Source organism: Streptomyces sp. NPDC015532, from assembly GCF_043078065.1.
Lineage (GTDB): Bacteria > Actinomycetota > Actinomycetes > Streptomycetales > Streptomycetaceae > Streptomyces.
Window position 1 is genome coordinate 1 of record NZ_JBIBSY010000023.1, and the last position, 115,343, is coordinate 115,343.

At 70.8% G+C, this 115,343-nt stretch carries 83 protein-coding genes (1 of these 83 running past the window's edge); 35 read left to right on the forward strand and 48 right to left on the reverse strand.

The features are described from left to right. Both ACF07B_RS39715 and ACF07B_RS39720 read right to left on the reverse strand, forming a co-directional pair. Positions 1-19,616: type I polyketide synthase (locus tag ACF07B_RS39715; protein ID WP_392182517.1), on the reverse strand; the 19,616-nt coding region annotated here is incomplete at its 3' end. 1,181 nt (positions 19,617-20,797) lie between these two features. Further along, positions 20,798-21,421: an NADP-dependent oxidoreductase gene (locus ACF07B_RS39720; protein ID WP_392182518.1), complete on the reverse strand. Its 624-nt coding sequence runs from the start codon at positions 21,419-21,421 to the stop codon at positions 20,798-20,800. A gap of 348 nt (positions 21,422-21,769) precedes the next feature. On the opposite strand from ACF07B_RS39720, the gene ACF07B_RS39725 reads away from it, so the two are divergent. Both ACF07B_RS39725 and ACF07B_RS39730 read left to right on the forward strand, forming a co-directional pair. After that, the gene (locus ACF07B_RS39725; RefSeq protein ID WP_392182519.1) at positions 21,770-22,267 is read left to right on the forward strand and encodes a DUF485 domain-containing protein; all 498 of its coding nucleotides are present in this window, start codon (positions 21,770-21,772) and stop codon (positions 22,265-22,267) included. After that, positions 22,264-23,880 (forward strand): cation acetate symporter, encoded by a 1,617-nt coding sequence (locus tag ACF07B_RS39730; protein WP_392182520.1) that lies wholly within the window; start codon positions 22,264-22,266, stop codon positions 23,878-23,880. Before ACF07B_RS39725 ends, ACF07B_RS39730 begins: the two co-directional genes overlap by 4 nt. Before the next feature lie 139 nt (positions 23,881-24,019). Here the strand turns inward: ACF07B_RS39730 and ACF07B_RS39735 are convergent, their stop codons facing one another. The 6 genes from ACF07B_RS39735 to ACF07B_RS39760 all read right to left on the reverse strand — a co-directional run bounded on the left by ACF07B_RS39735 (position 24,020) and on the right by ACF07B_RS39760 (position 31,621). Then, positions 24,020-26,440 (reverse strand): SpoIIE family protein phosphatase, encoded by a 2,421-nt coding sequence (locus tag ACF07B_RS39735; protein ID WP_392182521.1) that lies wholly within the window; start codon positions 26,438-26,440, stop codon positions 24,020-24,022. 304 nt (positions 26,441-26,744) lie between these two features. Further along, positions 26,745-28,022: an ABC transporter substrate-binding protein gene (locus ACF07B_RS39740; protein ID WP_384233048.1), complete on the reverse strand. Its 1,278-nt coding sequence runs from the start codon at positions 28,020-28,022 to the stop codon at positions 26,745-26,747. 5 nt (positions 28,023-28,027) lie between these two features. Next, entirely contained in the window at positions 28,028-29,176 is a 1,149-nt protein-coding gene (locus tag ACF07B_RS39745; protein WP_392182522.1) for a branched-chain amino acid ABC transporter permease, read from the reverse strand. Continuing rightward, positions 29,173-30,054, reverse strand: a complete 882-nt coding sequence (locus ACF07B_RS39750; RefSeq protein ID WP_392182523.1) for a branched-chain amino acid ABC transporter permease — start codon at positions 30,052-30,054, stop codon at positions 29,173-29,175. Before ACF07B_RS39750 ends, ACF07B_RS39745 begins: the two co-directional genes overlap by 4 nt. 5 nt (positions 30,055-30,059) lie before the next feature. Then, positions 30,060-30,866 (reverse strand): ABC transporter ATP-binding protein, encoded by an 807-nt coding sequence (locus ACF07B_RS39755; RefSeq protein WP_392182524.1) that lies wholly within the window; start codon positions 30,864-30,866, stop codon positions 30,060-30,062. Then, positions 30,863-31,621: an ABC transporter ATP-binding protein gene (locus ACF07B_RS39760; RefSeq protein ID WP_392182525.1), complete on the reverse strand. Its 759-nt coding sequence runs from the start codon at positions 31,619-31,621 to the stop codon at positions 30,863-30,865. Before ACF07B_RS39760 ends, ACF07B_RS39755 begins: the two co-directional genes overlap by 4 nt. A gap of 190 nt (positions 31,622-31,811) precedes the next feature. Here ACF07B_RS39760 and ACF07B_RS39765 point away from each other — a divergent pair, with 190 nt between their 5' ends. Then, complete coding sequence (locus ACF07B_RS39765) at positions 31,812-33,107, forward strand: PucR family transcriptional regulator (RefSeq protein ID WP_392182526.1); 1,296 nt, start codon at positions 31,812-31,814, stop codon at positions 33,105-33,107. Further along, positions 33,104-33,769, forward strand: a complete 666-nt coding sequence (locus ACF07B_RS39770) for a TetR/AcrR family transcriptional regulator (protein ID WP_392182527.1) — start codon at positions 33,104-33,106, stop codon at positions 33,767-33,769. Before ACF07B_RS39765 ends, ACF07B_RS39770 begins: the two co-directional genes overlap by 4 nt. A gap of 52 nt (positions 33,770-33,821) precedes the next feature. Here ACF07B_RS39770 and ACF07B_RS39775 read toward each other — a convergent pair whose 3' ends face one another. The 6 genes from ACF07B_RS39775 to ACF07B_RS39800 all read right to left on the reverse strand — a co-directional run bounded on the left by ACF07B_RS39775 (position 33,822) and on the right by ACF07B_RS39800 (position 39,133). Continuing rightward, positions 33,822-33,986, reverse strand: a complete 165-nt coding sequence (locus tag ACF07B_RS39775; protein ID WP_392182528.1) for a hypothetical protein — start codon at positions 33,984-33,986, stop codon at positions 33,822-33,824. Between the two features lie 63 nt (positions 33,987-34,049). Next, positions 34,050-34,832: an SDR family oxidoreductase gene (locus ACF07B_RS39780; RefSeq protein WP_392182529.1), complete on the reverse strand. Its 783-nt coding sequence runs from the start codon at positions 34,830-34,832 to the stop codon at positions 34,050-34,052. Between the two features lies 1 nt (position 34,833). After that, a complete protein-coding gene (locus tag ACF07B_RS39785; RefSeq protein WP_392182530.1) occupies positions 34,834-36,102 on the reverse strand; it encodes an acyl-CoA dehydrogenase family protein in 1,269 nt (422 codons plus the stop codon). A gap of 231 nt (positions 36,103-36,333) precedes the next feature. Next, positions 36,334-37,026 (reverse strand): TetR/AcrR family transcriptional regulator, encoded by a 693-nt coding sequence (locus ACF07B_RS39790; protein ID WP_392182531.1) that lies wholly within the window; start codon positions 37,024-37,026, stop codon positions 36,334-36,336. Positions 37,027-37,214: 188 nt separating this feature from the next. Next, positions 37,215-37,862, reverse strand: coding sequence for an HAD family hydrolase (locus tag ACF07B_RS39795; RefSeq protein WP_384233043.1), 648 nt, complete (start codon positions 37,860-37,862; stop codon positions 37,215-37,217). Between the two features lie 71 nt (positions 37,863-37,933). Beyond that, positions 37,934-39,133, reverse strand: coding sequence for an acetyl-CoA C-acyltransferase (locus tag ACF07B_RS39800; protein ID WP_392182532.1), 1,200 nt, complete (start codon positions 39,131-39,133; stop codon positions 37,934-37,936). A gap of 951 nt (positions 39,134-40,084) precedes the next feature. Between ACF07B_RS39800 and ACF07B_RS39805 the strand changes: the two genes are divergently transcribed. Further along, complete coding sequence (locus tag ACF07B_RS39805; protein ID WP_392182533.1) at positions 40,085-41,470, forward strand: MFS transporter; 1,386 nt, start codon at positions 40,085-40,087, stop codon at positions 41,468-41,470. Between the two features lie 49 nt (positions 41,471-41,519). Here the strand turns inward: ACF07B_RS39805 and ACF07B_RS39810 are convergent, their stop codons facing one another. From ACF07B_RS39810 to ACF07B_RS39835, 6 genes are all read right to left on the reverse strand, one after another. Beyond that, positions 41,520-43,445, reverse strand: a complete 1,926-nt coding sequence (locus ACF07B_RS39810; protein WP_392182534.1) for a helix-turn-helix domain-containing protein — start codon at positions 43,443-43,445, stop codon at positions 41,520-41,522. A 131-nt stretch (positions 43,446-43,576) separates the two neighbouring features. After that, entirely contained in the window at positions 43,577-44,377 is an 801-nt protein-coding gene (locus ACF07B_RS39815) for a 3-hydroxybutyrate dehydrogenase (RefSeq protein WP_392182535.1), read from the reverse strand. A gap of 60 nt (positions 44,378-44,437) precedes the next feature. Continuing rightward, positions 44,438-44,911 carry an NUDIX domain-containing protein gene (locus ACF07B_RS39820; RefSeq protein WP_369481625.1) on the reverse strand — a complete coding sequence of 158 codons (474 nt, stop codon included), beginning with the start codon at positions 44,909-44,911 and terminating at the stop codon, positions 44,438-44,440. A 172-nt stretch (positions 44,912-45,083) separates the two neighbouring features. Then, positions 45,084-45,605, reverse strand: coding sequence for an NUDIX domain-containing protein (locus ACF07B_RS39825; RefSeq protein ID WP_392182536.1), 522 nt, complete (start codon positions 45,603-45,605; stop codon positions 45,084-45,086). 79 nt (positions 45,606-45,684) lie between these two features. Continuing rightward, positions 45,685-46,080, reverse strand: a complete 396-nt coding sequence (locus tag ACF07B_RS39830) for a hypothetical protein (protein WP_392182537.1) — start codon at positions 46,078-46,080, stop codon at positions 45,685-45,687. Positions 46,081-46,214: 134 nt separating this feature from the next. Continuing rightward, positions 46,215-46,781 carry a thioredoxin family protein gene (locus ACF07B_RS39835; protein WP_392182538.1) on the reverse strand — a complete coding sequence of 189 codons (567 nt, stop codon included), beginning with the start codon at positions 46,779-46,781 and terminating at the stop codon, positions 46,215-46,217. Positions 46,782-47,081: 300 nt separating this feature from the next. Between ACF07B_RS39835 and ACF07B_RS39840 the strand changes: the two genes are divergently transcribed. After that, positions 47,082-47,624, forward strand: coding sequence for a DUF6368 family protein (locus ACF07B_RS39840; RefSeq protein ID WP_392182539.1), 543 nt, complete (start codon positions 47,082-47,084; stop codon positions 47,622-47,624). Between the two features lie 190 nt (positions 47,625-47,814). Here ACF07B_RS39840 and ACF07B_RS39845 read toward each other — a convergent pair whose 3' ends face one another. Next, a complete protein-coding gene (locus tag ACF07B_RS39845; protein WP_392182540.1) occupies positions 47,815-48,291 on the reverse strand; it encodes a DUF6924 domain-containing protein in 477 nt (158 codons plus the stop codon). 179 nt (positions 48,292-48,470) lie between these two features. Between ACF07B_RS39845 and ACF07B_RS39850 the strand changes: the two genes are divergently transcribed. Next, entirely contained in the window at positions 48,471-49,181 is a 711-nt protein-coding gene (locus ACF07B_RS39850; protein WP_392182541.1) for a HEAT repeat domain-containing protein, read from the forward strand. Positions 49,182-49,265: 84 nt separating this feature from the next. Here the strand turns inward: ACF07B_RS39850 and lnt are convergent, their stop codons facing one another. After that, positions 49,266-50,876, reverse strand: a complete 1,611-nt coding sequence (gene lnt / locus ACF07B_RS39855; protein ID WP_392182542.1) for an apolipoprotein N-acyltransferase — start codon at positions 50,874-50,876, stop codon at positions 49,266-49,268. 213 nt (positions 50,877-51,089) lie between these two features. Between lnt and ACF07B_RS39860 the strand changes: the two genes are divergently transcribed. Next, complete coding sequence (locus ACF07B_RS39860; RefSeq protein WP_392182543.1) at positions 51,090-52,163, forward strand: O-antigen ligase family protein; 1,074 nt, start codon at positions 51,090-51,092, stop codon at positions 52,161-52,163. Between the two features lie 84 nt (positions 52,164-52,247). Here ACF07B_RS39860 and ACF07B_RS39865 read toward each other — a convergent pair whose 3' ends face one another. Together ACF07B_RS39865 and ACF07B_RS39870 are read right to left on the reverse strand one after the other, a co-directional pair. Beyond that, positions 52,248-52,793: a hypothetical protein gene (locus ACF07B_RS39865; RefSeq protein WP_369481618.1), complete on the reverse strand. Its 546-nt coding sequence runs from the start codon at positions 52,791-52,793 to the stop codon at positions 52,248-52,250. 136 nt (positions 52,794-52,929) lie between these two features. Beyond that, positions 52,930-53,715, reverse strand: coding sequence for a glutamate racemase (locus ACF07B_RS39870; protein ID WP_369481617.1), 786 nt, complete (start codon positions 53,713-53,715; stop codon positions 52,930-52,932). 16 nt (positions 53,716-53,731) lie between these two features. On the opposite strand from ACF07B_RS39870, the gene ACF07B_RS39875 reads away from it, so the two are divergent. Further along, positions 53,732-54,949 (forward strand): glycosyltransferase, encoded by a 1,218-nt coding sequence (locus ACF07B_RS39875; RefSeq protein ID WP_392182544.1) that lies wholly within the window; start codon positions 53,732-53,734, stop codon positions 54,947-54,949. Positions 54,950-55,029: 80 nt separating this feature from the next. Here the strand turns inward: ACF07B_RS39875 and ACF07B_RS39880 are convergent, their stop codons facing one another. Next, complete coding sequence (locus tag ACF07B_RS39880) at positions 55,030-56,346, reverse strand: TerD family protein (RefSeq protein WP_392182545.1); 1,317 nt, start codon at positions 56,344-56,346, stop codon at positions 55,030-55,032. A gap of 292 nt (positions 56,347-56,638) precedes the next feature. Between ACF07B_RS39880 and ACF07B_RS39885 the strand changes: the two genes are divergently transcribed. The 4 genes from ACF07B_RS39885 to ACF07B_RS39900 all read left to right on the forward strand — a co-directional run bounded on the left by ACF07B_RS39885 (position 56,639) and on the right by ACF07B_RS39900 (position 61,323). Further along, positions 56,639-57,064: a DUF6643 family protein gene (locus ACF07B_RS39885; protein WP_369481614.1), complete on the forward strand. Its 426-nt coding sequence runs from the start codon at positions 56,639-56,641 to the stop codon at positions 57,062-57,064. Between the two features lie 45 nt (positions 57,065-57,109). Next, complete coding sequence (locus ACF07B_RS39890) at positions 57,110-57,934, forward strand: MOSC domain-containing protein (protein WP_392182546.1); 825 nt, start codon at positions 57,110-57,112, stop codon at positions 57,932-57,934. 184 nt (positions 57,935-58,118) lie between these two features. After that, positions 58,119-58,724, forward strand: coding sequence for a hypothetical protein (locus ACF07B_RS39895; protein ID WP_362403133.1), 606 nt, complete (start codon positions 58,119-58,121; stop codon positions 58,722-58,724). 172 nt (positions 58,725-58,896) lie between these two features. Further along, positions 58,897-61,323, forward strand: a complete 2,427-nt coding sequence (locus ACF07B_RS39900; RefSeq protein ID WP_369481612.1) for a right-handed parallel beta-helix repeat-containing protein — start codon at positions 58,897-58,899, stop codon at positions 61,321-61,323. A gap of 40 nt (positions 61,324-61,363) precedes the next feature. On the opposite strand, the gene ACF07B_RS39905 is transcribed toward ACF07B_RS39900, so the two are convergent. After that, positions 61,364-63,727 carry a hypothetical protein gene (locus tag ACF07B_RS39905; protein ID WP_392182547.1) on the reverse strand — a complete coding sequence of 788 codons (2,364 nt, stop codon included), beginning with the start codon at positions 63,725-63,727 and terminating at the stop codon, positions 61,364-61,366. A 281-nt stretch (positions 63,728-64,008) separates the two neighbouring features. Here ACF07B_RS39905 and ACF07B_RS39910 point away from each other — a divergent pair, with 281 nt between their 5' ends. Next, complete coding sequence (locus ACF07B_RS39910) at positions 64,009-64,836, forward strand: DeoR/GlpR family DNA-binding transcription regulator (RefSeq protein ID WP_369481610.1); 828 nt, start codon at positions 64,009-64,011, stop codon at positions 64,834-64,836. 137 nt (positions 64,837-64,973) lie between these two features. After that, complete coding sequence (locus ACF07B_RS39915) at positions 64,974-65,453, forward strand: SRPBCC family protein (RefSeq protein WP_392182548.1); 480 nt, start codon at positions 64,974-64,976, stop codon at positions 65,451-65,453. Between the two features lie 84 nt (positions 65,454-65,537). On the opposite strand, the gene ACF07B_RS39920 is transcribed toward ACF07B_RS39915, so the two are convergent. The 4 genes from ACF07B_RS39920 to ACF07B_RS39935 form a co-directional block, all read right to left on the reverse strand. Beyond that, positions 65,538-66,068, reverse strand: coding sequence for a hypothetical protein (locus tag ACF07B_RS39920; protein ID WP_392182549.1), 531 nt, complete (start codon positions 66,066-66,068; stop codon positions 65,538-65,540). Beyond that, positions 66,065-67,888 (reverse strand): alkyl/aryl-sulfatase, encoded by a 1,824-nt coding sequence (locus ACF07B_RS39925; protein WP_392182550.1) that lies wholly within the window; start codon positions 67,886-67,888, stop codon positions 66,065-66,067. The genes ACF07B_RS39920 and ACF07B_RS39925 overlap by 4 nt, the downstream gene beginning before the upstream one ends. Positions 67,889-67,975: 87 nt before the next feature. Beyond that, positions 67,976-69,814: a glycoside hydrolase family 15 protein gene (locus ACF07B_RS39930; protein ID WP_392182551.1), complete on the reverse strand. Its 1,839-nt coding sequence runs from the start codon at positions 69,812-69,814 to the stop codon at positions 67,976-67,978. Between the two features lie 20 nt (positions 69,815-69,834). After that, a complete protein-coding gene (locus tag ACF07B_RS39935; protein ID WP_392182552.1) occupies positions 69,835-73,494 on the reverse strand; it encodes an ATP-binding protein in 3,660 nt (1,219 codons plus the stop codon). Between the two features lie 964 nt (positions 73,495-74,458). On the opposite strand from ACF07B_RS39935, the gene ACF07B_RS39940 reads away from it, so the two are divergent. The 7 genes from ACF07B_RS39940 to ACF07B_RS39970 are packed head-to-tail and all read left to right on the forward strand — an operon-like array spanning position 74,459 to position 82,446. Beyond that, complete coding sequence (locus ACF07B_RS39940) at positions 74,459-76,387, forward strand: GMC family oxidoreductase (RefSeq protein ID WP_392182553.1); 1,929 nt, start codon at positions 74,459-74,461, stop codon at positions 76,385-76,387. After that, complete coding sequence (locus ACF07B_RS39945) at positions 76,384-77,496, forward strand: ferritin-like protein (RefSeq protein ID WP_392182554.1); 1,113 nt, start codon at positions 76,384-76,386, stop codon at positions 77,494-77,496. Before ACF07B_RS39940 ends, ACF07B_RS39945 begins: the two co-directional genes overlap by 4 nt. Next, on the forward strand, positions 77,493-78,017 hold the full coding sequence (locus ACF07B_RS39950) for a hypothetical protein (protein ID WP_392182555.1): 525 nt from the start codon (positions 77,493-77,495) through the stop codon (positions 78,015-78,017). Before ACF07B_RS39945 ends, ACF07B_RS39950 begins: the two co-directional genes overlap by 4 nt. Further along, entirely contained in the window at positions 78,014-78,928 is a 915-nt protein-coding gene (gene iolE / locus ACF07B_RS39955; protein WP_369481601.1) for a myo-inosose-2 dehydratase, read from the forward strand. The genes ACF07B_RS39950 and iolE overlap by 4 nt, the downstream gene beginning before the upstream one ends. A 2-nt stretch (positions 78,929-78,930) precedes the next feature. Beyond that, complete coding sequence (locus ACF07B_RS39960) at positions 78,931-79,926, forward strand: sugar phosphate isomerase/epimerase family protein (protein ID WP_392182581.1); 996 nt, start codon at positions 78,931-78,933, stop codon at positions 79,924-79,926. 17 nt (positions 79,927-79,943) lie between these two features. Continuing rightward, on the forward strand, positions 79,944-80,771 hold the full coding sequence (locus ACF07B_RS39965) for an MBL fold metallo-hydrolase (RefSeq protein ID WP_392182556.1): 828 nt from the start codon (positions 79,944-79,946) through the stop codon (positions 80,769-80,771). A gap of 19 nt (positions 80,772-80,790) precedes the next feature. Continuing rightward, positions 80,791-82,446, forward strand: a complete 1,656-nt coding sequence (locus ACF07B_RS39970; RefSeq protein ID WP_392182557.1) for an alpha-keto acid decarboxylase family protein — start codon at positions 80,791-80,793, stop codon at positions 82,444-82,446. A gap of 59 nt (positions 82,447-82,505) precedes the next feature. Here the strand turns inward: ACF07B_RS39970 and ACF07B_RS39975 are convergent, their stop codons facing one another. Next, entirely contained in the window at positions 82,506-83,630 is a 1,125-nt protein-coding gene (locus ACF07B_RS39975) for a PLP-dependent cysteine synthase family protein (protein ID WP_362403096.1), read from the reverse strand. Between the two features lie 340 nt (positions 83,631-83,970). Here ACF07B_RS39975 and ACF07B_RS39980 point away from each other — a divergent pair, with 340 nt between their 5' ends. Together ACF07B_RS39980 and ACF07B_RS39985 are read left to right on the forward strand one after the other, a co-directional pair. Then, positions 83,971-84,294, forward strand: coding sequence for a hypothetical protein (locus tag ACF07B_RS39980; RefSeq protein ID WP_392182558.1), 324 nt, complete (start codon positions 83,971-83,973; stop codon positions 84,292-84,294). 214 nt (positions 84,295-84,508) lie between these two features. After that, a complete protein-coding gene (locus tag ACF07B_RS39985; protein WP_369481598.1) occupies positions 84,509-85,024 on the forward strand; it encodes an ATP-binding protein in 516 nt (171 codons plus the stop codon). Positions 85,025-85,086: 62 nt separating this feature from the next. Here ACF07B_RS39985 and ACF07B_RS39990 read toward each other — a convergent pair whose 3' ends face one another. The 5 genes from ACF07B_RS39990 to ACF07B_RS40010 form a co-directional block, all read right to left on the reverse strand. Beyond that, a complete protein-coding gene (locus ACF07B_RS39990; protein WP_392182559.1) occupies positions 85,087-87,648 on the reverse strand; it encodes an ABC transporter permease in 2,562 nt (853 codons plus the stop codon). Further along, complete coding sequence (locus tag ACF07B_RS39995) at positions 87,645-88,403, reverse strand: ABC transporter ATP-binding protein (protein WP_392182560.1); 759 nt, start codon at positions 88,401-88,403, stop codon at positions 87,645-87,647. The genes ACF07B_RS39990 and ACF07B_RS39995 overlap by 4 nt, the downstream gene beginning before the upstream one ends. Continuing rightward, positions 88,400-88,705: an SHOCT domain-containing protein gene (locus ACF07B_RS40000; protein WP_392182561.1), complete on the reverse strand. Its 306-nt coding sequence runs from the start codon at positions 88,703-88,705 to the stop codon at positions 88,400-88,402. The genes ACF07B_RS39995 and ACF07B_RS40000 overlap by 4 nt, the downstream gene beginning before the upstream one ends. Positions 88,706-88,940: 235 nt before the next feature. Beyond that, complete coding sequence (locus ACF07B_RS40005; RefSeq protein WP_392182562.1) at positions 88,941-90,179, reverse strand: ROK family protein; 1,239 nt, start codon at positions 90,177-90,179, stop codon at positions 88,941-88,943. A gap of 138 nt (positions 90,180-90,317) precedes the next feature. Continuing rightward, entirely contained in the window at positions 90,318-90,995 is a 678-nt protein-coding gene (locus tag ACF07B_RS40010; RefSeq protein WP_392182582.1) for an alpha-ketoglutarate-dependent dioxygenase AlkB family protein, read from the reverse strand. A gap of 58 nt (positions 90,996-91,053) precedes the next feature. Between ACF07B_RS40010 and ACF07B_RS40015 the strand changes: the two genes are divergently transcribed. Both ACF07B_RS40015 and ACF07B_RS40020 read left to right on the forward strand, forming a co-directional pair. After that, complete coding sequence (locus tag ACF07B_RS40015) at positions 91,054-92,202, forward strand: methyltransferase (RefSeq protein WP_392182563.1); 1,149 nt, start codon at positions 91,054-91,056, stop codon at positions 92,200-92,202. A 148-nt stretch (positions 92,203-92,350) separates the two neighbouring features. Then, complete coding sequence (locus tag ACF07B_RS40020; RefSeq protein ID WP_392182564.1) at positions 92,351-93,748, forward strand: FAD-dependent oxidoreductase; 1,398 nt, start codon at positions 92,351-92,353, stop codon at positions 93,746-93,748. Between the two features lie 121 nt (positions 93,749-93,869). Here ACF07B_RS40020 and ACF07B_RS40025 read toward each other — a convergent pair whose 3' ends face one another. The 4 genes from ACF07B_RS40025 to ACF07B_RS40040 all read right to left on the reverse strand — a co-directional run bounded on the left by ACF07B_RS40025 (position 93,870) and on the right by ACF07B_RS40040 (position 97,467). Then, positions 93,870-95,105, reverse strand: coding sequence for a hypothetical protein (locus ACF07B_RS40025; protein WP_392182565.1), 1,236 nt, complete (start codon positions 95,103-95,105; stop codon positions 93,870-93,872). Further along, a complete protein-coding gene (locus ACF07B_RS40030) occupies positions 95,102-95,278 on the reverse strand; it encodes a hypothetical protein (protein WP_392182566.1) in 177 nt (58 codons plus the stop codon). The genes ACF07B_RS40025 and ACF07B_RS40030 overlap by 4 nt, the downstream gene beginning before the upstream one ends. A gap of 305 nt (positions 95,279-95,583) precedes the next feature. After that, on the reverse strand, positions 95,584-96,435 hold the full coding sequence (locus ACF07B_RS40035; RefSeq protein WP_392182567.1) for a ketose-bisphosphate aldolase: 852 nt from the start codon (positions 96,433-96,435) through the stop codon (positions 95,584-95,586). A gap of 150 nt (positions 96,436-96,585) precedes the next feature. Further along, entirely contained in the window at positions 96,586-97,467 is an 882-nt protein-coding gene (locus tag ACF07B_RS40040) for an SIS domain-containing protein (protein ID WP_392182568.1), read from the reverse strand. A 132-nt stretch (positions 97,468-97,599) separates the two neighbouring features. Between ACF07B_RS40040 and ACF07B_RS40045 the strand changes: the two genes are divergently transcribed. The 4 genes from ACF07B_RS40045 to ACF07B_RS40060 all read left to right on the forward strand — a co-directional run bounded on the left by ACF07B_RS40045 (position 97,600) and on the right by ACF07B_RS40060 (position 102,416). Next, complete coding sequence (locus ACF07B_RS40045) at positions 97,600-98,379, forward strand: DeoR/GlpR family DNA-binding transcription regulator (RefSeq protein WP_392182569.1); 780 nt, start codon at positions 97,600-97,602, stop codon at positions 98,377-98,379. Positions 98,380-98,565: 186 nt separating this feature from the next. Continuing rightward, complete coding sequence (locus ACF07B_RS40050; RefSeq protein WP_369481587.1) at positions 98,566-100,011, forward strand: glyceraldehyde-3-phosphate dehydrogenase; 1,446 nt, start codon at positions 98,566-98,568, stop codon at positions 100,009-100,011. 378 nt (positions 100,012-100,389) lie between these two features. Beyond that, a complete protein-coding gene (locus ACF07B_RS40055; RefSeq protein ID WP_392182570.1) occupies positions 100,390-101,559 on the forward strand; it encodes an MFS transporter in 1,170 nt (389 codons plus the stop codon). Between the two features lie 92 nt (positions 101,560-101,651). Further along, positions 101,652-102,416 (forward strand): maleylpyruvate isomerase family mycothiol-dependent enzyme, encoded by a 765-nt coding sequence (locus tag ACF07B_RS40060; RefSeq protein WP_392182571.1) that lies wholly within the window; start codon positions 101,652-101,654, stop codon positions 102,414-102,416. A gap of 85 nt (positions 102,417-102,501) precedes the next feature. Here ACF07B_RS40060 and ACF07B_RS40065 read toward each other — a convergent pair whose 3' ends face one another. Next, a complete protein-coding gene (locus ACF07B_RS40065; RefSeq protein ID WP_369481584.1) occupies positions 102,502-102,915 on the reverse strand; it encodes a MarR family winged helix-turn-helix transcriptional regulator in 414 nt (137 codons plus the stop codon). An 85-nt stretch (positions 102,916-103,000) separates the two neighbouring features. Here ACF07B_RS40065 and ACF07B_RS40070 point away from each other — a divergent pair, with 85 nt between their 5' ends. Further along, positions 103,001-104,560 (forward strand): MFS transporter, encoded by a 1,560-nt coding sequence (locus ACF07B_RS40070; protein WP_392182572.1) that lies wholly within the window; start codon positions 103,001-103,003, stop codon positions 104,558-104,560. 64 nt (positions 104,561-104,624) lie between these two features. Then, the gene (locus ACF07B_RS40075; protein WP_392182573.1) at positions 104,625-104,960 is read left to right on the forward strand and encodes a DUF6332 family protein; all 336 of its coding nucleotides are present in this window, start codon (positions 104,625-104,627) and stop codon (positions 104,958-104,960) included. On the opposite strand, the gene ACF07B_RS40080 is transcribed toward ACF07B_RS40075, so the two are convergent. The 3 genes from ACF07B_RS40080 to ACF07B_RS40090 form a co-directional block, all read right to left on the reverse strand. Continuing rightward, positions 104,921-105,586: a response regulator gene (locus tag ACF07B_RS40080; protein WP_392182574.1), complete on the reverse strand. Its 666-nt coding sequence runs from the start codon at positions 105,584-105,586 to the stop codon at positions 104,921-104,923. The two genes, ACF07B_RS40075 and ACF07B_RS40080, sit on opposite strands and share 40 nt — an antisense overlap. After that, a complete protein-coding gene (locus ACF07B_RS40085) occupies positions 105,583-106,821 on the reverse strand; it encodes a sensor histidine kinase (protein WP_392182575.1) in 1,239 nt (412 codons plus the stop codon). Before ACF07B_RS40085 ends, ACF07B_RS40080 begins: the two co-directional genes overlap by 4 nt. 321 nt (positions 106,822-107,142) lie before the next feature. Continuing rightward, positions 107,143-107,871, reverse strand: a complete 729-nt coding sequence (locus tag ACF07B_RS40090) for a TetR/AcrR family transcriptional regulator (protein ID WP_392182576.1) — start codon at positions 107,869-107,871, stop codon at positions 107,143-107,145. Positions 107,872-108,098: 227 nt separating this feature from the next. On the opposite strand from ACF07B_RS40090, the gene ACF07B_RS40095 reads away from it, so the two are divergent. Next, positions 108,099-108,548, forward strand: a complete 450-nt coding sequence (locus ACF07B_RS40095; protein WP_362408571.1) for a nitroreductase family deazaflavin-dependent oxidoreductase — start codon at positions 108,099-108,101, stop codon at positions 108,546-108,548. A 162-nt stretch (positions 108,549-108,710) separates the two neighbouring features. On the opposite strand, the gene ACF07B_RS40100 is transcribed toward ACF07B_RS40095, so the two are convergent. Then, positions 108,711-109,967 (reverse strand): geranylgeranyl reductase family protein, encoded by a 1,257-nt coding sequence (locus ACF07B_RS40100; protein ID WP_392182577.1) that lies wholly within the window; start codon positions 109,965-109,967, stop codon positions 108,711-108,713. Between the two features lie 176 nt (positions 109,968-110,143). Between ACF07B_RS40100 and ACF07B_RS40105 the strand changes: the two genes are divergently transcribed. Continuing rightward, a complete protein-coding gene (locus ACF07B_RS40105) occupies positions 110,144-111,499 on the forward strand; it encodes a dipeptidase (protein ID WP_369481577.1) in 1,356 nt (451 codons plus the stop codon). A gap of 252 nt (positions 111,500-111,751) precedes the next feature. Here ACF07B_RS40105 and ACF07B_RS40110 read toward each other — a convergent pair whose 3' ends face one another. The 3 genes from ACF07B_RS40110 to ACF07B_RS40120 form a co-directional block, all read right to left on the reverse strand. Further along, positions 111,752-112,792: an NUDIX domain-containing protein gene (locus ACF07B_RS40110; protein WP_392182583.1), complete on the reverse strand. Its 1,041-nt coding sequence runs from the start codon at positions 112,790-112,792 to the stop codon at positions 111,752-111,754. A 131-nt stretch (positions 112,793-112,923) separates the two neighbouring features. After that, positions 112,924-113,121 (reverse strand): hypothetical protein, encoded by a 198-nt coding sequence (locus ACF07B_RS40115; RefSeq protein ID WP_369481576.1) that lies wholly within the window; start codon positions 113,119-113,121, stop codon positions 112,924-112,926. Between the two features lie 324 nt (positions 113,122-113,445). Beyond that, a complete protein-coding gene (locus ACF07B_RS40120; protein ID WP_392182584.1) occupies positions 113,446-114,399 on the reverse strand; it encodes an ROK family protein in 954 nt (317 codons plus the stop codon). A gap of 238 nt (positions 114,400-114,637) precedes the next feature. On the opposite strand from ACF07B_RS40120, the gene ACF07B_RS40125 reads away from it, so the two are divergent. Continuing rightward, positions 114,638-115,343: the 5' portion of a LacI family DNA-binding transcriptional regulator gene (locus ACF07B_RS40125; RefSeq protein WP_392182578.1), read on the forward strand. The gene runs 377 nt beyond the window's last position; the window shows 706 of its 1,083 coding nt (coding positions 1-706); its start codon is at positions 114,638-114,640; its stop codon lies beyond the right edge, outside the window.

Sequence of the window (115,343 nt, forward strand, 5' to 3'; positions counted from 1 at the left end):
TACGCCGCCGCGAACACCGGATACGCCGCATACAGCTCACGCCCCATCCCCAACCGCTGCGAACCCTGACCCGAGAACAAGAACCCGACCTTGCCGCTGGTGCCCGGTTCACCCAGGAGGACCCGGTTGGACGGAGACCCTGCGGCCAGCGCACGGAGCCCTTCCAGGAATTCATCCCGGTGCTCCCCCACCACGGCGGCCCGGTACTCCATGGCCGAGCGTGTGGTGGCGAGCGAGAACCCGATGTCGGCCGCCTGCAGATCCGTGGCCGTAGCCGTCGCCAGGGACAGCAGACGCTCCGCCTGTGCCCGCAGCGCCGCCTCCGTCCTGCCGGACAGCACCCACGGTACGACCGCGCCGGTGTCGGACACGGGCGGCAACTCCGCAGAGGCGGGCGCCTGTTCGACGATCACGTGGGCGTTGGTGCCGCTGATGCCGAAGGACGACACGGCGGCTCGGCGCGGCGCGTCGGTCACCGGCCACTCCACGGCCTCGGTGAGCAGCCGGACATCACCGGCCGACCAGTCCACGTGCGGCGTCGGGCCGTCGACGTGCAGGGTCTGCGGCAGCACGCCGTGCCGCATCGCCATGACCATCTTGATCACACCACCGACACCGGCCGCCGCCTGGGCGTGGCCGATGTTCGACTTCAGCGAGCCCAGCCACAACGGCCGCTCCTCCGAACGCTCCTGACCGTACGTGGCGATCAGCGCCTGCGCCTCGATCGGATCACCCAGCTTCGTCCCCGTACCGTGCGCCTCCACCGCATCGACCTGCTCCGAAGACAGACCCGCATTGGCCAGCGCCTGCCGGATCACCCGCTGCTGCGCCGGACCGTTCGGAGCCGTCAGACCGTTCGACGCGCCGTCCTGGTTCACCGCCGTACCGCGAACGACCGCCAGCACCCGGTGACCGTTGCGCCGGGCGTCGGACAGCCGCTCCACCAGCAGCATGCCCACACCCTCGGCCCAACCCGTACCGTCCGCACCGGCCGCGAACGCCTTGCACCGGCCATCCGCCGACAAGCCCCGCTGACGGCTGAACTCCACGAACGTCGAGGGAGTCGCCATGACGGTCACACCACCTACCAGCGCCATCGAGCACTCGCCGCTGCGTAGCGACTGGGTCGCCAGGTGCAGCGCCACCAGCGAGGACGAGCACGCCGTGTCCACCGTGACCGCCGGCCCCTCGAGCCCGAACGTGTACGAGAGCCGGCCGGAGGCGATGCTGCCCGCGCTGCCGCTGCCCAGGTAGGCGTCCATGCCCTCCGGAGCCGCCTTCACGCGGCCGCCGTAGTCGTGGTACATCACGCCGGCGAAGACACCGGTCCTGCTGCCCCGTACCGTCGCCGGGTCGATCCCGGCCCGCTCGAACACCTCCCACGACGTCTCCAGCAGCAACCGCTGCTGCGGGTCCATCGCCAGCGCCTCACGCGGCGAGATCCCGAAGAAAGCCGGGTCGAACTCGGCGGCCTCGTGGAGGAAGCCGCCGTGGCGCACGTAGGACTTGCCCGAACGGTCGGGGTCCGGGTCGTAGAGGTTCTCGACGTCCCAGCCGCGGTTCTCGGGGAATCCCGAGACCGCGTCGCCGCCGGAGGCGACGAGGCGCCACAGGTCTTCGGGCGACCGCACGTCACCGGGAAACCGGCAGGCCATGCCCACGATCGCGATCGGCTCGTCCGCCGTTCCGGTCACCGCGGCGACCGCGGCCTCGGACTGCTCCTGGACGCCCAGTGTCTCGGCGAGCAGGAAGCGGGAGAGCGCGACGGGCGTGGGGTGGTCGAAAACCATGGTCGCGGGGAGCCGCAGCCCGGTCGCCGTGTTCAGCCGGTTGCGCAGTTCCACCGAGGTGAGCGAGTCGAAACCGGCGTCCTGGAAAGCGTGTTCCGGCTGGACGGCCTGGGCCGAAGCGTGGCCGAGCACGGCGGCGACCTCGGTACGCACCAGGTCCAGCACCACCTGCTCGCGCTCGACCTCGGACAGCCCGGCCAGCCGCCGGCCCAGCGATCCCTTCGGCGCGGTCCTCGCCGTGCGCCGCGCGGTGCCCCGTACCGGGCCGCGCAGCCCTCGCAGGACCGGCGGCACCGTGCTCTGCGGCCCGCCCAGGTCCAGCCTCAGCGGGGCGACGACGGCCCGGTCCAGGGCCAGTGCCGCGTCGAACAGCCGCAGTCCTTCGTCGACGGCCATAGGGGCCAGGCCCACCCGCTTGAGCCGGGCGAGGTCCGCCTGGTCGAGACGGTCGGCCATGCCACTGCCCTGCTCCCACAGGCCCCATGCCAGCGACGTGGCGGGGAGCCCCCGGGCGCGGCGGGCTTCGGCGAAGGCGTCGAGGAAGGTGTTCGCCGCCGCGTAGTTGCCCTGTCCCGCGCTGCCCAGGATTCCGGACACCGAGGAGAAGACGACGAACGCCGACAGGTCGCTCGTCAGTTCATGGAGATTGAGCACGGCGTCGGTCTTCGGGCGCAGCACCTTCTCCATGCGCTCCGGGGTGAGCGCGGCGATCACTCCGTCGTCGAGGACGCCGGCCGCGTGCACCACGGCCGTCACCGGCGTGCCGGACAGCACCTCGGCGAGGGCGTCCCGATCGGCCACGTCGCAGGCCGCCCAACGCACCTCGGCGCCCCACGCGGCCAGTTCGGCCTCCAGCTCGGCCGCACCGGGTGCGTCCGCGCCGCGACGGCTGAGCAGCAGCAGACTGCGCACACCGTGCTCGGCGACCAGGTGCCGGGCGAACAGCCCGCCCAGCGCACCGGACGCGCCGGTCAGCAGGACGGTGCCGGAGCCGAAGTCCGGCGTGCCGGTGGCGGTCCCGGTGGCCTTCACCAGGCGCGGTACGAACACCTCCCCGTCGCGGACCGCGAATTGCGGCTCACCGGAAGCGAGCACGGCGGGCAGCACACCGACCGCCTCATCGGTGTCCTCGGCCTCCGCCAGCACGATCCGGTCCGGGTTCTCCGACTGCGCGGACCGCACGAGCCCCCACACCGCGGCATGAGCCAGATCGCCCGGACGCGTCACCAGCACCAAACACCCAGGACGCTCCTCCGCCAACCACCACTGCACCAGCGCCAGAACCTCACTCGCGACGCTGCGCACACGGTCGGCGGTCTGCGTACCGGACCCCGCCGGGCACGGAACGACGACGACGTCCGGTGCCCCTTCCGACTCCCGCAGTGCGTCGAAGTCCGCGACAGTCTTGATCACCAGCGCGTCGGTGGCGGAGGGAAGGGTGAACGGCGTCCACTCCAGCGCGAACAGCTGATCGCCGCCACCGGCACCGCGCGATTGCTCCGCCGAGACGGCCCGCAACGACAGCGACTCGACCGAGGCCACCGGGTCACCGGTGCCATCGGCCACGGCAAGCGTCACCGAACCGGTGGCCGTCCGCGACAGTTTCACCCGCGCCATCGCCGCACCGGCAGCCTGCACGGCGACGCCGGACCACGCGAACGGCAGGACCGGGCCCTCGTCCAGCGCCACCAGCCCACCGGCGGCCAGTGCGTGCAGGGCGGCGTCCAGCAGCGCCGGGTGCAGGGCGAACTCCGCTGCCTCGGCAGCCGACTCGTCCGGCAGCTCGACCTCGGCGAAGACGTCGTCCCCGGCGCGCCACACCGAGCGCAGCCCCTGGAAGACCGGACCATAGTCCAGGCCCGCAGCGGCCATGCCCTCGTAGAACCCGGTCAGGTCGACGGCATCCGCACCCGCCGGCGGCCACGCGCCGAGGTCCGCAGCGGACGGTGCCTCTGCCGAGGACAGCACACCCGTCGCGTGTCGCAGCCACGAACCGTCGTCGACGCGCGAGTGCACGCTCAGCTGCCGCCGGCCGGACTCGTCCTCCGGACCGACAGCCACCTGAAGGGTGACGCCACCGCGCTCGGGCACGACCAGGGGAAGCTCGAGGGTGAGGTCTTCGACCCAGCCGCATCCCGTCTCGTCGCCCGCCCGGATCGCCAACTCGACGAACGCGGTGCCGGGCAGCAGAACGGTCCCGTTCACGGCGTGGTCGGCGAGCCACGGGTGGGTTTTGAGGGAAATCAGTCCGGTGAGCAGGATCCCGTTGCTGTCGGCCGTGGCAATCGCGGCCCCGAGCAGCGGATGGTCCGCCGCCTCCAGGCCGGCGGCCCGGACGTCACCGGCCGTCTGGGGAACGTCGAGCCAGTAGCGCTCGCGCTGGAAGGCGTAGGTCGGCAGGTCGACGTGCCGGGCGCCGGAGAAGAGCGCCTGCCAGTCCGGGGAGATGCCGTGGGTGTGCAGCCGCCCTAGGGCGGTGACGAGGGCGTGCGGCTCGGGGCGGTCGGCGCGCAGGGCGGGGACGGTGACGATGTCTGTGCCGTCGTCGAAGCAGCCTTCGGCAAGGGCGCTGAGGACACCGCCGGGGCCGATCTCCACGAAGGTCGTCACGCCCAGCTCGTGCAGGGTCCGCACGCCGTCGGCGAAGCGGACCGCCTCACGGACGTGCCGCACCCAGTACTCGGGGGTGTACGGCTCGGCCAGTCGGCCGGTGAGGTTCGAGACCACCGGGATCCGCGGCTCGTCGAAGGCCAGACCGCGAACGACCTGCGCGAACTCCTCCAGCATCGGATCCATCAACGGCGAATGGAACGCGTGACTGACCTTCAGACGGGACGTCCTACGACCCTGCGCAGCGAACACCTCGGTAATCGCCGCAACCGCGTCCTCCGCACCGGAAACGACCACGGACCGAGGCCCGTTGACCGCCGCGATCCCGACCCCGTCGGTCAGATACGGCAGCACCTCGTCCTCGGCCGCCTGCACCGCGACCATCGCCCCGCCCGCGGGCAACGCCTGCATCAACGCGGCCCGCGCCGACACCAGTCTCGCCGCATCCCCGAGCGACAACACACCCGCCACATGCGCGGCCGCGATCTCACCCACCGAATGACCAGCCACGTAATCCGGCCGGATGCCCCACGATTCGAGAAGCCGGAACAGGGCCACCTCGAGGGCGAACAACGCGGGCTGCGTCGAACCCGTCTGGTTCAACTCCTCCGCGTCGACGTCGAGCGTGACCTCAAGATGTGCGCACACCTCGTCGTACGCGGCGGCGAACACCGGATACGCCGCGTACAGCTCACGCCCCATCCCCAGCCGCTGCGAACCCTGACCCGAGAACAGGAACCCGACCTTGCCCCCGACGGCACCACCCACCACAGCAGCACCGGAAACAAGCGCCTCCAACCCCTGCCGGAACTCCCCGAACTCCTCCCCCACCACCACCGCACGGCGCTCCAGCACCGCACGCGACGTCGCCAGCGAGAACGCCACATCCTCCGGCCGAACCCCAGCGCCCCCGACGCCATCGACGCCATCGGCGTCCAGAAAGGACAGCAACCGGCCCGCCTGCTCCCGCAGCGCCCCATCGCTCTTCGCCGACAGCACCCACGGCACCACCGCACCCGAGGCCGAAGCCGAAGCTGAAGCCGGGGAATCCTCCGCCACACCAGGCGCCTGTTCGACGATCACGTGCGCATTGGTTCCGCTCACACCGAAGGAGGACACCGCGGCTCGGCGCGGCGCGTCGGTCACCGGCCACTCCACGGCCTCGGTGAGCAGCCGGACATCACCGGCCGACCAGTCCACGTGCGGCGTCGGGCCGTCGACGTGCAGGGTCTGCGGCAGGACGCCGTGCCGCATCGCCATGACCATCTTGATCACACCACCGACACCGGCCGCCGCCTGGGCGTGGCCGATGTTCGACTTCAGCGAGCCCAGCCACAACGGCCGCCCCTCCGAACGCTCCTGACCGTACGTGGCGATCAGCGCCTGCGCCTCGATCGGATCACCCAGCTTCGTCCCCGTACCGTGCGCCTCCACCGCATCGACCTGCTCCGAAGACAGACCCGCATTGGCCAGCGCCTGCCGGATCACCCGCTGCTGCGAGGGTCCGTTCGGAGCCGTCAGACCGTTCGACGCGCCGTCCTGGTTCACCGCGCTGCCCCGCACGACGGCCAGCACCCGGTGACCGTTGCGCCGGGCGTCGGACAGCCGCTCCACCAGCAGCATGCCCACACCCTCGGCCCAACCCGTACCGTCCGCACCGGCCGCGAACGCCTTGCACCGGCCGTCCGCCGACAAGCCCCGCTGACGGCTGAACTCCACGAACACGGACGGGCCTGCCATCACCGTGACGCCGCCGACGAGGGCCATCGAGCACTCACCGCTCCGCAGTGCCTGCGCGGCAAGGTGGAGGGCCACGAGTGACGACGAGCACGCCGTGTCCACCGTGACCGCCGGCCCCTCGAGCCCGAACGTGTACGAAACACGCCCCGAAGCGACGCTGCCCGCGCTGCCGTTGACGAGGTAGCCCTCCAGCCCTGCCGGTGAGGTGTGCACGCGGCCGCCGTAGTCGTGGTACATCACGCCGGCGAAGACACCGGTCCTGCTGCCCCGTACCGTCGCCGGGTCGATCCCGGCCCGCTCGAACGCCTCCCACGACGTCTCCAGCAGCAACCGCTGCTGCGGGTCCATCGCCAGCGCCTCACGCGGCGAGATCCCGAAGAACTCGGCGTCGAAGTCCGCCGCGTCGTGCAGGAAGCCGCCCTCTCGGGTGTAGCTGGTGCCCCACTGGTCGGGGTTCGGGTCGTAGAGCCGCTCCACGTCCCAGCCGCGGTCCTCGGGGAAGCCCGACACGGCGTCGCCCCCGGAGGACACCAGCTGCCACAGGTCCTCGGGCGACTGCACGCCGCCGGGGTAGCGGCAGGCCATGCCCACGATCGCGATCGGCTCGTCCGCCGTTCCGGTGGGCGTGGAGAGGGTCGCCGGCACGACCGCCGCCGCCTCGTCGGCGCCTGCGGCTTCGGTGGTGAGGAAGCGGGCGAGGGCAAGCGGGTTCGGGTGGTCGAAGACCAGGGTGGCGGGCAGGCGCATACCGACGGCCGAGTTGAGCCGGTTGCGCAGTTCGACGGCGGTCAGCGAGTCGAACCCGATGTCCTTGAACGAGTCGTCCGCGCCGACCGACTGTGCGACGGCGTGCCCGAGCACGGCGGCGACCTGGGTACGCACCAGGTCCAGCACCACGTGCTCGCGCTCGGCTTCCGGCAGCCCGGCCAGCCGCTGACCCAGCGACCCCTTCGGCGCGGTCCGCGCCGTGCGCCGCACCGGCGCGACCCGCACCAGTCCGCGCAGGACAGGCGGCACGGGCTGCCCCGGTCCGTCACGGAAGGCGGACGTGTCGAGCCGGATCGGGGCGACTGCCGCCCGATCGATGGCCAGTGCCGTGTCGAACATCCGCAGGCCGTCCGTCGGCGGGATCGCGGCGAGGCCCATCCGCTTGATGCGGGTGAGATCGGTGTGGTCGAGGCTGCCGGTCATGGCGCTCTCGCTGTCCTGCGCCCACAGGCCCCAGGCCAGCGACGTGGCCCGCAGGCCCACGGAACGGCGGTGCTCGGCGAGGGCGTCGAGGAAGGTGTTGGCAGCGGCGTAGTTCGCCTGGCCGGGCGTGCCGAGGGTGCCCGCCACCGAGGAGAAGAGCACGAACGCGGACAGGTAGCCGGACAGCTCGCCCGCCAGGTCGTGCAGGTTCAGCGCCGCGTCCACCTTCGGACGGAACACGGCGTCCAGCCGCTCGGGGGTCAGTGAGCCGATGATTCCGTCGTCCAGGACGCCGGCGGTGTGGACGATCGCGGACAGGCTCTGCCCGGGGCCGGTCAGGAGTGCACGCACGGCGTCGCGGTCGGCCACATCACACGCGGCCCAGGTGACGTCGGCGCCGTTCGCGGTCAGCTCGGCGGTGAGTTCGGCCGCGCCGGGTGCGTCGCCGCCGCGGCGGCTGACGAGCAGCACACTGCGGACGCCGTGCTCGGCGACCAGGTGCCGGGCGAACAGTCCGCCCAGCCCGCCCGACGCGCCGGTCAACAGAACGGTGCCGGAGCCGAGGCCGGGCAGCTCCGGCTCCGCGTTCGGCGCGGCGAAGCGGACCAGTCTCGGTACCCGGACCTCGTCGTCCGGATGCACCGCGGCCTGCGGCTCACCCGACGCGATCAGGCCGGGCAGCACGCGGGCAAGACGGGTGCCGTCAACACCGCTGACGACGTCGGCACGGGCATCACCGGCGGTCTCCACCAGCACGATGCGGTCGGGGTTCTCGGTCTGCGCCGAGCCCACCAGTCCGCGGACCGCCGACTGGGCGAGGTCTCCCGTACGCGTCACCAGCACCAGGCGCGCCGGACGTTCCTCGGCAAGCCACCACTGCACCAGCTCCAGCACCGCGTGGGTGACCTCACGGATCCGGGTGGCCAGGTCCGCACCGGTCCCGGTCGGGCAGGGCACGACCACGGCATCGGCGCCGGCGCCGGCGCCGGCTGCGGCATCGCTGTCCGCCGGCGAGTCAGTGGAACGGAGCGCGGCGAGATCCTCGTACGTCTCGATCCTCATGCCGTCCGGCGCGGACGGCAGGCCGAACGGCGTCCACTCCAGGCCGAAGACCGCGTCGTCGCTGCCGGAACCGGCGCGCAACTGGTCGGCGGGCGCCGGGCGCAGCGTCAGCGAGTCGACCTGCGCGACCGGTTCACCGGTGCCGTCGGCCAGTACCAGCGACACCGCGGAGGTGCCGGTGCCGACGCGCGAGACCTTCACCCGCAGGTCGGAGGCTCCGGCAGCCGCCAGGCGCACGCCGCTCCAGGCGAACGGCAGCAGTCCGTTCCCCGTCCCGGCCTCAGGCTCGACCGCGCCCAGCCAGACGGAGTGCAGGGCGGCGTCGAACAGGGCGGGGTGCAGTCCGTACTTCCCGGCGTCCGTCCGCTCCGTGCCGGGCAGCTCCACCTCGGCGAAGAAGTCGTCCCCGCTCCGCCACGCGGTACGCAGCCCCTGGAAGACGGGGCCGTAGTCGAGCGCCATGTCGGCGAGGCGGTCGTAGAACCCGTCGACGTCGACCGGCTCCGCACCCACGGGCGGCCACGCGGTGAGCGAGCCGTCCGTTGGCCCTCCCGTGGCGACGGTCAGCGAGCCGGAGGCGTGCCGGACCCATACCCGTTCGAAGTCGTCCTCGTGGGCGTACGCGTCCCCGTCGTCGATCCGCGAGTGCACGGTCAGCGGCCTGCGGCCCGAGCCGTCGTCGGCGCCGACGCGCACCTGCAGGGCGACGCCGCCGCGCTCGGGCACGAGCAGCGGTGTCTCCAATGTCAGCTCTTCCAACAGGTCACAGCCCACGGCGTCGGCAGCGGTGATCGCCAGCTCGACGAACGCGGTTCCCGGCAGGAGCGCGACCCCACTGACGGCGTGGTCCACCAGCCACGGGTGCGTGTGCGTCGAGAGCCGTCCGGTGAGCAGGTGTCCGTCGCCGTCGGCCAGCGGCACGGCGGCGCCGAGGAGCGGGTGACCGGCTTCGCCCTGCCCCACCGCGCGCAGGTCACCGGCCGAGGCGGGGGGATCGAGCCAGTAGCGCTGCTGCTGGAAGGCGTAGGTCGGCAGGGGAACGCGGTGAGCGCCGGGGAAGAATGCGTGCCAGTCCATCTCGGCACCGCTGACGTGCAGTTCGGCGAGCGCGGTCACGACGGCCTGCCGCTCGGGACGGTCGGCCCGGAGTACGGGGACGGTGACGATGTCGTCCGCGCAGCCCTGCGCCATACCGCTCAGCACACCGCCCGGACCGATCTCCACGAACGTGCCCACACCCAGATCGTGCAAGGTCCGCACACCGTCGGCGAAGCGGACCGCCTCACGCACGTGCCGCACCCAGTACTCCGGGGTGTACGCCTCGGCCAGGCGACCGGTGAGGTTCGAGACCACCGGAATCCGCGGCTCATCGAAGGCCAGACCACGAACGACCTGCGCGAACTCCTCCAGCATCGGATCCATCAACGGCGAATGGAACGCGTGACTGACCTTCAACCGAGATGTTTTGCGGCCCTGTCGGGTGAAAGCCTCGGCGATCTCCAGCACGGCATCCTCGGCACCGGAGACCACCACGGACCGAGGCCCGTTGACCGCCGCGATCCCGACGCCGTCGGTCAGATGCGGCAGCACCTCGTCCTCGGCCGCCTGCACCGCCACCATCGCACCACCAGCAGGCAGCGCCTGCATCAACGCGGCACGCGCCGACACCAACCTCGCCGCATCCCCGAGCGACAACACACCCGCCACATGCGCGGCCGCGATCTCACCCACCGAATGACCAGCCACATAATCCGGCCGCACACCCCACGACTCGAGGAGACGGAACAGCGCCACCTCGACGGCGAACAACGCCGGTTGGGTGCAACCGGTCTGGTTCAACTCATCCGAACCAACATCGACCGTGACCTCAAGATGTGCGCACACCTCGTCGTACGCCGCCGCGAACACCGGGTACGCCGCGTACAGCTCACGCCCCATCCCCAACCGCTGCGAACCCTGACCCGAGAACAAGAACCCGACCTTGTCCGCCGAGTGAGCGCGTCCGGCGACGACGTTCGCCACCGGTTCGCCTGCCGCGAGGGCCTCAAGACCTGCCCGCAACTCGACCGGGTCGGTGCCGATCACCGCAGCCCGGTGCTCCAGCGCCGACCGCGTCGTGGCCGACGAGAATCCGACGTCGACGGGCGACACACCGTCGGTCACGAAGGCCAGTAGACGCTCCGCTTGGGCCCGCAGCGCCACTTCATTCTTCGCTGACAGCACCCACGGCACGGGCACCGGGTGGTGTTCCCGGGCCGGGTCGGCCACGGCCGCGGCGGGCGCCTCCTCGATGATCGTGTGCGCGTTGGTGCCGCCGATGCCGAAGGACGACACCGCGGCCCTGCGGGGCCTGGCGGTCCCGGGCCATCGCACCGGCTCGGTCAGCAGCCGCACGGCGCCCGCCGACCAGTCGACGTGCGCGGTCGGCTCGTCCACATGAAGCGTCTGCGGCAGCATGCCGTGCCGCATCGCCAACACCATCTTGATCACACCGGCGACACCCGCGGCGGCCTGCGTGTGACCGATGTTGGACTTGACCGAGCCCAGCCACAACGGCCTATCGTCGGAGTGTTCCTGCCCGTACGTGGCGAGGAGCGCCTGCGCCTCGATCGGGTCGCCCAGCCTCGTGCCCGTGCCGTGCGCCTCGACGGCGTCCACGTCGGCCGGCGTGAGCCCGGCGTTCGCCAGCGCCTGCCGGATCACCCGCTGCTGCGAGGGACCGTTCGGCGCGGTCAGACCGTTGGACGCACCGTCCTGGTTCACCGCACTCCCCCGCACGACGGCCAGTACCTCGTGGCCGTTCCGACGGGCGTCGGACAACCGCTCCAACAACAGCAGACCGACGCCCTCGCCCCAACCCGTACCGTCGGCACCGGCCGCGAACGCCTTGCACCGCCCGTCGGGCGACAGACCGCGCTGCCGGCTGAACTCCACGAACAGGTCCGGCGTGGTCATGACGGTGACGCCCCCGACCAGGGCCATCGTGCACTCGCCGCTCCGCAGGGCCTGCGCGGCGAGATGGAGGGCCACGAGCGACGACGAGCACGCCGTGTCGACCGTGACCGCCGAACCCTCCAGGCCGAACGTGTAGGAGATGCGTCCGGAGACGACCGAGGCCGCCTTGCCGGTGAGCGCGTACCCCTCGATCTCCTCGGGCGCATTGCGCAGTCCGTTGGCGTAGTCCTGACCGTTGGTGCCGATGAAGACACCGGTGCGGCTGGCGCGGACGGAGGCGGGGGCGATACCGGCGCGCTCGAAGGCCTCCCACGCGGTCTCCAGCAGCAGCCGCTGCTGCGGGTCCATGGCCAGCGCCTCGCGCGGCGAGATCCCGAAGAGACCGGCGTCGAAGCGGTCGGCGCCCTGGATGAAGCCGCCCTCGCGCGCGTACGTCTTGCCGGGTCGGTCGGGGTCGGGGTCGTAGAGCGCGTCGATGTCCCAGCCGCGGTCGGTGGGGAAGCCGGACATCGCGTCCTGGCCGGAGCTCAGCAGCTCCCACAGGTCCTCCGGCGACTGGACGCCACCGGGGAAGCGGCAGCTCATGCTGACGATCGCGAGGGGCTCGTCGGCCGCGGCGGCGGCCGTCGCCTGCGCGGCGTCCGCCGCCGGCCCGTGCCGGCCGAGGAGTTCCACGCCCAGGTGACGGGCGAGGGCGGTGGGGGTCGGGTGGTCGAAGACCAAGGTGGTGGGCAGCTTGAGGCCGGTGGCCGTGTTGAGCCTGTGGCGCAGTTCGACGGCGGTGAGCGAGTCGAAGCCGGTCTCGCGGAACGTCCGGTCGGCTTCGAAGGCGCCCTTGCCCGTGTGGCCGAGCACCATGGCGGCCAGCTCGCGGACCAGGTCCAGCAGGATGCGGCTCTGCTCCCCCGGCGTGGCGCCGAGGAGGCGCTGGACCAGCGCGGACGCGGGCACTTCGGCATTCCGCGCGGCCTGGGCGCGTACTTCGAGGGCCTTGCGGGCCTCGGGTACACCGTGCAGCAGCGGGCAGGGGCGCGTGCCGGCGAAGGCCGGGACGAAGCGGTCCCAGTCCACGTCCGCGACGGTCAAGGAGGTTTCGCCGTGGGTCAGCGCACCGTGCAGCACGGAGATCGCGGGAAGGGCCGCGATCGCCCGTACGCCGCGCCGCCGCAGATGGTCACCGGCGGCGCCGTCGGCCATGCCTCCTTCCGCCCAGGATCCCCAGGCAACGGCCAGCGCGGGCAGGCCCTGCGCCCGGCGCTGCTCGGCGAGGGCGTCGAGGAAGGCGTTCGCGGCACCGTAGGCGCCCTGGCCGCCGTTGCCCCAGACACCGGTCATCGAGGAGAAGAGCACGAAGGCGTCGAGGTCCTGGCGGTCCCGGGTGAGCTCGTGCAGGTTGAGCGCTGCGTCCACCTTGGGGCGCAGCACGTGGTCGAGGCGCTCGGGCGTGAGCGATTCGACCAGACCGTCGTCGAGTACGCCTGCGGTGTGCACCACGGCGTTCACGGTGTGCCGGCCGAACAACTCGGCGAGCGCGTCGCGGTCGGCCGCATCGCACGCGACGACGGTGACCTGGGCGCCCAACTCCTCCAGCTCCGCCTTGAGTTCGGTGGCGCCCGGGGCGTCGGGGCCCCGGCGGCCGGTGAGCACCAGGTGTTCGGCACCGGCACCGGCGAGCCAGCGGGCCACGTGTCCGCCCAGCGCCCCCGTACCACCGGTCACGAGCACGGTGCCGCGCGGCGACCAGGGTGCGTCCGCGGGTTCCGTGCTGTGCGGCGCGCGCACGAGGCGGCGGCCGGACACTCCGGAGGCGCGTACGGCGAGCTGGTCCTCGTCGGCCTGGGCCAGCACGCCGGCCAGTCGCTCCAGCGCACGGGAGTCGAGCTCGGCAGGCAGGTCGACGAGCCCGCCCCAGCGCTGCGGCTGTTCCAGGGCGACGATCCTGCCCAGGCCCCAGAGCTGGGCGGAGACGGGGTCGGTCAGCAGGTCCGTCGTGCCGGTCGACACCGCGCCGCTGGTCAGACACCACAGCGGGGCCTCGATCCCGGCGTCGCCGAGGGCCTGGAGCAACAAAACGAGCCGCTGGAGGGCATCAGCCCCCGCTTCTCCCTGCGCTGCGGCGAACAGGATGCCGTCGGCCTGCTCGTGCCCGGCGTCGGCGAAGGCCCGGACGAGCACGTCGCGGTCGGTGTCCTCGCCCACGACGAACGGTACGAGCGCGACGCCGAGTTCCGTTAGCCCGGCGCGGATCGCCTCGGTCCACGCGGTCTCCTCGGAGACCGCGTAGAGCCAGGTCCCCGACGGAGCGGCCCCGACCATGTCACCGAGCGGCTGCCAGGTGATCCGGTAGCGCCAGCCGTCGGCGGTGGACTGCTCGCGCCGCTGCCGGCGCCAGGCGGCCAGCTTGGGTGCGACCACGCCCAGTTCGGCGGGCTCCAGCCCCAGGAGCGCACCGAGAGATGCCCGGTCCTCGCTCTCGACGGAGTCCCAGAACTCGGCGTCCATCGCCTCCGGGGCGCCGGCGGTCGCCTGAGGCACGTCGAGCCAGTAGCGCTCGCGCTGGAAGGCGTAGGTGGGCAGGTCGACGCGCCGGGCGCCGGGGAAGAAGGCGTGCCAGTCCACTTCGGCACCGCTGACGTGCAGTTCGGCGAGCGCGGTCACGACGGCCTGCGGCTCGGGGCGGTCGACGCGCAGCAGCGGGACGGTGACCACCTCGTCCACACAGCCCTGCGCCATGCCGCTGAGGACACCTCCGGGACCGATCTCCACGAACGTGGTCACGTCCAGCTCGTGGAGAGTCTGGATGCCGTCGGCGAAGCGGACCGCCTCACGGACGTGCCGCACCCAGTACTCGGGCGTGTACGCCTCGGCCAGCAGGCCGGTGAGGTTCGAGACCACAGGAATCCGCGGCTCACTGAACGCCAGACCGCGAACGACCTCCCCGAACTCCTCCAGCATCGGATCCATCAACGGCGAATGGAACGCGTGACTGACCTTCAGACGGGACGTCCTACGACCCTGCGCAGCGAACACCTCGGTAATCGCCGCAACCGCGTCCTCCGCACCGGAAACGACCACGGACCGAGGCCCGTTGACCGCCGCGATCCCGACCCCGTCGGTCAGATACTGCAGCACCTCGTCCTCGGACGCCTGCACCGCCACCATCGCCCCGCCCGCGGGCAACGCCTGCATCAACGCGGCCCGCGCCGACACCAGTCTCGCCGCATCCCCGAGCGACAACACACCCGCCACATGCGCGGCCGCGATCTCACCCACCGAATGACCAGCCACATAATCCGGCCGCACACCCCACGACTCCAGCAACCGGAACAGCGCCACCTCCACAGCGAACAACGCCGGCTGCGTGCAACCCGTCTGGTTCAACTCCTCCGCGTCGACGTCGAGCGTGACCTCAAGATGTGCGCACACCTCGTCGTAGGCGGCGGCGAACACCGGGAAGGCGTCATAGAGTCCGCGGCCCATACCGACCCGCTGCGAACCCTGACCCGAGAACAGGAACCCGACCTTGCCCCCGACGGCACCACCCACCACAGCAGCACCGGAAACAAGCGCCTCCAACCCCTGCCGGAACTCCCCGAACTCCTCCCCCACCACCACCGCACGGCGCTCCAGCACCGCACGCGACGTCGCCAGCGAGAACGCCACATCCTCCGGCCGAACCCCAGCGCCCCCGACGCCATCGACGCCATCGGCGTCCAGAAAGGACAGCAACCGGCCCGCCTGCTCCCGCAGCGCCCCATCGCTCTTCGCCGACAGCACCCACGGCACCGGTCCCGTGACGGCCGTCTCGCGGGCGGGCTCGTCGCTCGTCGCGGCCTGTTCGACGATGACGTGGGCGTTGGTGCCGCTGATGCCGAAGGACGACACGGCGGCACGCCGCGGCGCGTGGGTCGCAGGCCACTCCACGGCCTCGGTGAGCAGCCGGACATCACCGGCCGACCAGTCCACGTGCGGCGTCGGCTCATCGGCGTGCAGGGTCTGCGGCAGCACGCCGTGCCGCATCGCCATGACCATCTTGATCACACCGGCCACGCCCGCCGCGGCCTGGGCGTGGCCGATGTTGGACTTCAGCGAGCCCAGCCACAACGGCCGGTCGCCGTCCCGTCCCTGGCCGTAGGCGGCGATGAGGGCTTCTGCCTCGATCGGGTCGCCGAGCCGCGTGCCCGTACCGTGCGCCTCCACGGCGTCGACGTCCGCGGGCGCGAGTCCGGCGGCCGCCAGGGCCTGGCGGATGACGCGCTGCTGGGAGGGTCCGTTGGGCGCCGTGAGTCCGTTCGACGCGCCGTCCTGGTTCACCGCGCTGCCCCGCACGACGGCCAGCACCCGGTGACCGTTGCGCCGGGCGTCGGACAGCCGCTCCACCAGCAGCATGCCCACACCCTCGGCCCAGCCCGTACCGTCGGCCCCGGCGCCGAACGCCTTGCAGCGGCCGTCCGCCGACAGGCCGCGCTGGCGGCTGAACTCCACGAACATGCCGGGCGTGGACATCACGGTGACGCCGCCGGCCAGGGCCATCGTGCACTCGCCGCTCCGCAGCGACTGGACGGCCAGGTGCAGCGCCACCAGCGAGGACGAGCAGGCCGTGTCCACGGTGACCGCCGGGCCTTCGAGGCCGAAGGAGTAGGCCACGCGGCCCGAGGCGACGCTGGTCGTCGTGCCGGTCAGCAGGTAGCCCTCGATGCCGTCGGCCGGCTCGTGCAGCCGGGGGCCGTAGTCCTGTGCCGCCGCGCCGATGAACACGCCCGCCCGGCTCCCGCGTAGCGTGGCCGGGTCGATGCCGGCCCGTTCGAAGGCCTCCCACGACGTCTCCAGGACCAGCCGCTGCTGCGGGTCGATCGCGGCGGCCTCGCGGGGGCTGATGCCGAAGAAGCCGGCGTCGAACTCGGCCGCCTCGTGCAGGAAGCCGCCGTGCCGCGTCGAGGACTTGCCGAGCGTCCCGGGCTCCGGGTCGTAGAGCGCTTCGGCGTCCCAGCCGCGGTCCGCCGGGAATCCGGAGATGGCGTCGCCACCTGAGGCGACCAGCCGCCACAGGTCCTCGGGGGAACTCACCCCGCCGGGCAGACGGCAGCTCATGGCCACGATGGCGATGGGCTCGTCGGGGTCGGCCGACGTCGCGGACGCGGAGGCCGCCGTGTCCGCGCCGCCCAGGGACCGGGCGGCGAGGTGGCGGGCGAGCGCGGCAGGGGTCGGGTGGTCGAACAGCAGCCCGCTGGGCAGGCGCAGGCCGGTGGCCTCGCCCAGTTGGTTACGCAGTTCCACCGAGCTGAGCGAGTCGAAGCCGAGATCCTTGAACGTCCACTCGGTCTTGACCTGGCGGGCTTCGGCGTGGCCCAGGACGGCGGCGATGTGTACGCGGACCAGGTCGAGCACGGCCTCGTCGCGTTCGGACCGGGGCAGTCCGGACAGCCGTCGGCCCAGGGCTCCGAGGGGCGCGCTGTGGGTCTCGGCGATGGCGATGGCGTCCGGCTCCGGAGCCGCGAGAGCCCAGCCGGTGGTGGCGACGGACGACGTGGTGTCGCCGTCCAGCCAGTACCGCTGCCGTTCGAACGCGTAGGTGGGCAGTGCGACCTTGCGGTGTGCGTCCCGCCCGCCGCCGAACAGGGCGTCCCAGTCCGGCTCCACGCCATGGACGTGCAGCGAGGCGACTGCCGCAAGCAGGGCCTGCGCCTCGGGGCGACGGGCGCGCAGGGCGGGGACGAACAGGGACTCGCTGTCAGCGCCGGCGCGGGCCATGGAGGTGAGCACGCCGCCCGGGCCGAGCTCCAGGTAGGTGCGGACGCCCTGCTCGTCGAGGCGGGCGATGCCGTCGGCGAAGCGGACCGCGTCGCGCACATGGCGGACCCAGTACGCGGCCGTGCACCCTTCGTACTCCGAGGGCTCTTCTGACAGTCGGCCCGTCACGTTGGACACGATCGGGATGCGCGGGGCGTGGAAGGTGAGGCCCTCGGCCACGTCGCGGAACTCCGCCAGCATGGGTTCCATGTGCGGGGAGTGGAAAGCGTGGCTGACCCTCAGCCGACTGGTCCTGCGGCCCAGGGCGGCGAAGGCGTCGGCGATCCCGGTGGCGAGGTCCTCGTCGCCGGAGACGACGACGGAGTCCGGTCCGTTCAGGGCGGCGATGCTCACGCGGTCCGTGCGGTCGCCGATGCGGGCGCGGACCTCGTCCTCCGTGGCCTGGACGGCGATCATGACGCCGCCGACGGGCAGCGCCTGCATCAGACGCCCGCGCGCGGCCACGAGGGCGCAGGCGTCGGCGAGCGAGAGGACGCCGGCGACGTGCGCGGCGGCGAGTTCGCCTATGGAGTGGCCCACGAGCACGCCGGGGGTGATGCCCCAGCTCTCCAGAAGCCGGAACAGGGCGACCTCGAGGGCGAACAGCGAGGTCTGCGTGTAGAGGGTCCGGTCGAGTTCGGCCGCTACCTCGGTGCCTTCGGGGGCGAACATGACCTCGCGCAGCGGCCGCGGCAGCAAGGGGTCGAGGTGGGCGCACACCTCGTCCAGCTCGGTGGCGAACGCGGGTACGGCCTCGGCCAGTTCGCGTCCCATGCCGGCTCGCTGGCTGCCCTGGCCGGAGAAGAGGAAGGCGAGCTCGCCGCGCGCGCCCGTGCGGTCCGTGCGGCCCGTGGTCAGTGCGGCGTCGATGCCGCCGGTGGACAGCTCTCGCAGGGCGCGCAAGAAGTCGTCGCGATCCTCGCCCACGACGACCGCCCGGTGTTCGAAGGCGGTGCGGCCGGTGGCCAGCGACCAGCCGGCGTCGGGCAGGACGAGACCGGGGTGCGCCTCGGCGTGTGCGAGCAGGGCGGCGGCCTGGGCGCGCAGCCCGGACGCGGTCCTGGCGGACAGCGGCCAGAGGGTCGGCGCCGCGCTCGTACCCGCCTCCGCGGCCGCGCCCGCCGCGGTCGCCCGGTGTTCCGCCAGCACGATGTGGCAGTTGGTGCCGCCCATGCCGAACGAGCTGACGCCGGCGTGCAGCGGGCGGTCCTCCCGGCCCTCCCACGACGTGTGCTCGGTCTGCACCCGCAAGTTCAACCGGTTCAGGGGGATCGCCGGGTTCGGCGTCTCGAAGTTGAGGCTGGCGGGCAGTTCGCGGTGGCTGAGCGACAGGGCGGCCTTCAGCAGGCCGGTGATGCCGGCGGCACCCTCCAGGTGGCCGACGTTGGTCTTGGCCGAGCCGACCCGCAGTGGGCGGCCGCGCTCGCGTCCCGCACCGAGCACTGCGCCGAGCGCGGCTGCCTCGACGGGGTCGCCGACCTTGGTGCCGGTGCCGTGCAACTCCACGTAGCCGACGTGGGCGGGGTCGATCCCGGCCCGCTCGTAGGCGAGACGCAGCACCTGTTCCTGCCCCGCCTGCAGCGGCACGGTCAGCCCGTCGCCGCCACCGTCGTTGTTGACCGCGCTGCCGCGGATCACGCAGTAGACGGGGTCGCCGTCCGCGACGGCCCGGGCGAGAGGTTTGAGCACGACGATGCCGCCGCCCTCGCCGCGGACGTAGCCGTTCGCGCGGGCGTCGAAGGTGAAGCAGCGGCCGTCGGGGGACAGGCCGCCGAACTTGGCGGCGCCCATGGCGCTATCGGGAACGATGTTGAGGTTCACGCCGCCCGCGAGGGCGATCGTCGATTCGCCCTCGCGGAGGCTCTCGCAGGCGAGGTGGACCGAGACCAGGGAGGAGGACTGACCGGAGTCCACGGTCAGGCTGGGGCCGTTGAGCCCGAGGAAGTACGAGACCCGGTTGGCGATGATGCTGCGGTGCAGGCCGGTGACGGTGTGCGGAGAGATGGCGGTGAGCCCGGAGCGGTGGTGCAAGGTCGCGTAGTCGTCCCAGATGGCGCCGACGAATACCCCGGTCCGGGTGGAGCGCAGCGTCCCGGCACGCACGTGCGCGTCCTCCAGCGCTTCCCAGGCCAGCTCCAGCACAAGCCGCTGCTGCGGGTCCATGGCGGCGGCCTCCTTGGGGGAGACTCCGAAGAACCCGGCGTCGAAGTGGCCGATGCGGTCGAGGAATCCTCCCCGTCGGATGTCGGTCCTGCCGGGTGCGGACGGGTCGGCGTCACCCACCGCGGCCCCGTCCCACCGGTCCGGGGGGACGTCGGTGATCGCGTCCGCGCCCTCGCTGAGCAGCCGCCAGAAGGCGGCTGGGTCGGCGGCCCCCGGCAGTCGGCACGCCAAGCCGATGACAGCTATACCATCGGCCGAATCCGCCGAAGCCGAACCGGACCGATTCACCATTCCGCTGAGCTCGGACTCGACCATATTGCACTCCACCCACCCGCACAGAGAATGAAAAGGCACCGCACCATGCCGGCCACGGCACAGGCGATCGGTTCGACCGGGCGGCAACAAGTTGCGGTGTGACCCTAGTTTCGGTCCCGCAGCCGCGCTCCGCCGCTGCATCGGATCAGCTTTAGGGGAATCCCCAATGGTCGACGTGCACGAGCATTGACAGCCGGGAATCTCTAAGGAGAACCCTAGGGACAGTCGTGGGAGAATTTCGGCTTGTACAGCCTCCCCCGATTCCCCTCCGCCGATGAGGCCCCAGGTCTTTCATGGCGCATTTGCAAGCAGCCGGGAATCACTCAGCACGGCCTTTTCTGCAGGATGCCCTTTCGACCCGCCCGCCCCCTTCACGCAAGCGTGCGAGGAATGCCCGATGACCCCGCTGCGGTACCCCCGATGGGCACGTCGGCCACCTGGTCACCGGCCTGCAGACCACGCGGATCATGCTGCTCCTGTGCGCGTCTCTCCAGCGAACTCGGACCGGCCATCACCGTCGGCGCCGGCGCCGACGCCCGGGGAGCCTGCGGCGGTCGTCGCACCCTGGCCTGCCACGCCCCCGGCAAGGTGAGCACGGCCCCACCGGTCGCGGCGTTCCCGCATGGTCGGCGTTCACCGCGCGATCCGCTGGTGTGGGCGAAGCGACCCCCGGTGTTATTCAATGAGGTGTGCGGTCAGGGATCTCGGTGCCCCGACGCACGGGTCCGAGTACAGCCCCGGCGCTGCGCCGGGGATTGCGAGAGAGCCGCATGGACTCCACACCCTCCCCCTCGTCCTCTTCGCCGTTTGACATGGTGAGCAGTGCCCTCGGGCGCTACATCCCGCGCGGCGGAGCGGCAGCGGCGGCCGGTCCTGCGAACGCTCAGGGCGACCGCGCCACCCGCCAACGTGTACCCGACAACCCGGCAGCCGACCGTCAGGATCAGATTCTCGGCGTGGTCAACCTGGACAGAGATCTGGAGGACCTCACACCGCCCCGCCTTGCACACCGTCCGGGACCTGGGCATCCACAAGGAAGCCCTGTCGCAATGGGTCCGCCAGGCCGAGGCCGACCAGGGCGAGCGGCCCGATCCGCTGACCACTGCAGAGAGTCGACTGCCGCGAGGCCGTTGCAGTGGCCTCGCCGACCCTTAAAAGCGCGGCCCCGCTCCGGGCGGCCGTCATGCCAGCTCCAGAACGAGCTTGCCGACGTTCTCGCCACGGAAGAGCATCTGCAGCGTCTCGGGGAAGTCGTCCACGCTCCCTCTCACGACGTGTTCCCTGACCTTGATGCGGCCGTCGGCGATCCAGGCGGAGATGTCCTGCGCGGCCTGCGGGTAGCGCTTGGCATAGTCGAAGACGACGAATCCCTCCATCCGGGCGCGGCGCACCAGCAGTGTCAGGTAGTTCGAGGGACCCTTGACCGGGGTGGCGTTGTTGTACTGACTGATCGCACCGCAGACCACGACGCGCGCGTGCATCGCCAGCCGGGTCAGTGCAGCGTCGAGGATGTCGCCGCCCACGTTGTCGAAGTAGACGTCGATGCCGTCGGGGGCATGCCGGCGCAGCGCCTTCCCAACGTCGTCGGCGCGGTAGTCGATCGCCGCGTCGAATCCCAGTTCGTCGGTGAGCAACGCGCACTTCTCCGGCCCACCGGCGATGCCGACCACCCGGCAGCCCTTGGCCTTCGCGATCTGACCCGCGATGGAACCGACCGCGCCGGCCGCCCCTGACACCACGACGGTCTCGCCGTCCTTCAACACTCCGACGTCCAGCAGGCCGAAATAAGCGGTCATGCCGGGCATGCCCAGTGCTCCCAGCCATCGGGGTGCACCTCGCCCACGGGGCGGGCTGACAGACGGATCTGGCGGTTGGTCGCGGACATCGCGCTTCCTGTCGTTGCGGCTCCCCTTGACCATACCGACCAGTAGGTACGCCGGCGATCGTGACATGCGCCACAGGCCGCCCCGCCCGGCGGGCACCTATGACCCGCGAGCCGTCAAGCCGTCGACCGACAGTGCCGGCCGGAGAGTCACGTCGAGCCCAAAACGTGACTCTCCACGGACTGCCCGGCGTACCAACCAGTCGGTACCGTGCACCGCCACGCCTCCCCCAGCACTCCACGGAACCGAGCCCAGCCGGAAGGCCACGCGATGACATATCCCCATGACCAGCGGTACCCGCAGCAGGAATGGCCGCAGCCGCGGACCGAACCGTACGGCCGTGCCCCTCGGTACGAGTCGTACGGGCGGGATCCGGGGCAGGAGCCCTCCCCGTCCGGATACGACGGCGCCGCGTACGACTGGTACGGGCAAGCCGCCCGGCAGGAACCGTACGCGCACGAGACGCATCGGCCCAGCGCCGACCTGGCAGCCCTCCGCTCGGCCTACCGCGTGCTCCGCCGGGTCTCCTCGATCACCGCACTCGGCTCCTTCATGGTGTACGTGCTGCTGTCCTGCTACGCACCGGAGCTGATGGGGGCCAGGATCACCGGGGAGCTGAGCCTTGGAATCGCCCTGGGGATCCTTCAGCTCGTCGTCACCTTCGCGGCGGTCTTCTCGTACGAGCGCAGCGCACAACGCTCGGTGGACCCGTTGGCCCGCGTCGTCAGGGAGCGGGCGGCCGACCGGCCCGCGGGGGTGGCGAGATGACCGATTTCGACTCCGGGTCGCAGGCCACCGTCCTCGTCCTCTTCACCGCCCTGGTCACCGTCACGCTGCTGATGTGCGTGATGACGGGACCGGACCGCGACGACCTGACGAACTTCTACACCGGCTACCTTTCGCTCACCCCGTTCAAGAACGGCCTGGCCATCGCGGGCGACTACATCTCCGCGGCCACGGTGCTGAGTACCAGCGGCATCATCGCGCTCGCCGGATACGACGGCTATGTCCTCACGGTCAGCACCGCCTTGTCTCTGGTGCTCCTGATGTTCCTGCTGGCCGAACCTCTGCGCAACGCCGGCAGGTTCACCATGGGCGACGTCCTGGCCCGCACCATGCCCGGGCGGGCCGTGCGCATCGCTTCCTGCGTCGTGACGCTTTCGGCGACCCTGCCCTTTCTGGTCGTCCAGCTCTCCGGGGCCGGGTCGCTGCTCACCTTCATCCTGAACATCCCGCACGGGGCGGGCGCCAGGACGGCGTGCATCGTCATCGTCGGCAGCCTGATGATCATTTACGCGGCGCTCGGCGGTATGCGGGGAACCGCGCTCCTTCAGATGATCAAGATCGTCATCCTGCTCGGCACCAGCGTCGTCGTCGCCGCCCTGGTCCTGAACCGCTTCGGCTGGAACCCCGGAGACCTGCTCAGGGCCGCCCAGCACGGCAGCGGCACGGGCCCGGCCTTCCTTCGACAGGGCCTTCAGTTGGGCACCTCGGCCGGCGACCGGCTGGACTTCGCCGGTCTCCAGATCACCGTGGTCCTCGGCGTGGCCTGCCTGCCCCACATCACCATGCGTCTGTTCTCCGCGCAGGACGTGCCGGCCGTGCGTCGCTCCATGTCGTGGGCCGTCGGCACGGTCACCACCTTCTGCCTGCTCGTGATCATCTTGGGTACGGGCGCGGCAGCCCTGGTGGGATCGCGGTCCATCATTGCGGCCGACCCGCACGGCAGGACGTCGGTGCTCATGCTGTCGCAGGTGCTCGGCGGGGCCCCCTCCTCCGCGGGCGCGACGATTCTCTACTCGGCCGTGGCGGGAATGGTGTTCATCACCCTGCTGTCCTCGGTCGCGGGGATGACCCTGGCCGCGGCCTCGTCGCTCGCCCACGACCTGTTCGCCCATGCGGCGCGGCAGGGACGGGCGGAGCCGCGTACGGAGATGACGGTGGCGGCGTGGACGAGCGTGGCCGTGGGAACCGTGGCCATCGGGCTCGCCACCCTGGTCCAGAGCTGGGACGTCGGCGTGCTGACCACTCTGGCCGTCTGCATCGGGGCATCCGCGGTGGCTCCCGCGCTGACCTACTCCCTGTTCTGGAGAGGATTCACACGCACCGGTCTGCTCGCCACCCTCTATGGCGGCGCGGCCTGCGCGGTGGTGCTGATGGTCTTCTCCAAGGCCGTCTCGGGCACGCCGTCCGCCGTCTTCCCGACCGCCGACTTCCACTGGTTCCCGATGCAGTCCACCGGACTGGTCTCCATCCCGTTCGGTTACCTGGCGGGCTGGCTGGGCAGCCGTCTGGACCACCGGCACCGCGCGGCTGACAGCCGGGAGAGCCGACTGCTGTACGAGGAGAGCGAGCAACGTCTGCTCGCCGCAGCCGAATGACCGAGGTGGCGGGGGCGGACCGAGCAGGCGGCCTCGCTCCCGCCGCCGCAGTCCGCCCACGGCCCCGCGCGGAGCCCCATGACAGCCGTATGCCCGCACGCGCGCCGATGTGTGGGTCGACAGCAACGGCCTGCGACGGTCAGGTGAGCGTGCCGGCCAGTGATTGCTCGGTCCACACCGTTTTGCCTTCGCGGGTGTAGCGGGTACCCCACCGTTCGGCCATCTGGGCCACCAGGAACAGGCCGCGCCCGCCCTCGTCGGTGGTACGGGCGCGGCGCAGGTGTGGTGCGGTGTGGCTGGTGTCGCTGACCTCGCACACCAGGAACCGTTCACGGATCAGCCTCAGGGTCGCAGGCCCACTGGCGTACCGGTAGGCGTTGGTGACCAGTTCGCTGGCAATCAACTCGGTGCTGAACGCCAAGTGCTCCAGGCCCCATTCGGTCAGCTTGGCCGAGGTCAACGCCCGGGCCCGGGCGGCGCCGGCAGGCTCCAGCGTCAGCTGCCAGGAGGCGACATCCTCCGGTGGCAGCACGCGGGTGCGCGCGATCAGCAACGCGATGTCGTCGCTGGGGTGTGCGGGCACGAGCGAGTCGACCACGGCTTGGCATGTCCGTTCCAGCTCGTCCGCAGGGCGGGTGAGCGCTGCGCACAGCTTGCTCAGGCCGATGTCCGCGTCGATGTTGCGTTCGCCGATGATTCCGTTGGTGTACAGGCACAGCAGGCTTCCCGCGGCCAGGTCGATCTCCCGGGCCTCGAACGGCAGGCCGCCCAGGCCGAGAGGTGGGCCTGCGGGCAGGTCGAGCAGGGCCGCCTGTCCATCCGGACCGGTCACCACCGGCGGCGGGTGGCCGGCGCGGGCCATGGAGCACCGCCGGGAGACAGGGTCGTACACGGCGTACAGGCAGGTGGCGCCGACGACCTGCTCGCCCACGGGCCGTTCGCCGAACGCTTCCTGTTCGGCGGCCAGCAGGGTGACCAGGTCGTCCAGGCGCGAGAGGACCTCGTCCGGTTCCAGGTCGAGGCTCGCGAGCGTGTGTACGGCGGTACGCAACCGGCCCATCGTGGCGGCGGCGTGGATGCCCCGTCCCACCACGTCGCCGACGACGAGGGCGACCCGAGCCCCGGAAAGGGGAATGACGTCGAACCAGTCGCCGCCCAGGCCCGGGGCCGCGCTGGCCGGCAGGTACCGCAGGGCCACCTCGACGGCCGACTGGTCCGGAACCTTCCGGGGCAGAAGGCTGCTCTGCAAGGTGAACGCGGTCTGCTGCTGCTGGGTGAAGCGCCGGGCGTTGTCGATGGCGACGGCGGCGCGCGAGCCGAGTTCCTGGGCGAGGGTGAGGTCGTCCGCCTCGAAGGGATCGGGGCGGCTCGAACGCCACAGGGTCAGCACACCCAGCACCAGGCCACGTGCGGCGAGGGGTACCACGATCAGCGAGTGGGCGCCCGGGTCCGGAGCGTGGGCGTCCTGGCGGCTTTCGGTCGAGACGGAGTCGGACGACAGAACCGGTTCCAGGACGGGCCGCCCTTCGGCCAGGCATCGTGACTGGGGTGTGCCGGGTGCGAACTCCACCGGCACGCCCTGGCCGTGGGGCGCGCCGGGTTGCTGAGTTCCGATACCGCAGGCCCCCACTCGAACCACAGGTCCCGCCGGCGCCCGAGCCGGCTCCTCACCACATGTGACCGACTCGAGCAGGTCCACCGACGCGTGGTCGGCGAGGTGCGGCACCATCACCTCGGCGAGTTCCTCGGCGGTCTCCGCCACGTCGAGCGTGGTTCCGATACGGCTGCCGGCCTGGTCGAGGAGCGCGAGCCGACGCTGGGCCCGGTGGCGTCCGGTGATGTCCTCGATCATCTCGGCCACGCCCAGGACCCGGCCGGAGCGATCCTCCATCCGGAAGGCCGAGACCAAGGCGACCCGCTCTCGTGCCGGATCCGATTCGAGGCGAGCGAACTGCTCGGAGTAGATCAACGGTCTGCCGTTCTCCATCACCTGACGCACTCGGTCCACGGCCTTGCGCGCATCGTCGGGAACGAGCATGCAGCCGGTCGGCAGACCTCGAAAATCTGCTGCCGGGACGCCGGTGAAGCGTTCTACGGCCCGGTTGACCCGGAGAACTTTCAGGTCGGGGCCTTGGACGACCAGGCCGATCGGACACTGGTGGTACAGCCCGTCGAGAATCGCGCGGTCCCTTTGCCAGTCCAGGACGTCGGCCGCAGGTGCCCCGGCGACAAGCCACTCACGGACCCGGTCGTCGCGGGAGAACGTCTGGGCCCTGAGCCCCATCTCCACAAGGCGTCCGTCGCGGTGCCGCACCTTGAGCAACCCGAACCAGCCGCCGGTTCTCCGGCAACTCGCCGCGGCCTCCCTGACGGCCGGCAGATCACGCGGATCGACGAGGACCTCGAAAGCCTGACGGCCGATCACGGCTGCGCCCGGATGGCCGAGCAGCTCCTCGGCCCGCCGGTTCCACCCGACCACGGCACCCCGGTCGTCGAGCACCGCCAGGGCGGCGAGGCGCGGGGCGAACGGATCGTCGTGGCTTGCGCTGGGCTCCGTCATCCACATCTCCACCGCCGGCTGACCCGCAGATACACCTAAGCCTAGTGAACCCCGCGTGGGGCCGCGCGCGGCCGCGGCCGGCACGCGGCCCTACGGCAGGCCCGTCGGTCCTCTGTCAGCGGCCTGCGGTGTGGCTCCTCGCGTCCACCGGACAGCGACTACCTCCGCCACAGCCGGCGGCCCGGTCCGGCGCCACAGTGCCCGGCGGACGTCGGATCGCAGGCACGCACGGCTCCGGGCTCCGGTGACGGGGCGAGGGCGGTCCCCAGGCGTCGGGGCATCGACGCGGACCGCCCTCGCCGGTTCACTTCGCCGCCGGGCCGAACTCCTTGCGGGTGTCGACCGGCTCGCCGAACAGCTGCCACCGCTCGCCCTTGAACCGCATCAGCTGCATCGTCTCCAGCGGGAAGGCGTCACCGTGGCCGGTGGACATGGTGACCCCGGGCAGCAGCATGCCCACCTTCACGTCCTTCAGGCTGCGCACCGCGTCCCGCAGTCCTTCCCTGGTCGGGCACTTCATCGTGTCCAGGGCCTGGTGCAGGCTGGAGGCGACGGCCCAGCCGTAGGCGTTGAACTGGTTGGCCGGGTCGGCGTCGGGTGCGTATGTGTGGAGCGCGTCCTTGTACGCCTTCATCTCCGGGTCGGTGGCCCACTGCGGGTCGGCGGGGTCCTTGAAGTAGGTGGCCGAGACCACGCCTTGGACGTTCTTGAACCCGACCGGCTTGAGCACGGCGGCGGACGAGGCCACGTTGTTCACGATGTGCAGCGGGTTCCACTTGGTGTTCTTGGCGTCGGCGGCGAGGGCCTGGCTGCCGAACTTGGGGGTGGTGACATCCAGCAGCACGTCCGCCTTGGAGCGTGCGAGGCTCGCCACCTGTGCCGACACGGAGGGGTCGGTGACCTCGTAGCTCTCCTCGGCGACCACCTTGACGCCGCTGCCTGCGACGGCCTTCTTGAACCCGCCGAGCAGATCCTTGCCGAAGTCGTCGTTCTGGTAGAGGACCGCGACCTTGGCCTTGGGCCTCGCGTCCTTGAGGTACTTGGCGTACACACGTGCCTCGGCCACGTAGTTGGGCTGCCAGCCGATGGTCCAGGGGTGCTGGTCGCCCGTGCCCCAGGCGGAGGCACCCGTCGCGACGAAGGGCTGGGGCACCTTCTGCTTGTTGAGGTAGTCCCACACGGCTGCCGTGGACGGGGTGCCCAGGGTCTGGAACACCGCGAAGACCTTTTCCTGCTCGACGAGTCTGCGGGCCTCCTCGACCGCCTTGGGCGGCTGGTAGCCGTCGTCGCGGACGACGAACTCGACCTTGCGGCCGTCTATGCCGCCCTCGTCGTTGACGTGACTGAAGTAGGCGGCCACGCCCTTGCTGATCGTGCCGTACGCGGAGGCAGGTCCCGACAGCGGGTAGATCCCACCCAGCTTGATGGTCTTGTCGGTGATGCCGGTGGTCTGCTGGCCCTTGCACGCGCCACCGGCGGTGGTGTCCTGGGCGTCCTGACCTCGCTGGCTGCTGCAGGCGGTCGCGGTGAGCAGTGCGGCGGTCGCGGCCGCGGCCACCCGCAGAGCGGTCGTCTTGCGCATGTGGTTCATTCCATTTCCGTGCGGGGCGGTGCGCCCACGGGTTCGGCGTCGACAACTGCGGGGTCCGCAGGAGTGTGGGTCTCGGAGGGTCCGGACAGGGCCGGGGACTCCGGCTCCGCATCGGGCGCGGATCCGGCCTCTGGCGTCCGGTCGAGGGCAGCGGTGGTGCGAGGCGGGCGACGGGCGACTGCGCCCAGGACACGGCCCGGCAGACCGGCCAGTCCCGTCGGGGCCACGAACATCACCGTGATGATCAGCAGGCCGAACACCACTCCCGGCGCCGCCTCGCTGACGTCCTGGGACACGCTCGGCACGTACATCACGAACGCCGCCCCGAGCAGGGGTCCGTACAGCGAGCCGAGACCCCCGACCACCAGGCCGGCCAGCAGGGTGATGGACAGAACGAAGCCGAAGGAGTCGGGCGAGACGAAACCGATCACCCACGTGTACAGACACCCCGCGACACCCGCGAACATCGCGCTCCACGCGAAGGCGAGGGTCTTGTGCAGCGCCAGCCGCACGCCCATGACCTCGGCGGCGCTCTCGTTGTCCCGCACGGCCAGCAGTGCGCGGCCGACCCGGGACCGCAGCAGGTTGCGGGCGAGCAGCAGGGCCACCGCGGTGACGGCGAGGACGACGAAGTACATCCACTGGTCCTCGGCCAGCCCGCTCCACGCCGGCGGCTGCAGCTTGTTCACGGTCAGCCCCATGGAGCCGCCCGTCACCGGTTCGAGCCGCTTGAGCAGGGGCGGCAGGAACACCGCGAACGAGAGGGTGACCAGGGCCAGGTACAGCCCGCGCAGTCGCAGCGCGGGCACGCCGAACCCGAGGCCCAGCAGGAAGCATCCGGCGGCCGCGACCGGCAGCGTGGCCAGGTGGCCGGTCTCGTACCGGTCGAGCATGACCGCCGCCGTGTAGGCGCCCGCCGCGAAGAACGCGCCGTGCCCGAGCGAGATCTGCCCGCCGAAGCCGGTCAGCAGGTTCAGGCCGGACAGCGCCACGGCGTACACGAGCACCATGGTCAGCTGGAAGACCTGGAAGGGGGCGAAGTAGAACGGTGCGCCGACGGCGACCGCCGCCGCGACGAGGACGGTGAGCGTGGGCCGCAGCCACCGGACCCGGTCGGTGCCGAGTGACGCTGTGATGGTGCTCATGCGCGCTCCACCGCCGCCCGTCCGAAGAGGCCCTGGGGCCGCACCAGCAGCACCGCCAGAATGATCACCAAGGGGACGCCCACCTTCAGATCGGCGCCGATCACATCCACGTACGCCCCGGTCAGGGTCTCGGCGACACCCACGAACAGGCCGCCGACGACCGCGCCGACCGGGCTGTCGAAGCCTCCGAGGGTGGCCGCGGCGAACGCGTAGATCAGCACCCCGCCCATCATGTTGGGCTCCAGGAACAGCACCGGGGCGACGAGCACGCCCGACACCGCGCCGACCGTCGCGGCCAGGCCCCAGCCGAGCATCAGCACCCAACCCACCCGGATGCCCGACAGCCGGGCGGAGGCCGGATTGCAGGCGACCGCCCGCATCACCAGGCCGATGGAGGTGTGCTGGAACAGCAGGTACAGCAGGCCCATCACGACGGCCACCACACCGATGATCCCGAGCGTCGACCAGTCCATACGCACACCGGTCAGGTCGAGTCCGCCGTCGGGGAAGGGCTGCGGGAAGTCCTTCACGGTGAACGACCAGATCAGGCCGGCCAGCGCGTTGACGAAGATGAACAGGCCGACCGTGACGATGACCACCGTCAGCTCGGGCGCGCCCTGTACGGGGCGGATGACGATCCGCTCGAGCAGCATGCCGCCGGCGAAGGACACCGCGAGGGTGGCCGGCAGTGCCAGCCAGTACGGCATCCCGGACGCCACCAGCTGCCAGGCGACGTACGTCGAGAGCATGGCCAGCTCGCCCTGCGCGAAGTTGACGATCCCCGTGAACCGGTGGATCAGTACCAGGGCCAGCGCCAGGCTGGCGTACACGGCGCCGGAGCCCAGTCCTTCCACCACTTGCTGAAGCAGATCGGTCACGGCGCTCACCCGGCCTTCCGGGAGAGGACGGAGACCCCGAGGTACACCTCGGCGACCTGCCCGTCCTCGCGGATCTGTGCGGCCGGTCCGGACAGCACCAGGCGGCCGGCCTCCAGTACGTGGGCCCTGTGCGCGATATCCAGCGCGAGCTGGGCGTTCTGCTCGACGACGACCACAGTGGTGCGTTCCTCCTCGTTGACGGCACGGACGATCTCGAACAGCTCGCGGGTGACCAGCGGCGCGAGCCCCAGGGACGGCTCGTCCAGGAGCAGCAGCGAGGGCCGCAGCATCAGCGCCCTGCCGACGGCGAGCATCTGCTGCTCGCCGCCGCTGAGGCTGCCGGCGGCCTGCCGCGACCGCTGGCGCAGTTTGGGGAAGTAGTCGTAGATCCGTTCCAGGTCGGCCACCACGGCCGCGCGCTCGGTGCGGCCCCGCCGCCGCGGGCCGGTGCGCAGGTGGGCGCCGATGCGCAGGTTCTCCTCGACGGTCAGGTCGTTGAAGGTGCCCCGGCCCTCGGGCACATGCGCCACACCGAGCCTGGCGGCCTGCTCGGGCGAGCGGCCCAGGAGTTCCGTGCCGTCCAGGGTGACCGACCCGCGACCGCGGACCATGCCGCACAGCGCCCGCAGCGTCGTGGTCTTGCCCGCGCCGTTGGGTCCGAGGATCGCGCACATCTCACCGCGGGCGACGGAGAAGTCGAGACCCTGGAGCACGCGGGCCTGGCCGTATCCGGCGTGCAGGTCGGAGACCTTCAGGAAGTCCGGCTCCGCACCCGCCGCGGACTCGGTGCTGCCGGTGGTGGGCTCGCTCACGCGGCCACCCCCAGGTACGCCTCGACGACCGCCGGGTCGCGCTGGATCTCCTCCGGCGTGCCCTCGGCGATCTTGCGGCCGAAGTCGAGGCAGACCACCTTGTCGCACAGGCCCATCACGAAGGCCATGTGGTGTTCGACCACAACGAGCGTGAGGTCGAACTCCTGGCGCACCGAGCGGACCAGATCCGCGAATTGGTCCACCTCGCCGTGGCTGAGCCCGTTGACGGGTTCGTCGAGCAACAGCAGCCGGGGCCGTACCGCGAGGGCCCGCGCGAGTTCGACGCGTTTGAGCGTGCCGAACGGCAGTCCGGAGGCGGGATGGTCGGCGACGTCCGCCAGGCCGAGCCGCCGTAGCAAGTCGTCCGCCTGGTCACGTAGTGCCCTCTCCTCCCGCCGGACGCGGGGCAGCCGGAGCGCCGCGGCGAGGTGTCCGGTGCGCCCCCGGCTGTGGGCGCCGACCATGACGTTCTCCCGGACCGTGAGCTGCGGGAACAGGCCCAGGTTCTGGAAGGTGCGGGCGATGCCGCGCCCGGCCACGGCGTGCGGGGGGAGGGCGAGCAGGTCCTCGTCCTCGAACCGCACGTCTCCCCCGTCGGGAGCGCAGCGCCTGGTGAGGCAGTTGAACAAGGTGGTCTTGCCGGCTCCGTTCGGCCCGATGAGCCCTACGGCGGTGCCCGGCTCGACGGTGAAAGCGACACCGTCCAAGGCCGTGATCCCGCCGAAGCGCACGGTGATGTCTTCGACCGCGAGCATGAGTGACGCCCTTTCCGACGTGCTGGGGGGGGTGGGCGAGCGTCACAGTAGGTGGGGGCGTCGCGGGCGCACATTGGGTGTGAGCACCCAACTTCCCGGTGGCCGAACTGTGCGCCGCGCACAGGTGCCGGGAGATGTCTCACGTGGAACCTGTTGACGAAGCACGAGGAGGGCGGCGACGATCGGCCCCATGCCGCGCGGTCCCGCACTGGGCGATCCCCGACTCTCCGAACCGCTCCGCCGCGAGCGGCGGCGGATCCTGCACGCCGTCCACGACCGGGTCGAGGAGGTGGCGGAGGCCGCCGTCGAGGTGATGCGCGCGGAGATCCCGTCGTACGCACTCCAGGACGAACGGTTCTTCCGCGACGTACGGGACCAGGTGCTCGAGCACTACCAGATGCAGCTCGCGGCGCTGGCCGGCGATCGGGACATCACCCCCGAGGACCTGGTCTTCAGCCGCGCGGCGGCGATGCGCCGAGCACGTGCCGGGTTCGCCCTGGAGGACTGGATCAGTGCCTTCCGGGTCGGCCGGCAGGTGCTGTGGGACGCGCTGCTGGACTGCGCGGGCACGTCCGCCGAGGCCCAGCAGGCCGCGCTGTCCCTCGTCACCCCGCTGATGCGGTACGTCGACTACGCCAGCACCCACGCCGCGCAGGCTTACGTCGAGTACCAGCAGCACGTGGTGGCGGACGCGGACCGGGAGCGCCGCGATCTCCTGGACCAGCTCCTGGCCGGGGTGGCCCCCACGCGCGGTCCGCTGATGGCCGCGGCTCAGGCGTACGGCGTCGGACCGCGCTCACCGATGATGGCGGTCGTGGCGGTGTGCGTCGGCGACACCCGCACCGGCGACCCGACCTCGGCCGAGAACGGGTATGCCGCCAGCGCGTCGATCAGCGTCGCCGGGCCCTGGGCCGGCAGAACGCTGGTCGTCGTGCGGCACGGCGAGGTGGTGGCCGTGCCCGTGGTCCGGGCCGGCATGGCCGCAGAGGACATATGCGCCCACTTCGAGACCGTGCAGCGGCGGCTCGCGCGGGCCGGAACCATGCTCTCCATGGGGATCAGTACGGTCGCCCAGGGCGCGGGTGAACTGCCCCGTGCCTACCAGGAGGCGCGGGGCGCCCTCGACCTGGTGCCGAGCGGTGGCGGGGTGGCAGCACTGCCACGGCTGTCCCCGTTCGACTACCTGGCGCTGCGCGCCGACGACCTCGCGCGCCAGCTGGTCGATCCCCGGGTGCGGTCGATGCTGGAGGAGGACCGCAGACGCGGCGACACGCTGGCCGCCACCATACGGACCTTCGCGGAGGCGGACCTCAACCTGCGGCTGGCCGCCGAGCGCTTGCGGGTGCACCACAACACGGCGCACTACCGGTTGCGCCGGATCGAGGAACGCACCGGCCGCAATCCGCGCCGGATCGCCGACCTCCTGGAACTACTGGTCGCCCTCGCCATCCGCGACGGGGCCGAGGAAGGCGGGGAAGGCGAATGAGCGGCATGGTGGAGTCCGACGGGACCGAAGCGGCACGTCAGCTGCCGGGCGGGCAGGGGGACACGAGTCTGCCCGAGGAATACGCCGGGCAGGACGGAAGCCTCCGGCGCACGCTGCTCGACGCCGCGCTGGAGGTGTTCACCGAGCGCGGTTACACCGACGCCGGTCTCACCGAGATCGCGGCGCGCTGCGGCCTCCCGTTGGGCAGCCTCTTCCAGCACTACGGCGGAAAGCGAGGGCTGTACCTCGCCCTGTGGGAGGAGTTCCGGGAGGAGCAGGAGCGTCGGACCGCGGCCACACTGACCGCCGAACGCAACCGCGGCGTGGAGGACTCCGCCGCCCTCTTCATGGCGGGAGCCAGGGCCTACCTGGAGGGCGCCTGGGACAACCGGAGGCTCGGCAGACTCCTCGTGGAGGACGACGGCCCCGCGGGCTTCGACGCGCTGCGCCGCCAGTGGGACCGCGCATGGGTACGCCGCAACGCCCGGCTCCTGGAGATCGACGAGCGGCGACGCGCCGGCCGGGTCAGGGTGAGCGTGCTGACCACCGTCATCGGAGGAACGGCGCGCGAGCTGGGTGACTGCGGGGACGAGACGGAAGCCCGGGAGATCGTGGACGAGGTGTGCGGCATCCTGGTCCATCTGTCGGCGCAGCCTGGCTGAAACGCCCGGCACCGGGCGGAGGCGACAGGACCGGCCCCCGCCCGACGACGCCTCACGACCCGGACACCCCGCGCCGAGCGCCGCCATCGACCTCGCCCGCCGCCTCCAGGCCGAAGACCTCCTCACCGAGCTGCCCCAGGGCAACAGCGGCCACGGGGGTGTACGCCTCGGCGTCGATCGCGACGCTGTCCAGGCAAGGACCTGTCCGGCCGGTCACGTTGCAGGAAAGGGGCGGCGCCTGTCCGGCGCTGCGTCCGCGGCGTGATCGGCCGGGCAGGTCCTAGACACCGGTGTCGGCTCCCTGCCTGAACGGGAGCGCGTCACCGAGGAGCCGGCCGCCGTCGATCACCATCGTCTCGCCGGTGATCCAACTCGCGGCGTCCGAGACGAGAAAGGCGACCGCCGAGGCGATGTCGGCCGGCTCCCCTATGCGCCCGAGTGCCGTCGCGGCGGACAGGGCCTGCTCATGGTCCTTCCACAGAGCCTCGGCCAGCTTCGTGCGCACCACACCCGGCGCCACCGCGTTGACGCGGACCTTGGGCGAGAGTTCCAGGGCCAGTTGCTTCGTGAGGTGGATCAGTGCGGCCTTCGACGCGTTGTACAACCCGATGTTCGCCTCGAGGGTCATGCCGCCGACCGAGGCGGTGTTGACAACGGCGCCGCCGTGCTCGCCCATCCAGGCCCGCACGGCCAGCCCCGTCCACAGGACAGGAGCCCACACGTTCACGTCGAAGGTCTTGGCGAACCGGACGTGGTCCTGGTCGATGACGGGTCCGAAGGCCGGGTTGGTCCCCGCGTTGTTGACGAGGATGTCGAGGCTTCCGAAGCGCTCGAGCGTCAGATCGACGCAGCGCCGGGCCGCTTCTTCGTCGACCGCGTGCACACCCACGCCGATCGCCGTGCCCCCGACCTGGGCCGCGGCGGCGTCCGCCGCCTCCTGGGATCGGGAGGTGAGGACGACGTTTCCGCCGCCGGCGGTGATGGCCTGGGCGATCGCCAACCCGATACCGCGGGAGGCGCCCGTGACGACGGCGGTGCGACCGCTGAGGTCCAGCCCTGCCATTTCAGTTCACCCCTGCTTTGTGGCCGCCGGTGGTGTCCGTGCCGCTCGCCGCCGTGGTGGCCCCGTCGCGGTACCGCCGCAGTTCCTGCCTGGCGATGGCCCGCTTGTGGACCTCGTCGGGACCGTCCGCCAGCCGCAGTGTCCGCAACTGCGCGTACATCATCGCCAATGGGAAGTCCTCGGTGACTCCGGCTGCTCCATGCACCTGGATCGCGCGGTCGATGATCTTCAAAGCGATGTTCGGGGCGGCCACCTTGATGGCCGCGATCTCGGTGCGCGCTTCCTTGTTCCCGACCGTGTCCATCAGATACGCGGCCTTGAGCGTGAGCAGCCGGATCATCTCGATGTCGATGCGCGCTTCCGCGATCCAGTCCTGGATGTTGGACCGTTCGGCGACCGGACTGCCGAAGGTCACCCGCGACTGCGCGCGCCGGCACATCAGCTCCAGCGCCCGCTCGGCCGCGCCGATGGCCCGCATGCAGTGGTGGATACGACCGGGCCCGAGCCGGGCCTGGCTGATCGCGAAACCCTCGCCCTCGCCCTTGAGGAGGTCCTTGGCCGGCACCCGTACATCGGCGAAGTCGATTTCGGCGTGCCCCTCACGGTCCTGGTAGCCGAACACCGGCAGGCCGCGCATCACCGTGATCCCGGGGGCGTCGATGGGGACGACCATCATCGACTGCTGCCTGTGCGGAGCAGCGCCGGGGTCCGTCTTCCCCATGACGATGAGCACCTTGCAGTTGCGGTGCAGGGCATTGGAGGCGAACCACTTGCGGCCGTTGAGCACGTACTCGTCGCCGTCGCGCTCCATCCGCAACTCGATGTTGGTGGCGTCGGAACTGGCGACACGCGGCTCGGTCATCGCGAAGGCCGAGGCCATCGTGCCGTCGAGCAGGGGCTTGAGGTACTTCTCCTTGTGCTCGTCGCTGCCGAACAGCGTGAGCACCTCCATGTTCCCGGTGTCGGGAGCGTTGCAGTTGCACGCTTCGGGGGCGATGTGACTGCGCCCCATGATCTCCGCCAGCGGCGCGTACTCGAGGTTCGTCAGCCCGGGGCCCCACTCCGGGTGCGGGTGAAACAGGTTCCAGAGTCCGCGCCTTCGCGCCTCCGCCTTGAGTTCCTCGATGATCGGCGGCTGGAAGTGCGGGTCACCCGACGCGCGCATCTGCGCGTGGTACACCGCCTCAGCGGGGTAGACGTGTGCATCCATGAACTCGAGCAGATCCGCCTGGTACTTCTTGGCGCGATCCCGTATCTCGAACAGGGACATCTGAGCTCCTGACGGGTTGGCGTGTGAAGCCGGGGCACGGCCGAGAGCCGGCGTGGCCATGCTCTGTCGAACTTTATAATTGAATCTGGCGTCAAGTTCAACAACGGGGGACGCGGCGACGCGCGAAGAAGACCGCCCACCTCCCGCGGAGGTGACGACAAAGGGAGCCGAGAAATGAGAAGCACCCGGCAGTACCGGGTGCGGTGGGCCAGGCTGTCCAGGCTGCCGGGGTCAGCGGTGGCCGGGGAACCGAAGGGCGTTCGCCCAGAGACGGGTGACCGTGGACACGAGCTCCTCGAAGTCCACCGGTGCACCTTCTTCCTGCCGTTCGCCGACCACGAAGGCGTTGTAGGCCAGGACGCTGACCATGCCCGAAAGGGCACGGGAGGCCATCATCGGATCGACCCCACGGTCCGCGACATCCCGCGCCTGCAGGTCGGCGATGCCGCGGGCATTGCGGCGGATGAACGCGTCAGCGCGCCGGCTCCGGAACTCGCGGAACTCCGGCTCCACTTGTGCGACCTGCTCAAGAAGGGCCATCAGCTTCGCATTCCGCTTGTATGCCTCGAGATACGCGCGGTTGCTCGCCTCGAGTACCGCATAGGGATCGTCGGTACCCTGCACCCGGCCCATGCCGGGGTGCATCATGTCCTCCTGCGCCTCCAGGAGGACGGCGGCGAGCACCTCCTCCTTGTTGGCGAAGTAGGTGTAAAAGGATCCCGCCGCACATTGAGCTTCTTTGGTGATGTCGGTCAGGCGAGTGTCGAGGTAGCCGTCCCGTTCGAACACCGTCCGCGCGGCCTTCACCAATGCGGCCCGTGTCCGCGCTCCGCGCTTCGTCGTAGGCGGCTCGCGAAGGTTCGAGAGCGGTGCCATGGGAGGTGCGTACTCGCCGTCGATCTCCTCGGGCGCGGTGGTGTCCATTCCGGAAACGGTACTTGAATCCGACGCCATAGTCACAAAGGTGAGGCTGATCCCTGGCGCCGCGCGGCGCAACGGTGTCGACGGTGACGGCGCGTGGCGGCACAGAGGATCGAAATCGCTGACCGTGGGCGGCGCCTGCCAAGGATGCGAGCTTGGCCGTGCGGGTCTCACCCCTGCCGAATCGGCGATCAGGCGGTGATCCCGAAGCGTTCGGCGAGTTGACGGCGAGTGTCGGCGGCGCTGGTGTGCAGTACGCCCCCGATTCCGATCCGTGCCGCTCCGTCGAGATTCTGCTGCAGATCGTCGATCATGACCGCCTCTTCGGGGTCGATGCCCAGGCGTTCACATGCGATCGCGTAGATCCGCCGGGAGGGCTTGCGGATCCCGACCTCCGCGGAGATCACGACCGCATCGGCAACGGCGGAGAGGTCGACGCCGTCGTAGGTTCCGGTACCGAACGAATTGGACACGAGCGCGACGGGACGGCCGGCGGCTCGAAGATCACCGAGCAGCGCGAGCATGTCCTGGTCGATCGACATGCCCGCCTGCATCCGGGCCGTGAGCCCCTCGGCCGGTACGTCTGCGCCGTGGACGCGGAGGCGTTCGGCGAATCCCCGCTCGAAGCCCCCGGCGTCGAGACGGCCGCACTCATGATCGGCCAGGAGGGTGCGTGATCGCTGGTCCCGGGCGAGGAGGTCGAGCGGCAGGCGCGGGTCGCCGCCCAGCGAGGCGCCGAAGGCGGTGAAAGCCCGCAGCACACTGGAGGTGATGACCCCACCGAAGTCCACCAGGACCGCGGTTCGGGGTTTCGCCGCCGACTTCGACACGGTATCCACGTCACTCCTCACGATCGGCCCGCTGCCGCGCAATCCGACGGCAGCCACGTTCTCCAGCAGGGATGGGGACCTCAGACGACCTCGAACAGTCCGGCTGCGCCCATTCCGCCGCCGACACACATCGAGATCACCACATACCGAACACCCCGGCGCTTCCCCTCGACGAGGGCATGCCCCACCAGCCGGGCACCGGTCATTCCGTACGGATGACCGACCGAGATGGCGCCGCCATCGACGTTGAACCGCTCCGGATCGATGTGCAGTTCGTCCCGGCAGTACAACGCCTGGGAGGCGAACGCCTCATTGAGTTCCCACAGACCGATGTCGTCGATGGTGAGGTCGTGCTGCTTCAGCAGTTTCGGAATGGCGAACACCGGGCCGATGCCCATCTCGTCCGGCCCGCATCCGGCGACGGTCATACCCCGGTAGACACCGAGCGGTTCCAGTCCGCGGCGTTCGGCCTCCCTCGACTCCATCAGCACCGACGCCGAAGCCCCGTCCGACAACTGCGAGGAGTTGCCCGCCGTCACGCTGGAACGAGCGCTCACCCCACTGTCGGGCAGCACCGGGGCCAACGCGGCCAGGCCTTCGAGTGTCGTCGACGCGCGGTTGCCCTCGTCCCGGACCAGGGTGAACTCCTCGTCCCGCACCTCCCCGGACCGCTTGTCGAGAACCTTCTTGGTGCTGGTGAGCGCGACGATCTCCCGGTCGAACCGGCCGGCCTCCTGCGCCGCCGCGGTGCGCTGCTGCGACACCAGCGCGAACTCGTCCTGACGTTCCCGGCTCACGCCGTAGCGTTCGGCGACGATCTCCGCCGTCTGCAACATCGGCATGTAGATCCCCGGCTTGTGCTCGACCAGCCAGGGATCCGTCATGCGGTGGGTGTTCATGTGGTCGTTCTGCACCAGGGAGATCGACTCGACGCCGCCGCCGACTGCGACCTGCATGCCGTCCGTGACGATCTGCTTGGCGGCCGTCGCCACGGCCATCAGGCCCGACGAGCACTGCCGGTCGATCGTCATCCCCGACACGACGTCCGGAAGTCCGGCACGCAGAGCAGCCTGACGCGCGACATTGAAACCCGAGGACCCCTGCTGCACGGCGCAGCCGAAGACCACATCCTCGACCTCGCCTCCCTCGAGCCCGGCGCGTCGCACCGCGTGCGAAAGGGCATGGGCGGCAAGCTCCTGCGCCTGGGTGTCGTTGAACGCGCCGCGGTAGGCCTTTCCGATCGGCGTCCGTGCCGTCGAAACGATCACTGCTTCCCTCATGTCGCCTCACTGTTTCCTGTTGGTCCGGGTCATCCGGTTCGTCCGTGAGCTTCGGGGCAGGGATTCCGGGCGCCGCGCGCCGGGCTCGAATGCCCGCCGGGGGCGCCGAACGCCAACTGTCGTGCGGAGATGGCTCATCGACCGTCTCCTCGAGCGGCCTTCGGCGTGAGCCATGGCCGCGGTAGCGACAGGGAGTCGGCCTTCCGATCGTTATAGTTGAATTCGGCGTCATGTTCAACAGCGGCCAGGTCTTGACAGCCCCCTCCCCATCTGAAGCTACCGACCAGTCGGTATGGAGTAGGGGATCCGACCCGCCTGAGCCTCTCCCCGAGTACGGGCGTGTTCGACGCGATCGTGCAGCAGCACCGCCCGGAGGCCGCCTCTGAGGGAATCTGGGGAGTATGAACGGCGCTGGGGAGCGCGCGGGGAGGATCGATCGCGTCGCGCAGCACGAAGCGGAAAGACGCTAAAGAAACTCAACTGCGCAGGTCAGCAGCGCCGGTGACCGTATTGGCCCAGGTCAGAGCGAATCGGTGGTGAACTTCACGACGAACGACACCAGCCCACCGAGGGCGGCGCATCACCTCCACCTCTCAGCGCACATCAGTTCCGGCGCCCGTATGAGTCGCATACCGGTCCAGGCCGACCCATATCAGCACCAAGTCAGCACGGGACAGGTGAAGACTGGTGACGACATGGGCTTTTAGTCAGCACCAAACCAGCACGGGAGTCAGCACCGGACCGTCAATTCGCCCCGAACTGTGCGTCCCGGACAGTATTCGTTTCGAGCAACTTCGAGCCCCCGCACCGCCCTTCCGTGAGTCGGCATGGTGGCCGCGCGCATAGCCAACCCTCGAACTATGTTGCCCCACCACATGTGCCCCTGACGTGCGTCTTCCTACCGTGTGCCGACACGTACCCGTCCCCACCGCACACGAGGAAGTGGCGCACATGGCCTCCGCAGCAACCTCTCCCCCGACGCCGTCGAACCTCAAGCGCATCGTCGCCGCCAGTCTCATCGGCACCACCATCGAGTGGTACGACTTCTTCCTCTACGGCTCGGCCGCCGCCCTGGTCTTCAACAAGCTGTTCTTTCCCGGCTCCGACCCGCTGGTCGGCACCCTGCTCTCCTTCCTGACGTACGCCGTCGGATTCGCGGCCCGGCCGCTGGGCGCGCTCGTCTTCGGACACTACGGCGACCGGCTCGGCCGCAAACGGCTGCTCGTACTGAGTCTGCTGCTGATGGGCGGAGCGACCTTCGCGATCGGCCTGCTGCCCACGCACGCGACCGTCGGCGCCTCGGCCCCCGTCCTGCTCACCGCACTGCGTCTGGTGCAGGGCTTCGCGCTGGGCGGCGAATGGGGCGGCGCGGTCCTGCTGGTGTCCGAACACGGCGACGCGAAACGGCGGGGGTTCTGGGCGTCGTGGCCACAGACAGGAGCTCCCGCGGGCCAGCTCCTGGCGACCGGCGTCCTCTCGCTGCTCACCGCCACGCAGTCGGACGCCACCTTCCTGTCCTGGGGCTGGCGCGTCCCGTTCCTCCTCTCCGGCGTCCTGGTCGTCGTCGGTTTGTGGATACGTCTGTCTGTCGATGAATCGCCCGTGTTCAAGCAGGCACTGGCACAGGCCGAGGCCCGCAAGGTGGCCGGAGCGGACGAGCCGGAGAAGCTTCCGCTGGTCTCCGTCCTGCGCCACCACTGGCGTGACGTGCTCGTCGCGATGGGCGCCCGCATGGCCGAGAACATCAGCTACTACGTGATCACCGCCTTCATCCTCGTGTACGCCACCACCTCCGCGGGTGTCTCCCGGCAGACCGCGCTCAACGCCGTTCTCATCGCCTCGGCCGTGCACTTCGCCGTCATCCCGGCCTGGGGCGCCCTCTCCGACCGCATCGGCCGCCGCCCCGTCTATCTGCTCGGCGCCGCGGGTGTCGGCCTCTGGATGTTCCCGTTCTTCTCCCTCATCGACACCGGCGGCTTCGCGAACCTGATCCTCGCCGTCACCGTCGGCCTGGTCCTTCACGGCGCCATGTACGCACCCCAGGCCGCGTTCTTCTCCGAGATGTTCGCGACCCGGATGCGCTACTCCGGTGCCTCCATCGGGGCCCAGTTCGCCTCCGTCGCGGCGGGTGCGCCCGCACCTCTCATCGCGACGGCCCTGCTCTCCTCGTACGACAGCTCCACTCCCGTCTCCCTGTATGTGATCGGGGCGGTCCTGCTGACCCTGATCGCCGTGGGCTTCGCGAAGGAGACCCGCGACCGCGACCTGTCCGCCGTCGAGGACGTGACCGACGCCCAGCCGGCACCGGTCGCGCCGGCGGACGCCCGTACGGTCTGACCACGCGCCCGCACTCCCCGATCCCCGTACGCGGTGCCGTGTGCGGGGATCAGCGCGGTCCGTGCGACGACAACCGGTGCAGTCGCAGAGCGAGCTGGATCTCCAATATGCGGGCCGGGCTCTGCCAGTCGTCCCCGAGCAGGCGCCCCACCCGTTCCAGCCGCTGCGCCACCGTGTTCACATGGACATGCAGGGCGTCCTTCGTGCGCGCCGGGCTCATACCGCTGGCGAAGTACGCGTCGAGAGTGCGCAGCAGGTCGGTGCCACGCCGTTCGTCGTAGGCGACGACTCCGCCGATCGTCCGGTCGACGAACCCGGAGATGTCCCGGTCCCCGGCGAGCAGCAGTCCGAGGAAGCCGAAGTCCTCGGCGGCCGCGCCGTCGCCTGCCCGGCCGAGCAGGCGCAGCGCCTCCAGGCAGCGCTGCCCCTCGGTGTATGCCGCGGCCACTGCCTCGGGGTGCGTCGCGAGCCGGTCCAAGGGTGCGGAGGCGCCCACGGTCACCGCCTCCTGAACGGCGGTGCCCAGCTCCTTGGCGGTGCGGCGGGCCAGTGTCGTCGCCGTGTCGCCGGGCCCGAGCGGGAGCAGCAGGACGGTGCCGCCGTCGCGGGCGGCGGCCAGTCCATGGCGGGTGGCGGCGAGATGGGACGCCGCCGACCACAGCCGTCTGCGCGCGCCCGCCTCCTGGCCGGCGTCGGCGGCCACGACGTCGAGCCGGGCCGCGAGCACGACATGGGGTCCGTCCAGATCGGCGTGCAGCCGCGCCGCCCGCTCCCGCAGCAGCCCCGGATCGCGGTCCCGCGTGTCCAGCAGGTCGTCCAGGAGCTCCCCGCGCACCCGCTGTTCCGCCTCGGAGGCCGAGCGTCTGGCGAGCAGGAGCAACGACGTGACCATCGCCGCGCGCTCCAGGGTGCGCTGGTCGACGGGGTCGAGGCCGGGATGCCCGCGCAGCACCAGCGCGCCGAGCAGTTCGCCTCCCGCCGCCACCGCGGCGACCCAGTCGTCGCCGTGCCGTACGGCGTGGCCGTCGGCGCGGGCCGCTTCCACGGCCTTGGGCGGTGTGCCGCCCGGCTCGGTGAACTCGACGGTGCCGTCCAGGACTTCGGACACCGCGGCGGCGACGTCGTGGACTCCCCCGCCGCGCAGCACGAGTTCGGCCAGCCGGTCGTGGACGTCCGAGGCGCGTTCGATCACCGCGCTGCGGTCCCGGATGATCTCGTTGGCCCGGCCCAGGCGGTCCAGGGCGGAGCGCGTGTCCGTGAGCGCGTTCGCGGTGTCGATGGCCGCGGCGGCCAGGGCCGCGAAGGAGCCGAGCACCGCGATCTGTTCCCGGTCGAAGACCCGTGCCCTGCGGTCCGCCGCGAACAGCACGCCGATGACCTGGGGCCCGATCATCAGCGGCACCCCGAGGATCGCGACGAGCCCCTCGTCCTGTACGCCCGCGTCGATGGTCCGGGTGTGCTGGAAGCGCTCGTCCTTGAAGTAGTCGTCGGTGACGTACGGCCGGGCGGTCTGTGCGACGAGTCCGCCGAGGCCCTCGCCCATGCCGAGTCGCAACTGCTGGAAGCGGGCGGCGACCGAGCCCTCGGTGACCCGCATGTAGGTGTCACCCCTGACGGCGTCGTTCAGGCTGAGATAGGCGATGTCCGTGCCCAGCAGCGACCTGGCCCGCTGCACGATCGCCCGCAGCACCGCGTCGAGGTCACGCAGGCCCGCGAGGTCGTGCGCGGTCTCGAAGAGCGCCGAGAGCTCGGCCTCGCGGCGGCGCCGTCCCTCTATCTCCGTGCGCACGCGCAGAGCGAGCAGTTTGGCCTGTTCGAGCGCGGCGACGCGCCCGTCGGGCAGGCCCTCGGCGCGGGCGAGCAGCACCGGCTGCTCGTAGGCGTCGGCGGTCGCTCCCCGGGCCAGGAGTTCCAGGAACGGCGCTTCCACGCTGTCGGCGGAGCGCTCGGCTGATGGCAGGTGATCGCGGGACATGGCAACAGGATCGCGCATATGCGGGTCGGCGCTCCGGCCCTGTGGACAACGATCCGCAGGGCACCGCCTCGGCCCTGTGGACAACTCGTCCCCAGCCCGGGTGCGGCACGGTTCGGAGGGCCGGCTCCGGCTCAGTGCGCGGTCCAGCCCCCGTCCAGTGCCAGCGAGGTGCCGGTCATGAAGGCCGCCTGGGGACCGCAGAGGTAGGCCACCGCCTCAGCGACCTCCTCCGGCTCGATGAGCCGCTTGACGGCGCTGTCGCGCAGCAGGATCTCGGTCAGGACGCGCTCTCGGGGAATGCCGTGGGTGCGTGCCTGATCGGCCAGTTGTTTCTCGACAAGTGCGGTACGCACATAGGCGGGGTTCACACAGTTCGACGTGACTCCGTGGGGGGCGCCTTCGAGGGCCGCGGTCTTCGAGAGTCCTTCGAGTCCGTGCTTCGCGGCGACGTACGCCGATTTGAACGCCGAGGCGCGCAGTCCGTGGACCGAGGAGACGTTGACGATGCGGCCCCAGCCCTGCCCGTACATGTGCGGCAGTGCTCCGCGGATGAGCCGGAACGGCGCCTCCAGCATGACGGTCAGCACCGTGTGGAACACGTCGGGAGGGAATTCCTCGATGGGGCGGACCATTTGCAGACCGGCGTTGTTCACGAGGACATCGGTGCCGGCCGCGGCCTGCTCCGCGGCGTCGAGGTCGGTGAGGTCGAGCACGTGCGGCTCGATCGTCCCGGCCAGGCCGTGCGACTGCTCGGCCAGGGTTTCCAGGCCGTCGGCGTCCCGGTCGACCGCTCTCACCTTGGCCCCGGCGGCGGCGAGCCGCAGGGCGCAGGCGCGGCCGATGCCGCTCGCGGCTCCGGTGACGAGGGCGGTGCGGCCGCCGAGGTCGCGTGCGAAGGCGTGGGGGCCCGGGAGGGCGCTGGGCGCGGTCATGCCTCGACCCTAGGCAGCGCCCAGACCCTCACCGATGTGGTCAGCACACACTCTTCACCCTCAGGTCATGGGCTCGAACCATGTGGGTACGTCGAGCAGCGCCTGCTTGATCCGGATGAGGGCGTCGTCCTGCAGCTTCGGCAGGGCGTCCACCGCGAACCAGCCCACCTGGAGCGATTCATCATCGTTGACCCGGGCTTCCCCGCCGATGGCGCGGCACCGGAACGTGGTGTCCATGTACTGGCAGACATCGCCGTTCGTGTACGTGATCCGCTCCCCGGCCATGACCATGACGACGCGCTCGACCTCGACGCGCACGGCCGTCTCCTCGTACACCTCACGGACCGCGCAGACCGCGGGCTGCTCCCCCGGCTCCGGAATGCCGGAGATGAGCGCCCACCGGTGGTTGTCGGAACGCTGGCCGAGCAGAACCCGGCCTTCGTCGTCGAAGACGACGGTGGTGACGCCGGGGAGCCAGAGGAGCTGGTGGCCCGCGAAGGCGCGGATGTCGCGGATGAAGTCGGGAGTAGGCATGCCTCCGACCCTATCCACGCGGCTTCGTCCCCTGATCGCGGTCGCGGTCGCGCCCGGAAGTCACTACGCCCTGGGCGAGGGCTACTGCTCCTACGACTTCTTCGCCCAGTGCCCCCACCGGCCGGCCCCAAGGAGCTCGGCACGACCAGCGCCTTCGTTCCTCTGACCCAGCTCATGAGCACCGCTTCCGCGGAAGCGCCAGGTCAGCACGACAGGCGAGATACCGACCGAAGATCTCCTGACTGTCAGGAGTGAAGGTCCACCGCTGCAGAGCCTTCCGCAGCTCGGACTCGGTCAGCCACCCGTACCAGGCCACCTCTCCCGGATCGGGGGCGCCGATCTCCGGAAGCACGGCTTCGCACACCCCAAGCCAGTGGGGGCTGAGCCCAACCCGGTTGAGGAACGTGAACCGAAGGCACACTGTCGCCCCCACCCCCAGCTCCTCACTGAGCTCACGGACAGCCGCCTGCTCATAGGACTCGCCGACTCCCGCGGCACCCCCGACACCGAGTTCGTGGTGCCCCGGGAAACGGGACAACCGCTCGGCACGCCGATGCACGAGAAAGCGACCTTGCCTGTCGCGGCACACCACCACGCCGACCCGGTGCAGCCAGCCCTCCCGAACAGCGTCCCGCCGACTGACCACCCCCAGCACACGATCCTGCGCGTCGACGCGTTCCACGAGTTCATCCACGACGACACCATCGCAGAACCCACTGACACCGGCCGGAAATGCCCGGACAGGCGCGCAGTCAACAACTGTCGGACCGACCTCACTCCACCAACCGCAAGGTCACCTCGTGGTCGCGCACAGGCGGCAGGCAGCCAGCGGTCTCGCTGCATGCCCCGTATGTGAGGAACACCCTTGCGCTGTCGGTGCCTTCAAGCCGCCGGACCGGAAGTTCGAGGGTGACGAGCCCGTCGTCGTACACCGGCAGCCTGACGTCGAGGCCGGCCGGGCGCAGCACCCGCGGCTTCGCGTGCGTGGTCGCCGGGCCGGTCGCCTTCAGGCCGCCTTCGGTACGGATACGAGTCGGTATGCCGATCCCGTCGACGCCGCCGTTCGGAAGGGCCAGGCTGTAGAGGTGAAAACCCCGCTGCTCCGGCCGCAGTTTCGCGAGGATCCGCAAGTTGCCGTCGCGGGATTCCACCCGAACCGTCACGGCCACCCCGCCGATGGTGAAGGGGGCGCCATGCGCCGTGGTCCTGGTCTGGCCCGGACCTGCGCACCCGGTGAGTGCGACAGTGGCGGCCAGTACGAGCGCGCGGCCAACCTTCGAACGACGGGACCGGAGCGGAACGGCTACTGCCATCGCTTCAGGAACTCCTCGACCTGCGCGGCGGACATGGTGCGCGCGTTGGCGAACTCGCCCTGGTTCGTGGCCACGTCGATCCGGCCGGACGCGGAGTCCAGGACGGTGAGGGCAGGTATGCCGCTCGTCTGCAGGTCGACGTAGCGTTTGGCCACGTTGAGGTTGTGGTCGAACTCGCCGACGTCCACCTTCACTACGTGGTAGTGAGCCAGTAGCGCGGATGGTCCGGACTCTTTGAAGCGGGCGCTCAGTACGCGGCAGTCCAGGCACCAGTCGGCGCCGAAGTCGATGAGCACAGGTCGGCCGTCGTGCTTCGCCGCCTTGAGAGCGGCGGCTATCTCGGCCGCCGCGTTCGCCTTCGGGTTGTACTCGGGGCCGTCCGCCGCCGCGGAGGGCGCCGGCGAAGTCCCGTCAGGTGACGCCGACTTCGTGGCGGGTACTGCCGAGACGCCGTCAGCGGTCCCGTGGGAGGTCATGGCCTCGCTGTCACAGCCGCTGAGTACAGGCAGGGCGAAGGCGGCCAGTGCCAGTGCCGCGGGAAGCAGGGGGCGTCTCACGTGACTCCTTGTCATTCTCTTCTCGGAACCCGTCGCGTGGGCGGGCGCCGCTGGTGTCCTGCGTGTTCTGCCGGGAAGCGGCAGATGCGCGCGTAGTTTCGCACACGGGATCTTCGTGGTCGGTCCGCCGCGGGACCGGCCCATGGCTTGGTCGACCGGTTCGCCGGCCGGGCACTCCCTTCGTCGGTGGAAACGGACACCGTCTGTATCCGGGTTGGGGCTCTGGCTCTGCTTCTGTGGCGCGTGAACGCCGAGTGATGGGGTGGGGAGGGACGGTCTCTGCTGGCTAGGCTCCGAGCCATGGACGGACCGGTGTTGGTGATCGAGTTGGCGGAGGCCGTCCCCCGCGCGGCGATTCAGCGGCTCCGTGACCTTCTGGATTGCTCCTCGGCACGGTTTGAGCAGAAGCGGGTCGGCGAGTACGACCTCAACATCCACGCGGAGAGCCTCGGCATCTCGGACACCGGGGGCGTCGACGGACGGCGGCCCGTCCTGGTCTCCGTCATGGGGCCCGGCATCGGCGACGAGTCCATCTTCGAGGCCGAGCACGCCGACGACGTCGATCAGGAGCCTTTCATCGGCTTCAGGCCGACCCACGCCGTCGACATCGTCGCCTTCTGCAACCGTCCAGTCGACCACGTCGTCACGGCTCTGCTGACCGCCGCCGTGATGGACGTGGTCGGTGGCGTCGTCAACGCCGAACTCAGGGAGGACCAGATGCCGATAGTGGCTGGCCTTCCGGGCCTCATCTCAACGATGGCCGATCCATGGCCCGCCGCGTACGGTTCGGCGGAGTTCCTCAGAGCATGGGCTCACCAGCCCGGCTTCCGGCTGCTGAAGTAGCCGGAACACGGCCCGCCGGCTCAGGCGAGTAGTACCCGCCTGCGTAAGAGTCTGAAGGCCGCGCGGCCGAACATCCGGCGCTTGAGCAGGTGGTCGCCCTGACGCTCGGTGAGCATGGTCGCGAAGGAGCGGACGTGCCCGGTGTGCCCGGCGTTCAGCGGGGAGTGGACGGCGGCAGTCCGGGCCCTGTTCAGAAGGACCGGTAGATCCCCTCGGGATCATCGTGAGCCCATGCGGCGTACTCCTCGAAGCCCAGGTTGCCGATACTCAGGTTTGCGTGGACGTCGTGGACCCCTGCGGGGACGGTGCGGAACTCACGGCCGAACTCGGTCAGCTGCTCGTAGTCCTCGTCGTCCACGCATTCCTCCCGCGTCAGCGTGGTGACCGCCAGCAACGCATGGCTTTCGGCCCGCATGGTCGTCCGATCGGCGAGGAAGACAACGGCCAGGTTCTCGTCCGCGCGGACCGCATGCAGCGCCTCGTCAACGGTCGCTTCCGCCCAGGCCGGGTCGTCCACGAAGTGGACGTGTGCCTCGTACGGCCCGTCCCCCCGGGGCTCCATCAGCGCCGCTGTCACGTCCTGCCATGCCTGGTCGTCGTGGTAGTCGGTCCTGACGACCAGGACGTCGAACTCATCACGGCCGGTGACGGCGGGCAACGCTCTCACGGATCCTTCTCCTCGGCGACGATCGGTGAGCCGCGCCCGACTGTCTCACGGGCCGTTTTCGAGGCCGCGGTCCCGTGATCGGACGGCTCCGCGTCCCTCGCAGGGGGTCGAACGAGGTCCTGCTGGGTCAGCGTGGCATGTCATCGTGGCGGCCGGACGACGGCAGGGAAGGAGCCGAGGTGGCCTCGCTGGGGGAACGGTTGCGGCATCGGAAGACCGAGGTCTTCGAGAGGGCGCTCGGCGACGCTGTGATGGACGGCCCTGCGGGCGAGGCCGAACTCGTAGCGGCATTGAGCGATCTTCCTCTGAATCGTCACGTGTCTGTGATCGCGGTGCTGGGTGACGCCCAGGGCTCTGCGGGTCCGCAGGCACTGCGACACGTCCTGACGGCTGAGGGGATGTCGCGGGATGTGCGATGTGCGGCGGCACTTGCGCTGGCCAAACGATGCGGACCGGCGGCGTCGGCTGATCTTGCGCAGGCGCTGTCAGCCCGTGACAGCGTCCTGAAGAGATACGCCATGGTGGGCCTCGCCGGCGCGGGAGACGACAGTGCCTGGGACCAGGCGTTCGTCCGCCTGAAGCAGATCTTGCGCCGGTCGGGACCTCCCCCCGGGCTCCGGGTACAGCACCTCTCGGCGCAGTCACAGGTGGTGTCAGCGATCTGCTACCTCGGTCGGCATCTCGATGGTGCCGGTGGTGTGCGCAGTGTTCGGCTCATCGGTGAGGTTCGCGGCCACTGGGATCGATTGGGTGCCGCAGAACAGGCATGGCTCACCGAGATCTGGCCGGGGTGCCTGCCGGATGGTCCACCAGCGGTTGATGTTCTGCCGCCGGAGAGCAGGCGTCTGGAATCCTGGACTCGTGATCTTCTTTTTGGCCCGGCGCACTGACGGCCAGTCACGGTCGGGTTCCTCTTCCCCTCCGCCGTGACTATGGCCGTTGACCGTCGCACGTCCGGGCCGTTCGTCTTCGGCCTAGAGGGTGTTCCGTCGTGATCGGAGGGCCGTCGTGGCGGCCCAGCCGAGGCCGGCTGCCGCGACGAGTACCAGGATCATCTCGGGGATGATGCCGAGCTTCGTGGCCGGGGTCTCGGAGGAGCGCAGCGGAACCTTCTGGACCAGCGAGTCGGCGACGAACATGCCGGTCCTCTGGGTGATCTTCCCGTCGGGCATGATCACGGCGCTGACACCGCTCGTCACGGGCACCGTGACGGTGCGGCTGTGCTCGACGGCGCGGATGCGGGACATGGCGAGTTGCTGGTAGGTCATCTCGCTGCGGTCGAAGGTCGCGTTGTTGCTGGGCACAGAGATGATCTGCGCGCCGTCGGTGACGGTGCTGCGCACGGCCCAGTCGAAGGCGGCCTCGTAGCAGGTGACGAGTCCGACGCCGGTGCCGTTCATCGTGAACACACCCGGCTCGGCGCCGCGGCTGAAGTCCTGGCGGACCATGGTCGTCCAGTCCTTGTTGATGGCTCCGAGCAGCGGCCGCAGCGGAAGGTACTCGCCGAACGGCTGGATCTGCCGCTTGTCGTAGGTGTCCATCGGGCCCTTGTCCGGGTCCCACAGGATCTGCTCGTTGTAGAGCTTGCCGCTCCGCTCGACGACCGCGCCGACGGAGACGGGGGCGCCGATGGCCTTGGCCGCCTGGTCGATCACGTAGCGGGCGTCGGCGTTGGCGAACGGGTCGATGTCGGAGGAGTTCTCCGGCCACAGCACCAGGTCGGGCTGGGCGACCTTGCGCGCCTTGACCTCGGCGGCCAGGCGCTCGGTCTCCCGCACGTGGTGATCGAGGACGGCACGCCGCTGGGCGTTGAAGTCGAGTCCCGCGCGCGGGACGTTGCCCTGGATGACCGCCACGGTCGCCGTGCCGTCCTCGGCCTTGTCGCTGACGAGCGTCCGCGCGGCGAGCGCTCCGACGACGGGGACGGCGACGCTGAGCAGCGCCACCCCGGCCGCGCCGCGGCGCAGGACGCCGGTGTCGCGCCGTTCGACGGCCAGACGGACGATCTCGTACAGCCCGAAGCCGCACAGCACGACCGCGAAGCCGAGCACCGGAGTGCCACCGGCCGCGGCCAGCGGCAGGAAGACGCCGTCGGCCTGTCCGAACGCGATCTTCCCCCAGGGGAAGCCGCTGAAAGGCGCACGCGCGCGTGCCGCCTCACCTGCGATCCAGAGGGCCGCCGCCCACACCGGCCACCCTGGCAGCCGGGAGACGAGGGTGATCCCCGCGCCGACCAGGGCGACGTAGACCGCCTCCACCGCGACGAGCGCGAGCCAGGGACCTGAGCCGACCTCGACGCCGGTCCAGACCAGCAACGGCAGCAGGAATCCGAGGCCGAACAGATAGCCGAGGCCGAGGCCGGCCTTCCAGGAGCGACCGCGCAGGATCCAGCCGAAGACCGCGAAGGCCGGCAGGGCGAGCCACCACAGGGTCCGTGGCGGGAAGCTGACGTACAGGAGCACTCCGGAGAGCGCCGCGGCGGCGGCCGGGACGAGGCGACGCACCAGGGCGGACCCGCGTGGAGCGGGCACGGCCTGGGGTTCGAGCTGTTCCGGCTCGTCTACGGTGGTTGCGGTGGCGGTCACTCGGGGAGTGTACGGCGCCTGACCAGGGCGCGGACAGCTCGGCCTGTGCGGTCCCACCACCCACAGGGTCACCTAGCGGGCACCTGCCGCAACGTTCCTGCACAACCGGTGCCCAAACCGGCGCATCACCCGTTACCGTGTGGCCGAGCCTCTGACGTGCGGCCTGATGCGGTGACGGCGCCCCGGGGCCGGGCAGAGTCGGGGGGCGACGGGGTGGGTTCCACGGGGACGACGTCCACGGCCGAGGCGGTGGTCACCGGCGAAAGACGTAACGCCGCGGACGTCGTCGGCATGATCGTGCTCGCGGCCTGCGCCGGCTGGTCGCTGATCACGGCGGCGGCTCACGGGGGCCGGCCCGAGGGCATGCTCCTCGCGGTGCTCGCCGTGGCGGCCGGCTACGCCGTGGGACGGATCTCCGGAGCACTCCTGCCGGTGGCGGCCCCCTGTGCCGCGGCGGCGGCCGGACTCGGCCTCGCGATCGCCACGCCCGGCCCGCAGATCAGCCTCCAGCTCGGTCACACCGGTGCCACGGCCGCGCTGCTCACCCTGTCCTGCGGCGCCGCGTGCTGCGCGGCCTGGGCCGCGCGCCCTCCCGCCCTGCGGCTCGCGCTGCGGCTGTCGGCCGCCGGGACCGCGGTGACGGCGGCGCTCCTCGGCTCCACCACCGCGGTCGTCATGTGCACCGGGGTCCTGCTCTGTTCGCTCGCGACCGCCCGGGTACGCCGCCGGGCCCTCGGCCTGACGGGGTTCGCCGCCGCCGCGGCACTGGTGACGGGGGCGACCTGGGCGATCGGCGAGGACGCGCTGCCGGCCGGACTGACCGCCTCCCTGAAGGGCCAGCTCACCGAGCACCGCGTCCTGCTGTGGCACGACGCCCTGCGCATGGCCCGTGCCGATCCCGGGCTGGGGGTCGGGCCCGGCCGTTACGGAGAGCTCAGCCCCACCGTCGCCCAGTCCCTGCTGCCCGACGGCAAACCCCACTCCGCGCCCCTCCAGCAGGCCGCCGAACAGGGGCTGACCGGAGTGGTCCTGCTCGCGGTGGCGTTCTGCTGGGTCCTGTACGCGCTGCTGCGCTCGCCGCGCACCACTCCCATCGCGCTGACGGCGGGCGCGGCCCTCACGGCGGTGGCCGCGGTCGCGTCGATCGGCAACGCGCTGAGCTTCATGACGGTGACCGCGGGTGCGGGACTGCTGGCCGGGTTCGCCACCGCACGGCCGCTCGCCTCGCGGGAGCCGGACGCCGTCCCCGTCCCGGCCCCGCGGCCCGGCGGTCGCCTCGGTATGTGAACGGCACCCCGGCGGCCACCCCGGAGCCTGAACGGCACCCCGGCGGTCACCCCGGTACGTGAGCGACGGCAAGGCAGCCGGGCGTCAGCGCGCGACGGTGGTCGTGTCCGGGCGCAGCCGGCCGCGGATGATCCGGACCGCCGCCTCGGCGTTGTCCACGGTGATCGTGAACGTATGGCCGTCGCCCAGGCGCAGCACCACGCCCTCGCCCCGCCGGACGACCACGGCGGTTCCCTGTTCGGGCCGCCAGCGATAGCCCCAGCCGCCCCACTGGCGCGGGTTGACCTGGGGGGCGAAGTCGGCACCGACGACCGTGGAGAGCGGGATGCGGCGACGCGGCACTCCTATGTGGCCGCAGCGCACCTCCAGGCAGTCCTCGTCCACCTTCACGGCGACGTGGACGAACGCGAGCGTGCCGAAGAGGATGAGCAGTCCGGCGGCGATGCATCCGACGACGGACATGATCAGTGGTGCCGCTCCCGACGTCCAGCCGGACGTCACGGCCAGCTCGATCCCGAGAGCCAGACAGGCCATGCCGCCCAGGGCGGGCAGCCACTGGACACGGTTCCTCGCACGCCCGGTCCAGATCGCCGGGTGCGGGGAGGTTTCGCCGTGGGGGTGGTCCCTCATGCCCATGAGACTACTCAGATTCCGCTGCGCGGGCACCGGGTCGCGGAGCGTCACTCCGCCGGGTGGCCGAGGATGCCACCAAGGGTGTACCGGTGGTCACCCGGCGTCCCGTGGAGCGGGTGCCAACCTTGTCGGCTCAGCGTGCGGGGCTGACCGCCGACAGGATGCGGCCTTCCTCGTAGGTGAGCGCCGTGGCGGGCAGCGCGCCCTCGCGTCCGCCCTGAAGCACCGTGACCGTGGAGTCGGCGGGGGCCGCGGGGTCCGGAAGCTCGCCGATCCGGCGCAGCGCCTGGGTGGCGACCGCTCCGGCGGAACCGTGCAGCACGAGCGGCGGGCGGCCGGGACGCTGCACGGCGGCGCGGATGCGCTCGGCGACGAGCTCGTAGTGGGTGCATCCCAGGACGACGGCCGTGACGTCCTCGGGGGTGTGCGCGGCGGCCGCCTCGATCGCCGCGTCGATGGCCGCCTGATCCGCGTACTCCACGGCGTCCGCGAGCCCGGGACAGGCCACCTCGGTGACCGCCACTCCGTCGGCGAACTCCTTGATCAGCCCCCGCTGGTACGGGCTGCCCGTGGTGGCGGGCGTGGCCCAGATCGCGACGGGTCCGCCGCCCGCGGCGGCCGGCTTGATGGCCGGGACGGTGCCGATGACGGGCACCTGCGGCTCAAGACGGGCGCGCAGGGCCGGCAGGGCCCGTACGGAAGCGGTGTTGCAGGCGACGATCAGGGCGTCGGGCCGGTGCAGCGCGGCGGCCTCGGCGACCGCGAGGGCGAGCCCGGTGACGTCTTCCGGTGTGCGGGGTCCCCAGGGCATGCTGCCGGGGTCGGAGGAGAGGACGAGATCGGCGTCGGGCCGCAGTCGACGCACCGCGGCGGCAGCAGCGAGCAGTCCGATTCCGGAGTCCATGAGCGCGATCTTCACCCGGTCACCATAGACGATGGGACTTTACGGGCGACCTCGGTGGGGCAGACTGCGGCGGGTGAGCGCCCTCGTGTGGATCGCCGTCGGATCGCTGGCAGCGTGGCTGTGGCTGCTGCTCGGCCAGGGCTTCTTCTGGCGTACGGACGTACGGCTGCCCGCCTGCCGTGAGCCGTCGGACTGGCCTGTCGTCTGCGTCGTGGTGCCGGCCCGGGACGAGGCCGCCGTCCTGCCCGAGAGCCTTCCCTCGCTCCTGGCCCAGGACTATCCGGGCCGGGCCGAGATCTTCCTCGTCGACGACGGCAGTTCGGACGGCACGGGTGAGCTGGCCCGTGAGCTGGCGCGCCGGCACGGGGGGCTGCCGCTCACCGTCGGCTCGCCGGGAGAACCTCCGGCGGGCTGGACGGGCAAGCTCTGGGCCGTACGCCACGGCATCGGCCTCGCCCGCGCGCGGGAACCCGAATTCCTCCTGCTGACCGACGCGGACATCGCGCACGCCCCGGACAGCCTGCGGCTCCTGGTGGCGGCGGCCCGCACCGGTGGCTTCGACCTCGTCTCCCAGATGGCACGGCTGCGGGTGGAGAGCCTCTGGGAACGGCTCGTCGTGCCCGCCTTCGTCTACTTCTTCGCGCAGCTCTACCCGTTCCGCCGGATCGCCGTGAAGGGCTCACGGACGGCGGCCGCGGCGGGTGGATGCGTCCTGCTGCGCGCGGACACCGCCGAGCGGGCGCGGATCCCGGACGCGATCCGGGAGGCCGTCATCGACGACGTGGCGCTCGCCCGTGCCGTCAAGCGGGGTGGCGGCCACATCTGGCTGGGTCTGGCCGAGCGGGTGGACAGCGTGCGTCCCTATCCGCGGCTGCGTGATCTGTGGCGCATGGTCGCGCGCAGCGCGTACGCGCAACTGCGGCACAGTCCGCCGCTGCTCGCCGGAACGGTCGCCGGGCTCGCGGTGGTCTACCTGGCTCCGCCGGTCGCCCTCGTGGCGGGTCTGGCCGCGGGGAACGCGTGGGCGGCGTCCGCCGGGGGGCTCGCCTGGCTGGTGATGACGGCGACCTACGTACCGATGCTCCGTTACTACCGGCAGTCCTTGGCGCTCGCTCCCCTGCTGCCGGTCACCGCGTTCCTCTATCTCCTCATGACGGTCGACTCCGCGGTGCAGCACTACAGGGGACGCGGCGCGGCCTGGAAGGGCCGCACCTACGCGCGCCCCGGCGCCGCCCTCGACGAGAACTGAGAGGGACGGAGCACGCCGATCGTCGTCGGCGTCGCCGTCTCCCGTCGGGCGGGAGGGGTCCCTCCCGCCCGGCGGACGGGTCATTTCCTGCCGGGCGTCCAGTTCATGCCCCAGCCGTAGACCTGGTCGACGGTGCGCTGCGGACTCACCCCGCGCGCGGGGATCAGATAGCGGGCCTCGCGCTGGACGAGCAGGTCGGCGCCGTTGCCGGTGATGAGGGCGAGCGCGCAGACCGTGGAGGGCACCGTGCACTCGTCGAGCGAGAAGTCGATGGGCGCGCCGTTCTGCGGCTGCAGGGTGACCGTGGCGTGCAGATCGGCGAAGGAACGCGCGCCTTCGTAGATGGTCACGAAGATGAGGATGCGCCGGAAGCTCTGCTTGTGATCGAGGTTGATGGTGAGGTTCTCGCCATTGGCCGCGGCCCCGGTGCGGTCGTCCCCGTCGAGATGGATGAACGGCGGCTGGTGCAGTGCCCCGAAGGCGTTGCCGAGTGCCTGGACGACTCCCTTGCGGCCGTCGGACAGTTCGTAGAGCGCGCACAGGTCGAGGTCGAGGTCCGCGTGCATGGCGACGGCCCGGCCGCGTTTGCTGCCCCACCCCGAGAACTGCTTGCGCACTTCCCAGTTGAGGTTCACGCGCATGGCACCGGTCGTACCCCCCTGTTTGGAGAGCGAGACGGAGGGCGTCTCCTTGGTCAGCGTCACCTTGGAGAGGCGGACAGGTGCCGGAGGGGCCGCGGGTGGCTGCGGGGCCGTGGGCGGCGGCACTGTGACGGGCGGTGGCACGGTGACCGGCGGCGCCACGGGGGGCGGAGGCCCCTGTACGAGGGTGGCGGGCCCGTGCGGGGCGGCGGCGGGCGGCGCCGCCCGCTGCGGCTCGTCCACGGTGATCCCGTAGTCGGTGGCCAGTCCTTCGAGGCCGCTTCCGTAGCCCTGGCCGACGGCGCGGAACTTCCAGGCGCCCTGGCGCCGGTAGAACTCGCCCAGGACGAAGGCGGTCTCCACGGTCGCGTCGGCGCTGTCGAAGCGGGCGATCTCGGTGCCCTGCCGTGCGTCGAGCACCCGGACGGACAGGCCGGGAACCCGTCCGAAGGAGCCGCCGTCCGCGGACGCCGCCAGGACCACGGTCTCCACGACGGGTTCCACGCGCGTGAGGTCGACGAGCAGCGTGTCGCTCACCTGGCCGCCGGCATCGCGCTTGCCCTCGTGACGCACGGCGCCGGAGGAGTGCGCCGGCTGGTTGTAGAAGACGAAGTCGCTGTCCGAACGGACCTTTCCCGCCACGAGCAGAAGGGCGGACGCATCGACATCCGGCACCCCCTGTCCCGAACGCCACCCCAATTCCACCCTGAGTGCGCTCGTCGGGACAGGAACATTAGATCCCTTAGGCATTGACATGTACGCCCCCATCACAGTGTCTCCGCGCCGGTGCGCGTCCCGAACGGACCGCCGGCTCCGTTCCCGCCAAACCTAATCCCCAGGTCCGCCCACACGTATGGCTCGTGCAGGAAGATCCTGGTCAACCGCCGGTAACCCGTCCGAAGCTCGGCCTTTACACGATCTCAACCATCTTTGACGTCCTTTTTTGCCAAGTTCGCTCGCATTGGGGATCCCGCGTCACCCCGGGCACGGAAAACAACCCTCTTATCGGTCTCCCCAACCAGCACATCGTGGGCTTAACTTATGTGCCATGACCTCCCCCCGCTCCACCTATGGCGGCGGTTACTACTCCGCCTTCCAGGACACCCCGATCTACGACTCCCTCGTCGCCGAGCGGGGTACCCCTCAGATCGCCCCGATCCGGGTCCCTTCCGCCTACGACCCGGGCATGAGCAACAACCTCCCGGCACTGCCGTCCGCGCTCCCCGCGCTGCCGGCCGGACCGTCCTCCTACGGCTACCAGCCCGCCCAGCAGCCCTCTCCGCTGCAGCAGGCTCCCGCGCCGTACATCCCGCAGCAGGCCGGCCCGCCTCGGGGCTACCCGAGCCCCCAGCCGCAGCAGCCCCGCCCGATGGCGCCCGGCACGGGCTTCGAGGCGATGCGCCCCGCGGCTCCCCGGCCCGCCCCCGCTCCGTACCAGGACCCGTACAACAATCAGCAGTACCGCGGGTACTGACACCCTCGAACCGCGCTGTCGGTGCGCCCTGGCACCATGGCGGTCATGGGGAACGCGGTACTGCACTCGATTCACGTCCATCCGGTCAAAGCCTTCCGGAGCACATCGCTCCAGGAGGCCGAGGTCGAGCCCTGGGGGCTGGCCGGAGATCGACGCTGGATCCTGATCGACGCCGGGGGAAAGGTCGTCACGCAACGCGAGCAGCCGCGTCTGGCGCTGGCCGCCGCCGAGATCCTCTCCGGCGGCGGTCTGCGTCTGTCCGCCGAGAACCGCGAGCCCGTGACGGTTCCCGTGCCGGAACCCATCGGCACGACGACGGTGGAGATCTTCGGCGACAAGGTGGAGGCCGTCCTCGCCGACACGGCCGCGCACGCCTGGTGCAGCACGTACCTGGGCGCCGACGTGCGCCTCGCCCACTTGGACGATCCGGCCGCCCGCCGGCCCGTCGACCCGGACTTCGCGCTGCCGGGCGAGACCGTCAGCTTCGCCGACGGCTATCCGCTGCTGGTCACCACGCTCGGATCGCTGGACGCGCTCAATTCCCTGATCGCGCGAGGCGACCGGGCCGAGGAGGGCCCGTTGCCGATGAACCGTTTCCGGCCGAACGTCGTCGTCTCCGGCACCGACGCCTGGGCCGAGGACCACTGGTCGCGGATCGCCATCGGCGAGGTCACCTTCCGGGTCACCAAGATGTGCGGCCGTTGCGTCGTCACCACGACCGACCAGGACACCGCCGGTCGTGGCAAGGAGCCCCTGCGCACCCTCGCCCGGCACCGGCGCTTCGCCGGAAAGCTGGTGTTCGGACAGAATCTGGTGCCCGAGAGCCGCGGCACGCTGCGGGTCGGCGACCCGGTCACGGTCCTCGCGTGACCCGCCCGATGACATTTCGCCAGAGCCGGGCCACCGGGAACCCTTCGGCCGGGCGGGATCGTTGAGTCTGCGTGAGATGTTCATGAAGGGCCCTGGGGGAGGGTGATGTCGGCCTCTCCTCCGGGCCTCGCGCGTGAACGGCTCCGCTGCTGGTAATGACAGAGGCGGAAGGGGGTGCGGGACGGTGGGCGCGATCATCGGTCTCTGGCGCTGGCGGCGCAATCCGCTGCGCCGCACGACAGATCTCGTGGAGGCCTGGCTGGCCCTGGCCACCCTCCTGCTCGTCCTGTTCGCGGCACCCCTGGCGGGAGCGGCCGTCGGGGTCTCGGTGCAGGGGACCCTGCAGAAGGCCGTGCGGGATCAGCGCAAGGACCGGCACCACGTGGCGGCCGTCGTCGTCAGGAAGCTGTCCCGGGGCCCACTGGCCCCCGACCCCGAGACCCCCTCGGGACGGAACGCGCACAGCAGGGTCGTGGCCGACTGGACCGCGCCCGACGGCACCCCGCGGCGCGGCACCGTGATCGCCGACCTCAAGTCGCCGCTCCCCGGAGACCGGTTCTCGATCTGGACCGACCGGCACGGCCGAATAATCGGCCGCCCGCTGGACGCCGCCACCGCGACCGCGCACTCCACCCTGGCCGGCTTCGGTGCGGCGGTGCTGTCGGCCGGACTCCTGGAATGCGGCAGACGGTTGATCCTGTGGCACATGATCCGCCGGCGTCACACCCGATGGGACCGGGCCTGGGCCAAGGCGGGTCCCGACTGGGGCAAGGCAGACACCGGCAGCTGACGGCCTGCCCGCTCCGGTCAACCGGGCGCCCCCGCGCACGCTACGGTGGACCGGCCGAACGGTTCGGCACCGTCGTGAGAGGCTGTCCGGCAGGGGCCGGGATCCCGACCGACGGGGCATCAGCACGACCTCGCAGGACCCGCGTACGACGAGGTGGGGGCACGACAGCGCCATGGCACAGGGCACGGTCCAGGTGACGCACACCGGAACCTCGCGGTGGCGGCGCCGCACGGGTGAGTACGCATCGCTGGCCGCCGCCCTGGAAGCCGCGGCCGACGGCGATGTGCTGACCGTCGCTCCCGGCACCTACCGCGAGAACCTGGTGGTGGAGCGCGCGGTGACATTGCGCGGCCCCGAGGGTTCCCCCGGCTCCGTGCGCATCGCACCGGTCGACGGCGTGGCCCTGACCGTACGCGCCTCGGCCGTCGTCCAGGACCTGCACGTCGAGGGCCAGGACTCGGCCTCGCCCGCCCTGCTCGTCGAGGACGGCACTCCGGAACTGCTGGACATACGGGTCGTCACGCGCTCCGCGGCCGGGATCGAGGTCCGCGGGGGCGCCCGGCCCACCGTGCGCCGTTGCACCGTCGACAACCCGGCGGGCGTCGGTATCGCCGTACTGGACGGCGGCGGCGGGGTGTTCGAGGATTGCGAGGTCGTGGCGGCCGGCCAGTCGGGGATCGTGGTCCGCGGGGGCGCGCGTCCGCGCCTCGAGCGCTGCCGGGTGCACCACACTTCCGGTCCTGGGCTGTCGGCGACCGGCGAGAACTCCTCGCTGGAGGCGGTGGGTTGCGAGGTGTACGAGGTCAAGGGCTCCGGGGTGCAGATCACCGCCCGGGCCACGGCTCACCTCACCGACTGCGATGTGCACCGGACGACCGCGGACGGCGTCACCCTCGACACCGACGCCGTCCTCACGCTCGCCGACTGCCGCATCCACGACATCCCGGAGAACGCGGTCGATCTGCGCTCGCGCTCGGTGCTCACCCTGACCCGTACGAGCGTGCGGCAGTTCGGGCGCAACGGCCTGTCGGTCTGGGACCCGGGCACCCGTGTGGACGCCAACCAGTGCGAGATCTTCGACAGCACGGGCGACTACCCCGCGGTGTGGGTGAGCGACGGCGCCACCGCCGTACTGGACTCGTGCCGGGTGCACGACGTGCCGGACGCGCTGTTCGTCCTCGACCGCGGTTCACGCGCGGACGTCGTCGACTGCGACATCTCGCAGGTACGCAACACCGCGGTGTCCGTGAGCGACGGCGCGACCGCGCAGCTCGACGACTGCCGCATCCGGGACGCGGCCACCGGAGCCTGGTTCCGTGACCACGGCAGCGGCGGCAATCTGTCCGGCTGCATCATCGGCGGCACCCAGACCGGTGTGATCGTCACCAAGGGCGCCGATCCGACCTTCGAGCGCTGCACGGTCACCTCGCCCGCCGAGGCGGGCTTCTACGTGTCGGCCGACGGCCGGGGCAGCTTCCTGAACTGCCGGGTGGCGGACAGCGGCGGCTACGGCTTCCACGTGATCGACGGCTGCCGGGCGACGCTGCGCAAGTGCCGTACGGAACGATGCGCGCGCGGGGGCTACGAGTTCGCCGACGCGGGCTCCCCCGGCTCGGGTCCCGTCGTCGAGGACTGCGCGAGCGACGAGAGCGCCTCACCGCGCGGCCCGGCGATCGAGACGGCGGCCGAGACCTCGGCCTCGTCCGTGACCCTGCCGGGCACGATCCCCGGTCAGCGCAGCAGCGTACGGGAACCGGTCGTCACCGGCGCCGAGCCCGCCCAGCCCGCCCGAGTACCGAAGATCGTCCTCGGTGAACTCGACACACTGGTGGGCCTGGAGAACGTCAAACGCGAGGTGCGGGCCCTCACCGACATGATCGAGGTGGGCCGCCGCCGGCAGCAGGCGGGTCTCAAGGCGGCGTCCGCACGGCGCCATCTCGTCTTCACCGGCTCCCCCGGCACCGGCAAGACGACCGTCGCCCGGCTGTACGGCGAGATCCTGGCGTCGCTGGGTGTGCTGGAGAAGGGGCATCTCGTCGAGGTGTCCCGGGTGGACCTGGTCGGTGAGCACATCGGGTCGACCGCCATCCGCACCCAGGAGGCGTTCGACCGGGCGCGCGGCGGCGTGCTGTTCATCGACGAGGCGTACGCGCTGTCCCCGGAGGACTCCGGGCGCGACTTCGGGCGCGAGGCCATCGACACGCTGGTGAAGCTGATGGAGGACCACCGGGAGGCGGTGGTCGTGATCGTCGCGGGATACACCGCCGAGATGGAGCGCTTCCTCTCGGTCAATCCCGGTGTGGCGTCCCGTTTCTCACGGACCATCACCTTCAACGACTACCTCCCCGACGAGCTGCTGCGGATCGTGGAGCAGCAGGCCGAGGAGCACGAGTACCGGCTGGGCCGGGGCGCGGCCGAGGCGCTCCTGAAGTACTTCACGGCGATTCCGAAGGGGCCCGCGTTCGGCAACGGCCGCACGGCCCGGCAGACGTTCGAGGCGATGCTGGAACGGCACGCGGGGCGGGTCGCCCAGCTGCCGGAGCCGAGCACGGACGACCTGACCCTGCTCTACTCGGAGGACCTGCCGGAGCTGCCCTGAGCGCCCCGTGGCCCGGCCGACGCGTTCCGCCCGCCAGACGCTATGTGGGTCGCTGGCCCGGCACCTCGGGCAGCAGCCGCTCCAGCAGCAGTTCACGCTCGACGGCGAAGTCCGGGTCCGCCTGGTAGTCGGAGTGGCCGAGAACCGGCGCGGGCAGCGGCTGCCGGTCGGTGCGCCCGTAGGCGAGCGGATCCTGTAAGGGCTCGTGGTCCACTTCGGGACCGCAGTCGCCGGGCAGCCGGACGGGTCCGCCGATCGGGTCGGTGTGACGGTACAGATTGCGCCAGCAGGCGACCTCGCGGTGCAGCGAGGCCAGTGCCGCGGGGCCGAAATGGGCCGGGAACCAGCGTCCGTACAGGCGCTCCAGCGGTGAGCCGTAGGTGAGGAGCGCGACCTTCCCGCGCACCGAGGGCTTGAGCTGCCAGGCCGCGGCGGCCGCCAGCACACTGCCCTGGGAGTGTCCGGAGAGCACGAGCCGTCCGCCGGTCGCCCGGGTCCAGGTGGCCATCCGCCAGGTGAGGTCCGGCACCGCGCGCTCGGCGTAGCAGGGCGGCGCGAAGGGGTGGGCCGCGCGAGGCCAGAAGGTGCCGACGTCCCAGAGGATGCCGATGGTGCGGCGCGCGGCGGGGTCCTTGTAGGCGCGGCGGCCCCAGGTGACGAACAGGATGAAGCCGAGGCCTATCAGCCAGGAGCCCAGTGCCTGCGCGGTCTGGGCCGCGCCGTGGACGAAGCCGTTCGTCCCGCGCGCCGCCTCGCTGGGAGCGTCACCGGTGGCGAGGGCCCCGGCCAGGGCGCAGGCGCCGAGCAGCAGGGTCACGGACGAGACGACGCCGACGATGAGCGGCGCGCGGTCGGTGAGCGCGGCCATGGCGCGGGTGCTCGCGATACGACGGGTACGGGCGGAGTCCTTGGCCTCGCCCGGGTACTCGCGCTCGACGGCGGTCATCTCACGGCGGCGGAGCTGCCAGGTGCGGCGGGCGAGCCAGCCGGTGAGGGCGAGCAGGACGAGGAGCAGCGGCGGGATGGCGGAGGCCTGCCAGGTCAGCAGGACGGGCGGGCCGGGGATCGAGTGCCGGGTGCCGTCGAGCCAGTCGGCGACGCGCTGGGACACGCCTCCGGACATCACGCCGCCTAGGGCACAGCCGAGCATGGCGACGGCCGGTCCCGCGAAGCCGCGCATCGCGGTGCGCGGGCCGGGGGCTCCGGCCGCCGTCCCGGGCGCGTCGAGGACCTGCGGGGTCGTGCCGTACAGGATGCGGGCGACCACGCACAGTGCGATCACCAGCAGGCCCTGGACGAGGGCGAGGCCGCCGAACGTGGTGTCGCCGGGCAGACGCCCCGCCGAGTGCCAGTGGGGCCGTGACCAGCCCGCGTACACCAGGGTGAGGGCGAGAAGGGCGACCGAGCCGAGCAGCAGGCGGCGCACGAGTGCCAGGTCGCGGCCGTGGTCGATCCGGTTCTCGCTGCGGCCCCGCCGGCAGACGACCCACAGCACAACGGCCCCGCCCGCCACGAGCGTTGCGTTCAGGAGCACACCCAGCGTTTCCAGGACGGCGGACCCGCCCGGCGCGCGGTCGTGACGGGCGGCCGGGGAGCCCACGGCCGCGGCGACGGTCAGGAATCCCGCGGCGGTGTGCGCGGCGCGCAGCCGGGCCACCAGGCGGCGCCCGTACCAGAAGCCGGGGCGGCCGAGTCCGGTGCCGTCGGTCTCCTCGTCGGTCCCGGCCGCGCGGGCCATCGGCTGCTGCGACTCGTACGCGCTCCAGGTGCGGTGGGAGAGGTACCACAGGAGGGTGGTGAGCGCCGCGGGAACGAGTCCGGCCAGGGCGAGGCGGCGGCCCGGCAGGCTCCACCAGCCGGGGTCGGGCCCGTCCGGGGAGAGGAAGCCGAGCCAGGAGTGGTTGCGCACACACGCACGGGTACCGGCGCACTGCCAGGCGGCCAGGTCGAGGGCGACCTCGCAGGCGGCGGCGACCAGCAGCACCGTGAGCGTGAGACCGGCGAGACGGACGAGCAGCCCGTACAGGCGCACCGTCCGCCCGTGACCGTGCGAGGCCGGGCGCATCCAGTGCGCGAGGTTGACCACCATGAAGGGCAGCAGGAGGAGCCACAGGGCGCGGGATCCGTTGCCGGACGTGAGGTTGCACCACACGTACGCCTCGCGCACCGGCCCGCCGCGGTGGTCACCGGGGCGCTCCTCGGCGTCGGTGTCGTCGGCGCGCCGGAAGACGGCCGCCGTCGCGTCGCCGGTGATCCGGACCGTCCGCGGATCGTTCAGCATCTCCTCCGGCGTGGTGCCGCCGACCCCGTGGACCAGGAGTTCCAGGGCGGTACCGGCCGCTTCGGGCCGTTCTGCGGGGCCGCCGGGCTCCCCGTCGATGGCATGTTCCCGCGCACGTTCCACTGTTCCGCACTTCCCCGTGCCCCGCGTGTCTCAGGTGTCATGTGCAGACACAAGGCTCTCGCGCTCCGGGCCTCCCGCGCACCCGAAGGCACGGAATCTCCCCGATACGTGCGAATACGGCGGCACGGGAGGGACGCAGCGGGCGTACGGGCAGTGGCGCGACCGAGGGTGTCCCGTGCGAGGATGGGTCGTCCTCCAGACCTCGGGCAAGGAGAATGTCCACGTGGGAGTGGGTTCGGACGGAGTGTCGGGCAGGCAGCGACGAAAGGACCGGAGCGGTCGTGAGTGAGAATCAGAACCTCCTCGCGGAGCAGCGTCGCGCTCTGATCCTGGACGAGGTGCGCCGCCGCGGTGGAGTCCGCGTGAACGAGCTGACGCGAAGACTCGGCGTCTCCGACATGACGGTCCGCCGTGACCTCGACGCGCTGGCCCGTCAGGGTGTCGTCGAGAAGGTGCACGGCGGCGCGGTCCCGGTGGTCGAGGCGAGCACGCACGAACCCGGTTTCGAGGCCAAGTCCGGTCTGGAGCTGACCGCCAAGGAGGACATCGCGCGGACCGCCGCCGAGTTGGTCGCGCCGGGCTCGGCGATCGCCCTCTCCGGTGGGACGACGACGTACGCCCTGGCTCATCACCTGGTGGACGTCCCCGACCTGACCGTGGTCACCAACTCGGTACGTGTGGCTGATGTGTTCCACTCGGCGCAGCGCACCTCGGGTCAGCGACAGGGTGCCGCGACCGTCGTTCTCACCGGTGGGGTGCGCACGCCGTCCGACTCGCTCGTCGGACCGGTGGCCGATCAGGCCATCGCGGCCCTGCACTTCGACGTCCTCTTCCTCGGTGTGCACGGCATATCGGCCGAGGCGGGACTGTCGACGCCGAACCTCGCGGAGGCGGAGACCAATCGGCGGCTCGTGCAGTCCGCGCGACGCGTCATCGTGGTGGCGGACCACACCAAGTGGGGCACGGTGGGCCTGAGTTCGTTCGCCGCGCTGGACCAGGTCGACACGCTGGTGACCGACTCCGGGATGCCCGCCGAGACCCGCGCGGAGATCTCGGACCATCTGCGCCTGGTGGTGGCCGGCGAACCCGAGGACGATACAGACATCTGACGGTCCGCCAGCTAGGGTGACGCTGCCCGTGCCGCCGGTCGCTCCGTCGGCGACGGGCGGCCGAGCGGGGCGTCACGGTGTTTTTTCCGCGTACATGGAGACCGACCGGAACCCTGTTCCGGTGAGGGGGTTCGTTCATGGCACGTCGACTGCGGCTGGTGGGAGCCGACTTCGTCGAGACCGCTCCGCTGCGTCTGGTGTTCGCGCGGGAGGTCGCCGCTCCTCCCGGGGCCGTCTTCGCGGCGCTCGCCGAGGACGTGTCCGGGTGGAGCGAGTGGTTCTCGGCGGTGACCCTCGTCCGGCCCACCGCCGACGGCACAGGGCGCGAGGTACGGCTGCGGGGCGGAACGCGCTTCGAGGAGACCGTCCTGGTCAGCCGGGCTCCCGAGGCGTACGCGTACCGGGCGGACGTCACGAACGCGCCGGGGCTCCGCGCTCTGGTCGAGGAGTGGCGTCTGACGCCCGCCGGCGAGGGGACGCGCGTGCAGTGGACGTTCGCCGCCGACGGAACCGCCGTGTTCCGGGCGGCACTCACCGTGGGACGGAGCGGACTCGGCCGCGCCTTCCGCGACGCGGTGACGACCCTGGACCGACGCCTCGCGGCGGCGCCCGCCTGAAACACCGGAGTCCGAGCCGTCAGGTTTGAGGCATGTTCTGACGAAGATCTCCCGTGGCGGGAACGAGTTCGCCTTCCGGGCGGTTCACGGCTGGTCGTGGTGGCCGCCGCGTGTTGGTCCGGCGGACGGGGTGCCGGGTTCCTGGTGGGGCTCAACCGTCAGGCCGAGCAGGCGTAGTTCACGGGTGGACCTGCCCGCGATCTTGCGACCGAGGAGGGGTCGGCCGTCGTCGTGGCGGTAGACGCCGGCGGGTTCGGCGGCCAGCGGTTCCTCCCAGCCCCGGTAGAGGGCGGTGAGACGGACGGTGAAGCCGGCCAGGAACGCGAGCGGCGCGCTCGCGGCGCACGGCAGCCCCGCCTGGTCGAGGGCGATCCACACCGCTCCGGTGAGTACGGCGATGGCGACGAACCACTCGCCGCGGACGAACTGCTTGGGCGGGACGCCGCAGGAGACGTCGATGAGGAAACGTCCGGCGGTGGGGCCCACCACCGCCAGGACGAGCGAGCCCAGGACGGGCAGGCCGGCCTCCGTGGTCGCCGCGACGAGGTTGATGAGCGTGCCCCCGCCGGTGAATTCGAATGATCCGAAACCGAGGGGGCCCATCGCTGCGGTCAAGGCGTGACGATGTCGAAGTCGGGATCGGCGGTGTCCAGCAGACCGGCCAGCGTCGCGAGGACCCGGGGGTCGCCCTGGACGCGTACGCCGTCCAGCCCCTTGCCCGCCAGGACGGCGAGAAGTTGCGGCTTGGTCAGGGTCAAGGTCAGGTCGGCGGCCGGGGCAGGCCCGCTCTCCTGCGGGCCGGTGCTGCGATAGGTGAGGGCTCCGTTGGACAGCTGCAGATGCCAGGTGCGGCCCTCGTCGGTGACGTTCCAGGCCATCGTCAGCTTCTCGTCCCACGCGCGCGGGCCGTCGACACGGACGGCGAGCGAGTCGATGAGCATGTCGACGGTGAGCGCCATCGTCATCTCGGGGTTCGTCGTCTCCAGTTCGGTGTGCGCGATGGTGCCGCGCAGTTCCTGGGCGCCCATCAGGTAGAAGTTGCGCCAGGTGCCGTTCTCCGCGCCGTACCCGAGCCTGTCGTACACGGCGGCCAGCGCCTGTCTGGCGGCGGTGTCGTCGGGGGCGGCGAAGACCGCGTGCCCCAGCAGCGTCGCCGCGAAGCGCAGATCACCGGCGGCCGCGTACTCCTCGCCCTTGGCGACGAGCGCCGGCACGCCGCCGTAGTCGGCGGCGAACCGCATGGCCTGCTCCACTGGCGGATGCTCCCACAGATGGGCGGGGTTGCCGTCGAACCAGCCCATGTAGCGCTGGTAGATCGCCTTCACGTTGTGGCTGACCGAACCGTAGTAGCCGCGATTCGCCCACCGGTTCGCGACCGCCGGCGGCAGCTCCATGCGCTCGGCGATCTCCAGGCCGGTCAGCCCCTTGTTGGTCATGCGCAGGGTCTGGTCGTGCAGGTACGCCCACATGTCCCGCTGGCCCGCCAGGTGCTCGACCACGCGCTCCTGGCCCCAGGTGGGCCAGTGGTGGGAGGCGAAGGCGACCTCCGTCCGGTCGCCGAACAGCGAGATCGTCTCGCCCAGGTAGTACGCCCAGACGCGGGTGTCGCGCACCACCGCGCCGCGCAGGGTCAGGATGTTGTGCATGTTGTGCGTCGCGTTCTCCGCCATGCACAGCGCGCGCCGGTCGGGGAAGTAAAAGTTCATCTCCGACGGGGCCTCGGTGTCCGGCGTCAGCTGGAAGATGATCCGCACTCCGTCCAGGGTCTCCTCCTGTCCGGTGCGGGTGATGTCCAGCGTCGGCGGCACCAGCGTGATCGTGCCCTTGGACGTGGTCATGCCCAGCCCCGCGCTGATCTGCCCGGCGGGCCCCTTGTCCAGTTCGGCGCCGTACATGTAGACCGCGCGGCGTGTCATCGCGCCGCCCGCGTACACGTTCTCCGCGACGGCGTGCTCCAGGAACCCGGCCGGGGCGAGCACCGGCACCGGGGCGTGTCCGTGCGGCAGGACCCCGTGCGAGCCGCCGAAATGATCGCCGTGCGAGTGGGTGTAGATCAGGCCGGTGACCGGGCGGTCCCCGCGGTGCTCGCGGTACAGGGCGAGAGCGGCGGCCGCGGTCTCGGCGGAGATCAGCGGGTCGATGACGATGACCCCGGTGTCGCCCTCGACCAGCGTCATGTTCGACAGGTCCAGGTTGCGGACCTGGTAGATCCCCTCGGTGACCTCGAACAGGCCCTGCTTGTTGCACAACTGGCTCTGCCGCCACAGGCTGGGGTGCGCGGTGTCCGGGCAGTCCCCGTCCAGGAACGCGTACGCGTCACCGTCCCAGATCACTCGGCCGTCGTCCGTCCGGACCACCGCGGGTGAGAGCGCGGCGACGAAGCCCCGCTCGGCATCCTCGAAATCGGACCTGTCGGCGTAGTCGAGATCACTCATAGGCAACAAATATCGCAAAAGGTGCCTATTCGCGCACAACCGCACCGGACCCCGGCCACGCGCGGCGCGCAGTCCGCCGGGCCCGGGCTACCGGCCGTCGAGCGCCTTGTCGAGGGTGAGGGTCGCGTCGATGAGCGCGAGATGGGTGAACGCCTGCGGGAAATTGCCGAGTTGGCGGCCCGTCAGGTCGACCTCCTCCGAGTACAGGCCCAGATGGTTGGCGTACCCCATCATCTTCTCGTACACCAGTCGCGCCTGGTCCGTCCGCCCCGCCCGGACGAGGGCGTCGACGTACATGAACGTGCAGAGCGAGAAGGTGCCCTCCGAGCCGCGCAGGCCGTCGGGCGACGCCTCCGGGTCGTAGCGGTAGACGAGGCTGTCGCTGACCAGTTTCCGCTCGATGGCGTCCAGGCTCGACGCCCAGATCGGGTCCTCGGGGCTGACGAACCCGACCGTGGACATGCGCAGCAGCGAGGAGTCCAGTACGTCGCTGCCGTAGTGCTGGACGAAGGCCTGCTGCTGCTCGCTCCATCCCTTGGACAGGACCTGGTCGTAGACGGCGTCCCGCTCGGTCTGCCACCGGCCGTACGAGGACGGCCAGCCCTTCGCCTCGGCGAGGCGCAGGGCGCGGTCGAACGCCACCCAGGACATGACCCGGCCGTAGGTGAAGTCCTGGCGCCCTCCGCGGGTCTCCCAGATCCCCTCCTCCGCCTGGTCCCAGTGGTCGGCCAGCCAGTCCAGGTTCTCCCGCATGGCGGTCCACCCCGCGTGTCCGATCTGGAATCCGTGCTGGTGCGCGAAGTGGATGCTGTCCAGCGCCTCGCCGTAGATGTCCAGTTGGAGCTGGGTCGCGGCGCCGTTGCCGATCCGTACCGGCGCGGAGCCCGCGTACCCCTCCCAGTGGTCGAGGACCTGCTCCTCCAGGTCGGCCGAGCCGTCGACCTTGTACATGACGTTGAGCGGGCCCGTGGTGCCGCTGTCGCCGGCCCGCTCCTTGACCCGGTCGCTCAGCCAGGCGATGAACGCCCGGGCCTCTTCGGTGAAGCCCAGCCCCAGCAGCGCGTACACGGAGAAGGAGGCGTCACGGATCCAGGTGAAGCGGTAGTCCCAGTTGCGTTCGCCGCCCAGTTGCTCCGGGAGAGCCGTGGTCGGGGCGGCCACCAGGGCGCCGCTGGGTGCGAAGGTCATGAGCTTGAGCGTGATCGCGGAACGCTCCACCATCTCGCGCCAGCGCCCGGTGTAGCGGGACTGCGCCAGCCAGGAGCGCCAGAACGCCACGGTCTGGTCGAAGAGCCGCTGGTACCCGTCCAGGCGGATCTCGGTCGGTGGCCCCTCGTCGCCCATCTCCAGTACCAGCCCCCGCTGTTGACCGGCCCGCAGCGTCACCGACAGGCGCAGGTCGCCGTCCTGGTCCGTGAGAATGTCGAGGAGTCGCTCGTCCTGCGGTTCACGGATGGGGTGCATGGTGAGTTCGGTGCCGTCCTCCGCGGTGAAGACCGCCCCGTGCTCCGTGATGTGCGCCTCGTGCTTCGCGCGTCCGTAGTCGAACCGCGGGGCGATCTCCACCTGGAACGTCATGGTGCCGCGCACACAGCGGACCAGACGCACCAGACGGTGGCGCGAGGTGACCGTCGTCCCGGTCACGGGCATGAAGTCGACCACCTCGCCGGCGCCCGCCTCGGTCATGAACCGTGTCACCAGGATCGCCGTGCCGGGCAGGTACAACTGCTTGGTGGCATGCGTCGGATGCGCCGGCCGGACCGTGCAGTGACCGCCCTTCCCCTGGTCGAGCAGGGCCCCGAAGACACTGGGCGAGTCGAACCGTGGGGAGCAGAACCAGTCGACCGTGCCCTCCGTGGTCACCAGCGCCGCGGTCTGCAGATCGCCGATGAGACCGTGGTTCTCGATCAGTGGGTAGCCGTCCATCACAGCGCCCCTTTCGGTCGTCAAAGAAGGTGTTCGTCGTCGTCGGTGGCCTTGCGGTTCCGGTTGGCCATTTCCTCCCAGAAGGCGTGCAGTTCCCTGACGGGGACGCTGACCCATGGCGCGGTGTGCCGGCTGACGGCCGGCAGATGCCCGCGGAAGCGGCTGTGCAGAAGAGCCTGTTGCTGCCGGCAGAACAGCTCCGCCACCTCCGCCTGCGCGTTTCCGGCCTTGGGGGGATAGGGGCACAGACGGAACTCGCACGGCGACGTGCAGGTGGTGCGGGATTCGCCCTTCTCGGCCCGGCCGATGCTGCGTTCGGGGTGGAGCAGGCCGCGGTCGTGGGTGAGACAGTGCGGGAGACCGGGCTTGTTCGAGAGCTTCAGGCGCTCCTCGATGTCGTCCGGACTCCCGTTGCCCTCGGTGAGGTTGCGCAGGACCATGACGTCGGCGAGAAGGCGTTGCGCCCGAGGGTGCAGGCTGCTCCAGCCGACGGACGGGGAGATCCACAGGTTGTGCTTGCGGTAGCGGTCCGGATCGGCCGGAGTGGAACCGACGCTGTCGCTGATCTCGTTCTCGTCGATCCAGATGAACCGCTCGGGATGTCCCGTCTCCAGGGCCAGGGTCACCAGATCACCGGCCTCGGCGATGAACGGGTGGAGGACCCTTTCACCGTGGCGCTGGTACGCGGCGCCGATGTGGGCCGGGGTCTGCTCGTGGGCGCTGCCGGCCATCGCGAGCCATCGGGTGACCGACCTGATGGGTTCCGTGGGGCCGCTGGATGCCGCGTCGTCGTCCTTCGTGAGGCGGGTGGCCTGTGGTGCGGAGCGGCTCCGCCGGTTCGCCGCTCCGGCCCCGGGGGCGCGTCCGATGGTGTCGGGAAGCTCCCACAGGCACAGCGCCTGGAGCAGACTCAGCTGCGCGTACCAGGAGCGACTGCTGGTGAGCATCTTCTCCGCCTGCTGCACCAGGTGGGCCCGGGTCTCCTCGTAGGCCGCCGGGTGCCGTCTCCTGCGGTTCGCCGCGTTCTTGAAGCCCTGGGCCAGAGCGTTCTCCAAAGAGAGCGGCATGAGCGGATTCTGCTGTCCGGTCTGGGTGGTCAGAGTGCGCAGCCACAGGCTCAGCCGTTCCTTGGCCTCGTCACGGTACTTCTCGGAGACAGACCCGACGGCCATGGGAACGAGCCAGGCCCGGAGGCTGAAGTGGCGCCACCAGGTGGTCCGGCACTGCTCGTACTCCCGCACCATCCAGTCGTGCTCCCGCTGTCTCTTCTCCACCGCCTCCGGGCCGGCGGCGGGGTCCGGATCTTCCTCATTGAGCCAAGCGGTGTAGTCGCGATCGAGTTTCTGTTTGGCGTCACGGATCTTTCCCAGGTACTGGGATATGGGATCGGATCCGAGGGGGAATTCCGCGCGCAGTTCCTGGAAGGCCGCGTCGCCACCGGCGGCGATCTGATGCGCGATCGCGATACGGACGGCATGAGAGGGCTCATGCGTGCCGATCTGGAAGAGATGCTTGTAGGGAAGCGTCGGGCGCGCGGGATCCTGTCCCGAACATCCGGAGGGGGGCCGAATCGCCTTGTTGCGGCGGTCCCGTTCACGCAGAGCGGCTCCGAAGTTCCGCACCAGTCTCAGCTTCGCACTCTCGATGGTCCGCTGATCGCCTCTGATGTCGAGGCCCGCCCATTGCTCGTCGAGCTCATGGGCCAGTTTGTCCTGTATAGGCACCGGATCCACACAGTCTATTTCCAGGGCCGCGGCGTACAGGTCGAAGTACTTCGCGTCATGCCGGGCCGCGGCGGCGTTGCTGAGCAGCTCGGCCATCTTCGGCGACGCCGTGTGACGGTTCCGGGCGCGAGTGGCGCGCTGCGCGGCGCCCGACCGGGGTGCGAGGGGAGCCGCCCGGTGACGTGAGAGCAGGACCAGAGCGATGAGCAGTTCCCGCGACGGACCCGGGCTGTGAAGCGCGGGTTCGACGACCGCCGCGAGCTTGTCGTCGGGCACCTCCCTCAGCAGGCGATAACCCATGTACGCCTGGAGGATGCTGTGCGGGAAACGAACCTTGTTCTTGCGGCCGTACACCAGTCCCAGGAGTTGTCCGTTGGCGGTGTGTCTCGCCAATTCGGTCCGGCACTCGTTGGGGTAGTCCAACGTGTTGAGCCAGTGTGCCGACCCGCCGATCTTCCGGCACATCACACCCCAGATCGCGTCGCGTTGCGCCGGGGAAATGGCAAGGCGGGTTCCGTACTGCTGCGGAGCCTCCGGCGGTCCCTGCCCGCTTCCCTGGGACTGCGCGCGGCTGCGCAGGTCGTTCGCGTGCACGCTGACGAAATCGTCGAACGTGACCTCGATGCTGTCCTGCAGGAGTCCCAGGCAGGCCATGGCCGACACGACCCACATGGTCTCGCGGCGTTCCTCGCGGCCCATCACCAGATCGTCGAATATGCGACCGTCTTCAATGGCCTGCCGATAGGTGTTGAGGAATCCGAGCCGGAGAGTGGAGCAGTCGTTGCTCCGGGTGTCCAGGCGATCCTTCTCGTCGCGGAGGGTGAGGTGATCCAGCAGCCCGCACTGCTGCAACAGGCGGGCGATCCGCAGATAGATCGGCGATTCCACGACCTTCGCGGTCTCCACCACCCAGTCGAGTCGGCGTTCGTCCAGCTCGCCCGGTTCCCGTACCAGATATTCCAGGGCCGCTTCCTCGCTCAGCGGTTCCATGTCGGCGATCGCCGCCCGGGTGCCCTCCAGGGGCGTGTGCGGGCGCGAGGCGATGACCAGGGGCAGCTTCTGGCGGTCCGCTCGCTCGATCGCCCGTCGGATGATGTTGTCGCGGTCCTCCTGGTACTTCTCGTCGAGAAGGGCCTCTTCCAGACCGTCGGCGATCACGACGACCTTGCCGTCGAGCCTGAGCTGCCGCCACGTCTTGTCGATGTTGCTGCCGGCGAGCACTCCCTGGTCCGCTTCCTCCGCGAAGCGGCGCCGCGCCATTTCCTCGAAGTCGAGTTCGCCGTCGCCCTTCATGTCGCGCAGACTGATGGGCACCGGAACGGCGGACTGCTGCGCCAGCATCCGAGTGAGTTCCACCAGAACGGCCGTTTTACCGACGCCAACACCGCCGACGAGCAAATAGGGCTTTCGGGTTTTACGGTTGCGGAGTGTCTGGGCGATGACCTGGGACAGTTCGTGCCGCCCGACGATCCGGTTGCCGAAGGTCCCGGCCGTGGAGACCAGCTCATGCGGACGCGTACGCGCCTTGTCCATGAGCGGCTTCTTGGTCTTGTGGTACCAGTAGAGAAGGAAGAACGTCAGAATCAGGGAGCCGGTGAGGACAGGGCCCGCGATGTGATTGACGGCGTCGAACCACGGGGATTCCAGCACATTGTTGTACTGCGATTCATTTCCTTCCTGGAAATCATAAACGGCCACTCCCACCCAGATGAAAAGCAGCACCGTCCCGATGATGGCGTACGCGCGCAGCATGGGACCGAGGGAGAACATCCCGGGGCGCCAGCTGCGAGCCGCGGCGATACTCTTGTGCGCCTCCCTCTTCGTCCTGAACGTGCGCCATTCCTTGCGGGTCGCCCCTGAGATCCGGGACCACCACCGTCTCGGGTACAGCGTGTACCAGGGGGCGTTGTGCGGCCGTTCCTTGCCGTCCGGACGGCGGATCACCTTGGTGGGCATGAGGACGTTCCCTCCGCGCTGCACATCATTGACGGGACGTCATGCGAGCGCCGGGTGTGGACAGATACGGAGACCAGCGGGCTGTGGTCGTGGCACCACGCATCACGAGCGTGTTCTCCGCCCCGCATCGCCACAGCGCGATATCGCCGCCCCGCGTCGAGGTCGCCTGCCTCGCGAATATTCCCCTGGCACGCAGGCCTTCAATTCCATGAAAGCACTGGCGGGGAAGATCGCAACACGACCGCCGGCCGGCCGTGGGCGGCCCCTGATCACCGGGGGCACAGGCGGGGACCGTCTCCGGAATGGGGTGCGACCGAGACGCGAGCCGGGCGGCGACGGGCTCGTGCCGCGGGTCGGCGCGCAGAGGTTTTTTTCCGTTAGAGAAAGGGCAGTTGGGCGGCTGGAGCCGACCGGGCACCGTCGATCGTTTGCCCGGGAACGCGAGCGGTGGACGTCCACCAGGTGGACGGCGCGGGCGTGTTGGGCGTGCGGAACGCCCTGACTGCCCACGGTGACCCAACGCGAGGTGCAGGAAATTGTGCGTGGAAAAGGTTTCCTGAGGCTCCTTCAGCTAGCTCGGGATCGGGGCGCGGCGTGAGGCGAACGCCCCCGGCACATGCGGCGATCTTGATGGTTCGCGCGTATCGTTGCTGACGCGACAGCGGCTTGTGCGCCGCGTCAGCAGCAGCGAAACCAACGCGCAGCTCGACCATCGAAGTTGCCATGAACAATCTGCGCTCTCTTGCGCCGTTCATCGGCTCGCTCGCGCAGAATCCCCCACCTACCCGTGACGGCAGCCCGTGGACCCACTCGGCGTCCACAGCGGTCCTCGGTCGCCGGGCGACGTTCACCATGTGTCCGCCACGCACGTTCGGGCCGAGGCGTGCGACCGCGGCCGGCCGACTCGTACCCAGGTCGCCACGCCGGTCCCGGCCGCATCTGGCAGCGGAGGAGTGACTGTCCCATGTACGCGAAGTTTCCCAAGGGGGCGGCGAACCGCACCGACCCCGGGGCGGCGGCCGAGGTGCTCTACGACGCCGTCGTCGTCGGTGGCGGGATCTCCGGCGCTCTTGTCGCCCTGCGGCTGAGCGACGCCGGCAAGAAGGTGCTGCTGCTCGAAGCGGGCCCGGCCGAAGACCTCACCCTCAGGGGCTACGAGCGCTACCTCGACCGGTTCTACTCAGCCGTCAGCAAGGACAACCAGGCACCCTATCCGGCCTCCGCCAATGCCCCGATGCCCCGCGGCACCGACGCGCGGCGCATCACCCCGGGCGAGCCCGACGCCTCGGCCTACCTCGTCCAGAGCGGGCCCTTCGCCACCGACACCACCTATACGCGGGTCCTCGGCGGCACCACCATGCACTGGGAGGGCAAGGCGCTGCGGATGCTGCCCGAGGACTTCCGGATGCGGACGCTCTACGGCGAGGGGACGGACTGGCCGCTCGGCTACGACGACCTCGCCCCGTACTACAACGAGGCCGAACGCGAGATCGGCGTCTCCGCCGACGTGGAGGACCAGGCCTACCTCGGCATCACCTTCGACGAGGACTACGTCTTCCCCATGAAGGGGCTGCCCCTGTCCTACCTGGACCGGACGGTCGCCAGGGACCTGGACGGGATGCCGGTCGAACTCGACGGGGAACGGCGGGAGTTGCGGGTCCGGCCGTTCCCGCAGGGCCGGAACGGGATACCGAACCCGGCCTACGACGGCGGGCAGGGGTATGTGCCGCGCGGCGCGGTGAGCGCGTACCAGGTCGAGGTCGGCGAGCGGTGCCAGGGCAACAACAACTGCGTGCCCCTGTGCCCGGTGCAGGCCAAGTACAACGCCGGCAAGACCCTGGCTCTGGCTCTCCAGAGCGGCCGGGTCGACCTGGTGGCCCAGGCGGTGGCCCACAAGGTGCACGTCGACGAGGCCACGCACCGGGTGACCGAGATCGAGTACCGCCGCTACGACCGGCCCGACAGCCCCGGCTTCACGACGATGAGAGCCCGCGGCAGGCTGTTCGTCCTGGCCGCCAACGCGGTGGAGAACCCGCGGCTGATGCTGGCCTCCGGCCTGCGCGGTTCGAGCGGCCTGATGGGGCGGAACTTCATGGACCACGCCTACCTGCTCGCGTGGGCCCTGCTGCCGGAGGTGGCCGGCACCTTCCGCGGCACGATCTGCACGGGCGGCATCACCGATATGCGCGGGGGCCGCTTCCGCAGCCGCCAGGCGGCGTTCACCGTCGACATCCACAACGACGGCTGGGGCTGGGCCCGTGGTGCGCCGATGACCGACCTGACCGGCCTGGTGGACTCCGGCGGCCGCTACGGCGAATCCCTCCGCCAGGGCCTGGTGGACCGGGTGTCCCGCCAGTTGCAGCTCGCGTTCATGGTCGAGGTCCCCGCCGACCCGGGCAACCGGGTCACCGTGAGCCCTGACCACACGGACAAGCTGGGCAACATGCGGCCCGTCCTCACGTACAACGTCCCCGAATACACGATGCGGGGCGTGGCGTACGCCCGGCAGCTGTCGAGACGGATCTTCGCCCGGCTGGGCGCCGAGGACCACACCGCGTACGACCCGGACTTCTGGGGCTACGCCGTCCACGACGGCGAGGGCTACGAGATCCGCGGCGGCAACCACCTCGCCGGCACCCACGTGATGGGCCGCGACCCGTCGACCTCGGTGGTCGACGCGGATCAGCGGTGCTGGGATCACGAGAACCTCTACATGGTCGGCGGGGGAAGCATGCCCACCGTGGGCACCTCGAACGTGACGCTCACCCTCGCCGCCCTGTGTCTGCGCAGCGTCCGGGCCATGCTGGCCCAGCTCGACTCCGAGACCGCGCCGATCACCATCACCTCCGACGAGCGCCGCGCGGTGCCGACCTCGGAGGAGGCGACCTCATGATCGCGTCGACCATCGAGAACCGTGACGACCTGGTCGTCTACCTCAACGCGGCGCTGGCGCTCGAGCACGCGACCATCCCGCCGTATCTGACCGCGTACTACTCCATACACTCCGGCACCAATTCCGACGCGGCCCACATCATCCGGGTGACCGCGGTGGAGGAGATGCTGCACCTCACCCTCGCCGCCAACGTCCTGAACGCCATCGGCGGGCAGCCCGACCTGACCCACCCCGGCTTCGTGCCGTCCTATCCGGCCCATCTGCCGGACGGGGAGGACGACTTCACCGTCGACCTGCGGCCCTTCTCCCCCGAGGCGGTGGAGACGTTCTGCAAGATCGAGCGCCCGGGCAGGGCCCCCAGCGCCGACTCGCGGCTGGTGAAGTCGACGGACCCGAGGACCCGGTTCCTGGTATCCAGCCCCACCGCACAGGAGATGCGCTTCTACAGCATCGGCGAGTTCTACGAGGAGATCATCGAGGGGCTCGAAAAGGTGGCGGCCAACGATCCCGCGCTCTTCCACGGGGATCCGGCCCGTCAGGTGGGCCCCGAGTACTTCTACTCCGGCGGCGGGGCCATCACCGTCGTCACCGACCTGAAATCGGCACAGCAAGCGCTCCGCTTCATCGCCGGCCAGGGCGAAGGCCTCGATTCCGGTATCTACGACGCGGACGGGGAACTGGCCCACTACTACCGGTTCCGGCAGCTCCAGCTCGGCCACTATTACCAGGTGGGCGACCATCCCGACGCACCTTCGGGGCCTCCCCTGAGCATCTCCTGGGACGACGTGCACAAGGTGAAGGTGAGTGTCCGGCTGGCCGACTATCCGGCGGGATCGGAACTCGCCCGGGTCGCCCGGGACTTCAACGCCGACTACGGGGCCTTTCTCGCGCTGCTCACGGAGGCGTTCAACGGACGGCCGGCCCTCTTGCAGGAGGGCGTCTGCGAGATGTTCCGTCTGCGCGACGGGTTCAACCGGCTGGTGTGCAACCCCCTGCCGGGCAGCGGGGGCCTGCACGCCGGTCCCACCTTCGAGATTCCGGCCGCGGTCGGACCCGACCCGCAGGCCCTGTCCGGTGCCGGCGGGACAACCCGGACGGTGACGCGATGACCGCCCCGTCGTTCGAGAGGTTCCTCTTCCTGTCGGTCGACCTCACCGCCTTCGAGGAGACCGATCTGCTCGGCACCGGCATGGCCCACACGTACCTGGCGAAAGTGCGGGCCGCCTGCGGCGACGAGGTCGTCACCGCCCTCCTGGACGCCCACAGGGCGGCCCGGGACGACGCGGCCGGCGACACCGGAAGCCATGCCCGGAGCCCGCTCGACCGGGATCTGTTCGACCGGGCGCTGCGCCACCGGATCTTCGGCGACGACCGGCTCGGCCCGGTGGCCCGCAATGTGATCAAGCTCTGGTACGCCGGGATGTGGTACGCGCTGCCCGCCGATTGGACCGATCGCTACGGGGCCCAGCCGGCGGCGGAAACGTCCACGGTGACCGCCGCGGCCTACCAGGAAGGGCTGCTGTGGCGGGCCATCGGGGCCAATCCCCCCGGCGCCAAGGCACCCGGATACGGCTCCTGGGCTCAGCCACCCCGCATCGCGGACCGCTACCTGAAAGGGGCGACGAGATGACGGACACCCTTCACCGTCTCAGCCCGGACAAGGTGAAGCTCGGCGTCTGCTGCACCCTGTGGTGGAACGACGACTTCCCCGCCATCGACGCCGGCATCTCCTTCGGCCAGGCCGTGAGCGACATGGCGCTCGCCGGCTTCCAGGGGTGCAGCATCGGACACAAGTACCCCTCGGACGCCGACGAGCTCAAGGCCGCCCTCGATCTCCGCGGTCTGAGTGTGTCCGAGCCCTGGACGAGCACGTACTTCACGATCGGCAGGATGCGGGAGAAGACGGTCGCCGCCTTCGAGGAGACACTGGCCCACATCAAGGCCCTGGACGGGACCGAGCTGGTCGTGGCCGAGTTCGGCGCCTCCTCGCACCTGCTTCCCGTGGACGTGTTCGCCAACCGCCCCGTCTTCACCGACTCCCAGTGGGACGCCTTGACCTCGGGCCTGAACGAGCTCGGCGGGATCGCCGCCTCGGCCGGGCTGAAGCTCAGCTATCACCATCACATGGGCACCGGCGTCATGACGCGGGCCGACGTCGACCGGCTGATGGCCTCGACCGATCCGGAGCTGGTCCATCTGCTGCTCGACACCGGCCACATGGCCTTCGCCGGCGACGATCCGCTGGACCTGGCCCGGGCCTACGCCGACCGCATCGGCCACGTCCACCTCAAAAGCGTCCGGCCCGAGGTCGTGAGCCTGGTGCGGGAGGAAGGCCTGTCGTTCCAGGAGGCCATCCAGCGCGGCGTCTTCACCGTGCCCGGAGACGGCGGGATCGACTTCCGGCCCATCCTCGAAGTGCTGGCAGCCGCCCACTACCAGGGGTGGCTGGTCGTGGAGGCGGAGCAGGATCCGAACAAGGCCGTGCCGCTCGAGTACGCCAAGAAGGCCCGTGCCTACCTCGCCGACATCCTGGGCTGGTGACCATGAACGACAAACTCGGACGAGACGTCTTCTTCAGCTTCTTCATGTTCACGGCTGATCTGCGGCCGGAGGACGCGGGGTACAGCCGGGTGCTGATCGATCACCTCAAGGCCCTGACCGACATGGGTTACGACGGCTTCGACGTGCATGTCGCCGCTCAGCGCACGAGTGTCGATCACAAGCTGGAGGTCGACCGTTACGCGGGCCTCAGGAAGGCATTCGAGCGGGCGGGGCTCGGGGAGGTGAAGTTCACCACCAACGTCGGGACCACGCGCACCTTCGATCCGACCTCTCCCTACGAGGAGCAGCGCGGGCAGGCCCTGTCCTACCTCAAGTCACGCGTCGACATCACACGCGTCCTGGGCGGCGACTCGATCATGTCCGGGCCGTTCATCTACCCCTACGGGGTCTTCCCGCTCACGGACACCGATGAGCCGATCTGGAGCGACGCCCTCCAGGACTGGATGAAGCCCCGTTACGACGCGGCGCGTTCCGTCTTCGAAGAGCTGCTGGAGTACGCCGCGGCGCGCGGGGTGAGGCTCGCCGTCGAGCCCGTCAAGAGCTGGGAGACGCCGCCGCCCAACATGGTCTCGGAGGTGCTGGACTTCCTCGAGGGCCTCGACCACCCGCAGGGTGGCGTGACGATCGACACGGCGCAGGTCGTGATGGAGAGCCAGGGTCCGTCGGTCCTCAGGAAGAACGTCGCGAGAGCGACACGGCAGGACCGGCTCTACTACGTCCACGTCTCCGCACCCGACCGGGGGGCGGTGAAGGACAGCTGGATCCCGTGGGACGTCCTCTCGCGCGAGATCGAGCCGGTGTACCGCGGGCCGTACCTGATCGAGGTGTTCAACGCGATCCCGCCGTTCGACCGTTCCATGCGCATGGCACGGCGGCGCTTCTGGCGACCCGGCGAGGACGACCCGGTGCCCGGCGGGGACAGCGCCTACGACGTCGCGCGGGCCGCGTTGGAGGAGCTGCGAGAGAAGACCACCTAATCGGAAAGGGGACTCCCGTGCTGGCTCAGGTGTCGGATCCCATCACCATGGTCGTGAAGCAGACGGGTGACGTCCGTATTCACACCTTCGTCGCGTCCTTCGCGGGCGGCAACATCGCGAACGCCACGCATGTCATCGAGACCAAGAACCAGCTCGTTCTCGTGGACGGGCAGTTCCTCGCCCCCTACGCGACAGCGTTCAGGGACTACGCGGACAGTCTGGGCAAGCCGATCGAGAGGCTGTACCTCTCGCACCGGCACCCGGACCACTGGTTCGGTCTCGGGACGGCGTTCGGCGACATCACGGTCTACGCGTTGTCCGAGACCATGACGTTCATCCACGAGCACGGTGAGGACTCGAGAAGTGACCACTGGAAACTCGGCGACCTCGCTCCGGAGCGCGTCGTCGTTCCCGAACAGGTCGCCAGTGCCGGTGAAGAGAAGATCGACGGGGTCAGGTATGTCTTCGACCGGGTGACCGACACCGAGATCGACTACCACCTCACCATCAGGCTTCCTGAACTCGGCGTGTATTTCGCTCAGGATCTGATCTACAGCGGCACCCATCTGTATCTGACGAAACACATGGACCACTGGACTCGGGTCCTGCGGGAAATTCTGGTGTCGGACTACGAGTTGTTCCTGCCGGGCCACGGTCTGCCCGCCGACAAGAACGAAGTCGCCCGCAACATCGAGTACCTTTCCGCCGCTCGGCAGGCCATCGGCGACGGGCTCACAGGCGACGCCTTCAAGAGCTTCATGCTGCAGCGGTATCCGGAGCGCAAGTGCCCCGGGATCTTCGACATCTACATGCCCCGGCTGTTCGGCGGCGCGAGCGACTACTGACCACGGAGGTGCTTCAACCATGACCGAGAGTTGCACTGTAGGACGGTATCTGGTGGACCGGCTCCGCCAACTGGGCCTGGAGCACCTGTTCGCCATCGCGGGAGACTACTCGATCGAATGGCTGAACCGGTACGTGGCGCCGAGCGGCACGCAGATCATCGAGGAAGTCAATGAGGTGAACGCCGGTTACGCGGCGGACGGATACGCGCGGCTGAGGGGAATCGGCGCGCTCTGTGTCACCTACTCCGCGGGCGCCCTGTGCGCCGTGAACGCGGTCGCCGGAGCCTACGTCGAGAAGGTGCCGCTCGTCCTGATCAACGGCACACCGAGCGTCAAGAAGACCATCACCTTCGAACAGACCGGCTTCAGCGCGCACCACTTCATCAGCGGACGGGAAACGGATCTCCAGTCGTTCGAGCACCTGACGGTGGCGGCCATACGGCTCGACAATCCGGACCTCGCGCCGACGCTGATCGATTACGCGCTGACCCGGTGCATCAGCGAGCGGCGCCCGATCTACATCGAACTGCTCCAGGACATGGTCGACCTGGAGTGCGAGCCGCCGAAGGGCGTTCTGAAGCCGGTCAGGGTCCTGTCGGACGAGACCAGCCTGGAACAGTCGGTCGCTCGGATCCGCGCACAGCTCGAAAGCGCCGAGAATCCTCTCATCTGGCTCGGCGTGGAGATCGACCGTCTCGGCCTTCAGGACAAGGCCATGCGGCTGATCCAGGAACTGAACGTCCCGTTCGTCACGGAACTCCTCAGCAAGGCCGTCCTTTCCGAGGACGACGCGCTGTTCGTCGGCGTGCTCGACGGCCAGGCGTCGTCGAAGGTCGTGACGGATCTGGCCGGCACGTCCGACTTCGTCCTGGCGCTCGGTGTGTGGCTGACGGACATCAACTCCTTGGGCTGGGAGCCGGATTACGACAAGACCGCGTTCGCGTCGTTCGACGCGGTCAAGTTCGGGACGTATTTCGGCGGGCAGGTCGCGCTGGAGCACCTGATCGACGGGATCCTGGCGGAGAAGATCGCGCCCAAAGAACGGAAGCTGCCGGAAATCCCGGCTCGCAGCGCGCCGGCCGTGGAAAAGGCCGATGTCATCACCTACCAGGGGTTCTACGACTACATCCAGCAGTACGTCGACAGGAACACCATCGTCGGAGCCGACGCGAGCATGAACTACTTCGGGAGCCTGCTGCTCGATGTGCCCAGCCCGGGAGGGTTCGTCGTCCAGTCTTCGTACTCGTCGATCGGCTACAGCGCGCCGGCCGCGACCGGCATCTGCCTGGCGAAGGCCCCCGACCAAAGAGTCATGGTCTTCTCGGGTGACGGCGGCTTCCAGATGACGGCCCAATGCCTGTCGACCCAGACCCGGCTGGGGCTCGATCCGATCATCTTCGTCATCGACAACGGCGTCTACGCCGTGGAGCAGTGGCTCGCCGACGCGGCGGTGTTCCACTCCGACGAACCGTTCTACAAGCCCTGTGAGCTGCACCGGTGGAACTACAGCAGGCTGGCGGAGGTCTTCGGCTGCCGGGGATGGGAGGTCGGCACGTACGGCGAGCTGGAGGATGCCATGAGGGATGCCCTGGAGTACTCGACCGGTCCATCCATCGTCCAGGTACGGGTGCCCGGGAAGACGATCCCCGACAACGCGAACTGGAAGGCCCGGTAGCGGGACGGCTGCTCCTCGCTCCGGAGCGCGACGAGGGCACACGAGGGGCCCTTCCGGGCTCAGGCCGGCCAGACGCCCGTCTCCAGCAGGGAGTTGATCGCCGTCATGTACGGCGCGATGTCCAGGCCCTGTTCGGCCAGCCACGCGTCCGAGTAGTACTTGTCGAGATAGCGGTCGCCGGGGTCGCACAGCAGCGTGACCACGCTTCCCCTGCGCCCCTCGGCCACCATCTCGGCGACGATCTTCAGGGCGCTCCACAGGCCGGTGCCGGTCGAGCCGCCCGCCTTGCGGCCGATGGCCTGCTCCAGGGCGCGGACCGCGGCGACACTCGCCGCGTCCGGCACCTTCATCATGCGGTCGATCGCCCCGGGCACGAAGCTCGGCTCGACGCGCGGTCTGCCGATGCCCTCGATGCGCGAGCCGCGGTCGCAGGTGACGTCCGGATCGCCGGTGATCCAGCCCTCGAAGAAACAGGAGTTGTCCGGGTCGGCGACACAGATGCGGGTGTCCGCCTGCATGTAGTGGACGTAGCGGGCGAGGGTCGCCGAGGTACCGCCGGTGCCGGCCGTCGCGACGATCCACGCGGGTTCCGGGAATCGCTCAAGGGCCAGTTGGCGGAAAATGGACTCGGCGATGTTGTTGTTCCCGCGCCAGTCCGTGGCCCTTTCCGCATAGGTGAACTGATCCATGTAGTGGCCGCCGGTCTCGGCCGCGAGAGCGACGGACTCCGCGTAGATCTTGCGCGAGTCGTCCACGAAGTGGCACTGCCCGCCGTGGAATTCGATCAGCCGGCACTTCTCGGCGCTCGTCGTGCGCGGCATGACCGCGATGAAGGGCACACCGACGAGGCCCGCGAAATAGGCCTCGGACACGGCCGTCGAACCGCTGGACGCCTCGATCACCGGGCGGCCGGGCCGGATCCATCCGTTGCACAGGCCGTACAGGAAGAGCGAGCGGGCCAGCCGGTGCTTCAGGCTGCCCGTGGGGTGGGTCGACTCGTCCTTCAGGTACAGGTCGACACCCCACTCCTCGGGGAGCGGGAAGCGCAGCAGATGGGTGTCGGCCGAGCGGTTGGCGTCGGCCTGGACCTTGCGGACGGCTTCTTTGAGCCAGCTCCGGTACTCCGCGTCACTGCGGTCGACATCGAGGGTCTCACCGGTCCGGATCGGCTGGGGAGTGCTCACGGGAAGGCTCCTAACGCGTGGCGCCGACACCGCTTCGACTGGTCGGACACCTCGATCATAGGCACCTTCGGCACGCTCCTCACCTGCATAAACACACCTTTGAGCGGCCCAAAGAGGTCCCTGGGGGGACGCCGGGAATCCGCATCCGGGGATCAGGGAACCCGGACCGAGGGGGGCGCATCCCGGCCTTTGCTCCCGTCACCCCCACCACCTCGCCATACGCACTGGTGCTCGGCGCGACCTGCGGGCAGACTGCACCGCGCGGGGCGGTCGCCCCCGACGTGAACGCACACTGGGCCACGACAGGGCACAGCCGGAGCCCACAAGGGGGCGGAGCATCATGGCGGAGCCGGAGTTCACGGCCACGGGCGTGCGGATCGGCAAGAGGCTGCGTTCGCTCACCCGGGCCGGACAGGTCAGGATCAGCGACGGCAGGCTGGAACTGCTCACCAGCTACGGCAGCGAGATCGACAGCGCGCCGGTGCAGGCGGTGCGCGCCTCGAAACCCTGGTTCGCTCACGAGGACCGGGCGTTGGCGGATGTCAACGGCACGCGGTACTCGCTCACGCTCGGCGAGCACGATCCGGCACCCGGCCGGCCGGGGCCCCCGTCGGCGCGCCGCTTCATCGAGGCGGTCCGCAAGGCGGCGGGACACGGCCGCTGAGGTGCGCCGACCGCACCCGCCCCACGTCCTGAAGCAGCGCGAGTTGCGGGACCGTGGCCCCTGAGTCACTCTGATGTCACATCACTCTGGGTTCACCGGCGATAACGCTGCGAACCAGCCCGCCGGTCGTCACAGCAGGCGGCCGTTCCACTCAGCCACTCTGCTGGATCCGATCTCCGCCTTCTTCCGGACCTCAATTCGGGGAGTCGCAGCCGTGATCAGCCAGCCAAGCAGGCATTGCACGGTGGAGCTCCAAGCCCTGCCGTCGCGGATCGGCCAGGTCCGCAGAATCGTCTCTGCGCAGTTGCGCTACTGGCATCTGGACCCCTTGATAGACCGGGCCGCGCTCGGCGTGACCGAGCTGTTGTCGAACGTCCACCGGCACGCCCAGCCGGACAAACTCTGCACCGTGGAGATCGAGCTGCTGCTCGACCGGCTCACGGTCTCGGTGCACGACCACGACCCCCGGCTTCCGGTGATACGCGAAGCCGACCCCGGCTCCACCTGCGGACGCGGCCTCGCCATGGTCGCGGCGGTCAGCGAGAGCTGGGGTGTGCGCCCGGACGGCGAGTCGGGCAAGGTCGTATGGTTCACGCTTCCGGCGTCCACCCCCGTGGTGACGGCATCGCTGCGTCCGCCGTACGAGGCCGCGAGCGAGGTCACGCTCCGGCACACCGTCGACGTGCTCAGGCCGGAACACGCTCCCGCCCGGTCGGCCGTTGCCGGCTGACCGGGCGGTGACCCCCCTCCCGTACACCGCTCGCTCACGGGCGTCGTACGGCATCGGGTGGCTCACTCCGTGGCGATGGCCCGCAGCACGTCGAGGCGGGCCGCCCGCCGTGCCGGACGCAGGCCCGCGAGGGCCCCGGCCGCGAGCCCCACCAGCGCCACCACCGCGAGACGCAGCGGCGGGAGCGCGAAGGCGAAGGCGCTGTCCGACGCTCCGTCGGAGGCCTCGACCAGCACCCAGCCGAGGAAGGCACCGAGGGCGAGCCCGCCCGCCGTGCCGAAGGCGGCGACGAGGACCGACTCCCAGCGGACCATGGCGCGCAGTTGCGCCCGGGTCTGTCCGACGGCCCGCAGCAGACCCAGTTCCCGTGTGCGTTCGTGGATCGCGAGCGTGAGGGTGTTGGCGATGCCGAGCAGGGCGATGAACACCGCGAGGGCCAGCAGCGCGTAGACCAGGGTCAGCATCATGTCGATGCCGGCCGCCGAGGACTGCGCGTACTCGTCCCGGGTCTGCACCTCGGGACCGCCGTACCGCTCGGCGACGCTCTCCACCGCGTCCTTGCCCTCGGCCGTGCTCACGCCGTCCCTGAAGGAGACGGCGACGAGCGTGTCGGCGTCCTGGGTGCGGTGCGGTGCCCAGGCGGCGCGGGTGATGACGTAGTCGCCCGCGAGCTCCGACCGGCCGTAGACGGCACGGACGGTGAAATCCGCCCGCTGCCCGTCGGTGAAGGCCAGGTGCGCCGTGTCGCCGGTCGCCAGGTGCTGTCTGCCGGCCTCCTCGCGGGTGATCGCGATGCCGTCGGCGCCGAGGCCGTTCAGGGAGCCCTGTACGCGGCCGAGGTCGAAGACCTTGCCGAGGGTGACCGGATCGGTGACCGTCAGCGCACGGCCCTGGCCGTTGACCTCGGCGACCCCCTTGCCCAGCCCCACGGCGTACGCGACCGCCGGCTGACGCGCGAGGGCCGGGGCCAGTTTCGGGCTGAGACCGCTGCCGCCCGCTCCGAACGACGGTGTGCTGACGGCGACATCACCGGCGAAGGAGCGCGAGACGGTCTGGTCCATGGTGGCCTTGAGCGAGGCGCCGAAGACCGTGAACAGTGAGACGACGGCGACGCCGATCATCAGGGCGCCCGCGGTGGCCGCGGTCCGCCGGGGGCTGCGCAGCGCGTTGCGCCGGGCGAGTCCGCCGGTGACGCCGCGCAGCCTGTCGAGGGGCGCGCCGAGGACCCGTACGGCGGCCGAGGACGCGACCGGACCGAGGACGACGAAGGCGGCGAGGGCCAGCACCGCGCCGAGTCCGGCGAGCCACAGCGACGGGGTCAGCAGGACACCGGTCAGGGTGACGCCCACCGCCAGGGCGGCCAGTCCCCCGCCCGCCGTCGCCCGTACCCGCGAGGCACCGGACTCGTCGACCGCGGTCTCCCGCAGGGCGGCGAGCGGGGCGGTACGTCCCGCCCGGACGGCGGGCAGCAGGGCGGAGCCGAGACAGACGACGACACCGACGCCCAGCGGCAGCAGCATGGACAGGCCGCTGATCACCAGGCTGCCTTCGGGGAAGGGGAATCCGATGGCCGGGAAGAGGGCCTGGAGTCCGGCCGCGATCCCGATGCCGCCGGCGATCCCCGCCGCCGAGGCGGCCACGGCGACGACGCTCGCCTCGGCCAGGGTCGACGCGGTGACCTGCCGGCGCGAGGCGCCCAGGGCGCGCAGCAGCGCGTTCTCACGGGTGCGCTGGGCGACGACGATCGCGAAGGTGTTGTGGATGGAGAAGGTCGCCACCAGGAGCGCGATGCCGGAGAAGACGAGCAGGAGCGTGGTGAAGATGCTCAGGAACTGGCTGGAGATCATGTCGGTGTTCTCCTGCGCGGACTCCTGTCCGGTGATGGCCTCGACTCCCTTCGGAAGCACCGGGGTCAGAGCGGAGACCAGCTCGTCCTGACCGGTGCCGGGGCCCGCGCGCACGCGGATGCTCGCGGCCTCGCCGGGCTTCGCGGTCAGGTACTTCTCCGCGTCGGCCCGCGTCATGCCGGTGAAGGTCACCTGGGCCATGCCGTCCTCGCCGCCGAACGTCGCGAGGCCCACGATCGTCACCCGGACGGGGTCGGGCGTGCGCAGGACCGTCGTGTCGCCGATCTTCAGGTGGCCCTTCTCGGCGGTCCCCCGGTTGACGACGACCTCACCGGACCTCGCGGGGGCGCGGCCTTCGGCGAGCCGGTACGCGTTGAGCTTCGGGTCGTCGATCCAGTTGCCCGCGAGGGTGGGCGGGCCCTGGCCGCCGATGGGCTTGCCGTCGGAGCCGATGAGCTGACCGGCGCCCTGGATGTCCGGCGCGGCGGCCGCGACACCGGGGATCCGCTCGATCGTCCTCACCAGATCGGTGCGGACGGGCGCGCGGACGCCCTGGCTCTCCCCCGGCGTGGTGATGGTGTCGGCGCTGCGGACGACGGCGTCGGTACCCTTGGCCGCGTTGCCGAACATCGTGTCGAATCCGGCGCGCAAGGTGTCGCCCATGACGAGGGTGCCGGCCAGGAAGGCGACGCCGAGGAGCACGGCGAAGAACGTGCCCGCGAACCGGCGTTTGTGGGAGCGCAGCGACGAGGCGCTGAGGCGCAGGGCGGCGTTCATACCGGTGCCCCCTTGCTGTCGAAGGCCTTCATGCGGTCGAGGACCTTGTCGGCCGTCGGGTTCTCCATCCGGTCCACGAGGCGTCCGTCGGCGAGGAAGACCACCTCGTCGGCGTGCGCGGCGGCGACCGGGTCGTGGGTGACCATGACGACCGTACGGTCCATCCGGCGCACCGCCCGGCCGAGGAGGCCGAGGACCTCCTGGCCGGAGCGGGAGTCGAGGTTGCCGGTGGGTTCGTCGGCGAAGACGACGTCGGGTTCTCCGGCGAACGCCCGTGCCACGGCGACGCGTTGCTGCTGTCCGCCGGACAGTTCGCTCGGCCGGTGGTGGAGCCGGTCGCGCAGACCGACGACGTCGACGAGGGCGTCGGTCCAGGCGCGGGAGCCCTTGGTCCCGGCGAGCTCCATGGGCAGGGCGATGTTCTCGGCGACCGTGAGCGTCGGAATCAGGTTGAACGCCTGGAAGACGAAGCCGATCCGGTCGCGGCGCAGCAGGGTCAGACGGCGGTCGTCGAGGGTGCCGAGCTCGGTGTCGCCGATGTACGCGGCCCCCGAGGTGAGCGTGTCCAGTCCGGCCGCGCAGTGCATGAGGGTGGACTTGCCCGAGCCCGAGGGCCCCATGATCGCGGTGAAGCGGCCGGCCGGAAAGCCCACGCTCACCCCGTCGAGGGCCCGCACGGCGGTGTCGCCGCTGCCGTAGACCTTCACGGCGTCGACGACACGTGCCGCGTCCGGGCGGCCGGTCGCGGTGGTCATGCCGCACCGCCCTTGCCCGTACGTCCGAACTGCTCGTCCAGGACGGACAGCCGACGCCAGTACTCGTCCTCGTCGATCTCTCCGGAGGCGAAACGGCGTCCGAGCACGGCGATCGGCGAGTCACCGGCCGGCAGGGACCCGCCGGGGCCGAAGCCGGACGTCGTGGCCCACGGGCCACGGCGTCCGCGCCAGGCGGTGCGCCGCAGGACGGTGACGACGCCGATCACGACGGCCGCCCAGATCAGCGGGAAGAACAGGATCCACGGGCCGGGGCCGCCGTCCCAGTTCGCCAGGGTCTGCATCTCGAGTCATCTCCTCGGTGGAACCACGCGTCCGCGCGGGATCTCTTGGTGATGCTTCGAGACTCGCCCCGGCAGGGGGGTGAAGTCGTCGTACGGCCAGCGGCAGTGCGCGTACCTCGGCGGGAGTACGCCGGGCGCCCCGGCCTGCTTCCCCCGGCGGCTCGCCCGTTCGACGGCGGCCCGGGGATGCCGGACCGCCGGCCGGGCCTTCGCCGTCCCGTGGCGCTCCCGAGGGTCAGACGGGCAGGGCCTTCAGCGGATCGTCGAGCACCGGCTGCCAGGCCAACTCGGCCGCTCCGACCAGGCTGTTGTGGTCCAGGGTGCAGGCGAGGATCGGTACCCCGCCGCTGCGCCCCCACAGACTGCGGTCGGCGACGACGGCGCGCAGCCGGTCCGGGTCGGCGTCCAGCAGGGCGCGGTGCAGCCCGCCGAGGATGATGCGGTCCGGGTTGAGAATGCTGATGAGACCCGCCAGGCCGAGGCCGAGACGGTCGATCAGCGCCTCGATGGCCGTGCGGACGGACGGATCGTGACTCTCGTCGCGGATCAGCTCGTTGGACTGCTGGAGCAGCGACACCTCGGGCCCGGGGGTCCGGCCGGCCGCGGTGAGGAAGGCCAGCGGGTCGGCCTCGACGTCGAGGCAGCCGCGGCTTCCGCAGTGGCAGGGCCGCCCCTCGGGATTGACGGTGAGATGGCCGACTTCGAGGGCGAGCCCCGAACTGCCGGTGTGCAGACGCCCGTCGAGCACCAGGGCACCTCCGACGCCACGGTGGCCGGTGGCCACGCACAGCAGGTCGCGGGCGCCTCGCCCCGCTCCGTGCCGGTGCTCGGCGAGGGCGGCGAGGTTGACGTCGTTGGCGGCGAACGCCGGCCCCTCGATCCCGGCCGCGCGCACCCGCTCCGCGAAGATCTCCCGGACGGGGGCGCCGGCGGGCCAGGCCAGGTGCAGGGGATTGAGCGCGAGCCCTTCGGGTTCGGTGACGGCCGACGGTACGGCGAGCCCCGCGCCCACACAGCGGCGCCCGGTCTCGCGGAGCAGTTCGGCGCCCGCGTCGACGACCGAGCCGAGCACCTTCGCCGGATCGGCGTCGACGATCTCACAGCCGGGCGCGGTCGCGACGATCCGGCCGCCGAGGCCGACCAGGGCGGCACGGAACCCGTCGGCGTGCACCTGCGCGGCCAGCGCGACCGGCCCGTCGTCGGCGACCTCCAGCCGGTGCGAGGGCCGACCCTGCGAACCCGCCGCGGCGGCGGGCCGCGCGTCGACCCGGATCAGCCCCAGCGCCTCCAGCTCCGCGGCCACCGCGCCCGCGGTCGCCCGGGTGACTCCCAGCTCGGCGGTGAGCACGGCACGCGTCGGCGCGCGCCCGGTGTGCACAAGTTCCAGCGCCGGTCCGAGCGCTCCGCGCCCCCGGTCGAGCCGTGTCCGCGTGCTGCCATCCCCCGCCGTCCGGGGGCCCGCCTTGCCGTTCATGAGGGCGAGTCTCCCATGATCCGCTCCCGCGGGGCCCGTCCGGTCGCGGCTGCCCCCGCGCGACCGTGACGGGGCTGTCTGCCGATTAGCTCGTCGCCATCGCACGGCGGACGGCGGACGGGAACTGCCGGACAGCCCCTACGGATCGGGCTCCGGCGGGAAGCCACCGGCGCGGAGTGTGAGGTTCAGCCGCCCGGTCAGTCCCAACTCGGGGGGCGCCGTGCCCGCGTACACCTTCGGCACTCCGTGGTACGCGAGCCGTGACGGGCCGCCGAACACGAAGAGGTCGCCGCTGCGCAGCTCGACGTCGGTGTACGGCCGAGTCCGGGACTCCGTGTTGCCGAACCGGAAGACGCAGGTGTCGCCCAGGCTCAGCGACACGACCGGGGCGTCGCACGATTCGTCGCTGTCGCGGTGCATGCCCATACGGGCTTCGGCGTCGTAGAAATTGATCAGCGCGATGTCGTACGCGGCGGACGGATCCGTACCGAGGGCGTCGGCGCCCAGGGTGTCCGTGACCGCCTCGCGGGCCAGGTCGCCGAGCCGCTCGGGGAAGGGTTTCACCGGCGAACCGTCACCGTCGACCACCGTCCGCGCGTAGCCGTACGGGTACCAGTGCCGGCCCAGACAGACCTGGCGTGCGGTCATCGTGCCGCCGCCGGGGGTGCGGACGGTGCGCAGGCCCGCCGGGGGACGGGCCCAGCCTCGGCAGGCTTCCAGCATCCGGCGCTGGCCTCCGGCGTCCAGCCAGTCCGGAAGGTGCACGGCGCCCGGCGCGATCTCCGCCCTGGCGCGCGGGAACAGCTCCGCGTCCATCGACATGCCCCCATCCTCGCGCACCTCGTGCGCCCGGGTCGCTTAGCCTTGACCCACGATGAACGACCGGATGACGACACCCTGGGGCGAGTACGAACTCGCCCGCTTCCCTGAGGACCCGCGCGACCGGCTGCGTGCCTGGGACGCCGCCGACACCTACCTGCTGCGGCACCTCGCGGAGAGCGGCACTCCGCTGACGGGTTCGGTCGTGATCGTCGGCGACCGCTGGGGCGCCCTGACCACGGCGTTGTCCGAGCGGCGGCCGACGCAGATCACCGACTCTCACCTGGCGCGGGAGGCGACCCGCTCCAATCTGGCGCGGGCCGGTGCCGAGGAGTCCGCGGTCCGGCTCCTCACGACGCAGGACCCGCCTCCCGGGCGGATCGACGTACTGCTCGTACGGGTGCCGAAGAGCCTCGCCCTGCTGGAGGACCAGCTGCACCGGCTGGCACCCGGCGTGCACGAGGGAACGGTGGTCATCGGCACGGGGATGGTCAAGGAGATCCACACCTCGACGCTGCACCTCTTCGAGCGGATCCTCGGTCCGACCCGCACGTCGCTGGCCGAGAAGAAGGCCCGCCTGATCTTCTGCACCCCGCTCCAGGGGATCGCCCGGAGGTCCAACCCCTGGCCGTACAGCTATCTGCTGCCCGACGACGTCGGCCCGGTCTCCGGCCGCACGGTCGTCAACCACGCGGGAGTCTTCTGCGCCGACCGCCTCGACATCGGCACCCGCTTCTTCCTCGGGCACCTGCCGCGCAGCCGGGGCGCCGAGCGGGTCGTGGACCTGGGCTGCGGCAACGGCGTGGTCGGTACGGCCCTGGCGCTCGCCAATCCCGAGGCCGAGGTGCTGTTCGCCGACGAGTCGTTCCAGGCGGTGGCCTCGGCGGAGGCGACGTACGGGGCGAACGCCGACGGCAAGGCCGAATTCCTCGTCGCCGACGGGCTGGAGGGAGTCCCGTCCGGCAGTGTCGACCTCGTCCTGAACAATCCCCCGTTCCACTCCCACCAGGCGATGACGGACACGACGGCCTGGCGGATGTTCGCGGACGCCCGGCGCGCGCTGCGGCCCGGTGGCGAGCTGTGGGTGGTCGGCAATCGGCATCTCGGCTATCACCTGAAGCTGCGCCGTCTCTTCGGCAACAGTGAACTGGTCGCGGGTGACGCCAAGTTCGTGATTCTCCGGGCCGTGAAGAAGGACGCCTGACGGTAGGCCGTCCCCCGGGGCGGGGCTGCCCCGGGGGCCGCCCCGGCTCCTCAGCGCGGACAGAATTCGCTCACTTCTTGATCACCTCTGGACACCTGCGCCGACAACCGTAAAGTGATGCCGATCACCAATGACACCTGGGGGAATCATGTCGCGCCGCGCTGTCGTCATCGGCGGGAGCGTGGCCGGCATGCTCGCCGCCGCGGCCCTCTTCCGGTCCATGGACGAAGTGATCGTCCTGGAGCGTGACGAACTGCCCGACAGACCGTCCCCGCGCAAGCGGATCCCCCAGGCCCGGCACGCCCACATCCTGCTGCCCAGCGGACGCGACGCCATCCAGGAACTGCTCCCGGTGGCGAACGTGCACCGGCGCCTGCTCGCCGCGGGAGCGCGCGAGCAGTCCATGACCGACATGCTGGGTTTCGGCCCGCAGGGCTGGTACCGACGCTGGCCGACCGTGACCGACGACCTCCTGCTCACCTGCTGCAGCCGTGACCTGCTCGACTGGACCCTGCGCGACGCGGTCCTGAGCACCACGCCCGTCGTCGTCCGCCGTACCGAGGCGCTGTCCCTGGTAGGAACGGCGGAACGCGTCACCGGTGTACGGGTCCTGTCCGAAGGCCTCGAGGAGGAGCTGCGCGCCGATCTCGTCGTCGACGCGAGCGGGCGGGGTTCACGGGTCGAGCACTGGCTCGAGGGGCTCGGCGTGACGGAGATACCCACCGAGGAGGTCGACTCGGGACTCGTCTGCGCCAGCCGGGTCTTCCGCGTGCCGTGGGGCGCGGAGGACTTCCCGCTGACCCAGGTCGAGGCGGACCCGACGGTCTCCCGGCCGGGGCGCTCCGGGACCCTGGTGCCGATCGAGGACGGCCGCTGGCTGGTCACGCTCGCGGGCACCCGCGGCGGCGAACCCACCGTCGACCCCGACTACTTCACCGACTTCGCCCTCCGCCTGCGCCATCCGCTCATCGGTCAGCTCGTCTCCGTCGCCGAGCCGCTCGGCGAGGTGTTCCTCAGCCGCAGCACCCGCAACCGGCGCCGTGACTTCGAGAAGGCCCTGATGCCCGAGGGCCTGGTGGTGCTCGGCGACGCCGTCGCCACCTTCAACCCCGTGTACGGGCAGGGCATGTCCGTCGCGGCCCTGGGTGCCCAGGCGCTGAGCCGGCAGTTGCGGCAGACCGATGTCACCGCGCCGGGCTTCGCCCGCGACGTCCAGCGGGCGGCCGCCAAGTCCGTCTCGGCCGCCTACACGATGAGCACGTCCCAGGACCAGTGGTTCCCGGAGGTCGTCGGCAGGGCTCCGAGCCTCGGCGACCGGCTTCTCAGCCAGTACATGGGCCGGATGGCACGGGTGGCGACCACCTCGTACTCCGTGTCCGCGGCCAGGTGCAAGGTCGCGACGCTCCAGGCCGACACGAGCCGTCTGCTGCACACCGAGATGCTCATGGCCACGCTGAAGGGCCCCGTCATGGAGCCGCTGACCGGGCCGCCGCTGACCGCCGGGGAGAGCGACTTCCTCGACTCCGTGGGCCCGCTCGCCGTGTGACGGCGCGCGCCGTACGGGCGTGGGGCGCGGGTCCGAGCGGTCGCACGCTCCTGTCCTCCGCCCCGCCGTCGTACGAGCGCCCAGAGCGCCCGCGACGCGTACGCCGCCGCGCCGGGCGCGGTCAGGACAGCTGTCGCACCGCGGTCCTCCGGGACTGGATCGCGGCATCGACGATGGGCGTGCGCACCGCCTTGGACAGGCTCAGCAAGGACGGCTGACCCGTGTCCAGCGACCGCGAGCCGACCGCCGGCCGTCGCACGCGCGCGGTGACGGAGACCACCACATCGACGTCACCGACCGAGATGCCGATGGTGCCGGTCTCCGCCATGGGTGTCGGCGTCTCGGCCAGAGCCGCCACGGCGACCATCGCGGCCATCCCGATGACCTCGGCCTCCGCCGCCGAGAACCCGGCGGCCAGCGCGTCCCGGCAGGCACGGCTGCGCACCTGGTCGTCGAGCTGTCCGGCGAGCCGCTTGAGGCCGTCGCGGATGGCGGTCTCCCGTGTGGTGAGCCGCAGTTCGACGTCGCCGATCATCCGCCACGACAGCGCGGTGACGCAGCGACGGCGGCGGCCGGTCGGTCCCGCCAGCAGACGGAACAGCGGACGCAGCCGTACGAACGCCACGGCCGAGTCGATGCGCGGACCGACGAGGGGAAGGATGTAGCCGGCCGAGGCCAGACAGGAACCGACGGCCACCAGCGGTGCCACGCTGGTGCTGAGGCTGTCCCAGCGGTGGCCGAGCCAATGAGCGGTCAGCGCCACGGACTTGACGACGCCGTAGGCACTCGTGAACAGCCAGCCCAGCACGAGCAGGGCCAGTGAGCCCCGGGTCCAGCGTTTCACCTTCCGTATCCAGCTCCAGCACAACAGGGTCGTCGTGACCGCGGCCACCATGTGCGCCACCAGATACAGCACGATCATCTCCCGGATGAACGGCGTCGAGGCGTAGTAGGTGTCGAAGTCGGCCCGGCGTTCGACGGGCGCGTCGCCCAGCGAGAACAGCACGCCCTCGGCGGCGATCACTCCCAGGTAGCTGAACAGCCATGCCCGCGCCGTACGCCGTACCTGGACGGGGTCGTTGCCCCGCCAGTGCACGATGAGGATGAGGGAGGCCGCGCCGAACGCGGTCACCGCGCCGTACGTCAGCGGCGCCGCGATGTTCGGAATGCCCGTGAGGCTGTTGACGAGGATGACGGTGGGCGGCGCACCGAGCACGAAACAGAGTCCCGACAGCAGGATGACGGCGCAGAACGACCGCTTGAGCGGGTCTCTCCGGTGGCGGCGCAGGTCGGGCAGCTGGGCGGCGAGTCCCATCCAGAGGATGGCCGCGGCCAGGTAGTAGATCAGTCCGTTCACATCGGGCCCAGAGGTGCGCGTGGGCCGGGTTCCCGGTGCGTGCCGGAGTGCGGGCGCGGTCCCCGAAGCGCGCTGGGGTAGCGGCCGGTTCCGGACAGCGCCTCGTTCACCGGGGCGTACAGCCCGTCGTCGCGGGCCGACCTACGGATACCGGCCAGAAGTTGACCGCTCAAGGCCTTCTCCGTCCTGCGCCCGGCCCGGTGCCGGCCCTGCCCCGAAAACACCGCAAACCCCTGCTCCCCGCGTTCATGGGGCATACGGACGCGTGCCCGAGTGACCTCCGGGGCGAAGTCTCACCCGCGAGCCTACCGTGCCCTTTCGGCCTCCTCATGGTGGTTCACCCTAGCCACCTTGTCACCCGCTCGAACTGCCGTCGGTGCAAAAGCACATACGTGGAAATCGGCTTCCACCCGACCCGGTACACGCCGAGCGGCCGATTTGGGGCGCATGTCCGGCTGTAGCGGCACCTGGACGGCGCTCACCCCCGCAACACACCGAGGAACCCCGCCACTGTCCGCGCCATCGCCTCCCGCCCCGCCCCCAGGTACTTCCGTGAGTCCACGGCGTCGGGGCTGGCCGTGAGGAACTCCCGGATCGCGCCCGTCATCGCGATGTTCAGGGCGGTGCCGACGTTGACCTTGGCGATACCGCCCTGGACGGCCGCCCGGAGCTCCGCGTCGGGCACCCCGGAGGAGCCGTGCAGGACGAGGGGGACGCCGAGCGAGGCCGCCAGGCGCTTGAGCAGGTCGTGGTCGAGTGCCGCGGTCCGGGTGGTCATCGCGTGCGAGCTGCCGATCGCCACGGCCAACGCGTCCACGCCGGAGTCCGCCACGAAGGCGCGGGCCTCCCCGGGATCGGTACGGGCACCGGGCGCGTGCGCGTCCCGCGGGGGCTCGCCGTTCTTGCCGCCGATCTCTCCCAACTCCGCTTCGATCCACAGGCCTTGGGCGTGCGCCCAGTCGGCGGCGGCCCGGGTCGCGGCGAGGTTCTCCTCGTAGGGCAGGTGCGAGGCGTCGTACATGACGGAGCTGAACCCGGCCCCGGGCGCCTGGCGCAGCAGGTCGTCGCTCTTCACATGGTCGAGGTGCAACGCGACGGGCACGGAGGCCCGTTCGGCGGCGGCGGTCGCGGCACGGGCCAGCGGGAGCAGTCGCCCCTGGCGGAACTTCACCGCGTTCTCGCTGACTTGGAGGACGACGGGCGCGCCGGCCGATTCCGCCCCCGCTATGACGGCTTCCATGTGTTCCAGCGTGATGATGTTGAACGCGGCGACGGCGGTCCGGGCCTCGGCGGTCCGGGCGACCAGCTCACCGGTTGCTGCGAGGGGCACAACTCCTCCTGCTCCATGGGGGATCGAGCCGGTTCGCCGGCTCCGGCGACATCAACGGGTCCAGGGGTGCGGAGGCCTCGGCGATGCATGCGGCCTCGGCGGCCTTCAGCGGCCTCGGCGACACACAGGGCCTCGGCGACACCTGCGGCTTCAGCGGCCGAGAACCACCGAGCGGGTGAGGTGGCGGGGCCGGTCGGGGTCGAGGCCGCGCGCCGCGGCGACGGCGACGGCGAGGCGCTGGGCGCGGACGAGTTCGGCGAGCGGGTCGAGGCCCCCGTCCACCCACAACCCGCCGGTCCCGCGGACCTGTTCGGCCAGCCCGTCGGGCGCTTCGCCGAGCATCCAGGTGGCGGTGCCGTGGGTCGTGATGCTGATGGGACCGTGCCGGTACTCCATCGCCGGGTAGGCCTCGGTCCAGGCGAGGGAGGCCTCCCTCATCTTGAGCCCGGCCTCGTTGGCGAGCCCGACCGTCCAGCCGCGGCCGAGGAAGGTGAACTGCGAGCAGTCCACGAGCCCTTCGGGCAGCGGGGCGCCGAGCGCGGTGCGCGCGTCCGCGACGACGGTCTCGCCGTGCAGACCGAGGTGGGCGCGGAGCAGGGTGAGCGCGGTCGTCGCGAAACGCGTCTGCACGACGGAGCGTTCGTCGGCGAAGTCCAGCACGACGACGTCGTCCGCGGACGTCATCACGGGTGTGTGCGGATCGGCGGTGACCGCGGTCGTCCGCGTGTGTCCGCGCAGTCGTCCGAGAAGGTCGAGCACCTCGGTGGTCGTGCCGGAGCGTGTCAGGGCGACGACGCGATCGTACGAACGGCCCGCGGGGAACTCCGAGGCGGCGAAGGCGTCCGTCTCGCCCTGCCCGGACTCCTCACGGAGCACGGCCGCGGCCTGTGCCATGAAGAACGAGGTGCCGCACCCCACGATCGCGACGCGTTCCCCGGCCGCCGGCAGAGCGGCTTCATGTGTCGCCGCCTCGTCGGCGGCGCGGATCCAGCACTCGGGCTGGCTGCTCAGCTCGTCCTCGACATACGTCATGGCGTGCCCCTCCCACTGATGGCCCCTGATGCTTGTTTCTGCAAGATATAGCGAGTTTTCGAGCACAATCAAGCATTTGAACGCACTGGGGGTGCGTTAAGGTCGCGAAGGACCGAGGAATGGAGGGCCCTGATGTCGCGGGACGCCCGGTGGAAGGCACTGCTGGAACTGCTCGTGGAGCGGGGCCGCCTGGACGTCGAGCAGGCCGCGGCCCGGCTGGAGGTCTCGGCTGCGACGATCCGGCGCGACTTCGACCAGCTCGCCGAGCAGCAGATGCTCGTACGCACCCGGGGCGGAGCGGTCGTGCACGGCGTCTCCTACGAACTCCCCCTGCGCTACAAGACCGCCCGGCGCGCCTCGGAGAAGCAGCGCATCGCGAAGGCGGTGGCGGACCTCATCAGCCCCGGCGAGGCGGTCGGCCTCACCGGCGGCACCACGACGACCGAAGTGGCCCGCGCTCTCGCCGTACGCCCGGACCTGGCGTCGGGCTCCCCCGCGCTGACCGTGGTCACGAACGCGCTGAACATCGCGAACGAGCTCACCGTGCGCCCCCAGTTCAAGATCGTGGTGACCGGCGGGGTCGCCCGGCCCCAGTCGTACGAACTGATCGGGCCGCTGGCGGACGGCGTACTCAAGCAGATCACCCTGGACGTCGCCGTGCTCGGCGTGGTCGCGTTCGACGCCACGCACGGCGCCGCCGCCCACGACGAGGCAGAGGCGGCGATCAACCGCCTCCTGTGCGAGCGGGCCGAGCGCGTGATCGTCGCCGCCGACTCCAGCAAACTGGGGCAGCGCGCGTTCGCCCGTATCTGCGCGGCCGGGTCGGTGGACACACTCGTCACGGACGCGGCGGCGGGACCCGAGATGATCGGACGCTTCGAGGAGGCCGGGCTCGAGGTCAGGGCCGTATGACCCTCCGGCACTTCCTCCGGACGGCCTCCCGCGCCTGAAGCGACGGCGACTCTCCCGAAGGGCCGGCATCCCCTGCCCCGATGACCCCTGGCGGACGTGTCCCTCCCCACAAGTGGACACCGCATGAACACCAGAAAGAGGGTCCGGTTACCATATGAGCGCCACCTAGCTCGAAAGATGATTCCTGTGACTGTCAACGACGACGCGTTCACCAACTGGAAGACCCGCGAAGAGATCGCGGAGTCGATGATCCCCATCATCGGGAGGCTGCACCGGGAGCAGGACGTCACCGTCCTCCTGCACAGCCGCTCCCTGGTGAACAAGTCGGTGGTGAGCATCCTCAAGACCCACCGCTTCGCCCGGCAGATCGCCGGCGAGGAGCTCTCGGTCACGGACACGCTGCCGTTCCTCCAGACGCTCACCACGCTCGATCTCGGTCCGTCCCAGATCGACATCGGCATGCTGGCCGCGACCTACCGGGCCGACGACCGCGGTCTGTCCGTCGAGGAGTTCACCGCCGAGGCGGTCGCCGGCGCCACCGGCGAGAACAAGATCGAGCGCCGTGAGGGGCGTGACGTCGTCCTCTACGGGTTCGGCCGCATCGGCCGCCTGCTCGCCCGGCTGCTCATCGAGAAGACCGGCTCCGGCAACGGCCTTCGCCTGCGCGCCATCGTCGTGCGCCAGGGCGGCGACCAGGACATCGTCAAGCGCGCCTCGCTGCTGCGCCGCGACTCCATCCACGGCCAGTTCCAGGGCACGATCACCGTCGACGAGGCGAACAGCACGATCATCGCCAACGGCAACGAGATCAAGGTCATCTACGCCAACGACCCGTCCGAGATCGACTACACGACGTACGGCATCAAGGACGCCATCCTCGTCGACAACACCGGCAAGTGGCGTGACCGCGAGGGCCTGTCGAACCACCTGCGCCCCGGCATCGACAAGGTCGTCCTCACGGCTCCCGGCAAGGGCGACGTCCCCAACATCGTGCATGGCGTCAACCACGACATGATCAAGCCGGACGAGCGGATCCTGTCCTGCGCGTCCTGCACCACCAACGCGATCGTGCCGCCGCTGAAGGCGATGGCCGAGGAGTACGGCGTTCTGCGCGGCCACGTGGAGACCGTCCACTCGTTCACCAACGACCAGAACCTGCTGGACAATTACCACAGCTCCGACCGCCGGGGCCGCTCCGCGCCGCTGAACATGGTCATCACCGAGACGGGTGCCGCCTCCGCGGTCGCCAAGGCGCTGCCCGACCTCAAGGCGCCCATCACCGGAAGCTCGATCCGTGTTCCGGTGCCGGACGTCTCGATCGCGATCCTCAGCCTGCGCCTGGGCCGCGCGACCACCCGCGAGGAAGTCCTCGACTACCTCCGCAACGTCTCGCTGACCTCGCCGCTCAAGCGCCAGATCGACTTCATCAGCGCCCCCGACGCGGTGTCCAGCGACTTCATCGGCTCGCGCCACGCCTCGATCGTCGACGCCGGCGCCACCAAGGTCGAGGACGACAACGCGATCCTCTACCTCTGGTACGACAACGAGTTCGGCTACTCCTGCCAGGTCATCCGTGTCGTCCAGCACGTCTCCGGGGTGGAGTACCCGACGTTCCCGGCACCGGCGGCCTGAGCCACCGGTTGCCCCAGAGGTTCCCCTCGGGTCGGCGAGGGGTGCCCGGGCTTTCACGGCTCGCGCCTGACCAGCGCGATCGACAGGGCCGCGACACACGCTGAGGGCCGCCATCCGTGTTCCGGGTGGCGGCCCTCAGTGTTCGCTCGAACGGCTGCCGCAGCCGGGGCAGACGGAGGGAGCGATCCTCACCGGGCGGCCGTCAACCGCCTCCCGCAGGAACGCCGCGAGGTCGGCGGGGACACCTTCACCCCCCCCACCAGCGCATTCATACAGCCGCACCTCTCCCGTCCGGCCCGACACCCCCTTGCCCCGAGCGTGGCAGCCGTCTAACGTGAGTTTGTGCCGCTAATAAACAAACTGGTTCCGCACAGTGTCGTGCCGGATCGTTCCCTCACCCGACTCCGCGTGATCATCACCGCCTTCTTCGCCCTCGACGGCTTCGTCTTCGCCGGCTGGGTCGTCCGGATCCCGGCCATCAAGCACCAGACCGGCGCCTCCTCCGGCGCCCTCGGCCTCGCGCTTCTCGGCGTCTCCGCCGGCGCCGTGATCACCATGATGCTCACGGGGTGGCTGTGCCGACGATTCGGCAGTCACCAGGTGAGCGTGGTCTGCGGAGTGCTGCTGTCCCTGAGCATCGTCCTGCCCGCGCTCGCCCGCTCGGTGCCGGTTCTCGGACTGTTCCTACTGGTCTTCGGCGTCGGCTACGGCGGTATCAACGTCGCCATGAACAGCGCTGCCGTCGATCTCGTGGCCGCGCTACGCCGCCCCGTGATGCCCGGTTTCCACGCGGCCTACAGCCTGGGCGGCATGTTCGGAGCGGGTCTCGGCGGCCTGGTCGCCGGGCATCTGTCACCGACGCGCCACCTGCTCGGCATCGCCGTCATCGGCCTGCTCGTGACCGGCGTCGCGGGACGCGCGCTGCTTCGCGAGGACGCCCCGGTGTCACCGGATCGCCCCCGGGATGAAGCCCCCGAGGGGCGACGACCCCTTGTCGACGCCCGCACCCGTGGCCTGGTGCTGGTCTTCGGTCTGATCGCCCTGTGCAGCTCGTACGGCGAGGGCGCGCTCGCGGACTGGGGCGCGCTCCATCTCCAGCAGGACCTGGAAACTCACCCGGGGACAGCCGCCGCCGGATACTCGTGCTTCGCCCTCGCCATGACGATCGGCCGGCTGAGCGGGACGGCGCTGCTCGAACGGCTGGGCCGGACCCGCACCTTGGTCCTCGGCGGCACGACGGCCTCGCTCGGCATGCTGCTCGGTGCGCTCGCGCCCTCCGTCTGGCTGGCTCTCGTCGGCTTCGCCGTCACCGGGCTCGGCCTCGCCAACAACTTCCCCGTGGCGGTCGACCGGGCCGGCGCGCTCGCCGGAGCGAGCGGGGTCGCGGTCGCGTCCACCCTCGGGTACGGGGGCCTGCTGCTCGGGCCGCCCGCGATCGGGTTCATGGCCGACTGGTACTCGTTGCCGACGGCACTCACGAGCGTGGCGGCGCTCGCGGCAGCGGCCGCCCTGATCGGATTTGCGACGCGCCGGGCGGCCGTGGGCTGACGGGGGAACAAGTCCGCCGAACTCGACGTCCCTCCCCCGCGCTTCGGCCTCGCACTCCGCGTCACCGGCCCGCGTCGGGCACACTTCTCGGCATGGAGATTCGGGATTACGTGGAAACCCTGGACCGGGAGGGCCGGTCGCTGGCCGCTGCCGCGGAGAAGGCGGGCACCGACGCCGAGGTCACGACCTGCGCGGGCTGGCAGGTGAGGGATCTGGTGCGGCACACGGGCATGGTCCACCGCTGGGCCACCGCGTTCGTCGCCGAGGGGCACACCTCGTACCACCCCGACGGCGGTCTGCCGGATCTGGACCACGACGAACTGCTCACCTGGTTCCGCGAAGGGCACGCCCGGCTCGTGGACACCCTGGCCGGCGCCTCGCCGGACGTGCGGTGCTGGAGCTTCCTGCCGGCGCCCTCGCCGCTGGCCTTCTGGGCACGCCGGCAGGCGCACGAGACCACCGTGCACCGGGTCGACGCCGAGTCCGCGCTCGGCGTCGAACCCACCGCCGTCCCTCCGGACTTGGCGGTCGACGGGATCGACGAGCTGCTGCGCGGATTCCACACACGGGACAGGAGCAAGCTCCGCACCGCAGAGCCCCGTGTACTGCGCGTGCGCGCCACGGACCGCCCGGACGCCGTGTGGACCGTACGCCTGTCGCCCGAAGCACCGATCGGCGAACGCGGCGATCACGCACATCCGGACTCCGGCGAGAACACGGACGTGGACTGCGAGTTGGCGGGACCGGCCGCGGGGCTCTACCTCGCGCTGTGGAACCGCGCGCCGTTCCCGAGCGTGACGGGCGACGCCTCGCTCGCCACGCTGTGGCGGGAGAAGTCCGCCATCACCTGGAGCTGAGGAACAGAGCCAGGACCCAGGGGGAGCCGGGGGACTCCGGGCACAGGCGGGCCGGACCAGCGGGCAGGGCAACCGGTCAGTCCGGTCAGTCGCCGGATGCCGCCGGGCCGCCCGCCAGCATCCGGGACAGGACCGCACGCTGCAACGGCAGTACCTCGCCGTGCAGTTCGCGCCCCTTCGGCGTGAGGCACACACGGACACCCCGCCGGTCCTCGGCGCACATCCCACGCGTCACGAGGCCGTCCTTCTCCAGGCGTCCGATCAGCCGGGACAGGGCGCTCTGGCTGAGGTGGACGCGTTCGGAGATCTCCTGGACCCGGAAGCTGGGACCGCCGTCCGCCGCGGTGCCCGCCACCAGCAGGTCGAGAACCTCGAAGTCGCTGGCTCCCAGGCCGTGGGGATGCAGCTCGCGGTCGAGCTCGCACAGGGTGCGCGCGTGCACCGTCAGGATGTCGCGCCACTGGTCCACGAGCCCTTGCTCGGCATTCTCGGCCGCCATGCCCGCACCGTAGCAAAGAATCAACTTTGTTGCATCGGAATTAAATGCACTTGCATTCAATGCATGTGCATGTACTCTCGTCGGCATGACCTCTCCGCTCACCCACCCCGTGCCGGGACGCTGGACCCCCCGGCTGTGGGGCACCTTGCTCGTGCTCTGCGCCGCGATGTTCCTGGACGCGCTGGACGTGTCGATGGTCGGCGTGGCACTGCCGTCCATCGGCTCCGAACTCGACCTCTCCACCGCGACTCTCCAATGGGTCGTCAGCGGCTACATCCTGGGCTACGGCGGGCTGCTGCTCCTCGGCGGACGCGCCGCCGACCTGCTGGGCCGCCGCCAGGTCTTCCTCATGGCCCTCGCGGTGTTCGCGCTCGCCTCGGTGCTCGGCGGACTCGTCGACTCGGGCCCGCTGCTGATCGCCAGCCGTTTCATCAAGGGCCTGAGCGCCGCGTTCACCGCACCCGCGGGCCTGTCGATCATCACCACGACGTTCGCCGAGGGTCCGCTGCGCAATCGCGCGCTCTCGATCTACACCACCTGCGCGGCCACCGGATTCTCGATGGGCCTGGTCCTGTCCGGTCTGCTCACCGAGGCGAGCTGGCGGCTGACCATGCTCCTGCCCGCGCCCATCGCCGTCGTCGCCCTGTTCGCGGGCCTGAAGCTCATCCCGCGCAGTGAGCGCGAGAAGAACCACGGCGGTTACGACATCCCCGGCGCCGTCGTCGGCACCGCCTCGATGCTCCTCCTCGTCTTCACCGTCGTCCAGGCGCCGCAAGCCGGCTGGGGATCGGCCCGGACCCTGCTGTCCTTCCTCGCGGTCGCCGTGCTGCTCAGCGTTTTCACCGGCATCGAGCGACGCAGTCCGAGCCCGCTGATCCGGCTCGGCGTGCTGCGCTCCGGCAGTCAGATCCGGGCCCAGCTCGGCGCGATGGCGTTCTTCGGCTCGTACGTCGGCTTCCAGTTCCTGGTCACGCTGTACATGCAGTCGCTGCTCGGCTGGTCGGCCCTGCACACCGCGCTCGCCTTCCTGCCGGCCGGCGCTCTGGTGGCGCTGTCCTCGACCAAGGTCGGGGCCGTCGTCGACCGGTTCGGCACACCTCGGCTCATCGCGGCCGGCTTCGCCCTGATGGTCGCCGGGTACGCGCTCTTCCTGCGCGTCGACCTCGACCCGGTCTACGCGACGCTCATCCTGCCGACCATGCTGCTGATCGGCGCCGCGTGCGCCCTGGTCTTCCCGTCTCTCAACATCCAGGCGACCAACGGCGTCGACGACCACGAGCAGGGCATGGTCTCGGGCCTGCTCAACACCTCGGTGCAGGTCGGCGGCGCGATCTTCCTCGCGGTCGTGACGGCCGTCGTCACCGCGAACTCCTCCGAGGGGTCCTCGCCCCAGGACACCCTCGACAGCTACCGGACCGGCCTGATGGTGGTGACCGGCATCGCTCTGGCGGGACTGCTGATCACCCTGCCCGGCCTGCGCGCCCGACGGCCGCGGGAGTCCGTCGTCGTCGCCCGGTCCGGACGGATCGACCAGGTCGCCCCGTCCGACCCGACGGGTCTGTCCAGCCAGTCCGCCGGCTCCGGTCGGTCCGGCGAGCCGGTGGGCGAGCGGGGGGCGGAGCCGGTCGGCGTCCACGATCGCTGAACGCCGCCGACGCGCGCCCGGTGGGCTCCTTGCCCCGCCGGGCGCACGGCTGTTGACTCGGACCATGAGGAACAACGGTGGAAACGCGGGCGGTTACGGCGGCAGTACGGGAGCTACGGGTGGGGGACGGACCCAGGCACAGCGCGACGCCGTCACCGTCGAGATCGGATACGCCCTGGCCAGCGCGGTGTTCGTGGCGGCGGTCGCCTTCGGGGTGGTCACCGGGCCCGCTCTCTTCCTGGACCTGTCGTCCGGCGCGGTGCACGCGCTCATGACCGTGGGCGGCATCCTGGCCACCGTCCTCTTCGCGCTGCGGGTCGCCACCGTACTGTTCCGCTTCCGGCAGGGGCCTGCCCTGCCTCAGCCCAGCCAGCCGGGCCGCACCAACCCCGACTCGTAGGCGAGCACCACCAGTTGGGCGCGGTCGCGTGCCCCGAGCTTCACCATCGTCCGGCTGACATGGGTCTTGGCCGTGAGCGGGCTGACGACCAGGCGGCGGGCGATCTCGTCGTTCGAGAGCCCGATGCCGACCAGCGCCATCACCTCCCTTTCCCGCTCGGTGAGTTCGGCCAGGGTCTCGGCCGACCCGGGCTCCTTCGAGCGCGCCGCGAACTCGGAGATCAGCCGGCGCGTCACCCCGGGCGAGAGCAGGGCGTCGCCCTCGACCACCGCCCGTACCGCGCGCAGCAGTTCATCGGGCTCGGTGTCCTTGACCAGAAAGCCGGAAGCACCGGAGCGGAGGGCCTCGAAGACGTATTCGTCCAGCTCGAACGTGGTGAGCATGACCACCTTCACGTCCCCGAGAGCCGCGTCACCGGTGATGCGGCGCGTGGCGGCGAGGCCGTCCAGCACGGGCATCCGGATGTCCATCAGGACGACATCCGGGCGCAGTTCGCGGACCGCGCGCACCGCCTCCTCGCCGTCGGCGGCCTCCCCGGCCACCTCGATGTCCAGCTGCGCGTCGAGCAGCGCCTTGAAGCCGGCTCTGACCAATGACTGGTCGTCGGCGAGCAGTACGCGGATCACCGGTTCTCCTCCTTGGCCTTCCACGGCAGTACGGCCAGCACCCGGAACCCTCCGTCGTCGCGCGGACCGGCCTCGATCGTGCCACCCAGCGCGGCCGCCCGCTCGCGCATGCCCGCGAGCCCGTTGCCGCTTCCGCCCGCGTCCGCGCCGGTGGCCGGACCGTCGTCGTCGATCCGCAGCCTCAGCACGCCCCGCTCGTGATCGAACCGCACCCGTGCCCGGCGCGACCCCGAATGCCGTACTACATTGGTGAGCGCTTCCTGGACGATGCGGAACGCGGCGAGGTCCGTGCCGGGCGCCGGTGCCGGGACCTCACCCTCGATCTCGACCGTGAGACCGGCGCTCGCCGCCTGCTCGACCAGTTCGGGAAGCCGGTCGAGCCCGGGAGCGGGCGCGCGCGGCGCCTCCCCCGGTGTCCTCAGGGTGTCGAGCACTTGCCGGACCTCGCCGAGGGCCTCCTTGCTGGCCGCCTTGATGGTGGTGAGCGCCGTACGCGCCTGTTCGGGGTCGGAGTCGAGGAGCGCGAGGCCGACGCCCGCCTGGACGTTGATCACCGAGATGCTGTGCGCCAGTACGTCGTGCAGTTCGCGGGCGATCCGCAGCCGTTCCTCGTCGGCGCGCCGCCGGGCGGCCTGCGCGCGCTCGGCCCGCTCACGGCTCCACTGCTCACGACGCACGCGTACCAGTTCCGACAGCGCCACCACCGCCACGACCCAGGTGGCGATGCCGATCTCCTGCATCCACGACGGAGGGTGGTCGCCCGTCGGCGGCAGCCGGCCGTACAGCCAGTGGGCGACCAGGAGGTGCCCCGCCCACAGCAGGCCGAGCGCCGTCCAGGCAGCTCTGCGGTGCCCGGCGATCACGGCGCTGAAGCAGCCCACCGCGACGGGGAGGAAGACCGGCCCGTAGGGATATCCCGCGGCCACGTAGACCAGGGCGACCGCGGCCGTGCCGAACACGACGAACACGGGGTGGCGCAGGCGCCAGAGCAGCAGGCCGGAGCCCACCACGAGGAGCGCCCGGGCGAAGGGGTCCAGCGCGAGCCGGTCGCCGTGCTGGGCGTGGGCCGCGAAGGTGGAGCCGATGAGCACGAAGGCGGTCAGCAGCAGCGTGGAGCGCCACGGCCATCGCGCGCGGCGCCCCTCGTCGTCCCAGCGGTCCCGTCCGTGCGGCCCGTGCCACCATCGCGATGGACCGCCCCACGCCGGTGCCGCGGGTGTGTGCTGCTCTTCCATGGCCGTCACGCTAGACGGCCGACCGCCGCCGCGGCGTCCGCCGGGCGAGGTGATCACCCGTACTCCCCACGGAGTACGACGCGCCGAGGCCAGGCCCACACCGGGGCGACCCACGACCCGCCCCATGCCGATGACACCCCGGGCCGCACCGAGGACGGCCAGCCCGGTCAACGCCAAAACCGGCCCCGCCCACGCCGAAGGGCGACCCAAGCCGCGCCGAGGACGGCCAGCCCGGTCAACGCCGAAAACGTCCCCGTCCACGCCGAAGGCGACCCGAGCCGCACCGCGGACGACCCGGTCAACGCCGGGAACCGACCTGGTCTACGCCGGAGGCGACCCGGCGGCGGTCTCGCCCGGCTCCGGGTACACGAGACCCACCTCGTGGGCGAGCCGTCCCACGGCGTGCCGGAAGAACGGCTCGCGGTCGTCCACGACCCGGTTGAACTGGCCGAACAGTTCGAACCCGATCAGCCCGTAGAGCTGTGCCCACGAGGCCACCAGCGCCACCACCACCTCGGGCGGCAGATCGGGCGCGAGGTCGGCGGCCATCCGCCGTGCCTCGTCCTTCAGCGCGACGGACAGCGGCGTACGGGCCAGGCCCTTGCCCCGGTACGCGTCGCGGACGACGCCGATCAGGAGCAGTCCGACCCGGGAGGCGGCCGGCACGGTCTCCTGCGGTGCGACGTACCCGGGGACGGGCGAACCGTAGATGAGCGCGTACTCGTGCGGATGCTCCAGCGCCCAGCGTCGCGCCGCCGCGCACACGGCGATCCAGCGCTCGCGGGGACCGGAGGCCGCGACCTCGGCGTGCGCGGACTCGGCCGCCTCGCCCAGGGAGTCGTAGGCGTCGATGATGAGCGCGGTCAACAGGTCGTCCCGGCTGGGGAAGTACCGGTAGAGCGCGGAGGAGACCATGCCGAGCTCGCGGGCGACGGCCCGCAGGGAGAGCTTGGCGGCACCCTCAGCGGCGAGCTGTCTGCGCGCCTCGTCCTTGATGGCCGCCGTGACCTCGATCCTGGCTCGGGCACGTGCCCCTCGCGCGGTACTCATACGGTGCAGTGTCCCACGTTTTCAGAGCAGTGCACACAAACGAGAGCAGCGATCTGAAAGTGGATCGATGCTCCGCTTCGTGATCGGCAGCTACAAACGAGAGCGGCGAACAAAAACGAGAGCACTGCTCTTGCATTGGATCACCGATCCGATGCAGACTCCTCTCAAGCGAGAGCGGTGCTCACAAAACAGATCGGCGCTCTCATCACACGCCCCGAGAGGTAACCGTGTCCACACACGTCCAGAAGCCCGGCTGGTTCACCGTCAACGTCTTCAACCGTGCCGTGGCCTGGATCACCCGGCGCGGCCTCAGCGTCTGGGGTTCACGCGTCCTGGCCGTCCGGGGCCGCAAGAGCGGCGAGTGGCGGACGACCCCGGTCAATCTGCTCACCGTGGACGGTGAGCAGTACCTCGTCGCACCCCGCGGCCATGTCCAGTGGACGCACAACATGCGGGCGGCCGGCGGGGGCGAGCTGCGCCTCGGCAAGAAGGTCGACACCTTCACCGCCGTGGAGGTGACCGACGACGACAAGGTGCCGCTGCTGCGCGCCTATCTCAAGCGCTGGAAGGCCGAGGTCGGTGTGTTCTTCGGCGGCGTCGGCCCCGACTCGTCGGACGAGGAGCTGCGTCGCATCGCCCCCGACCACCCGGTCTTCCGGATCACGGTCACGAGCTGACACCGGCCATGCCCTCAGGGGCCTGTCCGACGCTTCCCGTCCGTTGCGCGTCACCTTCGGGCGACGACGGGAAGCGTCGCACAGGTCCCGGGGATGGTCCGACAGTCCCGGGACTCGTCCTAGGGTCCTAGGACGAGTCCCGGGACAGGACAGGTCCTTGGGCTAGCCCTCAGCGCCTTCCGCCACCCGGGGCCGGCGGTCGAGGGCGGTCAGGGCCCGACCGACCGTCGGGTGGTTCCGGATGATCTCCCCGAGCGTGGTGGAGCCGCGGGTGATCCCGGTGAAGGCCTTCCACACCGGGCGCACGCCGGTGAGCCCGGCGTGGAACATGCCGGGGCGACGCTCGAAGGCACCGAGCAGGCGCTTGCCGACGCTCATCTCGACACCGAGCCCCGCCTTGATCGCGAAGGCGTAGTTCAGTGCCTGGCGCCGCGCGTCGACGGCGTCGTGCGCCTCGGCGATCCGCACGGCCCACTCGCCCGCGAGCCGCCCGGAGCGCAGCGCGAACGAGATGCCCTCACGGGTCCAGGGTTCGAGCAGTCCCGCCGCGTCGCCGCAGACGAGCACCCGGCCGCGCGACAGCGGCGAGTCCTCGGCGCGGCAGCGCGTCAAGTGGCCCGAGGAGATGGACGGTTCGAAGCCGGCCAAGCCGAGCCGGGCGATGAAGTCCTCCAAGTACCTCTTGGTGGCGGCACCTTCGCCGCGCGCGGAGATCACGCCGACGGTGAGCGTGTCCCCCTTGGGGAAGACCCATCCGTAACTGCCGGGCATGGGGCCCCAGTCGATCAGGACACGCCCCCGCCAGTCCTCGGCGACCGTCTCCGGCACCGGGATCTCGGCCTCCAGACCGAGATCGACCTGGTCGAGCTTCACACCGACGTGTGCTCCTATCCGGCTGGCACTGCCGTCGGCACCCACCACCGCCCGCGCCAGGACCGTCTCGCCGCCCTGAAGGACCACGGCGACGGTGCGCCGGTCCGGCACGGCCGAACCGTGCTGTTCGACGCGCGAGACCGTGGCACCCGTACGCAGCTCGGCGCCCGCCTTCTGCGCGAACTCGACGAGCTGCTGGTCGAACTCCGGGCGGTTGATCAGCCCGAACAGCATGTGCCGGGACCGCCGGGTGCGGGCGAACTTGCCGTCCATCGAGAAGGTGACCGCGTGCACCCGGTCCCTGAACGGCAGCTCGAAGCCGGGGGGCAGTGCGTCGCGCGAGGGGCCGATGATGCCGCCTCCGCATGTTTTGTAGCGGGGCAGTTCGGCTTTCTCCAGCAGCAGGACGCTGCGTCCCGCGACCGCTGCCGCGTAGGCGGCCGAGGCGCCCGCCGGCCCTCCACCGACGACCACGACGTCCCACACCCGCTGTTCGTCGTCCGCCGTACGCCGCTCGTCGTCCGCCGAAGAGTTCTCGCTGCTCACGTTGGTCTACTGCTCCCAGTCCAGCCGTCTGCCGCACCTGTCCCCCGCATCCTACGGCGGGCATCACCGCAGGCCGCTGTGGGAGGATCGGCAACGGATGCGTCCTGTACACCAGTCCGCATCACTCGATCATCTGTACACAGAAGTACAACGTCGCACCTACAAGGAGCGTGCCCATGTCGTCGAATCCGGTCGCCGAGACCGTCGCCTCGCTCATGCCCCGGGCCAAGGCGGAGCTCACCGAGCTGGTGGCTTTCAGGTCGGTGGCGGACTTCGACCAGTATCCGAGGAGCGAGAGCGAGGGCGCCGCCGGCTGGATCGCCGACGCGCTGCGCTCCGAGGGCTTCCAGGACGTGGCCCTGCTGGACACGCCGGACGGCACTCAGTCGGTGTACGGCTACCTGCCGGGCCCCGAGGGCGCGAAGACGGTCCTGCTGTACGCGCACTACGACGTGCAGCCGCCGCTGGACGAAGCGGCCTGGACGACGCCTCCGTTCGAGCTGGTGGAGCGCGACGGCCGCTGGTACGGACGGGGCAGCGCCGACTGCAAGGGCGGCGTCGTCATGCACCTGCTGGCGCTGCGTGCCCTGAAGGCGAACGGCGGCATTCCGGTGCACGTCAAGGTCATCGTCGAGGGTTCGGAGGAGCAGGGCACCGGCGGCCTGGAGCGGTACGCCGAGGAGCACCCGGAGCTGCTGACCGCCGACACCATCGTCATCGGCGACGCCGGCAACTTCCGGGCGGGCCTGCCGACGGTCACCGCGACCCTGCGCGGCATGACCCTCGTACGGGTGCAGGTGGACACCCTCGAAGGGAACCTGCACTCGGGCCAGTTCGGTGGTGCGGCGCCCGACGCGCTGGCCGCGCTGATCCGCGTCCTGGACTCGCTGCGGTCGAAGGACGGTTCGACGACCGTGGACGGCCTGGCGGACGAGGCCGCGTGGGACGGGCTTCAGTACGAGGAGCAGGCGTTCCGTGAGGACGCCAAGGTGCTCGACGGCGTGGAGCTGATCGGCTCCGGTACGGTCGCCGACCGGGTCTGGGCGCGTCCGGCCGTCACGGTGCTGGGGATCGACTGTCCGCCGGTCGTCGGCGCGACGCCGTCGGTGCAGGCGGGTGCCCGTGCGCTGATCAGCCTGCGGGTGCCGCCGGGCGTCGACGCGGTCGAGGCGACGAAGCTGCTGGAGGCGCACATCGAGGCGCACACGCCGTGGGGCGCGCGGGTGAGCACCGAGCGGATCGGGCAGGGCCAGGCGTTCCGCGCCGACACGTCCAGCCCCGCGTACGCGTCGATGGCCGAGGCCATGGCCGTCGCCTACCCGGGCCAGGAGATGCAGTCGGCGGGCATGGGCGGCTCGATCCCGCTGTGCAACACGCTGGCCTCGCTGTACCCCGAGACGGAGATCCTGCTCATCGGCCTGAGCGAGCCGGAGGCGCAGATCCACGCGGTGAACGAGAGCGTCTCGCCGGACGAGCTGGAGCGTCTGTCGGTCGCCGAGGCGCTGTTCCTGCGGAACTACGCGGCGAGCTGATCGTCCCCGGACAAGGCAAGGGCCCCTCGCCGGTGCGCGAGGGGCCCTTGCCTTGTCCGGTCGTTCACCACACGAATCCCGCGAAGGACCCTGTAGGTGGGCTCGGTGGAGGTCTGCTCGATGGAGGTCGCCTCGGTGGAGGTCGCCTCGGTGGAGGTCGCCTCCCCGTCCGCGGACGGGACCACGGCGATGAAAGCGGCGGTACGGAGGCGACGGTGCCGGAGGCCGTCGCACCGGCGGAACGGCCCGGTGTCAGCCGAGCGGCACTCCGGCCTCCAGGTACAGCGCCGCGCCGCGCTCACGGGCCCGCAGAGCCCAGCGGAGCCGTTCATAGCGCACGGGCGGCAGCAGGTCGGCCGCCTCCTGCTCGGTGACGAAGCGCCAGCCACGGAGTTCCGGGCCCGGCAGCAGGAGTCCCCGGACGGCCTGTTCGTCGAGGCGTCCGCCGTCGAACAGGAGCCGCAGACCGCCGTAGCCGGGCGGTGCCGGCGATTCCCAGTCGACGACGAGCAGCGTGGGCACCTCGTCGAGGGTGATGCCGGTCTCCTCGGTGACCTCGCGCATGCCCGCGCGCGCGGGGGCCTCCCCGGTTTCGACGACCCCGCCGGGGAACTCCCATCCCGCCTTGTAGGTGGGGTCGACGAGCAGGACCCGGTCGTTCTCGTCGAAGAGGAGCACTCCGGCGGCGACCGTCTCGGCGGTGGGTTCGGGAGTCTGCACGATGTCGCACACGGGTGCGTCCCCGGTGCGTACGGCCTCGGCGACGCGCAGGGCGGTGTCGTACGGGGTGAGCGCGCTGGTGTCGACGGGGTGGGCGTCGGCCGCCAGCCAGGGGAGCGCGGCCCGGTAGGGCTCGATGTGGTCGTACGACCACTGGCGCACGCGGATCTCGGCGTCGGGCAGGTCCGGGGGCACCTGCCGCCCGGCTATTCGCTCCCGCAGGATCGTTTCCGCCGGGGCGAGGAGCACATGGCGTACGGGAATCCGGCGCGCGGCGAGCCCGCCGAAGATCTCGTCGCGGTACTCCTGGCGCAGCAGGGTCATCGGGACGACGAGGACGCCGCCGAGCTCGGCGAGCAGGGCGGCCGCGGTGTCGACCACGAGCCGGCGCCAGATCGGCAGGTCCTGGTAGTCGCCGACCTCGGCGAGGTGCTTGGCCGGGAGCAGCTGCGTGAGTGTGGCCCCGACGACCTCGGGGTCGAAGAGCGTGCTGTTCGGGATCAGCTCGATCAGTTCCCGTGCGGTGGCGGTCTTCCCCGCACCGAACGCACCGTTGATCCAGACGATCACGATTCCCCCTCTTCTGTTGGCCCCCTGAGGCTTGCCCGCTCCACCCTGCCACGGAAACCAGCCGCTGATGAGGGCACCGAAAAGGCGACGCCGGTGCCCCCGAGGCGGGGACACCGGCGCGACGCGGTGGTCCGTCAGCCGTTCTGGCCGCCGAGGGCGCCCTCGTCGACCGCCAGGCTGTCGGAGCCGACGGTGTGGTCGACCGAGCTGAGCGTGTCCTTGACGTTCAGCTCGCTCACGGCGTCCCCGTTCAGGGCGTGGGACGGGGTGATCGCCGCGACGACGAACCCGGTGGCGAGGGAGGCGATGGCGAGCATGCTGCGCTTCTTCATGCCCGGTTCAACTACGGAGACCGGACGGAGTCACGGTGCACCGGCCACGTTCATCCGGACATCCGCGCCACGGACATGGCCCGAGCACCAGCCCCGCCCCGACACCACCGGATCAGACGCGTAACCGACCCGAGGCCACGCACCACCCGCGTGACGGCCCCGACACCACGTCGGCACACACGCGTACCCGGCCCTGACACCACGTCGGCGCACACGCGTACCGGCCCCGACACCACGCCGGCGCACACACGTACCCGGCCCGGGGCCACCCGCACCAAACACCTGCTCGGCCCTGCGCCACCGCCACGGGCCCGAGGGCAAGGATCAGACGCGGGCCGCAGTCGTGCGTGACCTGCGGGTGAGCGCCGCCGCGGCCGCGCCGACCAGCCCGGCGTCGGTGCCCATCAGCGCGGGCGTCACGGTCAGCCGCTGGACGAAGGACAGCGTGGCGTAGTCGGCCAGGGCCCGGCGCAGCGGTGCGAGGAGCACGTCGCCCGCCTTGCCCACTCCCCCGCCGATCACGGCGATGTCGATCTCGACCAGGGTGGCGGTGGCCGCGATACCCGCGGCGAGAGCCTGCGCGGCCCGCTCGAAGGAGGCCACGGCGACCGGGTCACCGGCGCGGGCCGCTTCGGCGACCGCGGCGGCCGAGGTGTCGCCGTCGGGACCGGGCTGCCAGCCTGCCTCCAGCGCACGGCGGGCGATGTTCGGGCCGCTGGCGATGCGCTCGACGCAGCCCCGGGAGCCGCAGGGGCACAGATCGCCGTCCAGGTCGACACTGATGTGCCCGATGTGGCCCGCGTTTCCGGTGGGACCCGCGTGAAGCTGCCCGTCCAGGACGAGCCCGCCGCCCACGCCGGTGGACACCACCATGCACAGCGCGTTGTCGTGGCCCCGGGCGGCGCCCTGCCAGTGTTCGGCCGCGGTGATCGCCACACCGTCGCCGATCAGCTCGACGGGCAGCCCGCCCGCGGCCTCGGAGGCCCGCTCGACCAGCGGGTAGCCCCGCCAGCCGGGAACGTTCACCGGGCTCACCGTGCCCGCCGAGGCGTCCACGGGCCCGGCGCTGCCGATACCCAGGGCTCCGGCCCTGCTCCACAGCGGGGAGACCGCGAGCTCACCGATGACGTCCTCGACGGCGCCCATGACGGTGTCGCCGTCCTCCTTGGCCGGCGTCGGGCGCTGCGCGCGCAGGAGAATCCGGCCGTGGCCGTCCACCAGCGCTCCGGCGATCTTGGTGCCGCCGATGTCGAGCGCGGCCACGAGGTCGGTGTGCATCAGTTTCAGGTCTCCCATGGGGTGTCGTGACGGGCCCGCCGCGCCGCGGGTCCGGGGTCTCCGGCCGGGAAAGGTTCAGGATCGGGCCCCGCCGTTCGCCGCGCGGAGTGCGCCGGCGGACCACGGGGACCGTGCGCCCTGGGGAAGACGCAGGCCGGAGATTGCGGTGGACAGTGTCTCCCGCATCTGACAACGTTGTCCAGGCTCTATGCTCGACGCCACATCCTCATACAACCCCATGGACCTACGCATCCCCGTGGACGACAGGACAGGACAGCACATCGTGGCCGAGACCACCCGCCGATCCGAGAACCGCTACGGAAACCGTCCGACGATGAAGGACGTGGCGGCCCGTGCGGGAGTCGGTCTCAAGACGGTCTCCCGCGTGGTGAACAGTGAGCCCGGCGTCACCCCGGACACCGAGCGGCGCGTCCAGGAGGCCATCGAGGCGCTGGGCTTCCGCCGCAACGACAGCGCCCGGGTGCTGCGCAAGGGCCGTACCGCGAGCATCGGGCTGGTCCTGGAGGACCTCGCGGACCCGTTCTACGGGCCGCTGAGCCGCGCGGTCGAGGAGGTGGCCCGCGCGCACGGAGCCCTGCTGATCAACGGTTCCAGCGCGGAGGACCCGGACCGCGAGCAGGAACTGGTCCTCGCGCTGTGCGCGCGCCGTGTGGACGGGCTGGTCATCATCCCGGCCGGCGACGACCACCGCTATCTGGAGCCGGAGATCAAGGCGGGCGTGGCCACCGTGTTCGTGGACCGCCCGGCCGGGCGGATCGACGCAGACGTCGTCCTGTCGGACAGCTTCGGCGGCGCCCGGGACGGTGTCGCCCACCTGATCGCCCACGGCCACCGCCGGATCGGCTTCATCGGTGACATGCCCCGCATCCACACGGCCGCCGAGCGGCTGCGCGGCTACCGGGCCGCGATGGAGGGAGCGGGGA

Coding starts and splice junctions, on each gene's coding strand:
- ACF07B_RS39945 (WP_392182554.1), top strand. CDS start 76,384: ATGATCGCGTCGACCATCGAGAACCGTGACGACCTGGTCGTCTACCTC.
- ACF07B_RS39980 (WP_392182558.1), top strand. CDS start 83,971: ATGGCGGAGCCGGAGTTCACGGCCACGGGCGTGCGGATCGGCAAGAGG.
- ACF07B_RS40010 (WP_392182582.1), bottom strand. CDS start 90,995: ATGGACGCGGAGCTGTTCCCGCGCGCCAGGGCGGAGATCGCGCCGGGC.
- ACF07B_RS39790 (WP_392182531.1), bottom strand. CDS start 37,026: ATGGACACCACCGCGCCCGAGGAGATCGACGGCGAGTACGCACCTCCC.
- ACF07B_RS40005 (WP_392182562.1), bottom strand. CDS start 90,179: ATGAACGGCAAGGCGGGCCCCCGGACGGCGGGGGATGGCAGCACGCGG.
- ACF07B_RS40000 (WP_392182561.1), bottom strand. CDS start 88,705: ATGCAGACCCTGGCGAACTGGGACGGCGGCCCCGGCCCGTGGATCCTG.
- ACF07B_RS39725 (WP_392182519.1), top strand. CDS start 21,770: ATGACATATCCCCATGACCAGCGGTACCCGCAGCAGGAATGGCCGCAG.
- ACF07B_RS39990 (WP_392182559.1), bottom strand. CDS start 87,648: ATGAACGCCGCCCTGCGCCTCAGCGCCTCGTCGCTGCGCTCCCACAAA.
- ACF07B_RS40085 (WP_392182575.1), bottom strand. CDS start 106,821: ATGGAAGAGCAGCACACACCCGCGGCACCGGCGTGGGGCGGTCCATCG.
- ACF07B_RS39780 (WP_392182529.1), bottom strand. CDS start 34,832: ATGGCAGGGCTGGACCTCAGCGGTCGCACCGCCGTCGTCACGGGCGCC.
- ACF07B_RS40040 (WP_392182568.1), bottom strand. CDS start 97,467: ATGACGTATGTCGAGGACGAGCTGAGCAGCCAGCCCGAGTGCTGGATC.
- ACF07B_RS40020 (WP_392182564.1), top strand. CDS start 92,351: ATGTCGCGCCGCGCTGTCGTCATCGGCGGGAGCGTGGCCGGCATGCTC.
- ACF07B_RS39785 (WP_392182530.1), bottom strand. CDS start 36,102: ATGTCCCTGTTCGAGATACGGGATCGCGCCAAGAAGTACCAGGCGGAT.
- ACF07B_RS39770 (WP_392182527.1), top strand. CDS start 33,104: ATGAGCGGCATGGTGGAGTCCGACGGGACCGAAGCGGCACGTCAGCTG.
- ACF07B_RS39865 (WP_369481618.1), bottom strand. CDS start 52,793: ATGAGGGACCACCCCCACGGCGAAACCTCCCCGCACCCGGCGATCTGG.
- ACF07B_RS39930 (WP_392182551.1), bottom strand. CDS start 69,814: ATGGACGGCTACCCACTGATCGAGAACCACGGTCTCATCGGCGATCTG.
- ACF07B_RS39760 (WP_392182525.1), bottom strand. CDS start 31,621: ATGCTCGCGGTCGAAGACATCACCGTGCGCTTCGGCGGGATCACGGCC.
- ACF07B_RS39995 (WP_392182560.1), bottom strand. CDS start 88,403: ATGACCACCGCGACCGGCCGCCCGGACGCGGCACGTGTCGTCGACGCC.
- ACF07B_RS39815 (WP_392182535.1), bottom strand. CDS start 44,377: ATGACCGCGCCCAGCGCCCTCCCGGGCCCCCACGCCTTCGCACGCGAC.
- ACF07B_RS40120 (WP_392182584.1), bottom strand. CDS start 114,399: ATGCACACCGACCTCGTGGCCGCGCTCGACATCGGCGGCACCAAGATC.
- ACF07B_RS39805 (WP_392182533.1), top strand. CDS start 40,085: ATGGCCTCCGCAGCAACCTCTCCCCCGACGCCGTCGAACCTCAAGCGC.
- ACF07B_RS39950 (WP_392182555.1), top strand. CDS start 77,493: ATGACCGCCCCGTCGTTCGAGAGGTTCCTCTTCCTGTCGGTCGACCTC.
- ACF07B_RS40075 (WP_392182573.1), top strand. CDS start 104,625: ATGAGGAACAACGGTGGAAACGCGGGCGGTTACGGCGGCAGTACGGGA.
- ACF07B_RS39810 (WP_392182534.1), bottom strand. CDS start 43,445: ATGTCCCGCGATCACCTGCCATCAGCCGAGCGCTCCGCCGACAGCGTG.
- ACF07B_RS40115 (WP_369481576.1), bottom strand. CDS start 113,121: ATGAAGAAGCGCAGCATGCTCGCCATCGCCTCCCTCGCCACCGGGTTC.
- ACF07B_RS40060 (WP_392182571.1), top strand. CDS start 101,652: ATGGAGATTCGGGATTACGTGGAAACCCTGGACCGGGAGGGCCGGTCG.
- ACF07B_RS39720 (WP_392182518.1), bottom strand. CDS start 21,421: ATGCCCGGCATGACCGCTTATTTCGGCCTGCTGGACGTCGGAGTGTTG.
- ACF07B_RS39730 (WP_392182520.1), top strand. CDS start 22,264: ATGACCGATTTCGACTCCGGGTCGCAGGCCACCGTCCTCGTCCTCTTC.
- ACF07B_RS39745 (WP_392182522.1), bottom strand. CDS start 29,176: ATGAGCACCATCACAGCGTCACTCGGCACCGACCGGGTCCGGTGGCTG.
- iolE (WP_369481601.1), top strand. CDS start 78,014: ATGACGGACACCCTTCACCGTCTCAGCCCGGACAAGGTGAAGCTCGGC.
- ACF07B_RS39840 (WP_392182539.1), top strand. CDS start 47,082: ATGGACGGACCGGTGTTGGTGATCGAGTTGGCGGAGGCCGTCCCCCGC.
- ACF07B_RS40065 (WP_369481584.1), bottom strand. CDS start 102,915: ATGGCGGCCGAGAATGCCGAGCAAGGGCTCGTGGACCAGTGGCGCGAC.
- ACF07B_RS39960 (WP_392182581.1), top strand. CDS start 78,931: ATGAACGACAAACTCGGACGAGACGTCTTCTTCAGCTTCTTCATGTTC.
- ACF07B_RS39935 (WP_392182552.1), bottom strand. CDS start 73,494: ATGCCCACCAAGGTGATCCGCCGTCCGGACGGCAAGGAACGGCCGCAC.
- ACF07B_RS39880 (WP_392182545.1), bottom strand. CDS start 56,346: ATGTCAATGCCTAAGGGATCTAATGTTCCTGTCCCGACGAGCGCACTC.
- ACF07B_RS39875 (WP_392182544.1), top strand. CDS start 53,732: ATGGGACTTTACGGGCGACCTCGGTGGGGCAGACTGCGGCGGGTGAGC.
- ACF07B_RS39885 (WP_369481614.1), top strand. CDS start 56,639: ATGACCTCCCCCCGCTCCACCTATGGCGGCGGTTACTACTCCGCCTTC.
- ACF07B_RS39820 (WP_369481625.1), bottom strand. CDS start 44,911: ATGCCTACTCCCGACTTCATCCGCGACATCCGCGCCTTCGCGGGCCAC.
- ACF07B_RS40070 (WP_392182572.1), top strand. CDS start 103,001: ATGACCTCTCCGCTCACCCACCCCGTGCCGGGACGCTGGACCCCCCGG.
- ACF07B_RS39735 (WP_392182521.1), bottom strand. CDS start 26,440: ATGACGGAGCCCAGCGCAAGCCACGACGATCCGTTCGCCCCGCGCCTC.
- ACF07B_RS40090 (WP_392182576.1), bottom strand. CDS start 107,871: ATGAGTACCGCGCGAGGGGCACGTGCCCGAGCCAGGATCGAGGTCACG.
- ACF07B_RS39940 (WP_392182553.1), top strand. CDS start 74,459: ATGTACGCGAAGTTTCCCAAGGGGGCGGCGAACCGCACCGACCCCGGG.
- ACF07B_RS40015 (WP_392182563.1), top strand. CDS start 91,054: ATGAACGACCGGATGACGACACCCTGGGGCGAGTACGAACTCGCCCGC.
- ACF07B_RS40105 (WP_369481577.1), top strand. CDS start 110,144: ATGTCGTCGAATCCGGTCGCCGAGACCGTCGCCTCGCTCATGCCCCGG.
- ACF07B_RS39765 (WP_392182526.1), top strand. CDS start 31,812: ATGCCGCGCGGTCCCGCACTGGGCGATCCCCGACTCTCCGAACCGCTC.
- ACF07B_RS40045 (WP_392182569.1), top strand. CDS start 97,600: ATGTCGCGGGACGCCCGGTGGAAGGCACTGCTGGAACTGCTCGTGGAG.
- ACF07B_RS39890 (WP_392182546.1), top strand. CDS start 57,110: ATGGGGAACGCGGTACTGCACTCGATTCACGTCCATCCGGTCAAAGCC.
- ACF07B_RS39925 (WP_392182550.1), bottom strand. CDS start 67,888: ATGAGTGATCTCGACTACGCCGACAGGTCCGATTTCGAGGATGCCGAG.
- ACF07B_RS39800 (WP_392182532.1), bottom strand. CDS start 39,133: ATGAGGGAAGCAGTGATCGTTTCGACGGCACGGACGCCGATCGGAAAG.
- ACF07B_RS39740 (WP_384233048.1), bottom strand. CDS start 28,022: ATGCGCAAGACGACCGCTCTGCGGGTGGCCGCGGCCGCGACCGCCGCA.
- ACF07B_RS39970 (WP_392182557.1), top strand. CDS start 80,791: ATGACCGAGAGTTGCACTGTAGGACGGTATCTGGTGGACCGGCTCCGC.
- ACF07B_RS39915 (WP_392182548.1), top strand. CDS start 64,974: ATGGCACGTCGACTGCGGCTGGTGGGAGCCGACTTCGTCGAGACCGCT.
- ACF07B_RS39900 (WP_369481612.1), top strand. CDS start 58,897: ATGGCACAGGGCACGGTCCAGGTGACGCACACCGGAACCTCGCGGTGG.